At 61.9% G+C, this 115,343-nt stretch carries 87 protein-coding genes (1 of these 87 running past the window's edge); 30 read left to right on the forward strand and 57 right to left on the reverse strand.

The window, feature by feature from the left end; genetic code table 11:
• From ADJ70_RS06620 to ADJ70_RS06635, 4 genes are all read right to left on the reverse strand, one after another.
• Positions 1-1,410: the 5' portion of a hypothetical protein gene (locus ADJ70_RS06620; protein ID WP_050344448.1), read on the reverse strand. The gene continues 174 nt to the left of window position 1, outside the view; only the first 1,410 of its 1,584 coding nucleotides appear in the window; the start codon lies at positions 1,408-1,410; its stop codon lies off the left edge, out of view.
• A gap of 94 nt (positions 1,411-1,504) precedes the next feature.
• Positions 1,505-2,788, reverse strand: coding sequence for a hypothetical protein (locus ADJ70_RS06625; RefSeq protein WP_050344449.1), 1,284 nt, complete (start codon positions 2,786-2,788; stop codon positions 1,505-1,507).
• A gap of 361 nt (positions 2,789-3,149) precedes the next feature.
• Positions 3,150-3,449 (reverse strand): hypothetical protein, encoded by a 300-nt coding sequence (locus ADJ70_RS06630; protein WP_050344450.1) that lies wholly within the window; start codon positions 3,447-3,449, stop codon positions 3,150-3,152.
• 144 nt (positions 3,450-3,593) lie between these two features.
• Positions 3,594-5,360 carry a hypothetical protein gene (locus tag ADJ70_RS06635; RefSeq protein ID WP_172674455.1) on the reverse strand — a complete coding sequence of 589 codons (1,767 nt, stop codon included), beginning with the start codon at positions 5,358-5,360 and terminating at the stop codon, positions 3,594-3,596.
• A 138-nt stretch (positions 5,361-5,498) separates the two neighbouring features.
• Between ADJ70_RS06635 and ADJ70_RS06640 the strand changes: the two genes are divergently transcribed.
• The 6 genes from ADJ70_RS06640 (at position 5,499) to ADJ70_RS06665 (ending at position 15,678) form a co-directional block, all read left to right on the forward strand.
• Positions 5,499-7,217 carry a hypothetical protein gene (locus ADJ70_RS06640; protein ID WP_050344452.1) on the forward strand — a complete coding sequence of 573 codons (1,719 nt, stop codon included), beginning with the start codon at positions 5,499-5,501 and terminating at the stop codon, positions 7,215-7,217.
• Positions 7,218-7,313: 96 nt separating this feature from the next.
• A complete protein-coding gene (locus ADJ70_RS06645; RefSeq protein WP_050344453.1) occupies positions 7,314-9,032 on the forward strand; it encodes a hypothetical protein in 1,719 nt (572 codons plus the stop codon).
• 96 nt (positions 9,033-9,128) lie between these two features.
• Positions 9,129-10,826: a hypothetical protein gene (locus ADJ70_RS06650; RefSeq protein WP_050344454.1), complete on the forward strand. Its 1,698-nt coding sequence runs from the start codon at positions 9,129-9,131 to the stop codon at positions 10,824-10,826.
• Positions 10,827-10,863: 37 nt separating this feature from the next.
• Positions 10,864-12,549, forward strand: a complete 1,686-nt coding sequence (locus ADJ70_RS06655; RefSeq protein ID WP_050344455.1) for a hypothetical protein — start codon at positions 10,864-10,866, stop codon at positions 12,547-12,549.
• A gap of 87 nt (positions 12,550-12,636) precedes the next feature.
• Entirely contained in the window at positions 12,637-14,325 is a 1,689-nt protein-coding gene (locus tag ADJ70_RS06660; protein WP_050344456.1) for a hypothetical protein, read from the forward strand.
• A 45-nt stretch (positions 14,326-14,370) separates the two neighbouring features.
• Entirely contained in the window at positions 14,371-15,678 is a 1,308-nt protein-coding gene (locus tag ADJ70_RS06665; protein WP_050344457.1) for a lipopolysaccharide biosynthesis protein, read from the forward strand.
• Between the two features lie 192 nt (positions 15,679-15,870).
• Here ADJ70_RS06665 and ADJ70_RS06670 read toward each other — a convergent pair whose 3' ends face one another.
• The 13 genes from ADJ70_RS06670 to ADJ70_RS06725 all read right to left on the reverse strand — a co-directional run bounded on the left by ADJ70_RS06670 (position 15,871) and on the right by ADJ70_RS06725 (position 30,076).
• On the reverse strand, positions 15,871-16,875 hold the full coding sequence (locus ADJ70_RS06670; protein ID WP_050344458.1) for a glycosyltransferase family 2 protein: 1,005 nt from the start codon (positions 16,873-16,875) through the stop codon (positions 15,871-15,873).
• Between the two features lies 1 nt (position 16,876).
• Positions 16,877-17,800 (reverse strand): NAD(P)-dependent oxidoreductase, encoded by a 924-nt coding sequence (locus ADJ70_RS06675; protein WP_050344459.1) that lies wholly within the window; start codon positions 17,798-17,800, stop codon positions 16,877-16,879.
• A 4-nt stretch (positions 17,801-17,804) separates the two neighbouring features.
• On the reverse strand, positions 17,805-18,467 hold the full coding sequence (locus ADJ70_RS06680) for an HAD family hydrolase (protein WP_050344460.1): 663 nt from the start codon (positions 18,465-18,467) through the stop codon (positions 17,805-17,807).
• Positions 18,468-18,508: 41 nt separating this feature from the next.
• On the reverse strand, positions 18,509-19,291 hold the full coding sequence (locus ADJ70_RS06685; protein WP_083443863.1) for an aldolase/citrate lyase family protein: 783 nt from the start codon (positions 19,289-19,291) through the stop codon (positions 18,509-18,511).
• 56 nt (positions 19,292-19,347) lie between these two features.
• Positions 19,348-21,162 carry a thiamine pyrophosphate-binding protein gene (locus ADJ70_RS06690; RefSeq protein WP_050344461.1) on the reverse strand — a complete coding sequence of 605 codons (1,815 nt, stop codon included), beginning with the start codon at positions 21,160-21,162 and terminating at the stop codon, positions 19,348-19,350.
• 3 nt (positions 21,163-21,165) lie between these two features.
• The gene (gene rfbH, locus ADJ70_RS06695) at positions 21,166-22,512 is read right to left on the reverse strand and encodes a lipopolysaccharide biosynthesis protein RfbH (protein WP_050344462.1); all 1,347 of its coding nucleotides are present in this window, start codon (positions 22,510-22,512) and stop codon (positions 21,166-21,168) included.
• Positions 22,512-23,633, reverse strand: a complete 1,122-nt coding sequence (gene rfbG, locus ADJ70_RS06700) for a CDP-glucose 4,6-dehydratase (RefSeq protein ID WP_050344463.1) — start codon at positions 23,631-23,633, stop codon at positions 22,512-22,514. The genes rfbH and rfbG overlap by 1 nt, the downstream gene beginning before the upstream one ends.
• A gap of 1 nt (position 23,634) precedes the next feature.
• Positions 23,635-24,423, reverse strand: coding sequence for a glucose-1-phosphate cytidylyltransferase (gene rfbF, locus ADJ70_RS06705; RefSeq protein WP_050344464.1), 789 nt, complete (start codon positions 24,421-24,423; stop codon positions 23,635-23,637).
• Positions 24,424-24,582: 159 nt separating this feature from the next.
• The gene (locus ADJ70_RS15555) at positions 24,583-24,678 is read right to left on the reverse strand and encodes a type II toxin-antitoxin system RelE/ParE family toxin (protein ID WP_083443864.1); all 96 of its coding nucleotides are present in this window, start codon (positions 24,676-24,678) and stop codon (positions 24,583-24,585) included.
• 15 nt (positions 24,679-24,693) lie between these two features.
• On the reverse strand, positions 24,694-25,713 hold the full coding sequence (gene rfbB / locus ADJ70_RS06710; protein WP_050344465.1) for a dTDP-glucose 4,6-dehydratase: 1,020 nt from the start codon (positions 25,711-25,713) through the stop codon (positions 24,694-24,696).
• 54 nt (positions 25,714-25,767) lie between these two features.
• On the reverse strand, positions 25,768-27,219 hold the full coding sequence (locus ADJ70_RS06715; RefSeq protein WP_050344466.1) for a bifunctional dTDP-4-dehydrorhamnose 3,5-epimerase family protein/NAD(P)-dependent oxidoreductase: 1,452 nt from the start codon (positions 27,217-27,219) through the stop codon (positions 25,768-25,770).
• Positions 27,219-28,133 (reverse strand): glucose-1-phosphate thymidylyltransferase RfbA, encoded by a 915-nt coding sequence (gene rfbA, locus ADJ70_RS06720; protein ID WP_371256198.1) that lies wholly within the window; start codon positions 28,131-28,133, stop codon positions 27,219-27,221. Before rfbA (ADJ70_RS06720) ends, ADJ70_RS06715 begins: the two co-directional genes overlap by 1 nt.
• Before the next feature lie 779 nt (positions 28,134-28,912).
• Positions 28,913-30,076, reverse strand: coding sequence for an acyltransferase family protein (locus tag ADJ70_RS06725; RefSeq protein WP_050344467.1), 1,164 nt, complete (start codon positions 30,074-30,076; stop codon positions 28,913-28,915).
• Positions 30,077-30,522: 446 nt separating this feature from the next.
• Here ADJ70_RS06725 and ADJ70_RS06730 point away from each other — a divergent pair, with 446 nt between their 5' ends.
• The 11 genes from ADJ70_RS06730 (at position 30,523) to ADJ70_RS14570 (ending at position 43,981) form a co-directional block, all read left to right on the forward strand.
• On the forward strand, positions 30,523-30,852 hold the full coding sequence (locus tag ADJ70_RS06730; RefSeq protein ID WP_172674456.1) for a hypothetical protein: 330 nt from the start codon (positions 30,523-30,525) through the stop codon (positions 30,850-30,852).
• 119 nt (positions 30,853-30,971) lie between these two features.
• Positions 30,972-32,087, forward strand: coding sequence for a glycosyltransferase (locus ADJ70_RS06735; protein WP_050344469.1), 1,116 nt, complete (start codon positions 30,972-30,974; stop codon positions 32,085-32,087).
• Between the two features lie 85 nt (positions 32,088-32,172).
• The gene (locus ADJ70_RS06740; protein ID WP_172674457.1) at positions 32,173-33,204 is read left to right on the forward strand and encodes a glycosyltransferase family 2 protein; all 1,032 of its coding nucleotides are present in this window, start codon (positions 32,173-32,175) and stop codon (positions 33,202-33,204) included.
• Entirely contained in the window at positions 33,201-34,571 is a 1,371-nt protein-coding gene (locus ADJ70_RS06745) for a hypothetical protein (RefSeq protein ID WP_050344471.1), read from the forward strand. Before ADJ70_RS06740 ends, ADJ70_RS06745 begins: the two co-directional genes overlap by 4 nt.
• A 3-nt stretch (positions 34,572-34,574) precedes the next feature.
• Entirely contained in the window at positions 34,575-35,681 is a 1,107-nt protein-coding gene (locus tag ADJ70_RS06750; RefSeq protein ID WP_050344472.1) for a glycosyltransferase family 4 protein, read from the forward strand.
• Positions 35,682-35,690: 9 nt separating this feature from the next.
• Positions 35,691-36,506, forward strand: coding sequence for a phosphorylcholine transferase LicD (locus ADJ70_RS06755; protein WP_157051428.1), 816 nt, complete (start codon positions 35,691-35,693; stop codon positions 36,504-36,506).
• The gene (locus tag ADJ70_RS06760) at positions 36,499-38,076 is read left to right on the forward strand and encodes an NTP transferase domain-containing protein (RefSeq protein WP_050344474.1); all 1,578 of its coding nucleotides are present in this window, start codon (positions 36,499-36,501) and stop codon (positions 38,074-38,076) included. Before ADJ70_RS06755 ends, ADJ70_RS06760 begins: the two co-directional genes overlap by 8 nt.
• A 41-nt stretch (positions 38,077-38,117) precedes the next feature.
• Complete coding sequence (locus ADJ70_RS06765) at positions 38,118-38,807, forward strand: 2-C-methyl-D-erythritol 4-phosphate cytidylyltransferase (RefSeq protein WP_216597322.1); 690 nt, start codon at positions 38,118-38,120, stop codon at positions 38,805-38,807.
• Complete coding sequence (locus ADJ70_RS06770; protein WP_050344476.1) at positions 38,808-40,277, forward strand: lipopolysaccharide biosynthesis protein; 1,470 nt, start codon at positions 38,808-38,810, stop codon at positions 40,275-40,277.
• A 2-nt stretch (positions 40,278-40,279) separates the two neighbouring features.
• Positions 40,280-41,398, forward strand: a complete 1,119-nt coding sequence (gene wecB / locus ADJ70_RS06775) for a non-hydrolyzing UDP-N-acetylglucosamine 2-epimerase (RefSeq protein WP_216597323.1) — start codon at positions 40,280-40,282, stop codon at positions 41,396-41,398.
• Between the two features lie 2,016 nt (positions 41,399-43,414).
• Positions 43,415-43,981: a hypothetical protein gene (locus ADJ70_RS14570; RefSeq protein ID WP_157051429.1), complete on the forward strand. Its 567-nt coding sequence runs from the start codon at positions 43,415-43,417 to the stop codon at positions 43,979-43,981.
• A 426-nt stretch (positions 43,982-44,407) separates the two neighbouring features.
• Here the strand turns inward: ADJ70_RS14570 and ADJ70_RS06785 are convergent, their stop codons facing one another.
• The 5 genes from ADJ70_RS06785 to ADJ70_RS06810 form a co-directional block, all read right to left on the reverse strand.
• Positions 44,408-45,883: a bifunctional dTDP-4-dehydrorhamnose 3,5-epimerase family protein/NAD(P)-dependent oxidoreductase gene (locus tag ADJ70_RS06785; protein WP_083443868.1), complete on the reverse strand. Its 1,476-nt coding sequence runs from the start codon at positions 45,881-45,883 to the stop codon at positions 44,408-44,410.
• Between the two features lie 11 nt (positions 45,884-45,894).
• Positions 45,895-46,914, reverse strand: a complete 1,020-nt coding sequence (gene rfbB, locus ADJ70_RS06790; RefSeq protein ID WP_050344478.1) for a dTDP-glucose 4,6-dehydratase — start codon at positions 46,912-46,914, stop codon at positions 45,895-45,897.
• A 2-nt stretch (positions 46,915-46,916) separates the two neighbouring features.
• On the reverse strand, positions 46,917-47,822 hold the full coding sequence (rfbA, locus tag ADJ70_RS06795; RefSeq protein ID WP_050344479.1) for a glucose-1-phosphate thymidylyltransferase RfbA: 906 nt from the start codon (positions 47,820-47,822) through the stop codon (positions 46,917-46,919).
• A gap of 87 nt (positions 47,823-47,909) precedes the next feature.
• Positions 47,910-48,710, reverse strand: coding sequence for a sugar transferase (locus ADJ70_RS06800; RefSeq protein ID WP_216597324.1), 801 nt, complete (start codon positions 48,708-48,710; stop codon positions 47,910-47,912).
• A 1,459-nt stretch (positions 48,711-50,169) separates the two neighbouring features.
• Positions 50,170-51,093 (reverse strand): putative ABC transporter permease, encoded by a 924-nt coding sequence (locus ADJ70_RS06810; RefSeq protein ID WP_050340392.1) that lies wholly within the window; start codon positions 51,091-51,093, stop codon positions 50,170-50,172.
• A 235-nt stretch (positions 51,094-51,328) separates the two neighbouring features.
• Between ADJ70_RS06810 and ADJ70_RS06815 the strand changes: the two genes are divergently transcribed.
• The gene (locus ADJ70_RS06815; RefSeq protein ID WP_050344481.1) at positions 51,329-52,534 is read left to right on the forward strand and encodes an iron-containing alcohol dehydrogenase; all 1,206 of its coding nucleotides are present in this window, start codon (positions 51,329-51,331) and stop codon (positions 52,532-52,534) included.
• 160 nt (positions 52,535-52,694) lie between these two features.
• Here the strand turns inward: ADJ70_RS06815 and ADJ70_RS06820 are convergent, their stop codons facing one another.
• Complete coding sequence (locus ADJ70_RS06820) at positions 52,695-53,210, reverse strand: hypothetical protein (RefSeq protein ID WP_050340393.1); 516 nt, start codon at positions 53,208-53,210, stop codon at positions 52,695-52,697.
• Positions 53,211-54,513: 1,303 nt separating this feature from the next.
• Between ADJ70_RS06820 and ADJ70_RS06830 the strand changes: the two genes are divergently transcribed.
• Complete coding sequence (locus tag ADJ70_RS06830; protein ID WP_050340396.1) at positions 54,514-55,212, forward strand: putative ABC transporter permease; 699 nt, start codon at positions 54,514-54,516, stop codon at positions 55,210-55,212.
• A 316-nt stretch (positions 55,213-55,528) separates the two neighbouring features.
• Entirely contained in the window at positions 55,529-56,050 is a 522-nt protein-coding gene (locus ADJ70_RS06835) for a GNAT family N-acetyltransferase (RefSeq protein WP_216597238.1), read from the forward strand.
• Positions 56,051-56,977: 927 nt separating this feature from the next.
• Here the strand turns inward: ADJ70_RS06835 and ADJ70_RS06840 are convergent.
• The 13 genes from ADJ70_RS06840 to ADJ70_RS06900 form a co-directional block, all read right to left on the reverse strand.
• Entirely contained in the window at positions 56,978-57,838 is an 861-nt protein-coding gene (locus tag ADJ70_RS06840; RefSeq protein ID WP_050340398.1) for an aldo/keto reductase, read from the reverse strand.
• Positions 57,839-59,264: 1,426 nt separating this feature from the next.
• Positions 59,265-64,571 carry a DUF4132 domain-containing protein gene (locus tag ADJ70_RS06845; RefSeq protein ID WP_050340400.1) on the reverse strand — a complete coding sequence of 1,769 codons (5,307 nt, stop codon included), beginning with the start codon at positions 64,569-64,571 and terminating at the stop codon, positions 59,265-59,267.
• An 88-nt stretch (positions 64,572-64,659) separates the two neighbouring features.
• A complete protein-coding gene (locus ADJ70_RS14940; protein WP_050340402.1) occupies positions 64,660-65,079 on the reverse strand; it encodes a hypothetical protein in 420 nt (139 codons plus the stop codon).
• Positions 65,080-65,791: 712 nt separating this feature from the next.
• Complete coding sequence (locus tag ADJ70_RS06855; protein ID WP_050340404.1) at positions 65,792-66,409, reverse strand: superoxide dismutase; 618 nt, start codon at positions 66,407-66,409, stop codon at positions 65,792-65,794.
• A gap of 178 nt (positions 66,410-66,587) precedes the next feature.
• On the reverse strand, positions 66,588-67,415 hold the full coding sequence (locus tag ADJ70_RS06860; protein ID WP_050340405.1) for a metal ABC transporter permease: 828 nt from the start codon (positions 67,413-67,415) through the stop codon (positions 66,588-66,590).
• Positions 67,415-68,167, reverse strand: a complete 753-nt coding sequence (locus ADJ70_RS06865; RefSeq protein WP_157051431.1) for a metal ABC transporter ATP-binding protein — start codon at positions 68,165-68,167, stop codon at positions 67,415-67,417. Before ADJ70_RS06865 ends, ADJ70_RS06860 begins: the two co-directional genes overlap by 1 nt.
• Complete coding sequence (locus ADJ70_RS06870) at positions 68,167-69,159, reverse strand: metal ABC transporter substrate-binding protein (protein WP_253273128.1); 993 nt, start codon at positions 69,157-69,159, stop codon at positions 68,167-68,169. Before ADJ70_RS06870 ends, ADJ70_RS06865 begins: the two co-directional genes overlap by 1 nt.
• Before the next feature lie 889 nt (positions 69,160-70,048).
• Entirely contained in the window at positions 70,049-71,815 is a 1,767-nt protein-coding gene (locus ADJ70_RS06875; RefSeq protein WP_050340408.1) for an ABC transporter ATP-binding protein, read from the reverse strand.
• Positions 71,812-73,683 carry an ABC transporter ATP-binding protein gene (locus tag ADJ70_RS06880; protein ID WP_157051432.1) on the reverse strand — a complete coding sequence of 624 codons (1,872 nt, stop codon included), beginning with the start codon at positions 73,681-73,683 and terminating at the stop codon, positions 71,812-71,814. The genes ADJ70_RS06875 and ADJ70_RS06880 overlap by 4 nt, the downstream gene beginning before the upstream one ends.
• A 177-nt stretch (positions 73,684-73,860) precedes the next feature.
• Positions 73,861-74,910, reverse strand: coding sequence for an AraC family transcriptional regulator (locus ADJ70_RS06885; RefSeq protein WP_050340410.1), 1,050 nt, complete (start codon positions 74,908-74,910; stop codon positions 73,861-73,863).
• Between the two features lie 4 nt (positions 74,911-74,914).
• A complete protein-coding gene (locus ADJ70_RS06890) occupies positions 74,915-76,318 on the reverse strand; it encodes an ABC transporter ATP-binding protein (protein ID WP_050340411.1) in 1,404 nt (467 codons plus the stop codon).
• Entirely contained in the window at positions 76,315-77,001 is a 687-nt protein-coding gene (locus ADJ70_RS06895) for an energy-coupling factor transporter transmembrane component T (RefSeq protein ID WP_050340413.1), read from the reverse strand. Before ADJ70_RS06895 ends, ADJ70_RS06890 begins: the two co-directional genes overlap by 4 nt.
• Positions 76,998-77,630, reverse strand: a complete 633-nt coding sequence (locus ADJ70_RS06900; protein WP_050340416.1) for an MptD family putative ECF transporter S component — start codon at positions 77,628-77,630, stop codon at positions 76,998-77,000. The genes ADJ70_RS06895 and ADJ70_RS06900 overlap by 4 nt, the downstream gene beginning before the upstream one ends.
• Before the next feature lie 406 nt (positions 77,631-78,036).
• Between ADJ70_RS06900 and ADJ70_RS06905 the strand changes: the two genes are divergently transcribed.
• Complete coding sequence (locus ADJ70_RS06905) at positions 78,037-78,603, forward strand: TetR/AcrR family transcriptional regulator (RefSeq protein WP_050340420.1); 567 nt, start codon at positions 78,037-78,039, stop codon at positions 78,601-78,603.
• A gap of 145 nt (positions 78,604-78,748) precedes the next feature.
• On the opposite strand, the gene feoB is transcribed toward ADJ70_RS06905, so the two are convergent.
• From feoB to ADJ70_RS06920, 3 genes are all read right to left on the reverse strand, one after another.
• Positions 78,749-81,223 carry a ferrous iron transport protein B gene (gene feoB / locus ADJ70_RS06910; protein WP_253273129.1) on the reverse strand — a complete coding sequence of 825 codons (2,475 nt, stop codon included), beginning with the start codon at positions 81,221-81,223 and terminating at the stop codon, positions 78,749-78,751.
• A 295-nt stretch (positions 81,224-81,518) separates the two neighbouring features.
• Positions 81,519-81,902, reverse strand: coding sequence for a VOC family protein (locus ADJ70_RS06915; RefSeq protein ID WP_050340421.1), 384 nt, complete (start codon positions 81,900-81,902; stop codon positions 81,519-81,521).
• Between the two features lie 132 nt (positions 81,903-82,034).
• Positions 82,035-82,937 carry a LysR family transcriptional regulator gene (locus tag ADJ70_RS06920; RefSeq protein WP_172674458.1) on the reverse strand — a complete coding sequence of 301 codons (903 nt, stop codon included), beginning with the start codon at positions 82,935-82,937 and terminating at the stop codon, positions 82,035-82,037.
• A gap of 351 nt (positions 82,938-83,288) precedes the next feature.
• On the opposite strand from ADJ70_RS06920, the gene ADJ70_RS06925 reads away from it, so the two are divergent.
• The 4 genes from ADJ70_RS06925 (at position 83,289) to ADJ70_RS06940 (ending at position 85,829) form a co-directional block, all read left to right on the forward strand.
• Positions 83,289-84,086, forward strand: coding sequence for a 2,3-diphosphoglycerate-dependent phosphoglycerate mutase (locus tag ADJ70_RS06925; protein WP_050340425.1), 798 nt, complete (start codon positions 83,289-83,291; stop codon positions 84,084-84,086).
• A 164-nt stretch (positions 84,087-84,250) separates the two neighbouring features.
• Positions 84,251-85,063, forward strand: a complete 813-nt coding sequence (locus ADJ70_RS06930) for an ElyC/SanA/YdcF family protein (RefSeq protein ID WP_050340427.1) — start codon at positions 84,251-84,253, stop codon at positions 85,061-85,063.
• Positions 85,064-85,182: 119 nt separating this feature from the next.
• Positions 85,183-85,500, forward strand: a complete 318-nt coding sequence (locus ADJ70_RS06935) for an AbrB/MazE/SpoVT family DNA-binding domain-containing protein (RefSeq protein ID WP_050340428.1) — start codon at positions 85,183-85,185, stop codon at positions 85,498-85,500.
• Entirely contained in the window at positions 85,497-85,829 is a 333-nt protein-coding gene (locus tag ADJ70_RS06940) for a type II toxin-antitoxin system PemK/MazF family toxin (protein WP_050340430.1), read from the forward strand. The genes ADJ70_RS06935 and ADJ70_RS06940 overlap by 4 nt, the downstream gene beginning before the upstream one ends.
• Positions 85,830-85,928: 99 nt before the next feature.
• Here the strand turns inward: ADJ70_RS06940 and ADJ70_RS15080 are convergent, their stop codons facing one another.
• The 6 genes from ADJ70_RS15080 to ADJ70_RS06970 form a co-directional block, all read right to left on the reverse strand.
• A complete protein-coding gene (locus ADJ70_RS15080; RefSeq protein ID WP_216597240.1) occupies positions 85,929-86,210 on the reverse strand; it encodes a hypothetical protein in 282 nt (93 codons plus the stop codon).
• 1,028 nt (positions 86,211-87,238) lie between these two features.
• On the reverse strand, positions 87,239-88,966 hold the full coding sequence (locus ADJ70_RS06950; protein WP_050340431.1) for an ABC transporter ATP-binding protein: 1,728 nt from the start codon (positions 88,964-88,966) through the stop codon (positions 87,239-87,241).
• On the reverse strand, positions 88,956-90,785 hold the full coding sequence (locus ADJ70_RS06955; RefSeq protein ID WP_050340434.1) for an ABC transporter ATP-binding protein: 1,830 nt from the start codon (positions 90,783-90,785) through the stop codon (positions 88,956-88,958). Before ADJ70_RS06955 ends, ADJ70_RS06950 begins: the two co-directional genes overlap by 11 nt.
• Positions 90,760-92,289 carry an ABC transporter ATP-binding protein gene (locus ADJ70_RS06960; RefSeq protein WP_050340436.1) on the reverse strand — a complete coding sequence of 510 codons (1,530 nt, stop codon included), beginning with the start codon at positions 92,287-92,289 and terminating at the stop codon, positions 90,760-90,762. The genes ADJ70_RS06955 and ADJ70_RS06960 overlap by 26 nt, the downstream gene beginning before the upstream one ends.
• Positions 92,286-93,041, reverse strand: a complete 756-nt coding sequence (locus ADJ70_RS06965; RefSeq protein WP_253273130.1) for an energy-coupling factor transporter transmembrane component T — start codon at positions 93,039-93,041, stop codon at positions 92,286-92,288. Before ADJ70_RS06965 ends, ADJ70_RS06960 begins: the two co-directional genes overlap by 4 nt.
• A 67-nt stretch (positions 93,042-93,108) precedes the next feature.
• A complete protein-coding gene (locus ADJ70_RS06970) occupies positions 93,109-93,747 on the reverse strand; it encodes an MptD family putative ECF transporter S component (RefSeq protein WP_050340437.1) in 639 nt (212 codons plus the stop codon).
• Between the two features lie 145 nt (positions 93,748-93,892).
• Here ADJ70_RS06970 and ADJ70_RS06975 point away from each other — a divergent pair, with 145 nt between their 5' ends.
• From ADJ70_RS06975 to ADJ70_RS06985, 3 genes are all read left to right on the forward strand, one after another.
• On the forward strand, positions 93,893-94,852 hold the full coding sequence (locus ADJ70_RS06975; RefSeq protein ID WP_050340439.1) for a helix-turn-helix transcriptional regulator: 960 nt from the start codon (positions 93,893-93,895) through the stop codon (positions 94,850-94,852).
• 215 nt (positions 94,853-95,067) lie between these two features.
• Positions 95,068-96,180 (forward strand): hypothetical protein, encoded by a 1,113-nt coding sequence (locus ADJ70_RS06980; RefSeq protein WP_172674459.1) that lies wholly within the window; start codon positions 95,068-95,070, stop codon positions 96,178-96,180.
• A 401-nt stretch (positions 96,181-96,581) separates the two neighbouring features.
• Entirely contained in the window at positions 96,582-98,852 is a 2,271-nt protein-coding gene (locus ADJ70_RS06985) for a helix-turn-helix transcriptional regulator (protein ID WP_050340443.1), read from the forward strand.
• 3 nt (positions 98,853-98,855) lie between these two features.
• On the opposite strand, the gene ADJ70_RS06990 is transcribed toward ADJ70_RS06985, so the two are convergent.
• From ADJ70_RS06990 to ADJ70_RS07025, 8 genes are all read right to left on the reverse strand, one after another.
• Positions 98,856-99,575, reverse strand: a complete 720-nt coding sequence (locus ADJ70_RS06990; protein ID WP_050340444.1) for an ATP-binding cassette domain-containing protein — start codon at positions 99,573-99,575, stop codon at positions 98,856-98,858.
• Positions 99,569-100,720 (reverse strand): hypothetical protein, encoded by a 1,152-nt coding sequence (locus ADJ70_RS06995; protein ID WP_050340445.1) that lies wholly within the window; start codon positions 100,718-100,720, stop codon positions 99,569-99,571. The genes ADJ70_RS06990 and ADJ70_RS06995 overlap by 7 nt, the downstream gene beginning before the upstream one ends.
• Before the next feature lie 168 nt (positions 100,721-100,888).
• Entirely contained in the window at positions 100,889-101,320 is a 432-nt protein-coding gene (locus tag ADJ70_RS07000) for a zinc ribbon domain-containing protein (RefSeq protein ID WP_050340447.1), read from the reverse strand.
• Between the two features lie 101 nt (positions 101,321-101,421).
• Positions 101,422-102,864 carry a folylpolyglutamate synthase/dihydrofolate synthase family protein gene (locus tag ADJ70_RS07005; RefSeq protein WP_050340449.1) on the reverse strand — a complete coding sequence of 481 codons (1,443 nt, stop codon included), beginning with the start codon at positions 102,862-102,864 and terminating at the stop codon, positions 101,422-101,424.
• 3 nt (positions 102,865-102,867) lie between these two features.
• A complete protein-coding gene (locus ADJ70_RS07010) occupies positions 102,868-103,800 on the reverse strand; it encodes a PLP-dependent cysteine synthase family protein (protein WP_050340450.1) in 933 nt (310 codons plus the stop codon).
• A gap of 165 nt (positions 103,801-103,965) precedes the next feature.
• The gene (gene folE / locus ADJ70_RS07015) at positions 103,966-104,646 is read right to left on the reverse strand and encodes a GTP cyclohydrolase I FolE (protein ID WP_083443874.1); all 681 of its coding nucleotides are present in this window, start codon (positions 104,644-104,646) and stop codon (positions 103,966-103,968) included.
• A gap of 2 nt (positions 104,647-104,648) precedes the next feature.
• On the reverse strand, positions 104,649-105,503 hold the full coding sequence (locus ADJ70_RS07020; RefSeq protein WP_050340452.1) for a bifunctional 5,10-methylenetetrahydrofolate dehydrogenase/5,10-methenyltetrahydrofolate cyclohydrolase: 855 nt from the start codon (positions 105,501-105,503) through the stop codon (positions 104,649-104,651).
• Between the two features lie 2 nt (positions 105,504-105,505).
• Positions 105,506-106,129 (reverse strand): cyclodeaminase/cyclohydrolase family protein, encoded by a 624-nt coding sequence (locus tag ADJ70_RS07025; RefSeq protein WP_050344488.1) that lies wholly within the window; start codon positions 106,127-106,129, stop codon positions 105,506-105,508.
• A 458-nt stretch (positions 106,130-106,587) separates the two neighbouring features.
• Here ADJ70_RS07025 and ADJ70_RS07030 point away from each other — a divergent pair, with 458 nt between their 5' ends.
• The gene (locus ADJ70_RS07030) at positions 106,588-107,310 is read left to right on the forward strand and encodes an ABC transporter ATP-binding protein (RefSeq protein WP_050340454.1); all 723 of its coding nucleotides are present in this window, start codon (positions 106,588-106,590) and stop codon (positions 107,308-107,310) included.
• Positions 107,303-108,022, forward strand: a complete 720-nt coding sequence (locus tag ADJ70_RS07035) for a hypothetical protein (protein ID WP_050340456.1) — start codon at positions 107,303-107,305, stop codon at positions 108,020-108,022. The genes ADJ70_RS07030 and ADJ70_RS07035 overlap by 8 nt, the downstream gene beginning before the upstream one ends.
• Positions 108,023-108,513: 491 nt before the next feature.
• Here the strand turns inward: ADJ70_RS07035 and ADJ70_RS07040 are convergent, their stop codons facing one another.
• The 4 genes from ADJ70_RS07040 to ADJ70_RS07055 form a co-directional block, all read right to left on the reverse strand.
• Positions 108,514-109,290, reverse strand: a complete 777-nt coding sequence (locus ADJ70_RS07040; RefSeq protein WP_050340457.1) for an HAD hydrolase family protein — start codon at positions 109,288-109,290, stop codon at positions 108,514-108,516.
• 876 nt (positions 109,291-110,166) lie between these two features.
• Entirely contained in the window at positions 110,167-111,840 is a 1,674-nt protein-coding gene (locus ADJ70_RS07045; protein WP_050340459.1) for a formate--tetrahydrofolate ligase, read from the reverse strand.
• A gap of 46 nt (positions 111,841-111,886) precedes the next feature.
• Positions 111,887-112,540, reverse strand: coding sequence for a 5-formyltetrahydrofolate cyclo-ligase (locus ADJ70_RS07050; RefSeq protein WP_050340460.1), 654 nt, complete (start codon positions 112,538-112,540; stop codon positions 111,887-111,889).
• Positions 112,541-115,246, reverse strand: a complete 2,706-nt coding sequence (locus ADJ70_RS07055; RefSeq protein ID WP_050340462.1) for a valine--tRNA ligase — start codon at positions 115,244-115,246, stop codon at positions 112,541-112,543.
• Positions 115,247-115,343 lie beyond the last annotated feature (97 nt).

Here is a 115,343-nt window from a genome sequence, read left to right on the forward strand (position 1 = left end):
GACGTTCTTGTTGACTCCAATATCATTTACTTGGGAGAGATAATCATACTTTCCATTAAGCTTCTCGGACCATATTTCAAAGCGCGGATCGATGAAACAGCGGTATCCATACATAAACTCCAGATACGGACTGCTATTATAGCACAGTATGGTAGTACGTGAACGCGCCTGCGCCCACTTGTCAGCCCCTGTGTCAGCGGCAGCCTCAGCGTAGCCTGATTCGATGATACTACTGACCCGATCGAAGTCATCGTAAGCAAAGTGGCTGGTAGACTGACGCACGGCCAGTAGAGCGGATGCGCCAAAGCAAATCACGATGATCGTGGCGCAGTTCATACAGTTTTTTGCGACACCCAAGTTCAGAAGTCTCCTCGTGCTCAAGTCAACACTCCCCATGAAGACTATCACGCAGGGTAGAAGGAGACTGTAGTTTCTTTCCTGCCGCAGCGTAAGCACAATTGCACCGACAAGGAGGAGCAGCCACATTCTATTAATCTCGCGCCGACGACCCTCCTTGACACTGGAGTAGATATACAGGGTCAGAAAGACTATGAGGGAAATGCCGGCTAACCCTCCCCTATCAAAAGCCCCAGGAGCGCGCATCTCGACAATGCCCATATTCGAGATCACACCCATGCTCCTGAAGATATATAGGTGCATATCCAGACCATACGGATTAAGGAATGTAACCGCAAGCATAAGACAAAGCACGCCAAAAACAACCAGGCGCTCCTTCTTAGAAAGATCCCGTTGCAACACCATACCCAAAAATGGCACCGCAAAGGGAAGAGGCCAGAGCGCGCCATGAAGATTGATGAAGAGGACGGCCATCGGAACGTAAGCTAAGAGGACAACAGGACGTCTTTTCTCGGCAAAACGCTGCCATATCAGGGCAGAGAGCAGAATAGTGAGGATATCGAATATTCTGGGGTTCAATTTGAACACAGGTCCAACCAACACCGTGAAGGCGGCGAGTAAGTATGCTGTGTTCAGTTTGGCTGCATCCCCGAAGTCACGCCCGATACTCCTTTGTCCACCCTTGATCAGCTGCAGCGAGATCAGCAGTATGCCTACCCACAGGAGGTACATCAGGATGACGGGGCCAAGCACGCCAAACATGTCATAGACGCACCAAAGGAGATAGGCGTAGAGCCATTGCTGGGCAATGTATCTCACGCCCGTGAACATGCCGAACTGCTCCTCATGCGGAACACCATGAGCAACGATGTCTCTCCCCGTGTTGAGGAGAAACCAGGTGTCGTTATCGTACAGAATCTCACTTATAGAGATGTAAGCGATAAAGGCAACCATAGTGATGGCGAGGATAGCGACGACGAGTGGACCAACCCTTTGCACCGGAACGTCCTTAGTGTTAGCCCTTGACCGGCCAAGACTATCCATCAAGCTCATGAGGTTCCCTCTTTCCTTCCTTCCTCAAATGACGTCAGCCCTGCAGTGTCATCTCACGCATAGCAAAAGCTCTCTTACTGTAGTATTCCACGGGCTACGACGCAAGCCCCAGATCCTCATGCAGCTCCTTCTCCCTAGTAAGGAGGGATTCGGTGGGCATCTCGCTCTCGTCGTGTGTACGCCTGGCAGCAACGCGTACCGCATTCATGTGGGACTTGAACGGCGCACCAGTGGGATTTACGTGACTTTGATGCTCATCCTCTCGTACCGCCGCGACGAGTCTCCTCGATACCGCTGCGTTCAGAGCGACGACCATAGCCACCCTGTCAAGTGCCCTCCTTCTGGCAGCTGCCCGACTCGCTGCAGCGGCTGCCCGACTAGCCGCAGCGCTGTCCAGTGGTTTCTGACCACCCTTGTCAGTGGACGCAGCTGACGGCCGACGTTCGGGGCAAACCTTTGGCACACGCTGCGCTATGATGGCGGCCCTCTTTCGCATCTCGAGAGTCACTGCGGAGCCCGTAGTCCTAGTGCGGGACGACGCGAGCGCGGCCTTGCCCGCCACGGAATCGGCAGCAGGTGGAATCCGAGCGACCAGCGCGGATTGTGCAGCAGCTAGGTTGGACGCACGAGCCGCCGTCTTCGTCGCAGCCATACTAGACTCCGGCACCGTTGCCTTTGAGCCAGTTGTCACGCTCGCCGTGGTCGCATGAGCTATGGCTGAGGCTGACTGGGACTGATTGGTGACCTTCGACGCAGTATCCAAGGATGCCGGCGTTGGCTCAACCTGACCTTCACGCGTATAGGCAGCACCTTTAAACCCAACGCTTATCAGACCGGTGCCGCTGTCCTTCACCATGCCATCGGAAGCTTTGATGACGGGCAGGCCATCGATGTTATCGCCATCCAAGCGCTCAAAGAGAACCTCCCTCACGCTCCGAGGGCTTTCGACAGCCTTCGCGGCAGGCACATTGTGAGGTTCTTCGCTGGCGACGGGGGTTACAAACTCGCCCTCGATGCCAAGCGCAAGACGCTCCACCTGGTGCTGAGACGCCATTTGATCCTTAGGGGTCATCTCCATTATAAGTGCGTCAACATCAGCGACCTGTATGTCATTCCCCACCGGCATGCTATAATCAACGACAGCGGTGCGTTCTTCGGCTTGTTCCCTCGCTTGCCTCCTTCGCCTCGATATCTTGAGGAAGACGGCGATGGCGCCTGCCGCAGCTAGGACGCCAACGGCAGCGCCGATTACAAACTCATGCGGGAGGCCGAAAGATGTCGAGTTCGTTGCCGCATATGCGCAGCTGGGAACACTAACGGTACCAATCCCCATGAGCCCTGCCCATATCGCGGGATTTATCCTTTTTTCCGTAGACATACGTTCACCTCCGCCACATCTGAAGGCTTAGGACGGGACCTCCATGAGAAATCTCACGCAGTGTCAGCGAGCGCGAACGAAGCATCACATGCACGAACAACGGCTGGGTTTGTCTCATCTGCGCGTACCGTCATTAAGCATTCATCTGCCTATATCATGTGTACATACTATAACAAATGTGAGTAGTGTGGGACAACAATCTTTTCTATAGCCAAAAATCAGCAAAAAATGTGATCTGTGTAAAAACAGAAGGCAGAGGCTACGCCCACGCCGCCCCTGCCTCCCGCATGTCCCATCATACAACACAAAACCTACAAACCAACGTCTGGCATGACAGACGGCCTGACGTGATACGCGTAGGTTACTTCCCCATCAAGTTCGAGACGGCATCGTTAACGTCCTTTTCGTCGATACCTCCTGACTTCCCGCTACCGGAGGTGACCTTACCCAGCACACCCTGAAGACCTCCAAAGCTCTGCAGGAGGCCGAGGATCTGGTCTCGGCCCAGATCGAGTCCCACGTTCTCCTTCACAATTTTTGCGACGCCATCCGCCTGAGTCTCGACGTCCTCATCGACCAGCTCCCTCAGCTTAGAGCTAACCTCCGGATTGCTTGTGAACGCAGATATCATCTTTCCGATCTCGAGTCCGCCTACCCCCATGCCTTCTCCTCTTTTCCGCCCCTCACGGAGCAATCAGTGACTGAACGTAAGACCACAGGCGACATCGCGCACGTGAGCGCATAAGCAGCCTGTACCATAGTAACAGGATAGCACAACGCTCTTTGAAAGTCCCCGTCGCATGCCCTATAACTCGACGGAGAGTCGCGCAAGCCTGCGCGCGCAGCCAACACACACCCACAGCACGACAGGGATCAACTCGGCGAGTGCGATGGCCAACACGGCCCCCACGAGGGATGAGGCCGAGAGGAACGCCGCGTCACCTAGGTGCATGATGACAAGGAGAGCCTGAGGTGCGATGAGCGCAATGGCAAGGAAGGCACCTCCGATGATGTAGGATACGGCCGCTTTGACCCCCATGATCTGCTCCTCGCTTTCCCATGAGAGCCTGGGAAACCGCGCCCCCACGCCAAACGTCAGCATCCCAACGAGCGTCGCGTCAAGCAAAAAGAGAAGCACGAGGTAAAGTACTCTTGCCAGGGGCAGCCCAAGGACCGCAAGCACCACCAGCAGCACTACCAGAAGCGGCAGGGTGGCAAGGGCAAGAAGGGGAAGAAGCTTTCCGATGAGGTAGGCTGTCCAGTTCATGGGAAGCGACCTGAGGTAGGCGAAGTCTCGCCCGTCTCGGCTGACCGCCGTCATATAGGTCACGGTGGAGAAGCTCGTCGTCGCCACCAGCCCCAAGACAGCGAGGGTCGAAAAATCCAGTCCCTGGGGACCCAGGGCGAGGGCGCGCAGCAGGCCGAGGATCGTGGCGGCATCCCGCCCTTGCAGCCGTGCCGTGGCGGCCAGCACCATCATGCAGACGAAGTAAAGGGGGGCCAGCGCCTGCGTGAGAATGAACTTGTTGAAGAAATAGGCGCAGCGCACCGTCTGAAGCCAGTCACGCGCAAGGTTAGCTCCAAACTGACCTCGCTGCCTGAGGAGTCCTTTAAGGTCTGGGTTCCTCGCCCTGGCGCCCTCGCCGAGGGCTGTTCTTTTTCCCAACCCTGCCCCCATAGAACCAAGTGCCCGGACACCTGGAAGATAGAGGTGACCGGCGACATGCCAGAGCGCCATCGCCATGCCAAGCGTGAGGGCGATCATACCGACGAGCGACGCCAACGCATAGATGGGTGAACTCGAGAAGAGAGCCTCTGCCAGCAGGATAGGCGGACAGGAGACGCCCAACACCACAAGGAGCGCAGGCGCGCCCATTGCGGTGACGGTCACCTGCAACGTCATCTGTTGCAGAGAGGTAGTGCATGCGAGCTGTGGCTGCAGCCACATTCCAAAGGCAATCGTCAGCAACATTTCCATAATACCAAAGAGTTTAGTGAAGCGATCCTTGTCACGCGCGAAGCGCGACAGACGCATCAAAAGGATGACGAGCATCGTCATGAGGAACTCTGACGAGAGGGTAACGCACAGAACGGCCACTACCATGAGCGCGACGGTAAGAGGACCTGAGCCTGCGGCGATCGTCCAAGCAAGGACAAAGGAGAGCATGAGCGCGAAGTTGCCCGCAAAGCTCGGGAGGATAAACATCAACATGCGCGACCAGATGATCGCACCAGCATCTATGGGGAGCACAAGGTAGAAGTTGATATCACTCGTATAGTACAGCACGTTGGCCGCCTGATTCATGCCTGAGAAGAGACCCATCCACACCAATATTGCAGCCGTCAGCCTGAGTCCCGCAACCAGATCATGGCTCATAGTCCCCGCAACCACACCGACAAGAAACATGAACGCCACTCCGGCAATGAGGGGAAGCGTCGCGAGAACCTTACGCACAAGGCGGCCAGAGGCTGCAGAATCGTCACGTCTCGCATCCCCCCTGCTCATCGCCCAGAGAAGGAGCCTGAACGTGGCCCATTCTCTCCTACACCACGCGTACAATCCCCTGCACATGAACCCTCGACCCTCGCATAGCTACCGTCCCACGTTTGACTGAACTATGACTGATAATATATCATGGTCGCTTATGGAAGGCGTGCCATATGGCATAGGTCGAATCCAACTGGCAGAGGGATCAGAGGAGGTTCTGTGATGGAGATTCAGAAGGGCGCCGAGGCCCAGCCCTGGGAGGACCGTGGTGGGGCCGGCCCGTCGCGCTGGCTCCCGCTCGCGGCCGTCGCCCTCTGCCTCGCCGTCGCCGTGGGCTACTGCGTGGCCAAGCGGGGCTTCTTCGTGGACGAGGTCTGGTCCTACGGCTACGCCAACAGCCACTACGCCCGCGTCCTGAGCGACGTGGCCGGCGGCGACCTCGCCGGCGCGACCCTCACCCGGCGGGACCTGCTCGACTACGTCTCGGTCGGCGAGGGCGAGCGCATGGACGCGGGCTCGGTCCTCCACAACCAAGCGCCCGACCTCCACCCGCCGCTGTTCGGCCTGGCCCTGAACGCCGCCTCGTCGCTCGCGCCGGGCGCCTGGTCCAAGTGGGCCGGCCTGGGCCTGAACCTCGCCTGCCACGCCGTCGCCCTGGTCGCGCTCTGGGCGCTGCTGCGCGAGCTCGGCTGCTCGAGGGCCGCCTGCGCCTGCGGGGTGGCGCTCTGGGGCCTCAGCCGCGCGGGGCTCTCCGACGTGCTCTACATCAGGATGTACGAGATGCTCACGGCCCTCACCGTCCTGCTCGCCCTCGAGCTCGCGGCCCTGATGCGCGAGGGCGCCTCCGGCGGGGCGCGCCGCCTGCTGCCCGCCGCCGTCGGGGCCACCGTCTTCCTCGGCCTCATGACGCAGTACTACTTCGCCATATACGCCTTCCTCGCCTGCCTGGCGGCCGGGACCCACCTGCTCAGGCGCCGGCGCCTCGGCGAGGCGGGCGCCCTGGCCGCCTGCGCCCTGGCGGGCGTGGGCCTCTTTTTGCTCGCGTGGCCGGCTGCTTTCTACAACCTGCCCGCTGGAAAGAATCCCTCGATCGCAATGTCGGGCGAAGGGGCATTTTATGCCCTGCTCAACGTCCCCGCGTGGCCCGAGAGACTCTCAACGTTCGGGAGGATGATAATACAGGCTCTGCCCGCTGTAATTTTAGTGTGGCTGCTCTCGGCATGGGGAACCATACGTTCCAAGCAGGAGGTCCACGCTGGGGATAACACATTCGAGGATACCCTCCTGACGTCACATATCCGTAACATCATCCTGCCCGCTTTTCTCTACCTCCTCATTATTGCCCTCATAGCTCTTTTTGAGGAACCAAGATTTATCTATAATATTTGCCCCCTGATCTCGGCAGCCGCAGCAGTGTCCTTAGACGCATGGTTCCGTTCAATGCCTCAAGAAACGCGTAGCCGTCAGATCAAGGTCGTTATCGGAGCGCTTACCGCAGTATTGCTCATCTTCGCTATATTCTACAAGCCTGCTTACCTCGGGGAGGAAGCCTATGCGCAACAAGAGGCTGTGGTGCCCTACGCTGCCGACCCCTGCGTCTACATTGTTGGACGAGGGAAGACCACAGACAGTGCGAATCTCTCCATCACCGCAGACGTACCGCAGCTTCTAGAGTTCGAGGACGTCCACTTGGAGACAGACCCCACCTCGGCGGGCATCGCCGCCTACCTCGCGTCCAAGGGCAACCCCGACGAGATAGTGCTCTACGTCGACACAGTTACGTATCCTAACCATGTCAACTATGGAGACACCACATCGCTTGACAGCGAGGCGATATCGGACCTGGTGGCAAAACGTTTGGGATACTCACGAAAGACGCTCATAGAGCGTGTGGGTCCTGATGCGCCAGTTCTATCCGAGGCATACCTGCTCAGGCGCTAGACCGTCAACGCCGGCCATGGGGACGGGACGGCGCGCCACAGCGCCCGCCGGCCGGGCGGCGGGCACCGCGCCCACATCCGAAGGAGGGAGTTCGCTATGAGGAACACGGGGCCAGGGGGCAAGGGCACGGACGCAGGCGGCGGGGCCGGCCCGTCGCGCTGGCTCCCGCTCGCGGCCGTCGCCCTCTGCCTCGCCGTCGCCGTGGGCTACTGCGTGGCCAAGCGGGGCTTCTTCGTGGACGAGGTCTGGTCCTACGGCTACGCCAACAGCCACTACGCCCCCTTCCTGAGCGACGTGGCCGGCGGCGACCTCGCCGGCGCGACCCTCACCCGGCGGGACCTGCTCGACTACGTCTCGGTCGGCGAGGGCGAGCGCATGGACGTCGGCTCTGTCCTCCACAACCAGGAGGGGGACCTCCACCCGCCGCTGTTCGGCCTGGCCCTGAACGCCGCCTCGTCGCTCGCGCCGGGCGCCTGGTCCAAGTGGGCCGGCCTGGGCCTGAACCTCGCCTGCCACGCCGTCGCCCTGGTCGCGCTCTGGGCGCTGCTGCGCGAGCTCGGCTGCTCGAGGGCCGCCTGCGCCTGCGGGGTGGCGCTCTGGGGCCTCAGCCGCGCGGGGCTCTCCGACGTGCTCTACATCAGGATGTACGAGATGCTCACGGCCCTCACCGTCCTGCTCGCCCTCGAGCTCGCGGCCCTGATGCGCGAGGGCGCCTCCGGCGGGGCGCGCCGCCTGCTGCCCGCCGCCGTCGGGGCCACCGTCTTCCTCGGCCTCATGACGCAGTACTACTTCGCCATATACGCCTTCCTCGCCTGCCTGGCGGCCGGGACCCACCTGCTCAGGCGCCGGCGCCTCGGCGAGGCGGGCGCCCTGGCCGCCTGCGCCCTGGCGGGCGTGGGCCTCTTTTTGCTCGCGTGGCCGGCCGCCCTCGCGCACCTGGGGGCCCATAACAGCTCGTCAGGCGTATCTGGCGGGGACGCCCTGACCAGATTTGTCGATCTCGCGGCATGGCCCGAGAAGTTCTCTCAGTTCGGAGAATATATTATAAGGGATATGTCCATTGCCATAGCGTGGCTGCTCTCGGCCTGGATCGCTGTTCACCTAGGCCGACGTAAGACCCAAGTCCCCACGACTGAGCGCGATGGCACGTCGTCGATCATCGTCGCAATCCTCGTGCCTGTACCCATAGTCATCATCCTCATCATCATAATTGCTCCTTACCTCTCACCGAGGTACCTCTACAGTTCCCTCCCACTGGTCGCGGCCGGGACCGCCCTGTCGCTGGACACATGGTTTCGACAGATACCAGAAAGCCAACGACGCCGCAAAGTCATATTTGTGACCGGGACAACTATGGCAGTGCTGCTTCTCTTATGTGTCGTAATGAAACCTATGTATCTTGGTGACTATGAGTATGCGCAGCGAAAGACTGTGGCACCCTACGCCGCTGGACCCTGTGTCTATCTCATCAAGCGAGGGTACACCGATGCTGGCTTGGCGAATCTCTCCATCACTGCCGACATGTTGCAACTCATGGAGTTCGAGGACGTCCACGTGGAGACAGATCCAGCCTCGGCGGGCATCGCCGCCTACCTCGCGTCCAAGGGAGACCCCGACGAGGTGGTGCTCTACGTAGACGTGTCTGGCACCACCAGCACCCGGGCGGGCGAGGGGACCGCCAGCACCCGGGCGGGCGAGGGGACCGCGAGGGAGGTTGCGGGGAGGCTTGGCTACTCCAGGTGTACGTACGTCAAGGGCTTCTCGGGCGCCGATAACGGATACAACTCATCCGAGACCTACCTGCTCGGGCGCTAGGTCGTCAACACCGGCCATGGGGACGGGACGGCGCGCCACAGCGCCCGCCGGCCGGGCGGCGGGCACCGCGCCCACATCCGAAGGAGGGAGTTTGCTATGAGGAACATGGGGCCAGGGGGCAAGGGCACGGACGCGGGCGGCGGGGCCGGCCCGTCGCGCTGGCTCCCGCTCGCGGCCGTCGCCCTCTGCCTCGCCGTCGCCGTGAGCTACTGCGTGGCCAAGCGGGGCTACTACTTGGACGAGGTCTGGTCCTACGGCTACGCCAACAGCCACTACGCTCCTCTGCTGAGCGACGTGGCCGGCGGCGACCTCGCCGGCGCGACCCTCACCCGGCGGGACCTGCTCGACTACGTCTCGGTCGGCGAGGGCGAGCGCATGGACGCGGGCTCTGTCCTCCACAACCAGGAGGGGGACCTCCACCCGCCGCTGTTCGGCCTGGCCCTGAACGCCGCCTCGTCGCTCGCGCCGGGCGCCTGGTCCAAGTGGGCCGGCCTGGGCCTGAACCTCGCCTGCCACGCCGTCGCCCTGGTCGCGCTCTGGGCGCTGCTGCGCGAGCTCGGCTGCTCGAGGGCCGCCTGCGCCTGCGGGGTGGCGCTCTGGGGCCTCAGCCGCGCGGGGCTCTCCGACGTGCTCTACATCAGGATGTACGAGATGCTCACGGCCCTCACCGTCCTGCTCGCCCTCGAGCTCGCGGCCCTGATGCGCGAGGGCGCCTCCGGCGGGGCGCGCCGCCTGCTGCCCGCCGCCGTCGGGGCCACCGTCTTCCTCGGCCTCATGACGCAGTACTACTTCGCCATATACGCCTTCCTCGCCTGCCTGGCGGCCGGGACCCACCTGCTCAGGCGCCGGCGCCTCGGCGAGGCGGGCGCCCTGGCCGCCTGCGCCCTGGCGGGCGTGGGCCTCCTTCTGCTCGCGTGGCCGGCCGCCCTCGCGCACCTGGGGGCGGGGGGCGCCGGCGCCACGCCGGGCACGTCGGGCCAGGGGGCGCTCGCCGCCCTGCTCTACGTCCCCGCGTGGCCCTTGAGTCTTTTGTGGTACGGCCTGAACACCCTGAAGGACATGGTCGTCGCGATCCTGGCGTGGGCGCTCTCGGCGTGGGCGCGCATCCGCCTCGGGCACGGCGAGGGCGGTCGCGAGGGGGAGGCCGGGGGCGACGGCGGCGCGTCGTCGGTCGTCGTCGCGTCCATCGCGCCGGGGCTGCTCACCCTCGTCCTCGTCTCCCTAGCGGTTCCTCACCTCTCAATGAGGTACCTCTACAGCTCCTGCCCGATGGTCGCGGCCGGGGCCGCCCTGTCGCTGGACGCCTGGCTGCGCCGCCAGCCCGGGGGGCGGGGCCGCCTGGCAGCCCTCGCGGCCCTGGCGATGGTGGCGGCGCTTTTCGCCTTCGACGTCGTGATGCCACCAGTCTCCCTCGGGGAGGAGTACGCCCGACAGCGGGAGCTCATGGCACCCTACACCGCCGACCCCTGCGTCTATCTGGTGGGAAGCTCGTACCAAGAGCCTGCGGATAACAACTACTCCATCACCTCCGACGTACCGCAGCTCATGGAGTTCGAGGACGTCCACGTGGAGAAGGACCCCGCCTCTGCGGGCATCGCCGCCTACCTCGCGTCCAAGGGCAACCCCGACGAGGTGGTGCTCTACGTCGATGTATACCCGCAAAGCAGCACGCTCAACGGTGAGGAGACCGCAGCCGAAGTCGCACGATCGTTCGGCTACCACGATCGAGAGCTTATCCAAAGCTCGGAGGTGGCTGGCTACAGCTCGTCCGAGACCTATCTGCTCAGGCGCTAGGCTATTCAGCCTCATCGGAACAGAGAAAGGAAGTTTCATGGGAACGGGACGGGAGGAGCATTCGACGGGAGGACGGCAGTGTCTACCCGAGTTTGGGCGATCATGGCTCCCGCTCGCGGCCGTCGCCCTCTGCCTCGCCGTCGCCGTGGGCTACTGCGTGGCCAAGCGGGGCTTCTTCGTGGACGAGGTCTGGTCCTACGGCTACGCCAACAGCCACTACGCTCCTCTGCTGAGCGACGTGGCCGGCGGCGACCTCGCCGGCGCGACCCTCACCCGGCGGGACCTGCTCGACTACGTCTCGGTCGGCGAGGGCGAGCGCATGGACGCGGGCTCGGTCCTCCACAACCAGGAGGGGGACCTCCACCCGCCGCTGTTCGGCCTGGCCCTGAACGCCGCCTCGTCGCTCGCGCCGGGCGCCTGGTCCAAGTGGGCCGGCCTGGGCCTGAACCTCGCCTGCCACGCCGTCGCCCTGGTCGCGCTCTGGGCGCTGCTGCGCGAGCTCGGCTGCTCGAGGGCCGCCTGCGCCTGCGGGGTGGCGCTCTGGGGCCTCAGCCGCGCGGGGCTCTCCGACGTGCTCTACATCAGGATGTACGAGATGCTCACGGCCCTCACCGTCCTGCTCGCCCTCGAGCTCGCGGCCCTGATGCGCGAGGGCGCCTCCGGCGGGGCGCGCCGCCTGCTGCCCGCCGCCGTCGGGGCCACCGTCTTCCTCGGCCTCATGACGCAGTACTACTTCGCCATATACGCCTTCCTCGCCTGCCTGGCGGCCGGGACCCACCTGCTCAGGCGCCGGCGCCTCGGCGAGGCGGGCGCCCTGGCCGCCTGCGCCCTGGCGGGCGTGGGCCTCCTTCTGCTCGCGTGGCCGGCCGCCCTCGCGCACCTGGGGGCGGGGGGCGCCGGCGCCACGCCGGGCACGTCGGGCCAGGGGGCGCTCGCCGCCCTGCTCTACGTCCCCGCGTGGCCCTTGAGTCTTTTGTGGTACGGCCTGAACGCCCTGAAGGACATGGTCGTCGCGATCCTGGCGTGGGCGCTCTCGGCGTGGGCGCGCATCCGCCTCGGGCACGGCGAGGGCGGTCGCGAGGGGGAGGCCGGGGGCGCGTCGTCGGTCGTCGTCGCGTCCGTCGCGCCGGGGCTGCTCACCCTCGTCCTCGTCTCCCTAGCGGTTCCTCACCTCTCAATGAGGTACCTCTACAGCTCCTGCCCGATGGTCGCGGCCGGGGCCGCCCTGTCGCTGGACGCCTGGCTGCGCCGCCAGCCCGGGGGGCGGGGCCGCCTGGCAGCCCTCGCGGCCCTGGCGATGGTGGCGGCGCTTTTCGCCTTCGACGTCGCGATGCCACCAGTCTCCCTCGGGGAGGAGTACGCCCGACAGCGGGAGCTCATGGCACCCTACACCGCCGACCCCTGCGTCTATGTACTGGGCCGCGAGTCGAGCGACGCTGGTTCCATCGTTGCCGACATGTTGCAGCTCATGGAGTTCGAGGACGTCCACGTGGAGACAGACCCCGCCTCGGCGGGCATCGCCTCCTACCTCGCGTCCAAGGGCAACCCCGACGAGGTGGCGCTCTACGTAGACGTGTCTGGCACCACCAGCACCCGGGCGGGCGAGGGGACCGCGAGGGAGGTTGCGGGGAGGCTTGGCTACTCCAGGTGTACGTACGTCAAGGGCTACATGGGCGCCGGCGACGGGTACAACTTGTCCGAGACCTACCTGCTCGAACGCTAGGTCGCTAGAACGTAACAGCTGGGCTGGCCCTGCCGGAAGGATAGGTGTTTGACCCGTCGAGCGCGACGGGCGTGGAAGGGAGACATCATGGAAGAGAACCGAACGAAGAGCCCGATGCAGGACGGCGGGGCCGGCCCGTCGCGCTGGCTCCCGCTCGCGGCCGTCGCCCTCTGCCTCGCCGTCGCCGTGGGCTACTGCGTGGCCAAGCGGGGCTTCTTCGTGGACGAGGTCTGGTCCTACGGCTACGCCAACAGCCACTACGCCCCCTTCCTGAGCGACGTGGCCGGCGGCGACCTCGCCGGCGCGACCCTCACCCGGCGGGACCTGCTCGACTACGTCTCGGTCGGCGAGGGCGAGCGCATGGACGTCGGCTCTGTCCTCCACAACCAGGAGGGGGACCTCCACCCGCCGCTGTTCGGCCTGGCCCTGAACGCCGCCTCGTCGCTCGCGCCGGGCGCCTGGTCCAAGTGGGCCGGCCTGGGCCTGAACCTCGCCTGCCACGCCGTCGCCCTGGTCGCGCTCTGGGCGCTGCTGCGCGAGCTCGGCTGCTCGAGGGCCGCCTGCGCCTGCGGGGTGGCGCTCTGGGGCCTCAGCCGCGCGGGGCTCTCCGACGTGCTCTACATCAGGATGTACGAGATGCTCACGGCCCTCACCGTCCTGCTCGCCCTCGAGCTCGCGGCCCTGATGCGCGAGGGCGCCTCCGGCGGGGCGCGCCGCCTGCTGCCCGCCGCCGTCGGGGCCACCGTCTTCCTCGGCCTCATGACGCAGTACTACTTCGCCATATACGCCTTCCTCGCCTGCCTGGCGGCCGGGACCCACCTGCTCAGGCGCCGGCGCCTCGGCGAGGCGGGCGCCCTGGCCGCCTGCGCCCTGGCGGGCGTGGGCCTCCTTCTGCTCGCGTGGCCGGCCGCCCTCGCGCACCTGGGGGCGGGGGGCGCCGGCGCCACGCCGGGCACGTCGGGCCAGGGGGCGCTCGCCGCCCTGCTCTACGTCCCCGCGTGGCCACAGAGTCTCCTACAGTCTGGCCGATACGCCCTGAAGGACATGGTCGTCGCGATCCTGGCGTGGGCGCTCTCGGCGTGGGCGCGCATCCGCCTCGGGCACGGCGAGGGCGGTCGCGAGGGGGAGGCCGGGGGCGCGTCGTCGGTCGTCGTCGCGTCCGTCGCGCCGGGGCTGCTCACCCTCGTCCTCGTCTCCCTGGTGGCTCCTTTTCTCTCGGCGAGGTACCTCTACAGCTCCTGCCCGATGGTCGCGGCCGGGGCCGCCCTGTCGCTGGACGCCTGGCTGCGCCGCCAGCCCGGGGGGCGGGGCCGCCTGGCAGCCCTCGCGGCCCTGGCGATGGTGGCGGCGCTTTTCGCCTTCGACGTCGCGATGCCGCCGGCCTACCTCGGGGAGGAGGACGCCCGACAGCGGGAGCTCATCGCACCCTACGCCGCCGACCCCTGCGTCTACCTGGTTAATCGAGGAGATGAAGGGGTTGGTTGGGCGAATCTCTCCATCACCGCAGACGTACCGCAGCTCCTGGAGTTCGAGGACGTCCACGTGGAGAAGGACCCCGCCTCTGCGGGCATCGCCGCCTACCTCGCGTCCAAGGGCACCCCCGACGAGGTGGTGCTCTACGTTGACATGTATAACGCTCCTAGCAACCGGACGGGTGAGGAAAACGCAAGAGAGGTTGCGGGGAAGCTTGGCTACTCCAGGTGTACGTACGTCAAGGGCTACATGGGCGCCAACGAGGGCTATATCTCGTCCGAGACCTACCTGCTCGAGCGCTAGGCCTCTCTGATGTCAATGACGAAAACTACCAGATGAGAGGTTTCGGTGAGGTTCGACAAACCCATACAAGAGGGCGTCATGAGGTCCGCCTACCTCTGGAACACCGTGAGTGGCCTGCTCATGGCGTTCCAGAGCGTCATCGTGGTCATCGTGATAAGCCATGTCTGCGACGCGACGGCAGCGGGCGTCTTCACGCTGGCCTATGCGCACGCCAACCTCTTCCTCACCATAGGGAAGTGGGGGGAGCGGGCATACCAGGCCTCAGACACTACGGGAGAGTACTCCTTCGCGGAGTATGGCGTCTCACGCATCGCGACGAGCCTCCTCATGCTCGCCTTAGGCGCAGCGCTGCTCGCCCTCAACGCCGCGAGCGTCGGCTACTCGCCCGACAAGACGGCAGTTATCTTCCTCATGCTGCTGTTCAAGCTCGTAGACTGCGTCGAGGACGTGTACCACGGGGAGTATCAGCGCGAGGGCAGGCTCGATGTGGCAGGCAAGGTCCTGACGGCGCGCCTTCTGACCACGGTCGCCCTCTATGTCGCGGCCATTATCATCCTGCGTGACCAGCTCCCTGCCCTAGCCTTAGCCACGGCCTACACGACCCTCTTCGCCGTCTGCGAGTGCATCTGGGCACGGCTCCGCCACAAGCTGCCCCAGCCAGGACAGGGGTTCTTGCCTGGAAAGGTGGGCAGGCTGCTCCTCGCCTGCTTCGCGCTCGCGCTCGTCACCTCCCTCCAGTATTACCTCACCAACGCCCCCAAGTATGCGATCGACGCGAGGCTGGATGACCTGCATCAGGCCTATTATGGCTACCTCGCCATGCCGACCTTCGTCGTGAGCATGCTGTCGAGCTTCATATACAACCCCAACCTCACTCCCCTCGGCCTGAGCTGGGCACGACATGACGTGAGGGCCTTCAGCTCCACCATCAGGCGCATCATCGCCTTGATCGTCGCCATCACGATAGCCTGCGACGTCGCGGCCGCCATCCTCGGCATTCCCATCCTGAGCGCGCTCTATGCCGCCGACCTCTCGCCTTATGTGGTCGAGCTCGTCGTGCTAGTGACAGGTGGGGGCTTTCTTGCCGTCGCGATGCTCCTCACCTCCGTCATGGCGATCATGCGAAGGCAGAACAGCCTGATCGTGGGCAACGTCATCGCCGCCGCGCTCGCTGCGCTGCTCTGCCCCGTCGCGACGGAGCTCTTTGGCATCACGGGTGCCGCATGGTCCTACCTCGCCACAATGGTTTTGCTCGTAATCTCGTTTCTTGTGCCCTATTCGCACGAGCTCTCACGTGCCCGTGAGAGTAGTGCTGAGGAAAGCCAGCTACCAAAGCCGCTGGCAAGGGACTGAGGGTGGGCTAACTTTGCTTCCTCCCTTTCTGGTCTGAGCTCCGTTTGACCACGAGCAGGTAACACCCTGCATCACCACATGACACGGCCACGTTAACCACTGCCCTGCCGAAGCTCGCGCCAAGGATACCCGACTAAAACAGGCACTCGTGACCCGGTGCCGAGAGACGAAGCAGGACCTCACCAAAACGGGCTACTCGCGCGGCCCCTCACCCTTCCTTGGCCTGTCAGCTGGCCAGTTGAGGCGTTCCTCCTCGACGACGAGCGGCCGCTTCATGGTACGCGAGTTGATCGTGAGGACATACTCCCCCAGAAGTCCTATGAAGAAGGTCTGCGTAGACCCGATCAAAAGGACCAAGATGACCAGAGGTGCCATACCCGCCGCATACTGGTTCCAGTTCAAGAGCTTCAAGACAAGAAATACCACCGCAAGCAGGAGGGTAATGGCCGAGACGACAAAGCCGCCTATCGTCGCCAGCCTTAGGGGCACCTTGGTATAGCTCGTGAAGGAGAGCATAGCGGCATCATAGAGGGTCGTGAAGCTGTTGTGCGTCTTGCCGGCTCGCCTGCCTGCCTGGCGATACGGTATGTCCTTGCGGTTGGCAGGACCAAGCTCCGCGACAATGCCACGAAGGAAGGGTTGGGGATCGTCGAGGTCCTTGAGGACTTGTATGAAGCGTTGGTCATAGAGTCCCGTCCCAGTGAAGTGCTCGATCTGACTCACGTCGCTCATCTTGCGGATAAGCTTGTAGTAGCAGGTCCTGAGCAGGCGTAGCACCCTACCCTCATCTGAGTTCGTCTTGATGGCAGAGACGACCGTATGCCCCTCCTCCCAAGCGTGAACGAACTTGGGGATGAGGTCGACAGGATCCTGGAAATCGCAGCAGATGGTGATGACCGCATCGCCGTCCGCCTGACACATGCCATAGAACGGGGAGTTGAACTGCCCAAAGTTGCGAGAGTTGAGGATCACGCGGGTGCGCTCGTCCTGGGCACACAGAAGGCGCAGCTTATCACGGGTGCCATCCGTGGAGCAGTTGTCGATGAAGATGATGTCATAGTCGTAGCCGGGCAGCGCCTTCGCGAACTGCTCTGTGATCGCGTCATGCATGGGTATGACATTATCGGCCTCGTTGTAGCAAGGTACCACCACCGAGATCTTCCTAGCTTCCCCACCCTGATCCGCCTCGTCAACCATCCTACCCCCTGCACCACTTGATGGTCCGGTCAATCCCCTCATCAAACGATACGGTCGGGCTGAAGCCGGTGTCTTCCGTAAGAGACCGTATATCCGCTCTCAGATGCATGACCTGCTTGTCGTAGTATGGGATCGCGCCCAGCTTAGGAACGGCCCCGGTGGCGCAAGCATCGCATATCTGCCAGATGAGATCAGCCAAGGGCCTGCATGTGCCACTCCCCACTGGGTAGACATAACCAGATCTACCACCATGTGCCATGGCCAACAGTGCTCTACCGCAGTCATCAGCATAGAGATAGTCCCAAAGCTGCTCCCCCTTCGTGCAAGGTGGGTCGACACCTCGCAGGGCATCTCTGATCACATTCATGACCATGGTGTGGGGGGCATCCCCCGGACCATACACGCTCAGAATGCGAGACCACACATGGTCCATACCAACGCGCTCGCACACAAGCCTCGTCATTTGACATGAGGCTTGCTTGGCTATGCCATATCCCGTCTCGGGCACCCCGACCATGTTTACGGTGATGTCTCCATCAACGCGACCACACTCCGCCTGAGACCCAGCTCCGACAAAGACACGACATCCAAGGCGACTTGCGAGCTGGGCGGCCGCCACGGCATAGCCAATGTTTGCGGTCTGGAGCTGTGCGTCATCACGAACTGGACCCGCCGACCCTGCCCATGCAATATGGAAGAAGGCGTCACAGGGTTCGATCTGAGAGGTATCAAGTTGGGCAAGGGAGCTCAACTCGCACTCAAGCTGGGACACCCCCTCATTATCAGGGAGGTTTCCCATGCGCCTGGAGTGAGGTCGAACGGCGGCGATGACCTCCATCCCCTCTTCCAAGCATGCACGCACAACAGACGAGCCGACCATGCTGGTCGCACCCGTGACGAACGCGCGCCTGATATCGCGACTCATACGATCATCTCCCACATGCAGCAATTAGCTCGTCAGTGTCCATAACGACGCGCTCGATCCTAGGGTCACGGTAAAGCTCATCGGTCCCCTGACCCCAAGCGACCACAACGCAGCCTACCCCCGCGTTGCTGGCCGTATCTACATCGATGCGAGTGTCACCGACGTACAGCGTCTCGGCGGGAGTCACCTTGGCCTTAGTCATGAGCCATCGTGCGCCCTCGGGATCGGGCTTGGCGCTTTTGATCCCAACGTTGCCATAGCCGGAAACTAAAAGAGGCAGGCCCCTGAAGAACCTATCCATCAGCCTGACAAGGTTATCATGGGGCTTGTTGCTGTTCACCGCAATTTGCATGCCGCTGTCGAGCAGCTGTCGCAGGGCCTTGCTAACTCCTGGATAAGGACGGGTCCTTGACTTGGGAGAAGACGCATATGTCTTCCGATAGGCCTGCGAGACCGCCGTGACAGCGGCGTCTTCTCTTGCGACGTCCGGAGGAAGGATGCCCCTGACGATCTCCTCAAGGGGCTTTCCCAGCTGCGCAGACACGCCCTCGAGCGTGCTCGAGGGGTAACCTGCGGCCACCAACGCCTGATTGAAGCACTCAGCCACGTCCTCGACGGTATCTACCAGCGTCCCATCGGCATCAAATATGACAAGGCGTCTACTCACCAGAAGCCTCCCAGGAACCGCGCGGATCTTCTTTGCCCCGCCTACGCCTCGGCCCTCTCGATCCGCTCACGCATCATCTTAAGACGCGAGCGGTCCTCGTTCGCCATCGAGTCATAGTAGGTGCACTTGTTCTCAAGGTAAAGCGTCTCGAACCTCATGGCAGAAAGGATGCCGCCTTTGAGGATCCTCTCGTCGTCAGTCACCTCAAAGTGCACCTTACGCGTCTCAAAGCGATCTGCATAAGGGGCCATGGCCTTAATGAAGGGGATGGCGTCAAACGAGATACCGCCACCAAAGGCAACCTTCAACCCGGCACCGCGTGACTGCTTGGCGAGGTCGATGCAGCTCTCGAGCATGAAGTCATTGTTGATATCCGCACGCGTGAGGCCGCAGGATGCGGAGAAGTCTACGCGCCCGATGCCGACCATGTCTAAGAAGCCCTGCCCTTCGGCAAGAATGTCGGAATAATTTTTCTTGCAGGTTTTGGTTTCCGCATTGATCACCCAGTTAATGCCACCCATCGCGTCTCCGTAGACCTTTCGAGCAGCACCTTTGAACTTAGAGAGCGCAAAGGGGGTCTCGATCATCGGCGCCATGATGCCACTCGCACCAAGGAGCTTGCATTGATCCAGGTCGCGCACTGCCTCGCAACCTCCGATCTTGATGGTTAGGGGCATATTGACCGTATTCAGGACCTCAGTGAGCATGATCATCTCGTCCGTCCTTGAACCCTCGGCCTCAAACTCAGCCTTCACGGCAACGCAACCATACTCCTCCTTGAGGGACTTGAGGATATCGACCATCTTCCTACCAACCTGATTCATGAACCTGCTCCTTTCGTGTTATGATGCATTCTCTCGTATCATGGATAGCGCGATGCCTAGCCCCCGAACCTGTTCTGGGCCATCTCCTCCCTACTCAAAAATGGACTCATGTCCTCTAGGGATGGCGAGATGATGGTGCCATCGTCGAGCCTCCTCGACGAGAGCTTAGGTTCGAAGTTCTGCTCGTGACCAACAACCGCCTCGCAGACAACTGGTCCATCGGTGGCAAGGAGGGCATCTATGGCAACCGTAAGACCGTCAGTACTGTCGATGCGAACGAACGGGAGATCGAATGCTGCCGCCACCCTGCCCCAGTTGGGGCTTCCTACGCCGCTGTCCTTATCCACACCACAGAAGTTCGCGTTGAACGTATTGGTCTGCGTTTGGCGGATGGAGTGGTACCCGTCGTTGTTGAGAATGACGACCTTCACGTTAAGCCCGTTGTAGGAGATCGTCTCCAACTCCTGCAGGTTCATCATGATGGATCCGTCACCCTCGATGCACAAGACGCTGCCTCCTCCCCTCGCCACCGCAGCTCCCACGGCCGCAGGCAGGCCATAGCCCATCGAGGCGACGCCAGAGTTAGTAAAGAGGCGCTGTCCTTGCTTGATCCGCATCGTCTGGAACGAACAGACACAGGCCGCGCCATTGCTCGTAACCGTGACTTGGTCAGCGGGCAAGCGCCGTGACAGCACATCGAGGAAGTAATAGGGGTTTACTGGCGTGCGCCTCTCCTTGTAGGCGGGGAGGTCTGCCGGATAGCGACGATTCAGGTTCTGGCAAAACTCATGCCAGCTCTGGTGCTCGGACCTGTCAAAGCATTCCGGATGGCGATTTGCCACGCCCAAGAAGTCCCTAATATCAGCGTGGATCGGCAGATCGATGCTCAGGGTTGGCTTTGCAAGCTCCGCCTCGTCGATGTCGACGGCAACCAGGTAGGCCCCCCTCGCGAAGTTCTCCCAGTTATAGCTCACCTGCCGCACGTTCATGCGACACGCAAGGGATATGACAAGATCGGCATTCTGAATCACGAAGTTCCCCCCACGCGTCCCCACCGTGCCGGGACGTCCCGCGTAGAGCTCATCATCGTCAGCCATGAGGTCGTGCGCGTTCCACGCAGTGCAGACGGGGATCTGCAGCTTCGCTATGAAGGATCGGAACTCATCGTAGGCATGGGCAGTCCGGATGCCACCACCGGCAAGGATGACCGGTGCCTTGGCGGCATGGACCCTGGCAAACAGGTCGGAGACGATTGCGGCAGAGACGGGCTCAGGATACTCCCGTGCCGGAAGGCTACCGATACCCTCCCGAGAGGCATCGAAGTGCACGAGGTCACCGGGGTCGATCTCTGCGGCCTGTACGTTAAGAGGGACGTCCACCCAACAGGGGCCCGGGCGCCCGTGCGTCGCGGCGTAGAGGGCCTTCTCGAGGTGGTAGGAGACCCTGAGGGGATCGGTGACCATCACGGCATACTTGGTCATGTCCCTCACCGTGTCGACGATATGCCACTCCTGGTCCCCAAGCTGTCGAAGCCCAAGCTCGGGGCAGGACGCGACTGTCGTCGTGAACTTCACCTGACCCGAGATCACGAGCATGGGGATGGAGTCGAGCCACCCTCCGAGCACGCCGGTGATCGCGTTGGTGCCACCAGGACCCGTGGTGACGCAGACTGCCGCGATACGCCCCGTCAGTCGGGCGTAGCTCTCGGCTGCCATGGCACAGGCCTGCTCATGGTGGTTGTAGGTCACATGCAGGCCTCCGTGGTGACCAAAGGCATCGTTGAGGTGCATGGCACCGCCACCGACCACCGAGAACAGGTCCGTGATGCCATAGCCCACGATAAACTGCGCCATGTAGTCCGCTACGCGCATGGCTCAGGCCCCCCTCACGGCGCCTGCGATGGCCGTGGCCATGTAGTCGAGCTTCTCGTCGGTCATGCCCGGGTAGACGCCCACCCAGAAGGTGTCGCGCATGATGCGATCGGTGACGTCGAGGTCCCCCACCACGCGGTAGGCGTCGCTGCCACGGATGCTATCAAAGCAGGGGTGACGGACGATGTTGCCCGCGAAGAGCATCCTCGTCTGCACGCCGGCCGCCTCGACGGCGGGCACGACCCTCTTGCGCTCCGTCCCCTCACGACAGGTCATGAGGAAACCAAACCAGCTCGGCTCCGAGTGCAAGGCGGGTTCGGGAAGGATGAGCCTGTCAGAGACGGGCTCAAGCGCCTCTCGCAGATACGCCCAGTTGTGCCTGCGCCTCTCCACGAAGGAGGGAAACTTCTCGAGCTGGGCGCAGCCGACGGCCGCCTGCAGGTCCGTCGCCTTGAGGTTGTAGCCAAAGTGCGAGTAGACGTACTTGTGGTCATAGCCCTTGGGAAGCTCACCGTGCTGCCCGTCAAAACGGTGTCCGCAGAGGTTGTCCTGGCCCGAGGCACAGCGGCAGTCGCGACCCCAGTCGCGTATGGAACGCATGATAATGTTGAGCTTGGGGTCGTCGGTATAGGTGGCCCCACCCTCCCCCATCGTCATGTGGTGCGGGGGGTAGAAGGACGAGGTGCCGATGTCGCCGATGGTCCCCGTAAGACGGGGCGTGCCGTCAATCGTGTAGCGCGAGCCGAGGGCGTCGCAGTTGTCCTCGACGAGCCAGAGCCCGTGCTCGTCGCAGAAGGCCTTGACGGCGGCAAGATCGAAGGGATTGCCCAAGGTGTGCGCCATCATGACGGCCTTGGTCCTGCCGGGGTTGAGGGCAGCCTCAAGACGCGTGACGTCTACGTTGTACTGGGGAACGGTGACATCAATGAAGACCGGCACGGCACCAAACTGGATGATGGGCGTGATGGTGGTGGGAAAGCCTGCGGCGACGGTGATGACCTCGTCGCCACGACGGATGGCCCGCTCGCCGAGCTCGGGTGCCGTCAGGGTCGCGAACGCGAGGAGGTTCGCAGAGGACCCCGAGTTGACCACGCTGGCGAAGCGCACGCCAAGGTAGCGCGCGAAGGCACGCTCGAACTTGGCGGTCCACGGTCCTGCCGTGAGCCAGAAGTCGAGAGACGCGTCAACGAGGTTGACCATCTCACTGTGATCGTAGACGCGCGACGCGTAGCTGATCCGGTCCCCCGGAACGAAGGGCTTGCCCTGGTTGTGGTAGCTGTCACAGTACTCGCTCACGAGGGAGAGGATCTCCTCCCTCGCCTCTGCCTCGCTCTTGCCCTCAAACGCCACTATATCAGCTCCTCTAGGTAGTCATCGATCTGCTTGTCCATGGCATCAGACGCGGCGGCGGTACCCCCGACGACCCAGGCGCGGGACCATTCGACCGTTCTCCTCAGCGCCTCACGCACGTCCCAGACGGGCTGCCAGCCAAGCTTGTCCTTTGCCTTCGAGTTGTCGAGCCTCAGGAGGCCCGCCTCGTGGGGCCCGTCCACGCGACGCGCCTCGAAGGAGAAGCCATCGCCCCACGCGTCGGCGAACATCCCCACGATCTGGCCCGTCGTCACGCAGTCGGCGTCATCTGGGCCGACGTTGTACCACCCCGCGAGGCTCGTATCCTCATCCTGCCTCATGACGAGGGTCAGGTACAGCAGCAGGGGCTCGAGGACGTGCTGGTAGGGCCGCACCGAGCTGGGGTTGCGTATAGTCATGACAGTGCCCGACCGGGCGGCACGCACGCAATCGGGAACGATCCGGTTGTCTGCGAAGTCACCGCCGCCGATGACGTTGCCCGCCCGGGCCGTCGAGATGGCGCAGCGGCCAGCTGCGGCTCCGAGGGCGCCTGGGGCGAAGAAGCTTCTCGCGTAGGAGTGCGTCACGAGCTCCGAGCAGCTCTTGGAGTTGGAGTACGGGTCAAAGCCGTCGAGCTTGTCATCCTCCCTGTAGCCGTAGCCCGGACGCTCGAGGTTCTCGTACACCTTGTCTGTGGTCACGTTGAGGAAGGTCCTGACGCTCTCGCACGAGCGCACGCACTCGAGCACGTTGACCGTCCCCATGACGTTGGTCTCATAGGTGTGGCGGGGCCTCTGGTAGGAGTCGATGACCAAGGGCTGGGCAGCGAGGTGAAGCACGGCGTGAGGACAGGTGCGCTCGAAGCAGCGCCTGAGGGCGTCGAGGTCCCTCACGTCCGCCACCGTCTGGTCCATCTGGTTGCCCAGGCCTACCAAGTCAAACAGACTCGGGTTCGTGGGAGGTTCAAGCGCATAGCCCGACACCTTGGCACCCAGGTGCAGCAGGGTGCGACAGAGCCAAGAACCCTTGAAGCCGGTCGAGCCGGTGACGAGCACGCCTCTTCCCCCGAAGAAGGAGGACAGCCGATCGCGCAGACCCGTGCCAACGAGCTTAGGCGGCATGTCACCACACCTTCCAGGGGGCGTTCCCCGCATTCCAGAGCGATATCAGCTGCTGCATGTCACGCTGGGTGTCCATGCAGCTCCAGAAGCCGTCGTAGCGATATGCCGAGAGCTTGCCGGATCGTGCCAACGCCTCGAGGGTCACGCCAGAGAAGTCGTCCCCGTCCGGGTCCTCCCGCTGGTTGATGACATCGAACACCCTCGGCTCACAGACCATGAAGCCGCCGTTGATGTACGCGTCGTCGCTGTCGCTCTTCTCGCGGAAGTCCCCCACGCAGCCCCCGTCATCGATGTCGAGCACGCCGAAGCGTTGGGAGGCCTTGACGGCGGTGAGCGTGACGATAGCACCCGATGCCCTGTGGAAGGCGAGGATGTCGTTGGGGTCGACGTCAGAGACGCCGTCGCCGTACGTGAGCATGAACGGCTCATCGTCAACATAGGGCCGTATGCGATTGATCCGGCCCGCCGTCATGGTAGCGTAACCGGTGTCGGCGACGGTGACACGCCAAGGCTCCACCGAGGTGTTGTGGACCACCATGTCGCGCTGACCGTTGGTGAAGTCAAAGGTCACGTCGCTTCGGTGCAGGAAGTAGTCCTCGAAGTACTCCTTGATCACGTCCTGCCTGTACCCCGCGCAGATCACGAAGTCGTTGAAGCCGAAGTGGGAGTAGCCCTTCATGATGTGCCACAGGATGGGGTACCTACCGATTTCGATCATGGGCTTGGGGCGCAGGTGACTCTCCTCGCTGATGCGCGAGCCGAAGCCCCCCGCCAGAATAACGACCTTCATATCATCCAATCTTCCACCTGTGCTGTCAGAAGCATAGCTGTATGTACCCGCCCACACGAGAGCATAAACAAAACTGAACATTTACTCCATGTGGAGAGTATAGTGAGCGGACCGAACGGTACCATATACCCACCCGGATACAGCAAAACGGCACCGCCGTTAGTTTTCGTAGATATCGCACCGATGGCCGATTTCGAGGACGAGCACCACGAACTCTTCATCGCGAATCTCACAAAGGGCGCGGTAGTCACCCACGCGATAGCGCCACTCTCACTTACCCTGCCTTCCGTACCTCGCCTCGGTAGCCGCCTTCATCGGACGCCACCACCACTCGTTATCGCGATACCAGGTGATGGTCCGATCAATCCCCTCGGAGAAGCTCGTGTGGATGGGCTTCCATCCAAGCTCCTCGCGAAGTTTGGATGGATCGATGGCGTAGCGGCGGTCATGGCCCGGGCGGTCGCGCACCCAATCGAACGCGTCTAGGGGACGACCCATGCGCTCAAGGATAGTCTGAAGCACGTCAAGGTTACTCCTCTCGCCATCCGCTCCGATGAGGTAGGTCTCCCCCTGGCGCCCTCGCGTGAGGATGTCCCATACGGCACGGGAGTGATCCTCGGTGTGGATCCAATCACGCACATTCCTGCCATCTCCGTAGAGCTTGGGGCGCACACCACAGATGATGTTGGTGACCTGACGTGGTATGAACTTCTCTACATGCTGATAGGGGCCATAGTTGTTCGAGCAGTTCGATATCGTCGCGCAAATGCCGTAGGTACGTACCCAGGCACGCACGAGCAGGTCGGAGGACGCCTTGGTAGAGCTATAGGGACTCGAGGGGCGATAGGGGTCCTCGGGTCGGAAGCGGCGAGGCTCATCAAGGGCAAGGTCACCATACACCTCGTCGGTAGAGACATGGTGGTAGCGCAATCCATGTCTGCGCACAACCTCGAGTAGGCGAAAGGTACCTTCGACGTTAGTCCGAATGAATGGATCGGGGTCCACGATGGAGTTGTCGTTGTGGCTCTCGGCGGCAAAGTGGACGATGGCATCGTGCCCGGGGACGATACGCTCGAGCAGCTCGACGTCACAGACATCACCCACCACGAGCCTTACCCTGCCCTCTGGAAGACCAGCGAGGCTCTCGGGGCTTCCTGCGTAGGTGAGCTTGTCGAGCACTGTCAAGCACACGCCGGGATGACTCTCGACGACATGGCGGACGAAGTTGCTGCCTATGAAGCCACAGCCGCCCGTGACAATGATGTTCGCCGGATCAAACGCACAGGACATGGTAAACCACCTATCCCTCCTCCTCGCACTCCGCTCGCATGGATCACGTAGACTCTATCGGGGCAGTCGTGCGACGTATTCCTTGAGCTCGTCCTCCCAGTCACGTGGAATAAACCCGACTGATCTCACCTTACCAAGGGAGAGGGTGCTGTGTCGCGGCCTCAAGGCGATGGGACCCTCGGAGCTCCCATAGTACTCCGCCGTCGATACGGGGATGACGGCAGGACTGTTAGCGTTTCTCAACTCAAATACCTCAGAGGCTATCTCATACCAACTCTTGGTGTGACCGGAGCCGGTCAGGTCGTAGGTGCCGTAGGGAGCATGCTCCCGCAGCAGGTGGAAGATCCCTTCAGCCATCTGGTCGGTAAAGGTCAGCCTCCCGTTCTGGTCGTCAACCACCGTCACGTGATCCAGCTCGTCACCGACATCGGCCACACAATCAGACAAGGCCGCCATACTCCTGACAAAGTTCCTGCCGTCACCGATCACCCAGCTCGAGCGTACGATGTAGTGGCTCGGACAGCCCGCCACGGCCAGATCACCCGCAGCTTTCGCCTGCCCGTACACGGAGAGAGGCGAGAGGGGCTCTAGCTCGTCGTGAGATGCGCGCACACCATCAAAGACGTAGTCAGAGCTGATGTGTACAAGCGTGATACCGTACTCCGCACATGCCCGTGCCAGAAGGGCAGGGCCGACAGCGTTTGCCTTCCAGCAACTGATGCGACCCTCTGTCGTCTCCGCCCTGTCGACGGCGGTATAGGCACCGCAGTTGATCACGGTACCGTAAAGATCCCAGTCGATGCCGTCATAGGCAGCTGGGTCAGAGAAGTCGAAGCCGTCGATGTCGTGGTAGTCAAACGTCGGCCCGAGGTCACGAGCGTCGGCAAACGCCCTGATCGCACGGCCGAGTTGGCCGTCACAGCCGGTCACAAGCGTCCTTTTGGGTGCCATAGGAACCACGTCAGCGAGCGGGGGGTGGTGACTGTCCGCCTCCGATATCTCGCACCCCTTGAGCGGAATGGGCCAGTCGATGGCAAGCGCCGCGTCAAAGAGGCTCACGAAGGTGTAGGTCTTCTTAAGTTCGGCGGACCAATGCGCATCGACCATATACGTATAGCTCGTTGCGTCCTCGAGCGCCTGGAAGGCGTTCCCGACCCCGCGCGGAACGAAGACCGCGCGTGCCGGATCCAACGTGGCAGTGAAGACCCGACCGAATGTGGAGCTTCCCTGCCTCAGGTCGACCCAGGCACCAAAGACCGATCCAGTGGCAACGGAAACAAGCTTGTTCCATGGCTCGGCATGGATGCCGCGCGTCACACCACGCCTAGCGTTGAACGATATGTTGTTCTGAACCCAGCGCAGGTCAGGCAGGCCAAGGGAGACCATCTTATCACGTTGCCAGTTCTCCTTGAACCATCCTCGACCATCACAGTGCACAGTGAGCCTAAGCAACTTGAGTCCGGCAATGCCCGTCTTCTCAACGGCAAGCTTGCTCCCGAAGTCCATCACCCCTCCTTTGAATAGTGACTGTCTGGCGCGATCTTTCCCTCAGCCACGATCCTGAGGTGATGACCATAGTTGCTCTTGCCGTAGCGCTCCGCACACTCAAGCAACCGACCGCGACCGATCCAGCCGTTCTCGTAGGCTATTTCCTCCGGCACCGAGACGGGTAGATCCTGAGCAGTCTCGACCATGCGCACGAACTGCGACGCCTCAAAGAGTGACTCCATCGTTCCCGTGTCAAGCCAGGCATAGCCGCGCCCGAGCGTCACCACATCGAGGGAGCCATCATCCAAATACATGCGGTTGAGGTCTGTAATCTCGTACTCACCGCGTACGGAGGGCCTAACCTTAGCCGCAAACTCCGTCACACGGGAATCATAGAAGTAGAGCCCCGTAACCGCATAGCTGCTCTTGGGATGTTCTGGCTTCTCTTCGATGGAGACCACGTTGTAGTCACTGTCGAACTCAACGACTCCAAAACGCTCGGGGTCATCGACGCGATAACCGAAGACCGTGGAGCGACCAGACTCAGCCGAGACGACGGCCCGCCTGAGGTGACTGGACAGCCCGTTGCCATAGAAGACGTTATCACCCAGTACGAGGGCACAGGCCTCCCCCGCCACGAAACCCGCCCCGATCACGAACGCCTGTGCGAGACCCTTTGGCTCGGGTTGAACGGCATACGACAGCGAGACGCCAAAGTCAGAGCCATCGCCCAAAAGACGTTCGAAATTGGGCAGGTCCTGCGGCGTCGAGATGATGAGGATATCTTGGATACCAGCAAGCATGAGGGTGGAGAGTGGATAGTAGACCATCGGCTTGTCGTAGACGGGCAAGAGCTGCTTGGACGTAACGGTAGTGAGAGGATACAGACGTGTGTGAGAATGATGCCTTTCATGATACTTTCCTTCGTACACCGCCTTGCCCACCAGATATGCAGCATAGACCACCCAAGATCCCCACCGTATTAAGTAAGATGCAAAAACACAAGTCTCTGTTAGACACAGCTTCCCTCATCATTAGGTATGCGCTGGGGCGGAAATGGGGAACCTCGCCTCGAGCGGCACACCTAGGGTATCAAACTGCCTCCTGACTGACCCCTCGCGGTCGCGGCATCCCCACCTCCCGGCCCGGAGGGCGTCGAGCAGCGCCTCGTCGACGGTACGGCCGGGGAGCCACCCCCCGACCCGACCAGGTCGGCGAGCTCCCTGCGCACGAGCGACGCGACGAGGCACACAAAGGCAAGACCCTGCGCGCGGCAGTAGTCGCGCTGGCAGAGGCCCAGAGACCCATGCCGCCCTCGCACGCGCCGTGGGACGGCTGCGGGAAGTCGGCCGCCCGCTCGGCCATCTCGCCGTAGTCGCTTCCCCCGGACGTGCAGCCCCCGGCCCGCTGTCCCCAGGCGCCGGCGCGCATATCGTCGCGGCTCACGGGTGGCTGTCGATTCCAAAGCACGCACGATGGATGTCCATGGGGACCCCAACCCAGAAATAAGTTCGGCCCCTCAGTTCGGGTCATATCGTCTAGTCAGGCACATGAACGCCATCACCCTCGCCGTCCATGCGAACCCGCCTTCCATTCCAGCGGGCATGAAAAGCCCGCGACCTGAACCATCACGTTCAGGCTACGGGCATGTCATAAGCTCAGTATGAGATTCAAAATGGATCGGCTAGCCTTTGAGAGGTGACATCCGCCATCACCTCAACCCGCACAGCCACCCCACGGCGTACCTGCCGACCTTGCGCACCATCCGCTCGGCAGGTATCTCCATACGCGCGGCCACTTTGCCCAGCGTCCGCGTGTAGGCGAACGCGCAGGCAAGTGCTACAGCGAAGAGCGCCAACGAGAACGTCACGATCCAGATGACCAGCGCCCCATAGCCTAGGGTGTCGTGGACCCAAAGCCAGATCGAGGGCCTTGCGTAGGTTCTTACGATCAGATTCTCATGAATTAGATAGACGAAGAGCATGGGCGCGGCCACCCTGCTCACCCTCACACTCACGAAAAAGTGGGTCCGCACTAGATTGAAGAGGCCGAAGGCAGATAGGAAGAGGAGCGGGTCGCCGTCTTTATCGAAGTGGAACATCTTGTTGGCGAGCGCGCCGATGTGGAGTCCCGCCACCTCAAGCAGAGCTACCAAGACGAGGGTTCCCAGTGTACCCACGAGACACGCCGTGCAAGCGGCCCGTTTGTTTTCCATGGTTTCGGGCAGGTAGAAACGTGCGTAGCCTACGATCACGTACTCGGTAATCATCACGATGAGCTCAGATGTAAAGAAGTGTCCGCCATGGGCTACGGGAAACAGCATATAGAGGCAGAAGAGACCGATGGCGAGGGCGGCGTGGCCACGTTTTCCCAAGCGCTCAAAGATCCAGTTGAGGGCGGGATGGATCATATAGAGCAGGAGATAGCTGGTGATGAACCAGTTGTTGGCGAAGGTCGTCGGCAGGAGACACTTGACGATGTTCTTAATACCGGGGCGCACGCCGACGAGCAACGCCACCACCAAGATGACGACGGAGATAAGGAAGACATCCAGGACCATCTTGACGATCTTGTTCAAGCTTACCTTGTCACTCTTGCAGAGGAACCAGGCCGAGCAGATGACGAAGACCGCGTTACCCCAGGCGCCGAGGGTGCGCAGGCAGACAAGAAGCCACATCGTGGGGTCGGCAGATGCGGTCTTGAAGTCCACGCAGTAGGAGAGCGTGTCTATCGTGTTGAGAGCAGCACCTCCCCCGCTTATCTCCGGCAACTGCAGCGATTGTGTCACATGTGAGAACACGATCGCAATCATGGCCACGATCTTGAGCGCCTCTATGGCGGAGTTCCGTTCCCGCTTCTGTAATGCCTTGGCCACGCCTTCTCCTCGTCTATCAGTCTTCCAACAATCGAGAAGATCATACTCTACAAAGACCGTCCTACGTCTGTTGCCGAGCATTCATAGCCATGTCATCATTGATGTGGGTTACGAGATGCATTAAACCTGACTTCCCAGCACTTCCTTAGCCCACTGGCGCAAACCCGAATCGTCGCCTGCCCCGAGAGCCTGTGCCCGGCTGCGGAGACCCTCAGGCCGTCGCTTGCGTGCGGCGGTTGCGTCCGGTGTCATGCGGAATGAGGCTCTCACCTATCCCATGGGGCGGGAACGTGTATCAGCCGCAGCGTCGCGGACGGTAACGAGTACGCGACAGTCGTCAGGTCCGTGAGGTGAGGGAAGGGACCAAAGTCACGCAGGAGGACCGCGCATACCTGGGGCGGATCGTGGACAGGGCGCGCGGAGTGTATCGCAGCCGGGAGTGGGGGATGTTCTCCTACGACCTGGTGACGGGCGAGTTCGGACCTGCGCAGGAGGGCGTCGGAGGGCCGAGGAGGCGCAACGCCCGTGCCGCGCGTCCGAGGCTCGCCGTATCGTTCGGCGACGCGTTCCTGCTGAACTCCCTCCTGCGCCCGGATAGGCTGATGGCCTACGCCGACGAGTGCGGTCACGCCAAGCCCGACATGGTGCGGGTACCGCTGGCGTGTGTTCTGTCAAGTTTTGGCCCTTTGGTAGTTCTTGTGGCCGATAGTCGCCCACACGAACTACCAATGGGCCTAAAATACACTTGTTTTGAGCGAATCAAAACGTACGTATAGTACGTATAGTTTCTAATAATTCCCGCGTATAGCGGGTGGGGGTGCTTCTGTTGGTAAACGTACAGTTCAAATGGCCCATGCTCAATCTCTGCTCTGCCCTTTCAACGGTGATGTAGCCCATGTCGGAGAGTGTATCTGGCAATCCCATCCGGGTATGCCAGTTTGTGGGCAACATGGTCGGCGGGGGCGTCGAGGCGGTTGTCATGACACTCTATAGGCACATCGACCGCTCGTGTATGCAGTTTGACTTTGTGGTCACGGATGCCTCCTCGGTCGTGCCTAGGGATGAGGTGGAGTCCCTAGGCGGGAGCGTCTACACGGTTCCCACCTACACGCGCCTCCCCGATTTCAAGCGGACTTCCTACGAGCTCTTCCGTGCCCATCCCGAGTGGCGAATCGTCCACGCGCATATGAACTCTCTTTCCGTCTTCCCCTTGCATCAGGCGGAGCGTGCCGGTGTGCCCGTGCGCATCGCGCACTCGCACTCAGCAAGCGGACGTGGTGAATTCTTGCGCAACACCGCCAAGAACATCCTGCGCACGCAAGCCAACCGCTACCCGACCTTGCGTATGGCATGCACCGAGCACGCAGGTCGCTGGCTCTTCGGCAAGGCCCCCTTCGAGGTGCTGCCTAACCCCATCGACTTCTCACGCTTCACCTTCAACTCCAGAGCCCGCGAAGAGATGAGGGCTGCCTGGAGCGTGCCGGAAAACGCACTCGTGATCGGTCACGTGGGCCGATGGTCACCCCCCAAAAACCAAATCTTTCTTCTGCGCGTCCTTAAGGAGTTGCTCGAGGCCGGCACCGACGCCTGGCTCGCGCTCGTAGGAGACGGCCCCGACAGGCCCGCCATCGAGGCCGGGTGTCTCGGCGTGGACGGCCGCGTCGTGGCGCCGGGCTACATGGACGCCGCTAGGGCCTACTCGGCCTTCGACATATTCTGCTTCCCCAGCCGCTACGAGGGGCTGGGAATGGCCCCCATGGAGGCGCAGGCCGCCGGGCTGCCTTGCGTGGTGTCCGACGCAGTTCCGACGGAGGTCGACCTCACCGCACATGTCCGCTTCCTACCTCTGGGCGACGCCCAAGCATGGGCCGACGCCGTGATGGACATGGCGGAGAGGGTGGCCGATAGGCGAGTCGACCTCGCGGCCAAGCCGTTCCGCAAGCACGGCGCGGATGAGATAGCTGCGCGTCTTTGCAAGCGATACCTCCAGCTCGACGAGGGGGTTGCATGATGAGCGCTTACAGGATTCGCTTCCTGCACATGAGACTCGATGATCGCAGGTACGATATTACTGCGTCCTTATGGGGGGTGTAAGCGTGGAAAATGAACCGCTTGTGTCAGCAATTATCCCTTTTTACAACCTAGAGGATTGTGTAAGTTACTGTCTTTCCTCGGTGGTCAACCAGACATACCAAAAGCTCGAAATCATCTGCATAGACGATGGTTCCAAGGATTCAACCAAAGCAGCTATTCATGAATTTACAACAAAGGATAAGCGTATACGGCTTATCAGACAGAACAACTCAGGGCAAGCCTCAGCGCGCAACCATGGATTGAATGTGGCTACGGGAGAATACGTCGCTTTCATCGATGGTGATGATTATGTAGCTCCTCAATACATACAACGTTTAGTCGAGGGCGTTTCGGCACATGAGAACTGTATGGCCATCACAGGATTCGTTGACGTAAGCATTCAAAGTCCCAATGAGACGATTGTACCAAATAAAATAGAGCAGAAAACGGTATGGAGAACAGCCACTATCGACGATCTGTTGTACAGAGACTTGGTTTCTTGCTGCTGGGGGCGTATGGCGCCAGTCTCGTTATTTCGAGCTCACCCATTGGGGCAACGTTTTTACGAAGATGTTGCCATAGGAGCCGAATACATTTCTTCTGCCAAGACGTTACTGTATCTGGATGAACCTCTTTATTATCACGTCAGAAGAAAGGGCTCTACGGTCAACGCAAAAGCTGTTCCAATTCAACAGATCAGAGATTATATGAGCGCTCTGGCCAAGCAGAGCTACGAATTGCAACTCATTGGGGCGTCATGGGATGCTATTGCATTTATGCGAGCACTTCATTTAACGAGGATTTTCCGGATTGCACTTCGTTCCGATAAATCTGATAAGTTTGTGTCAGAGACGAAGAAAGCATGTCTGGATGAAATAAAAAGGAATCTAGCTACGATTCTTCGCGACAACCATATATCTAAAGCAAACAAGACCCGCTTCGTTGTCATCACCCATGCACCCGGGATGTACGAGTGCATCTTCAACAAATTTGTACAAATACGTCAAAAACATATTACTCATTCTTTGCAAGATGAATCTAGGACGGCCGAATGAGATACATCTTCTATTGGCTCATGATCGTACTGCCTATTTGGCAGGACAGCCCTTTAAAGAGTTCGCTTGGATCTTATGGATACTCGTTTGTACCCCTGCTATCTTTAGTCGCATGTGTCCCTTTTCTCCTTTTGACGATGCATAAGAGGCTGGTGAGGCGAGGGACTTTTACTGACGTTTGGTGGAGGCTCCTTTTTTACCTCATTGCCATAAACATCATCGCCGACCTTGTATGGGTCCTGACGGGTAACTCCACGGTACTTAAGGGTGAGGATATTATGTCCAAGTCTTTGAGAGGACTGCTCACGGCGCTATCAATAGGTTCATATCTGATGATTGTCTCATATCTTGCAAAGGGATATGACGAGGAGCGAGTTACCAGGCCGTTCTTTCATGCGTTCGTGATCTTGACCGTCATCGCAATCGTTGAGTACATTCAACTGCCCAATGCCCTACCATGGGCCCATTACTCGGGCATCTTCCCCTATAACAGGCCGAGACTCCTCACGACCGAGGCCTCCTGGACCACACCTCTCATCATTGTCTACGGCGGCGTGGCGCTACATTATTGCTTTAAAGTGAAGAATTGGCAGGCCCCAGGCTTTGCGGTTATCGCGGCCATAACGTTTATGATTGCAACGACCGTGGCAAAGTCGCTGCTTGTGATGGTGATCGTGGCGGTCGTAGTTGCATTGTGCGTGCTCATACGGCATGATGCGAGGTGGACTTTGCTTATCGTTCCTATTGTCTTAGTTGTTGCAGGCGTGCCGGGAATCTTCGATAAGATGACTGAACTTTTCCAGTCTGATATCAGTCAGTACACTTCAACAGCTACGCGTACGCTCTCAAACGCTGTAGCCTTTCTGTATTCGCTGATCTACCCCTTCGGCACCGGAAACGCGCTCTACCTGCAGCTCTTTCCGGATATGTTGGAGCGCTTCCAAGGGTTCTTCGGCAACATGGGTATCTCGCTCAACATGTCAGAGATCAACACCTACATCTATTCGAATAGCGACTTCGGCATGAGCGCGAAGTCCGCCGTCCTGCAGTACGGAATGTACTGGGGCATTTTCGAGACGTTCCTCCTGCTTAGGGCGTTGTGGCGCTCTGGTCGTGTGCTCAGAAAAGACCTGCGGAGCTCGAGGACCCTTTATATCGCCTATATCCTCGCGGTCATCAGCATCACACTCTTCGCGACGTTCGACAGTCAATACGAGTTCTTCGCTCTTATGGGGCTTCTTGACTATTACCGCGTCACCGCAAAGGAAGCAGTGTTGTCGCCATCTGCTGCGGTGCGATCGCGCCACAGTCTGCTCTTCAGGCGCCCAATCCGCTTGCGGCCGCAATTTCCAAGTTACGAAAGGTGATCAATGAGCAAGATCTTCATACTCTATAGCCGTTTTTATTGTTTCAAAGAGAGACGCTACGAGATAGGCGGCATCGAGACCTACATTCGCAACCTGTGTGATGTGTTCAACTCCGTTGATATAGAACCACACGTGGTCTTTGCAAGCGACCAGGCAATCGACACGACAATCGAAGGCGTTGCTCTCCATTCCATCAAGGGTGGGATGAACACTCCGACGAAAGTTCTCGTTCAGAAGGCGCTCGAGCATGGGGATTCCAAGGCAGACATTTTCATCTTTGGAACCTCTTCTCTCATTCGTGAGCACCCCTTCAAGCGCTCTATCGCCATTCAACACGGCATCTACTGGGACACCACCGATTACAAGGGTCGTGAGCTCACCGGCACGAAGGCGCTGCTAGCTCGTGTCGCGCAGGGCAAGCGGCAGCTGGGGTTCCACTCCCTCGTCTCCCGCATGGTGTGCGTGGACCTAAACTACGTCAACTGGATGCGAGCGCTTAGCGTGGCCAATCGGCTGCCCTACACCTATATCCCCAACTTCGTGGATACCTCGACCCCGGTGCCAGAGCGCCCGCACGACGGGAGGGTCCGCGTTGTGTTCGCGCGGCGCTTCGAGCCTATACGGGGCTGCGGCCTGCTCATGGACGTGATGCCGCGTGTGCTGGCCGAGCATCCTGAAGTCGAACTGGCCGTGGCGGGCGAGGGCTCCATGGAGGCCGGGCTGCACGAGCGCTTCGATGACAACCCACGCGTCACCTTTACCCGCTACGACGCAGATGAGAGCGTGGCCTTCCATGGCCACTTCGACATCGCGCTCGTGCCCTCGGTGGCCTCCGAGGGCACGTCGCTCTCCCTCTTGGAGGCGATGGCGGCGGGATGCGCGGTGGTGGCCACGGACGTGGGCGGCATGTCGAACATCGTCCTTTCCGGCCACAACGGCCTGCTGGTGCGCCCGGAGGCGGGCGACCTGTACCGGGCCGTGGTCGCACTCATGAGAGACGCCGCGCTGAGAGAGCGCCTCACGCGCAACGCGCGACAGACGGCGGAGGACTCGTTTTCGAGGGATCGCTGGGCTAGGAGCTGGGCCAACGTCCTCGGCGAGCTTGCGTAGGTGGTGAAAATGAGACCTGTCAAGGATAGGGAGATCAAGCAGATAGCTTTCGAGACCCTAAAGCACATAAAGGAACTCTGTGATGCCGAGGACATTCGTTACTTCCTGGGCTACGGGACCGCACTCGGGGCGGTTCGCCACAAGGGGTTTATCCCTTGGGACGACGACGTGGACGTGTACATGCTGCGCACCGACTTCGAACGCTACGTAGCGGCGGACAAGAGGACTGGCGGCAGATATCGCCTCGTCTGCACCGAGAACGAGGCCAGGTACACGTTGCCGTTGCCCAAGGTCGTGGATACGCAGACCGTACTGCACCAGACGGACCAGGTTGAGGCTTTCGACCTAGGCGTCTACGTGGACGTGTTCGTGCTCGACGCCGTGCCTGCAAATGACAGTGAGAGAATAGCTCTTTACCATAGACTAGACAGAATCCAGCGCGAATGGGAGGCGGCTCAGTATGCTCCGACAACCTCCACACATCCCGTTAAGAGAATGGGGAAGTGGTTTCTGAACGCCCTAGGACCACGGCGCTTCTCCGTGCGGATAGACAAGGTCGCCAAAGCCGTCGACTCGAATGGCGAAACGGGTTACGTTAGTCCCTCGACCTACTGCGTCTACGGGAGAGAGAGGGAGACCTACCCGCTGGAATGGTTCGGCGGTAACCGCACGCAGGAATTCTGCAGGATGGAGTTCACCGTGCCAGATCGCGTTGAGGACTACCTCACTAGGCTCTACGATGACTACATGCAGCTGCCGCCCATCGAACAGCGCAAGTCACACCATTGCTTCGAGGCTTTCTGGAAAGAAAATGCCCATGAGTAGCGTGAAGATGGCCGTCATCCTCGCCGCCGGCAAGTCCTCCAAGTTCTTCCCGCCGCTCTACGACAAGCCCAAGGGTCTCTTCGAGTACCAAGGCGAGGTACTGATCGAGCGGCAGATCCGGCAGTTGCACGAGGCCGGGATCGGGGACGTCACAGTCGTAATCGGCTACGAGAAGGAGCGGTTCTTCTACTTGGCTGAAAAGATGGGCGTGAACCTTGTTGTGAGTCCGAACTGGGCCGACGAGGGCAGTCTGGCCAGCATGGCCCTCGTACGGGACAGGTTGGGAGGCTCCTTCGCCTGCTACGCCGACCAGTGGTACGAGAGGAACCCGTTCCTGGGCTTCAAGCCGAGAGGCCGGTCTGTTCGCATGGCGCAAGAGCAGACCGACGCCACCCGCGAGTTTGTGGTGGACGAGGCTGCCGACGGCAGGCTCTCCGGCATGCGCACGGGCGCGGGGTCGGGCCTTTGCATGGTAGGGGCGGTCTACCTGACTCCAGAGTTCGCGGACAGGCTTATGCTCCTCTGGGACAAGGAGCGCAGCTGGCTTGGCACCCGGGGCATGTTTTGGGAGCAGTTCTGGGGCAGGCATGCCGACGAGCTCCCGCTCTACGCTTGGCCCGCGCCCGAGGGCTACAGGGAGTTCGACTCGCTCGGCGACTTCGGGGTCGACGGGGTGCTCCAGAATATGGACCAGGGGGCCGTGAGCAACATCTGCCGCCTGCTGGGGTGCAAGCCATCCGACATCCGCGATGTGGAGCCCATCAGCGCCGGTCTCACGAACGTGTCCTTCACCTTCGTGGTCGCGAGCGAGAGGTACGTCTACCGCCATCCGGGCGCAAGCTCGTCGGCCCTGGTGGACCGCGCGGCGGAGGTCGTGGCGCAGGGCGTGGCCAAGGACCTGGGTATCGACTACAGCGTAATAGACATTTCCGAGGAGGGTTGGAAGCTGTCCTGCTTCGTGCCTTCTGAGAGGAAGTTCGACTACAACAGGCCTGATGACCTGGCAGCGGGAGTGGCGCAGATACGGACGCTGCATAGGAGCGGAGTGACCTGCGCCCACCGCATGGACATGCTCGCCGAGGGCGAGCGTCTACAGGGCCTGGCATCGGCCTCCAAAGGAGACATCAGGGTCGAGCAGGCGGGCATCCATGAGAAAGTTACCCGCGTCTGGCACCACGTGGAGCTGGACGGCTGGCCCAAGGTGCTCTGCCACAACGACACCTACGCCGTAAATTGGATTGTGGGGCCAGAAGGGCCCTGCCTCATCGACTGGGAGTACGCAGGGATGAACGACCCCATGGCCGACCTCGCCACCATGCCAGTGAGGGACGGCCTTACTCGCGAGAAGTACGACGAGATCACCTCGCTCTACTTCGGGGGCAACGTCAGCTTCGAGCGGAGGCGGCACGCCTATGGGGTGGCAGTCCTCTCAAGCTGGTACTGGCTCTCTTGGGCGCTCTTCAAGGACACGCTCGGGGAGGACGGCTACTTCATGCTCAACGCCTGGCGGGCGCTCAGCCTCTACACGGACCTGGCGCTTTCGATGTACGAGAGCGGCGACCAACGATGAGGAATGTCGCAATTATCCTCGCCGGTGGACGGGGCACCCGCATGGGAGCTGACGTGCCCAAGCAGTTCGTGCGCGTGCTGGGACGGCCCGTGCTCTCCTACACCATCGAGCGCTTCCAGAGGCACCCCGAGGTGGACATCATCGAGGTCGTCTGTCGCGACGGGTGGAAGGACGAGATCGACGACATCTGCCTCAAGGGCGACTTTTCCAAGGTGCGTTGGGTCGCACCCGGAGGGACCACCTTCCAGGAGTCCGTGATGAATGGGCTGGACTACTTGGACGGCAGGATTTCAGATGACGACCAGGCGCTCATCCACTACGGGGTCTCACCCTTCGTCTCCGACGAAGTTATCTCGGACGCGATACGGGTCTGCAAGCTGCACGGCAACGCGAGCCCGGCACACAGCCAGGTCTACCTGGCCGCCACAAAGGGCGATGGCGAGTCCACCACGGAGTTCCTCGACCGCGACCAGATCATGGTCTTCAACTCCCCGCAAGCGCTTCGCTACGGCTACGCCAAGTGGGTCTACGCCGAGGGCAAGAGGCGCGGCCTCATCGAGAAAGTGGAACCGCACACGACAAGTCTCATGCTCGCCTTGGGCGAGCGAGTGTGGTTCTCAAAGGGCTTAACTTCAAACATCAAGATCACCACGCCCGAGGATCTGCGTATGTTCGAGGGCTGGGTGCTCTACGAGCGAGTGCACGCAGTCGGAAAGGGCGGCGATTCGTAGATGGCTGAGATCTCCAAGCATACGGTCGTCACGTCACTCGTGTGGAAGTTCCTCGAGCGCGGCAGCGCCCAGCTCGTCTCGTTCGTGGTCTCGTTGGTCCTAGCGCGCCTGCTGGGCCCCACCGACTACGGCATCGTCTCGCTCGTGCTCGTTTTCACAGCCATCGCCCTGGTGTTCGTGCAGGGCGGCTTCAACACGGCACTCATCCAGAAGGACGGGGCCACGGACCTAGACTACTCCAGCGTGCTCGTATTCTCGCTGGGGATGGCGCTCGCCATCTACCTGGTATTGTTCCTGGCAGCTCCCGCTGTGGCCGATTTCTACGGCAACCCCGACGTCTGCCAGATCCTGCGCGTGATGGCGTTGGTGCTGTTGCCCGGTGCGTACAATTCGGTACAGGTGGCTTACGCCGAGAAGACCTTCCAGTTCTGCAAACTCTTCGTGGCAAACCTCGCCATAGCTGTGTGTACGGGCACGGCGGGCATAGTGCTGGCCTTCGCGGGGGCGGGCGTGTGGGCGCTCGTAGCCCAACAGCTGGGCAACCAGCTCTTCGTCTGTATGATGCTCATCTTCACACTGCGCTGGCGGCCCCACCTCGACTTCTCGGCGGCCTCCATACGCGAGCTCTTCGGCTTTGGGGCCAACGTGCTCGCCGGCGACCTGCTCGTGCAGATCTTCCTTAACCTGCGCAACCTCATCGTGGGGCGCGTTTTCGACACGGCCACGCTCGGCCTCTTCAACCGCGGGCATCAGTTCCCGGCGGCGGCCATGCAGGCCGTGACCGGCAGCATACAGGAGGTTATGCTCCCCACCTTCTCCGGTGTGCAGAACGACCCGAGGCGCGTCCTGTCCATAGTACGCAGGTCGGTGCAGGCGAGCTGTTTCGCCATCTTTCCACTCATGTTCGGCCTTACCGCCTGTGCTGCACCCCTAGTATCCCTCCTGCTGGGCGAGACATGGGCGGGCTGCGTGCCCTACCTGCAGGTATTCGCGATCTCCTATTGCTTCCAGCCAATCCAGATTATCTGCGCCCAGGCCATGAGAGGTCTCGGCGACAGCGGAACCACGCTTAAGCTGGAGGTCGTGCGCAAGTCAACCGAGCTGGGACTCATGTTCGGCAGTATCACTCTGGGGCCCGTCGCCCTGGCGGCGAGCTCAGTGGCAGCCGGCACTGTCTCCTGCGCGATGGCCCTGGTGCCCAATGTGCGGGTGCTGGGCTACAGGCTGCGCGACCAGCTGGCCGACCTGGCCCGGCCGCTTCTGGGCTCGATCGTGATTGTGGCCTGCGTACAGGCGGTAGGCCTGCTGTCGCTTCCCAGCACGGTGGCGCTGGCTCTGCAGGTCATTACGGGCATGACCTCCTACGCGGTCCTCATGGCCGCTTTGCACGACGACACAATGACGACTCTGGTCTCCGGGTTGCGGAGGTTCCGCGCCTGCAGACGGGGGCGCACCCAGGAAGGAGAGTGACCATGGGCAGACGGAAAGTGATGCTCATCTTCGGGACCCGTCCCGAGGCGATAAAGATGTGCCCGCTCGTGAACATATTGAAGGGTAGAACCGAGGACTTCGACGTAGTGGTAACTGTGACGGGTCAGCACCGCGAGATGCTCCAGCAGGTACTCGACGTTTTTGGCGTGGTTCCGGATCACGACCTGAAAGTGATGAGGACGGACCAAACGCTCTTCGACGTGACTAGCGACGTGCTCACGCGTCTGAAGCCGATACTGGAGGAGAGGCCCAGCGCCGTACTCGTACACGGGGACACCACGACCTCTTTCGCAGCGGCGCTGGCTTGCTTCTACCTGCAGATCTCCGTCGGGCACGTGGAGGCGGGCTTGCGCACCCACGACATCAACTCACCTTGGCCCGAGGAGTTCAACCGCCAGGCCGTTGACATCATCACCCATTGGTACTTCGCGCCTACGGAGATCTCGAGGCAGAACCTGCTCGACGAGGGCAAGCCGGCGGGCAGGATTTGGGTCACCGGCAACACGGGCGTCGACGCACTGAGGACTACGGTGCGGGAGAGCTACAGCAATCCCGAGCTGGAGTGGGCTAAGGGCTCCCGCCTCATCCTTATCACGGCCCACCGCAGGGAGAACCTGGGAGAACCCATGCACCGCATGTTCCGGGCCATACGCCGGGTGATGGAGGAGCATCCCGATATCAAGGCCATCTGCCCCATTCACATGAACCCGAAGGCGCGCGCGGCGGCGCATGCAGAGCTCGACGGCTTTGACCGGCTTCGCATCATCGAGCCCCTGGATGTGCTCGACTTCCACAACTTCATGGCCCACTCCTACCTGGTCCTCACGGACTCGGGCGGCATCCAGGAGGAAGCACCCAGCCTGGGCAAGCCGGTCCTTGTCATGCGTGACGCTACCGAACGTCCCGAGGGCGTGGCGGCCGGGACCTTGAAGCTCGTGGGCACCGACGAAGACGTGATCTACCGGGAGTTCAGCCGACTGCTTTCCGACCCGGATGCGTACGCGGAAATGTCCCATGCGTCCAACCCCTACGGCGACGGGCACGCTTCCGAGCGGATTGCGGACGTACTGGCGGAAATTTCCGACTCGACACGCGAGTAAGTCACTCATGAGTGCCAAAACTGAAATGCGGCAACAGAAACCCGAGATTCGCCCGGCCGCAAGCGCTTAGGTAACGAGGGCCTCAAGCTCGTGACGTTACGAGTCGAGTCCCTCGAACTGGAGGAGATCGAGAGGGTGTCCGAATCTGATTAAATGCTCCCCAATGTGCTTCATAACCGCAGGGTATCGGTACTTCCCCCGCCTCCCGGACGCCCCCGGGTCGGGTGGGGCGGGGGCTGCGGGCGGAAGACCTCCCCGTGCAGCTGGTCGCGGCGGTAGTACCCCAGGCAGCAGTCGGCGACCAGGGCCGTGGTGGCGTCGCGCCCGCGATGCGAGTACCTCCAGGAGAGCTCGTCCGCGTAAGGACCGCGGCCCCGCCGTCGACAGGCCGCAGGACGTCCGGTGGCCTAGGACTCGAGGTTCGAGATCACGTGGCGCGAGGTGTGGAGGCTCGCGTCGCGCCCGTCCGCGTCGAACTTGCGCCGCAGCGGGCCCCGCAGTCCGGGACGACCCCGGGGGAGCGGCGCCCGCGCCTGCCCGAGGTGTGCCCGGCCGCCGCGAGCATCGGCCGCGGGCCCGTGGACCGCGTCTCCTCGTCCTGTCGCGCGCGGCGATGAGGAAGTCGTCCGCCTCGACCCCGCCCGACAGCACGTCGGAGGCACCCCGGCCTCGCCATGGCGCCGCGCAGGCGCCCCGGCACGAGGGTCGCCGTGCTCTCCGAGACCCCTACCTGGGCGGCGAGCCCCAATGTCATTAACTTAAGCTGGTGGCATTCACATCGGCAGGACGCCTGGGGCCAAGGGCCGGGACAGGCTCCCGACCCTTTCTCGCATGCCTCGGTGTAGTTGACATGAACTATGGGTTTTTCCTGTTGAATGGCTTCTTATGTAGTGAGAACAATTGAGTCCTATGGGACAATACGTAAGGAGGACGTGGTGGGAACTTGTTCGTGAGGGCGCGGCGGAGGAGGTCCGCCGACGGCACCGAGTCGCCCCGGTCGCCGGGAGCGCGGGGGCTGGCGGCAGGGTCGCGCGGCGGACTGTGCCGGACGTCGGGCGCGTCACGTCCGACCAGGCGCCTTGGCCCGAGGCGGGCGAGGAGGCCGAGGCTGGCCTGGGACCGGCGGGGGGGGTGTCGCACGTGGGCGTGGCGGAACGCATGGGACGCGACCTCGAGTCTGTCCGCAGCGACGCGCTCCCCGCCACCCGCGGGACCCGCCCGCCGGACCTCGCCCGCAGGCGCAAGATGCCGCACGACCTGCTGGTGGAGAGCGTCGTGGCCCGCAAGGGCAGGACGCCCCCGCCGGGAGTCCGCGACCTCGCCAGGGAGGCGCTCATGGCGGGGCCGACAGGCGTGCCCGGATACCTCAAGGCAAGGAAGAGGCTCAGGCCCGAGGCCCTGCTCGGGCTCGCCCGCCACCATGCGGCCGGCGTCTACGCCGACGGGGACTGGCGCACCCACGGGGGCATGCTCCTCGTCGCGACCTGCGGCCCGGCGTCCGACGTGCCCACCAACGCCGAGACGATCGCGCGCCGGGACGGCCCGTCGGGCCACGGCCGCGACCGGGCGACGATGGGCCCGTCCGGGGCGTCCGGCGTGGTAAACCGCCAGATGCCCGGCCTTGCCGTGCGCCGGGGCGGCCTCGACGGGCGCGCCGAGGCGCCCGGCCATGCCGGGGCGGTGGCCGACGCGGTGGGCGGGCTGCCTCTCGCGCTCGTGACGGGCGGGGGCCACCCGCCTCTCCCCCTGATGGCCGCCCTCTCCGACATGGGCGTCCCCCACGCGGCGCGCCGCCGGCGAAGCTCCACGGGCGCGGGGTCCGGGGCCTGCGAGGCGGCGGGTGGCGACCCTCGGCCGGGCCCCGGGCCAGCCAGCCCCGGGCCGCGGTCCGCCGGGAGGTCCGACCGGGACGCCCGGGGGCGCCTGGTGGGCCACGCGCCGCTGCGGGTGCGCCGCGCGCCGGCCGGCGCGGGGGGCGAGGCCCCGGAGAGGCCGGCGGCCGCCATCGGGGGCGACGTGCCGGCGACCAACGGGCCCGCCGAGGCCTGCCACATGAGGTGGGGCGCCGGGACGTGCCTCCGGTTCACGAGGGACCGCCCGCAGACGGGGAGCCTCGCGGGCACCGGGCCCAGGCTCACAGGGCAGGACGCCTGCGCCGCCGCCTACCTCGCCAACGTCGCGTCCGGCCTGGCCAACGAGGCCGAGAGGGAGGCCCCTGGCGACATCGCCGCGCGTGGGCACGGGCACCGGACGGTTGCGAGCCGCACGGTCGCCATCGGCGTGCCGAGGGACGAGCCCGCCGGGGCCGTGCTCGCCGGGGACGCGGCCGTGCGAGAGGCGATGATGTCAGACATAGTCGCCGAGCTGGGGCGATGCCTCGTGCCAGTCCGACCCGCCCGCGCCTGTGACCGCGACGGGCTCGGAGGCAAACGCGCAAACCGCCACGGCGACACCCACAAGAGAGCGTTCTGGCGACCGCAAGTCCTAGGCAAGCGACCGCAAGTCGCACGACACGTTCTGCGAGCGAAAGCCGCACAGACAGTCATGTCTGGGCGACCCACCTCAGGCGCCCTGCCGATGTGAATGCCACCAGCTTAAGTTAATGACATTGGGCGGTCCCGGGGGCGGACACGCCCCCCTCGACCTCGCCAGCAGCCACATGGCACGGGACCGGCGGCGCAGGCGCGCCTCGGGGTGCCGCGTGGCCGTCCCGGCCGCCGCCGAGAGGTGGCGGGGGCACCTCTTGCGCCGCCAGGTGCGGTTGCGCCCGGCGACGGGCTAGCACGTCGCGCACCCGCACCTCTCGCACTCCCATCCCTCCGGCCACCTGACCCCCGTCAGACGCCTCTCGCGGCCCCATCGCCCGGGTACCTAGCCGGCAGGGCGCGGGGGCTGCCCATCCTGCCCATCTCCCCCCGGCCTGCCTGCGCCTCGTGCTGCCCATCGTGCCCCCCTGCCTCGATCACTCTTTCTCGGCACCATGGCACGACATGGCAGAAGATGCGTCACTTACTCCGTGTCTCCCTCACTGCGAAGTACGTCGACATACTCAGCGAGTTCAACCTCCCAGTCAGACATATCGAAACCAGTAGCGCTAAGCTTGTGGAGATCGAGCGCAGAGTGCTTGGGGCGAGGGGCAGTGGGTCCTTTAGAGTTCGCATAGTAGTCGTCCGTAGCCACAGGCACAACCTTATTACCATTGCCGTTGACGAGGTCGAATATGGTGCGAGCTACATACGCCCACGACCTCACCGCGCCAGAGCCCGTGCAATCGTAGGTACCGTACGAAGCCTTTGAGTCCAGCAGGTGGAAGATGGCTCGCGCAAGGTCCTTGGTAAAGCTAAGCCGCCCGAGCTGATCGTCCACGACCGTAACGCGGTCTAGTGCATCATTGGGATCGACCACGCGGTTCGAGAGACCGACCATCGTCTTCACGAAGTTGTGACCGTCACCCACGACCCAGCTCGTACGCAAGATATAGTGGCGGGGGCACCCCATCACGGCAAGGTCACCAGCTACCTTTGACTGTCCGTAGACAGAAAGCGGAGAGAATGATTCACTCTCGTCGTGCGTAGCATGGGTGCCGTCGAAGACGTAGTCGCTGGAGATGTGCACGAGCGTGATGCCGTGCTCGGCACAGGTACGGGCGAGCAGCGCCGGGCCCGTCGCGTTCGCCTTCCAGGCCTCCACACGCCCCTCCGGTGTCTCCGCCTTGTCAACCGCCGTGTACGCCCCGCAGTTGATCACCGTCTCGTACAGGTCCCAGTCATACTTTGTGTACTCTGCGGGATCGCTCACATCAAATACGTCGCAGTCAGTCCAGTCGAAGGCAAGTCCGGTGCCGCGATCCCCCACGAGGGCCCGTACGGCGCGGCCCAGCTGGCCATTGCAGCCGGTGACCAAGGTGCGCTTGGGCGCCATGGGGACGGCGTCTTTGAGATACGGGTGACTCTTGTCAGTCACAGATAGCATGGCCCGGTTGAGCGGTATTGGCCAATCGATGTTCAGCGCCGGATCGGCAAGGTTCACGAAGGTGTACGTCTTCTTGAGCTCAGCCGACCAGTGTGCATCCACGAGGTAGGTGTACACGGTGCCATCTTCGAGTGCCTGGAAGGCGTTGCCAACGCCTCTGGGGACATAGACTGCCCGATCGGGTCCCAGCTCACAATGGAAGGACCTACCATAGGTCCCGCTTCCCTGCCTGAGGTCCACCCAGGCCCCGAAGATCTTACCAGCACCGACGCTGACGAACTTGTTCCATGGTTCCGCGTGAATGCCGCGCGTAACGCCCCGCTCAGCGTTAAAGGAGATATTGTTCTGGACAACCTGAAAGTCAGGAATACCCAGTGCAACCATCTTGGCACGCTGCCAGTTCTCCTTGAACCAGCCGCGACTATCGCCGTGAACGGAGAGGTCCACCACCTTGAGGCCGGCGATGCCAGTCTCCTCTACCTTGAGCTGCTTCTCAAATTCGATGTCAGACATGATGAAAACTCCTACTGCCCCTGAGCTGCATACTTCCTTTCGGTGGTCTCCTTGGCAGGACGCCACCAGCTCTCGTGGTCGCGATACCACTCGATGGTCTGGTCGAGACCCTCTCCGAAGTCCGCATGAATGGGTCTCCAACCGAGTTCGTCCTCGAGCTTGGCGGAATCGATCGAGTAGCGACGGTCATGGCCGGGACGATCGCGCACCCAGTCAAAGGCGTCCTCGGGCTGACCCATGGCGGAGAGAATGGAACGGAGCACGTCGATATTCGAGCGCTCGCCGTTGGCGCCGATGAGGTAGGTCTCCCCGATACGCCCCTTCGCGAGAATGTCCCACACTGCGCGGGAGTGATCCTCGGTGTGGATCCAATCACGCACATTCTTTCCCGTACCGTAAAGCTTTGGGCGGATACCACAGAGGACGTTCGTTATCTGGCGGGGGATGAACTTCTCCACGTGCTGGTAAGGCCCGTAGTTGTTCGAGCAGTTGGAGATGGTGGCACGAATACCGTAGGTACGGTGCCATGCACGCACAAGCAGGTCAGAGCTCGCCTTGGTGGAGCTGTACGGACTCGAGGGCTTGTATGGGTCATCAGGTTCAAAGCGCCTGGGTTCGTCGAGATCCAAATCCCCATAGACCTCATCCGTGCTCACGTGGTGGTAGCGGATGTCATACCTCCCCGCTACGTGCAGTAGCCGGTACGTGCCCACGACGTTTGTCCGTACGAACGGCTCGGGGTCGAAGATGGAGTTATCGTTGTGAGACTCGGCCGCATAGTGCACGATGGCATCGTGTCCAGGGACAATGCGGTCGAGAAGATCAGCATCGCAGATGTCACCCACCACGAGTTCGACCTGCGACTCAGGGAGACCAGCAATATTCTTTGGGTTACCCGCGTACGTAAGCTTGTCAAGCACGGTCACGTGACATTCCGGATGGTTCGCTACCATCCAGCGCACGAAGTTGCTGCCTATGAAGCCACAGCCGCCCGTGACAATGATGTTCTTGGGTTCGAAGCTTTCGGACATGGCTACTCCTCCCCAAAGTGGCGGTCAGGGGCAATACCTCCCTCAGCGACGGTTCGCAGATGTTGCCCATAGACTGACTTCCCATACTTGGTGGCAGCCTCTAGCAGGACGTCCTTAGAAATCCATCCGTTCTCGAAGGCGATCTCCTCGGGAACCGAAACCGGAAGATCTTGTGCCTCCTCCACAGTACGCACGAACTGCCCCGCCTCGAAGAGGCTCTCCATGGTACCAGTATCAAGCCATGCGTAGCCGCGGCCGAGGGTCACGACATCAAGCGTCCCGTCCTCAAGGTACATTCGGTTGAGGTCCGTGATCTCATACTCACCGCGGGCAGAGGGGCATACGTGCTCCGCATACTCAGTCACGCGCTCATCATAGAAGTACAGGCCCGTCACCGCATAGTTGCTCTTTGGGTGTGCGGGCTTCTCCTCGATGGAGACCACATTGTAGTGCTTATCAAACTCCACCACGCCAAAGCGCTCGGGATCGTCAACTCGGTAGCCAAACACAGTCGAGCGTGCCTTGGCGGCATTTTCCACTGCCCTGCGCAGGTGTCGGCTGAGTCCATTGCCATAGAAGATATTGTCACCGAGCACGAGCGCGCAGGCACCACCCGCAACGAAGTCCTTCCCATAGTGGAAGGCCCTTGCAAGTCCGTCAGACTCTGGTTGAACCACGTACTGCAAAGAGATGCCAAATTGGCTTCCGTCACCCAGCAGACGCTCAAAGTTAGGTGTGTCCTGCGGAGTCGAAATAATGAGGATGTCGCGTATGCCCGCCAACATTAGTGTGCTCAGGGGGTAGTACACCATGGGCTTATCATACACAGGCAAGAGCTGTTTGCTTGTCACGGACGTCAACGGGTAGAGGCGTGTGCCGCTTCCTCCCGCGAGGATGATTCCCCTCATTGTTCACCACTCCAATCTGAGGAGGCACCCTCATCGGCAAATACGGGAGGAAAACTCAGTGATAGAGGCATGTTGCGCCATACTCCGCTAACTTCCCTGGGCTGCCAGCACCACGCCAATCGTCTGGATGATCAGTTTTAGATCCGTCCACAGTGAGCACTGCTTCACGTAGAGCAGATCGAGGCTCACCCAGTCGTCGAACGAGATGTAGTCCCTGTTACGCCTTGTCTGCCAGTAGCAGGTGATACCACCCTTGACTAACAGGCGCTGTTGGTGACGCTCAGTGTAGCGGGCAACCTCCGAGGGCAGCGCTGGGCGAGGACCCACCACTGATATGTCACCCACAAGAACGTTGAAGAACTGGGGGAGCTCGTCGATCGAAGTTTTGCGAATGAACCTACCCACTCTCGTTATACGTGGATCATCCTTGATCTTGAATACGGGGCCGTCCTTTTCGTTGAGCTTCCGGAGCTCCGGGAGTCTCTTCTCCGCATTTTGGTACATGGAGCGGAACTTCCAGATATAGAAGCGCCTGCCGCCCTTTGTCACACGTTTCTGCCTGAAGAGGGCAGGGCCCGGTGAGTCGAGCTTGATCGCGAGGGCAACCAGCAACATGGGTCCAGAGAGTAGAACCAGCACGAGGGCGGAAAAGGTAATGTCGAATAGGCGCTTGAAGAAGCGATATGCATATCGCTGGTCAAGTCGTTTTGCGGCAGCATACACATCAGCATCCGGAAGCATTGGCGCTTTCGCAGCAAACAAATCCAACGAGTCGTGCTCTCTCCGCTTCCCACCCTGCACCAGATTCAAAAACGACCTGCCAGGCAACAGCGCGGTATGGTTGCCGCATCCCCCTTGGACACCTGTCTTCATCAGATCCTCAGCCACCACCCCCGCCGCCATACTTATCTACCAAGCCTTTCCTGTCTTTGTCCGACAGCATGCGATGTGCCACGAGAAAATGATTCTTCAGCAGATACATATAGAATGCGTAGCTGTCTTGCTACATTTGCAGATTCATACAAACCTACACTGATTATTAGTGTTGATATTCCTGCACCGTAACCCACCAGAACCACCGCCTCAGAGAAGTCTACGATTCAACTCTTATACAAACCGAAGCTTACTACTATACTAGCATATGATTAGCTTTAGTAAATCTGAACTAGTACTATACGGATATATTCTGTAGAAGCTAATACATCCGTTATTACAAGGTTGTCGCATCCTGGGATTGCATCACTGATATTTCTATACCATAGTCCACCAAAAACCACCACCTCACAAGAGACCTACGACACCTGTGGCATCACTATAGAGTACTCTATGATTGTCAACTGTCAGCGATGGATGGTATTTTACTTACTTGTCTTTTGTCGCACCGTTCGCGCACCCGATGACAGATGATGAGCCGATTTATTGCCATCAAGACGCCTAGAAAGAACCTCCCTCACACTGCGCGATGACGTTCTGGCAGCGCCGGCAGATAGTGCTTCATAGCTCTTGGGGCTCTCGATATCGCTCTCTATGCCAAGAGCGATGCGCCCCACCTGTCGCAGAGAGGCGGCCTGGTCCTCCAAGGCCATCCTCGGTCCTAACGCATTAACGCCGACTATCCGTAGACTATCCTCCGTCGTCGCCTCGAGACTCTTTCCCGCCCGTTCTCTTCGCCTAGCTACGCTCTTATATGTGACAAAGACACCGACCGCAATCAAGAAGCCAACAGCGAAACCCGCCATGAAGACGGATACGGGGTTGAAAGGTGTCGAGGACGTCGTATCTGCATATGCGCATGTCGGAACGTTCGCGACACCAATCTCCACAAGTCCAACCAATATCGCAGGGCTGACTCTTTTCTTTGCAGGCATATACACACCTCCAACAACCTTTATACCCACTATTGTATGTTCAGATATTCACAATATAACTGATGCTAAATTTAGTACCAATATATCGGTGCTTTCTCCATAAATATGAATCTCTTGGCATGATTGCTGCTGAGGGGGCGCGGAACAAACCAGGCCGACGGATAAGTTAGGCCTCACGCCGTCGAACTCCCTCGCGCTGTTGGTGATCGTTCTGTCGCTCTCGAACCCATCGAGGTTGCGAGGTAGGGTTCCTTGACCAGCAGGGCTCTGTCGCCTTTGGGACTAGATCAGCGCATCGCCCCCAGCGAACGCGTACACACCCGCCAAGAGCACGGTCTTGTAGCCATCAACGTCGACGCAAGCGTCAGACCCAGGCCACGCGCGGCCTGCCCTCACGAACGAGCCTTGATCGCTCTACGGACCCTCTATGAGGGCATATCGCAGGCTGGAAAGAACTGCACAGGCGTACGAGAAGGGACTCACTCACCAACAATCATGTTCTGGAAGCGATTGCTCATGAACTCGTTCGAGAAGCGCTCGTCCACCCACAGCTCGAAGTCGTTTCGAGGCGGGATGCCTGCGTCGCGAGCCGCCCTGCGCGTGAAGCACGCAAGTGTCATGAAGATGTCGAGGGCAAGGTAGGCGGCAAGGAACAGCACGAACACGACCTGGCGTCGCGTCGTCGGCTCACCAATGACGCTCAGCAGCCACGGTGTGATGAGGTTTGCCCACACCAGGCCAAGGACGCCCCAGAAGAAGAGGAACGGCACGGCAACCCACTTGGTGATGGCGCCCGGGACGTTCGTGTAGTCCCACGACACGGCACCCATGAAGGTCTCCATGCCCCAGCCGGTGACCTGCTCCAAAAGACCACCCACAACCATCGCGACTAGGAAGACCTGCCACCACGCGGCCTCCCTCTTGCGCATGCGCAGGCAGATGAGGGTGAGAAGCACCGCACCAACGCCGTAAAGCGGGGAAAACGGTCCCCAGACCAAGCCGTAGCGACCCTCGGTGAGCCCCTCGGTGACGAACATCCAGACCTGCTCGAGGATGAGTCCCGCCACCGAGCCTACCAGAAAGAGGATGACCACCTGGTACCAACCCACCCTCATGTGGTCAGCCCGATCGTTGCGGACGAGTCGCTCGGCCTCGGCAATGGATCGGAGCTGGGTTATGGTGAGCCTGGTCGGCTTGCCCATCTCCTTCCGGTAGCCCTTGAGGCGGTAGTAGAAGTCGAGCTGGGCCGCAGCCTTACGCACATCGTCGGGAAGCTCTCGGTTCTCTGCAGCACGCTGTATGGGCTTGCCCCGCCCGAGCCATGCCATGAAGCCCTTTACCAGCATAACGACAAGCCTGATGATGCCGATGAGCACAAAGAGACTTACCAGTGACCAGAACATGTCCCTCCCACCGTATTGACGCAAGCCCACACATCGACACGTCTTTCTCTACCCCGACAATCATACGCCTCGCGCATGGCAGAGATGGCAGACAACTGGGAGATGCAAGGCAAGCCATCCCCACCTCATGGCACTCCCACGCACCGAACAAGACGCATGGCAAGGACGGAGTCCGAAGCTCAAGGCGACGTACAATGATCCCATACGGACAGACGCCATCGTCGAAGGGAAGGCCATGAACGACTTCATCTTTCAATCCCCCACGCGCATCGTGTTCGGCAGGGGTTACGTGGACAAGACAGGAGCCGAGGTTGCAGCATTGGGGGCCAGAAACGTGCTTCTCGTCTACGGCGGAGGCTCCGTCAAGCGCACGGGCGTGCTCGATCGTGCTGAGAGATCACTTAGCACGGAAGGTGTCGACTACACAGAACTTGGCGGAGTGAGGCCCAACCCCGAAGTTAGACTCGTACGTGAGGGCATCGACCTCGCCCGCAAGAAAAACGTTGACCTGATCCTCGCCGTAGGAGGTGGGTCGGTCATCGACTGCGCGAAGGCGATCGCGTTTGGCGTGCCCTACGATGGGGACGTGTGGGAGCTCTTCGAGAGAAGGACTCCCATCAAGGCGAGTCTACCCATCGCCACCACGCTCACCATCCCAGCGGCAGGCTCAGAGGCATCGGGCTCCTGCGTCATCAGCAACGACAAGCTGCGACTCAAGAGGGGCGTGAGCGGAGACGTCCTTCGCCCGAGCGTCGCCATCATGGACCCCGAGCTCACCTTCACGCTGCCCCAGTACCAGACCGCCGCAGGCGTGACGGACATGATCTGCCACATCTGCGAGCGCTACTTCAGCGGTATCGGCGCGGTGCCCGTAGCTGACAACATAGCCTGCGGGCTCATCAGGGCGATCATGGAGGCAGCCAGGCAGGTGGCAAAAAAGCCTGATGACTACGACGCGCGGGCAACGCTCATGTGGGCAGGCACGCTCGCCCACAACGATCTCTGCGGCTGCGGTAGAAGCACCGCAGCCGAGCGGCGCGCAGGCGGCTGGGAGAGCCATGCCCTCGAGCACGAGATCTCCGCGCACCACAGCGAGGTCACGCACGGCGCGGGACTTGCCGTGATCCTCCCGGCGTGGATGCGCTACGTATGGCCGGCACACCCTGAGCGCTTCCTCTCGTTTGCGAAAGACGTCTTTGGACTGATGCCGAAAGACGACACGCATGATGCGGACGTTGAGACCATCACGCGCTCCATCGACGAGCTGCAGCAACTCTTCGTGAGTCTCGGCATGCCCAAGACGCTTGGTGACCTTGGGCTTATGCCCGACGACATCGAGGCGTGGATGGGGACGCTGCACCAGAACAGAGGGGAGGTCTTCGGTGAGTTCAAGCCGCTCACCCTCAATGATGCGCGAGCGATCTACCAGTCATCGTTCTAGCGCCTCACAGGCAGCGGGCGTGAGACGACCCGCTGCCTCCCACGGCAGCTTGGCGCAGGAAACAACATCCCCGTAGGTTGTGCTAGGCGCGCGGGAAAGCCCGCTGACGACCTTGCTCTCAAAGGCGTCTGTCATCCCGTCGGTTTCAGGCATCGCCTCGCTACGCCACGCTCGGAAAGGGAATCTCCCCATAGCGCTGCACGCCCCAGCGCCCATAGATGACCTCGTCTGCCCACCACCTTCCCTCGGGTAGCCACATACCATCCTGCACGTAATCCAGATAGGTGCCCCATGCGACACACGCGCGCTGCGCCGTGCCTGGGTCCTCGTCCCACGCCGCATCCACCCGATCCTCATCAAGGGGCTCGAAGTAATCGTAGTAGTTGTCCTTCTCGAGGCCCTGGACGGCATCGAGGAAGCTCCACCTCCCGCAACACTGCTGGTAAGGATGACGATCGCCTCCGACGATCACATATAGCCTGCCCTGGGGGACGCGTTCGCAGTCCTCGATCGGCGTTGGGGTTCCCCAGGGGTCTCCCAACTCGAGGTCGCGTATGGACCTCTCCGTCGCATAGTAGCCAAACCACAGCCTATCCCGACGCGCGATCAGCGCCTTGCGAATCCCCGCAGCCTCCGCCAGACACGACGCCTCGACCATACTCTCCTGATATCCCATGACAGCCCCCATCTCTTGGCACTCCACCGTCTGGGGCCAAAGCCCGCAACAAGACAAGAGCCACCTCAATCCAACGTGACCCTCACACCATCTACCGGGCTTTACCAACAGACGCCAACCTCAAACGCGAACGCTCGCCGTGCTGGGCAAGCCAGTGAGGGCTGGTGCACCCTCCCGCCATCACGTACCATTGGGGGCCTCCGCAATAGCTCTTGCTTGCCTGCGCATGCACCCATCATAGCACAGTATTAAGTACAGATGTTCGACAATTTCTAACCTTTGATGTTTTTGCGAGCACCCATGCGAGGCCATAGCTCACGCGTGGCACGAGGTGATACGCCGACGAGTTCGCCCGAATCTTCTCGCGATACAGCATAGCCTGCGTCTCGCTCTTTGACCTCGGTGAGGTGCGGCTCTCTCAACGGCACATCGGACCGAACGATGTACTCATTATCATATCGCTTTCAGGCGAGTCCCCTGACGCCTCGTCAATAGCATGGTGGCACACAACCTCACGACCGCGCTCGATCGCCTTCTCTCTGCCTAACGTACTGTCGTCTATGCCGACGACAGGTCTGTGGCGAGCGTGGCGAGTGAGACCAAGCGCATCTTCATGCCCCTCTTGGAACTCATACAGGTCTACAGCGCCCAAGATTGCCAGACGCTCTGCATGAGCAAGCAGAAAGGCAGCGTCCTCATCATCTCAGGTGCAAGGCACTCTCGGGAAACAGTGGCGCTCATTCATATCCTCCAGTTGTATAAGACGTTCACACTCTGCATCACGAGCGAGCATGGCAGCGAATGCGCGCTTGCCGCAGACGACACCCTTTACGTGGGAACCACAAGAGCTGACGTGCCTCCCGACGTGACGGAAAGACGCATTCTGCGCGACTGTTCGCATGCAAAGTGCGTCTTTCGGTGGGCAACGTGATGGAAAGGCGCAGTCTGCGGCCACCAGACCACCCAGACTGCGCTTTTCCATGAGGGGCTGTCGGGCCCAGAATGCGCTTTTTCGTGAGGCGACGCCACGTTTGCCCAGGTAAGGAAAAGCGCATTCTACGGAAAAGCGCACTCTGTGCAGACGCCCTCACGAAAAAGCGCACTCTGACCCATCACCCTCACGGAAAAGCGCACTTTGCCCACCAATGTACGACCCAAACTGCACCTTTTGGTGAGTCAGCGAACGCGGAGTCATCTCGACCTACCAAAGGGCGCCCACTGACGGCAGAGCACCGGTCCTTGGCATGCCCGGCGTAGTATGGGACAATGCCACTATGGCAAGCCACGGAGGGACGATGCCACGATGACTGAGCACGAACCCGGCGTCAGGCCAAATGATTCTTACGTCAGAGACGGAGACGCCGCGAGAAAGACCACAGATCGCACTGCCCAAGGCGGCGGGAAGGTTCACGCCGCACGCAATGTCGGACGGACGAAGCAGTCCCGCGACGAGTCTATGCGCGAGCGCCTTGCCCTTGCCGCTGCGGCATTTGTCGTCGGAGGAGTCGTCGGCTGGCTCTATGAGGTAGGCATCGGCGTACTCGAGCGAGGTTTCTTCGACTGGGAGCACGGTGGGCTCGGTATTCCGTTCCTACAGATCTACGGCATCGGTAGCGCACTCGTCATGCTGCTGCTCGGTCGCGCCGACTCCCCCGTGCGTGCGCATCCACCGCTCTGCTTCGCAGCCATATGCCTGCTCACGGCAACGCTTGAGTATGCCAGCGGTGCGGCCATGCTCTACGGCCTGGGCGTGCAGACCTGGGACTATCGCGTACCGGGCTGGGACTTCATGTGCACGCCTGACGGCCTCTTGTCCCTGCGCGGCATCCTCTCGTTTGGCGTGCTCGGGATCGTTCTTGTCTACCCCATCAAGTCGCTGGCGCGCAAGCTACGCGCGCGAATGCCAAGGACCTTCGACACCACCGTATGGTCACTCACGGCGTTCATCATGGCAGTGGCTGTCGTCACCTACGCCGTCAGCGGCACCGGTGCCCTCAAGTAGCATCCCCAGCAGGTGGCCTCGCCACTGATGCCACCGCAACGGCCCACGACAACACCTTCCCTGAAAAGCAGGCTATTTACCTGTAGCGCTCAGACGTTAGGCCGGCATGCCCGTCTGAACTTCGAGCGAAGATAGGTCCGTGGGGTCGATGCCAAGCCTCCCCTCGGTCACCGCACGCCCGCATAGCTCCCGTCCTCGGCAAGTCGCTGTGAGTCTCGAGGGGCTGCCTCGCTGTGAGAGCTGAGCGATTATAGCTCGGCGATAACAATGCAATGCTCCGCACCGTATTGATGTCATAACTCTCTTTAGTGGCATTATGATAAGGAAGATTACCTTTGACTCAAACAGCAAGGACATCTCTCAAGATTTGCAGGGATTGAATATGCACATCGGATTTAAAAAAGGGATAAATAGAGGCAATGCCTTACTTTTATGCAAGTGGTCAAATGAACAAGGAAAAGAATTCCAAGAACAATGGATGGGTTCTAAGATTTCTTACCCGTTGAGCTATAGCAAGATAATAGAATTGGAGAATATATTCTCAATACTCAATAAGGAAGAATTTATCGGAATAATACAAGAAATACGAATTGATCAAAATAATATACATATAGGTAGATTCGTAATAGATCCTACAAAGACAGGATTGGGCATTGGGACAGAGGCACTGAGAGGGTTTATAGATCTCATTTTTCAGGATGAGAGTATCAAGAGTATTTCTCTAACAGTTTTTGATTCCAATCAAAAAGCAAAGAAAATTTATGAGAAACTTGGGTTTAGAGTTGACGAGATAATCGAGACCCCAAAGCTGAAGTATATCATGAGAAAGCACAGATAAAGGCCTGTGGTGGGGATCTTGGACTAAGACTCGCCTGATTGTAGAGCCCACTGCAGGGAAAGAGACGTGGTCAAAACATTGGCACATCCGTTCCGGCATCGACCAGGCGGACACCTCGCTCACGACCGAACTCAACCTCGCCTTGGCACTTAAGGCCAACTCTCACGTCAAATAGCAGCTTCGAGAGTCCGTGTGGGAGGGCAGTTGCGTCACCGCCCTGGCGGCGTGGGCCTCAGGTCCGAGCGCCCTGGCGTCACGGGGGCCATGGGGTCGTTGATGTCGTGGGACCCGTAGCCCCGCCCGGTCGCGCGAGCGGCCGTGGGTACGCAGGAGTGTACACAGATTGACGAAAATGGCCCCTCGGAGCCGTTTTGGGCCATTCGTGTACACTGTTGCGACGTGAGTTGCGTCGGGTGGCACGAGCGCCCCAACCGCCATGGCGTGCCGGCAGCACCCCTCGGTGGCCCGCCTCTCCCCTGGCCGGGAAAACAGGCTCTGCGCGAGTGGCGCCGCCGCCAGGTTGGCGTTTTCACTGGGGTGTCAACCCACGCAAACCCCCGAAGAGCCGTCAAATATGTCGATTTCGCGACCGTCTGGGGCCAAGGTCACACCATAGCCGAGCGCACGGGCTCTGGCACGGCCAACTTCATCGAATGGGTGAGGGGATGCTGCGCGTAGCGTCCAGAATCCATGACCCAGCTCTTTCAAGATAGTGCCCCGCAGATTGTGGGGCACTAAGAACTGAGTCTCAACTGGGCAAACGTCGCCACGATAGTGCCCCGCAGCGTGCGGGGCACTATGCGTCGGATCACCTGCGATGCCAGCTGGCAAGGAGCCGACCGTCCGAGCTGTCCGGACCACCTGAGTGCGAGGACGACGCCCTATGCCTCGCACCACATGAGAGCGATGCTCCCACAGGGCGTCTCCTTAAAAGTCGACTTCGTCAGGGCTGCTACCCGAGCCTCCCATAAAGGGCAGCGCATCGATTGCGTCCATGTCTTGGGCGGTGATCTTAAAGCCAAAGACGTCCGCGTTCTCGCGGATGCGCTGCTCATGGATGGACTTCGGCAGGGGGAGCACGTCGTGTTGCAACGCCCAGCGCACGCACAGCTGGGCGGTCGAGACGCCATAGCGCTCGGCAATCTGGACCATGCGCCCGTCCGTCAGCAACTTGCCCCGTCCTAGCGGACTCCACCCTTCAACCTGCACGCCATTGTGCTGGCAATACGACACGATGTCTGTCTGCATGAAACCGGGATGAAACTCAAGCTGGTCAACCATTGGAGCAACGTCAGCGGTCATCAGCGGCTCAAGATGATGCCTCAGGAAGTTCGAGACCCCGATTGACCTGACTCGACCCTCATGGTAGAGCTTCTCGAAGGCGCGCCATGTGTCACGGTTGATCGCCTGCCAGTCATCGAACTGGTGAGCAGCAGCTGGCCAGTGGATGAGGTAAAGGTCGAGATAGTCAAGGCCGAGGTCAGCAAGGGTCTTCTCAAAGGCATCCAAGGTCCTGTCGTAGCCGCGCTCCGTGTTCCAGAGCTTGCTTGTGACGAAGAGCTCTTCTCGCGAGATGCCTGCCTCCCTGATCCCGAGGGCCACCCCCTTGCCCACCGAGCGCTCGTTGCCATAGATAGCCGCGCCATCGATGTGGCGATAGCCCATCTTGATGGCACAGCTCACGGCCTCAACCGCCTCCTCGCCACTCGCCGTCTGCCACGTGCCGAGTCCGATGCAGGGGATGCCCCTACCGTTGGAAAGGACAAACGTATCTGCCAGTCGGTTCATCTCTACCTCCGATGTTCGAGCTCCCATCTTCCCGAGAAGAGTATAGCCTGCCCCGTTGGTACATGCGAACGTGGTCGCAAGGCCCCCACTGTCCGATTTGCCTGCCGTTTGATCCTAACGATCTATAGAGGCGTGGGCATGACCCAGCTCGCAAGATAGACACGCTGATGATAGCAAGGTGACCAAGAACGCTCGGGGCCGAGTGGCAGTGCAACTCACACTGCCACTCGACGGTGAACGTACCACGCGTCGCGTTCAGGGCCGAGTGGCAGTGCGATCGGTACGCTCGGGGCCGAGTGGCAGTGAAGGGATGGGGTCTGGGTACGCCCGGGGCCGAGTGGCAGTGCGGCCGGGACTGCCAAACGGGCGTGAGCGTACCAAATCGGTACGATCGATGCCGAGTGGCAGTGAAGGGATGGGGTCTGGGTACGCCCGGGGCCGAGTGGCAGTGCGGCCGGGACTGCCAAACGGGCGTGAGCGTACCAAATCGGTACGATCGATGCCGAGTGGCAGTGAAGGGATGGGGTCTGGGTACGCTCGGGGCCGAGTGGCAGTGCGATGTTCACTGCCACTCGATGGCGAACGTACCACGCCTCACGTTCAGGGCCGAGTGGCAGCGCAATCGGTACGCTCGGGGCCGAGTGGCAGTGAAGGGATGGGGTCTGGGCACGCCCGGGGCCGAGTGGCAGTGCGGCCGGGACTGCCAAACGGGCGTGAGCGTACCAAATCGGTACGATCGATGCCGAGTGGCAGTGAAGGGATGGGGTCTGGGTACGCTCGGGGCCGAGTGGCAGTGTGATGTTCACTGCCAGTCGATGGCGAACGTACCACGCGTCGCGTTCGGGGCCGAGTGGCAGCGCAATCGGTACGCTCGGGGCCGAGTGGCAGTGAAGGGATGGGGTCTGGGTACGCTCGGGGCCGAGTGGCAGTGCGGCCGGGACTGCCAAACGGGCGTGAGCGTACCAAATCGGTACGCTCGGGGCCGAGTGGCAGTGAAGGGATGGGGTCTGGGTACGCTCGGGGCCGAGTGGCAGTGCGATGTTCACTGCCACTCGATGGCGAACGTACCACGCCTCACGTTCGGGGCCGAGTGGCAGTGCGGTCGGTACGATCGATGCAGAGTGGCAGTGCAATTGGTACGCTCGGGGCCGAGCGGCAGTGCGGCTCACACTGCCACTCGATGGTGAACGTACCACACCTCACGTTCAAGGCCGAGTGGCAGTGCGATCGGTACGATCGGGGCCGAGTGGCAGTGCAACTCACACTGCCGCTCGACGGTGAACGTACTACGCATCACGTTCAAGGCCGAGTGGCAGTGCGGTCGGTACGATCGATGCCGAGTGGCAGTGCGGACTCGCAGGTCCAGCCGTTCAAGCACCCGAGAAACCGCTCCAGCCCTTGGGATCTCGACATCGTCACTCCCCAGTCACTCCGTGATCTGCCTCAGGATCTCTGGGTCCTTGATCTTCTGGTCACGAGCGAGCAGCAGGACCTTCGAGAGAACCTCGGCGGTCTTGGGATCCTCATCCGCAAAGGGCAAGAACAGGCGACCGCGCGTCTGGGAGTGTACGGGAAGCATGCAGATCATGCCCGTACCCATCTTGTGCACCACGCCCGATCCCAGGTGGATTGAGTAGTTGCCCAGGGTACCGTGGACCTTCGCATGCGAGCCGTCCACGTCCACGTTCCTCACCTTCAAAAGATCGAGCAGCTGCCCGAGAATCGCACGGCGCATCTCGATCGTCGAGGAGCTGGTCTCGGGGTCGACGGCGCCCGCGTGGGCGACACTCACCACCAAATCAACATCACGCATCGTCTCGGAGAACACGATGGGAGCGATCTCCTCGAGCGGCACGGCCTTCCATGTGCCGCGCCCGAAGAAGTTGACCTCCTCGATCACAGGTGGCTCGATGTCAGCGGGAGAGAACCAGTCGGCGTAGGACACCATGCATGCCACGAGGTTTTGGTCGTACCAGACCTTCTGCAGGCCCGTCTCGTAGTCAACGGTCCACCCGCGCGACTTGAGCAGGGTGGCGGCCTTCTGCGGCTGGATCTGGTTGCCAGCGTAGCGCCGCGAGATGGTGCGCTCCTGTCGCTCGTCGGCAGTGAGAAGATAGAGCTCACGAAATACCTGCTTGAACGGCTGCACCACCGTGCGCTCGAAGACCTCGCCCATGAGGCGGTACCAGACGCCCTGCTGCTTGAGGTCAAAGGGATGGGCAATGCGCAGGACACCGGCGTCCAGATCCCCGAAGTCCCGTGCCCAGACACTGTACGTGCCGTCGGTAAGCACGAGCCTCTCCATCATGGCTCCAATAACGGGATTCGCAAGGATGCCAGGAAGCTCATCGGCAGTGAAGCCGCTCTGCTCGACCATCGCTCTCTCCAGGATGGCACGGCCGCGCTTCTGCTGGGCACGCAGATCCTTCACCTGACTCTTAAGACCCACGACATAGGGATCCCTGGCAATGGCCCTGGGCACGCTTCTCAGGAGGCGCTTGCCCTTGCGCACCGCCAGTGAGGCACACCCCATATCATCGAACGCGATCCAGACCTCATAGTCTTTCACGACATGGGGCTCGAAGCTCTCGCGCATACACTCGATCTGGGTGCCTTCCATGCGCCAGACGAGGCGATCGACGTCCGAGAACCCAGCACAGCGCGCCAGATTGGCAAGGGCAGCTTCGACCGCGCGCTTCTCGCTGCTTTTGCGCATCGCCCCGAACCGCACGCTTCCCGCCTCGAAGTGACGGATGAACTGGTAGCGATGGAGCGTCTCCTGCGGGGTGCCCTCGTACGGGATGAGTGGATAGCTGCGCAGCTTGTCCTGGTTGCGCTTCTGCTCGATTTCCTCCTCCAGCGCCTTTTCGTCGACCCTTCCCAGTGCCGCATCGACGAACAGCCGCGAGCGTCGATGGAGGCTATTGCCAATCGAGAGGTACTTGGCCGCACGATAGAGCACCTTGAAGCGCGCATCTCCCAGACGCTGGTGCACGTCCAAAAACCACTCGCGGTCGAACTGGCCGTCATTGAACTGCTGGGGCAAGATGGACGAGTAGCGCGCGACCTCGGTCTCCTTTGCGGCCGAGAAGTCCTCGCTGACATGCGCATGAAAGAACCAGATGCCCGATTTCAGGGCGTCCCAGCCGCTGACCTGCTCCGCGAGCCCGGCCCACTGGGGCGCGAGCATCGTCGCCTGCACGAGGCGCTCATCGCTGATGCCGGCGGATCTCAGCAGCACAGAGAGGCTCGTTGCCGTATCCTCTGGAGCAGGCTGACAGGCCTCGAGCAGGTCGATAAGCATGTCTCGCTTCGAGCAACTGCAGTCTCGGGTAAGCGTGTCGTTGCCCAGCGCCTTGAGCAGATTGCAGAAATGACGTGCCCCGTCATGCTGTACCCGCACGATACGGAAGGCCAACTTCGAGACGGGCGTTTCCAGCTCCCCGCGCCGCTCCTCAACGTCGACGATACGCGATATGGCGCGATCGCACAGGTCCTGGGCGAAGGGATAGCGCTCTACCATGTGTGCCCGCTCACGACGGGCCTGACTGGTCCTCGGGGCCACATGCTTCCATGCAACAGCGGGAGCAGTGAAGACAAAGCGATAGAAGGCACCCTCGCCGATCATCGACTGCCCCAGGGCACGCGCATAGTCCTCAAGGTCAAGGCCAAGCTCGATGTCACATGCGCTCCCGTTTGCCCTCTCCACGCAATACTCCAGCTCGAACCAGCGTCTATACTGCTCATCTGTGAACTCCAGCCGACGTATGACCATACGCCAGAACCGCAGCCATCGCGCGTTGATGGGATAGAAGTCCGAGCTGCCATAGTCGTAGCACGACATCTGAGAGACCCGTCGCAGACAGTTCTCGAAGGCGCAGCGACCATACATGCGCAGGAAGCTTCGGTACAGGCGCAGGGCCTCCCCCACGAGCTCGTCCTGGTCAACCTCGAAGAGCGAGAGCCACAGGACCTGCTCGGCCTGAAGTGCGCGGCCTTTTCCCAACTGATCGACCTCCCACGGCCAGATCGTCTTGTCGTACGTCTCCCTCAGCGAGAGCATCCGCCCAACGAACTGATAGCGCGTGCTGGGAGGCTCATCGCGATCCAGCGTGGCACTCACGACGCGCAGTGCCTGCGCCGCACCCGTGGTGACAGGAGCGATTGCCTCCCTGAACTCGTCGGCAAAGGGCAGCATGCCAAGGCGTGCATCCTTATCCGCCGCACATCGTGCCTTGCAGCCCACGGGCAGGGAAACGTAGTTGCCAGTCGAGCCAAGTAGCTGCGTCTCGCGTGCGCCGTTCCAGCCCTCGACCTCGTACTCATAGTCCTCGTGTCGCTCGATGACGCCCGCGATACGCAAAAGCGCGTCGGCCGCACCCTCATAGTCAGCGTAGTCCTTGAGCCTGGGTGGTGTGAGCAAGTGGGTGCCGTCTTGGGTGACGAGCTCTCGCGCTGCGCCGACCGGGCCCTTTGCCTTTGGTTCTCCATCAGCAACTGAGTCCCCGTCGCCGAACAGCGCCCTGAGCGCACAAGAGAGGAAGCCACCACGCCGAGCGGGATCGTGGGCATCAAGGCCTTGGGCACCGGGGTCTGGAGCACCGACATCCTGGACACCAGAGGGCACCACAGCCTGCCGCTCACCTGCATACGCCTTCTCTGAGCCACCCTGGAAAAGGGGTGCGGCCTCGAACAGGTCCACGTAGCGTTCCTCGAAGGGCAGAGCCTCTTCGGGGTCGTACAGGCCATAGCCGTTCTCGGGCGTGTATGCCTCGGTCTCGGACTCTCCGAGGCCAAGGCCATCGAGCAGGACCCTCGTCTGGGCGGGAACGTCGCGGGAGGAAAGCTCGCCGAGCGCGAGGGACAGGGCCTCATCGTCTGCAAACGCGGCGGCATCCGCCGAAACATCCCTCTCCTTGCGCGCCCGCAGCACGAGCTCGATGCCAGCCTGGTTCTGATAGGCGTTGTTGGCCTGCAGCAGCCGCACCGTCACACCCTTAAGCTTATCCCACGACTGCGCAGTGAGGATACCCATGACGCCCTCACGCAGCGATGAGCTCTTCGAGGAGAGTACATTGCCGAGGGCGTCCAAGTCCCGCTCGCCAACCCTCATCCGCGACAGCCGGTCAACAGCCAGCTGGCGCGTGGCGACGGTACGGTCGCCCAGCAGGTCGAGCAGCAGCTGATGGTCGGCAGGAACGGTGTCGGGCGAGAGGAAGGTGTAGACCAAGATCCACCTGAGGTCCACGTTCATCAGGTCAATCATGCCGTAAAGCTCCTGTACGAGCGCGGGGTTCAGATCGTAGAGAGCTACGCTCATCATGCACTTGATGACCCTGTCCACAGAGAGAGTGATGGTAATCTCGGCGTAAGGGCTGTCGGAAAACGTGCGCTTCTTGCGGCCGACCTCTTGGGCGATGCCCTTGAGTTGAAAGAACAGCCGCGCACGCTCGGCGGCATCACTTGGGAGCGCCTCGTCAGGACAGGGGCGCAGGGGCTCAATATGCGCGTCCACGCTTCTGTAGCGGCCACGCAGGGCCTGGTCCAGGACCGCGAGGTTGCTTATGACCCATGCGAGGGTCTCGGGATCGCGCTCGTCCAGATGGCGCATCGCGAGGGACATCCGATACGCGTCGTCCGTTATGTTGCGTATGAAGTACCAGCCCAGGACGCGCCTCACATGCACAGGGTCAGTGACAAGACGCTCTAGCTGGGGCGTGACCAGCGCCAGGTCATCAACGCCTAAGGCCCACAGCCCCAGGTGCACCTCGATGATGTTGTCGCTCTCAAGCAGCTGCAGGCAGTATGCCTTGTCGTCGAGGGCACGCAACGCCAGCCCTGCGAAGCGCGCAAGCCGTCTTCCTTTCATCGCGGGCAGGGGCAGCCCGCACCAGGTACCAAATGCGCGCAGGGCGGCGCTGAAGCGGAACAGGTCCCTCTCGACGCAATGCGACAGGATGCGCTCCAACGTGCGCCTCGTCCCGCAATCCGCTTGCTCCAGGATGGCCTGACGCACGCCCTCCTGCTCTTGCGCCGCGTCAAGCAGTCTGAGCAGGTCGCCCACCAGTTCCTCGTTGCCGCTGCGGACGATGCCCCGCACCAGGTGATGGTCGAGCGCACTGGCCGCGTTGTCGCCATAGATCGCGTCCTTGAGGTAGGCAATCACGTCCGCGTCACCGTTGCGAATGGCGATGGCAATAAGAAACTCGAAGTGCGTGAATATGTCGGAGTAGTCCCTGTATAGCAGCTCGGCCACAGGACGTTCGCAACAGATCGCCCCCACATTGTCCGCAAGAATGAACATGGCGCTGTACGCATACAGCGCAAAGTCCCGTGCGTGGCAACTGCGCCTCAGCCAGCCGAAGCCAAAGGCGCCTTCCGCGACAAGGTCGAGAATCTGGCGCAAGAACATGCAGACCTCAGGCCCTACCACCTCGCCAAACACCCACGCGACGGCGGGCGTCCAGAAGTCGTCCACAGTGTGCACCTCGCACACAGGCCTGCCCAAGGCCTCCTCAAACGCCATGAGAAACTCGTCACGCGCATCATGAACGCCGTCAGGCACCCATAGCCCAGCCAGCGATTCCGGGATCGTGGCAAGACGTCGGTCGCCCAAGACGACAGCTGCGATCGCAGACGCAAGCCCGATCCTTCCGCGAGCAAGTGCGTGCAGGCGCTCGACCTCCTCTGCTGGAATCTCTATCTTTGGGCGACTCGGGCGGCTTCGTGCCATCGTCTTCTCCTCACAGCCATGGTGTGTACGACGCATTCGGAGTGTACGTGCAGGGCGTGCGCCGCAGGGTACGGTGCCTTCGCAGCTCTCACCACATGCTACCAGCCAGGAAGGTGAGACGAATGAAGGTGTACGTGACCCCGTCTTGGGCGGGGACGGACTCATCGAGGCTGGTGAGCTCATCGTCACCTGCGACCACACGGATGATGCCGTCCTCGAAGCACTGCAAGGCGTTTTTCTCGGCCTTGATGCGGTCCGCCTTCGCCTGCGCATGGATGCGCCCAAAGCCCACCTTGCCCACCTCGGCCATACGATCGATCTCGTCCTGACTCAGAAGCGCCTTGAGCATCTCACCGGGCTCACGCCGGTTGTACGCGCTAAGCTCCACGTCCACCAGCGCGATGATGAGGTCACGAAGCGTGCGCACGTCATGGGGAAGCTCGTAGGACTTCGGCTCGAGAAAACCGCGCTCGCGCCTGAGCGACTTGACATTCGCAAAGATCTGCATCAGACGACCCCCATCGTGTCCCGCTCCCTGTCAAAAAGGACACTCTCACCTTCTCGCGGTCCACAGCAAAGCGGACGGCATCCCAAAGCTGTGGAGCCATCTGCCACTCATCAATTAGTCGGGGCTTATCGCCAATGAGAAGCTCCGAGGGCTTTGAGTCAGCCATGGCAAGGAGCGCAGGGCTCTTATCAGGATCTTGAAGGTATATCTGACTCCTCGTGTGATGAATTCCGGTCTCCGTCTTGCCGCACCACTTGGGCCCCTTGATATGAACCGCACCTGAGCTGCGCAGCGCGTCATCGAGTCGCGTGTCTGCCACTCTTGGCAGATATCCATCCGATTCACAAATGCCAAACGTCATTTCCGTCGCACCTCAATCAAGGGGTGATAGCTAGCCTTTTGATTTGATTCTACCAGTTAGACCATAGGAGCTTTATGGGTTGGACCGTTTTCACTTTATGGGTTGGACCGTTTTCGCTTTATGGGTTGGACCGTTCCCGCTTTATGGGTTGGACCGTTCCCGCTTTATGGGTTGGACCGTTTCCGCTCACTCCGCACCTCGTTCAAGGGTTGAGCCGTCCCCTTCCGGCCGCACACATAATCCGGCCGCGCACAGAAAAGTCCCGCGCGCCTTCAACACGACGCGCGGGACCCATCTGACACATAGCTTGGTGCAGGATTGGGGACACACGCTGCCCCACCACCGAAGAACCTAGCCGGCGACCTTAGCGTACCTCTCGGCAACGGCATTCCAGTCGAGCACCTCGAAGAATGCGTCCACGTAGTCGGCGCGCAGGTTCTTGTACTTCAGGTAGTAGGCATGCTCCCACACATCTATACCGAGGATAGGCACCGACTCGCTTCCCTCGCTGAGGGGGTTATCCTGGTTGGGGCTGGAGGAGACGCTCAGGGAACCATCCTTGCCGGAGTTGAGCCATGCCCACCCGGAGCCAAAGCGGCCAAGCGCCGCCTTCTTCAGCTGATCCTTCAGGGAGTCCACGTCACCGAAGCCCCTCTCGATGGCCGCCTTCAGCACACCTTCCGGCGCAGGGGCTGGGTTTGGCGACATGATGGAGAAGTAGAGGTTATGATTGTAGAATCCGCCACCGTTGTTGCGGATGACCTGGCGAAGGGCTTCGTCCTGTATCGTCCCCAACGAAGCGAGCAGGGCCTCGATAGGTGTGTCAAGGACGCCCGCCTTCTCTGCGGCCTCGTTCAGAACCTTGGTGTATGCCGCATGGTGCTTGGAATAGTGCGTCTCCATCGTCAGCGCGTCGATATGCGGCTCCAGTGCGTCAAAGGAATAGGGCAACTCTATCTGCTTGTACATGATGTGGCTCCTCTGCTACTAGGAATGACTTGCAATAAGTCTACCCACATCTAGGATTCCATTCCCCAGAAACTACGATATGCCAATACGTTCTCGCGCAACGGGGAGGCGCCCCGTAAGGAGGCGCCTCTATAGGTGGCGCGCTGGCCCGAGGGCGGCGAGATGTGACGTCGAGACCTCACCCCCTCCGGAGCGCCCCGTGGGGGCCGAAGACGTATGCGAGCGCGAACTCGATCCCGAGCGCGACGCCGATCATCCCTCCCGATGACGCATTTAACACGTAGCTCAGCCAGACCCCCACCAAGACCGCCACCGCCGCCACCAATGGGGAAAGCCACAGCATCCTCCAAATGCTGTCAGAGAGCATGCGGGCCGTCGCGCCAGGCGTGACGAGCATGGCAACCGATAGGATGATGCCCACCGCCTGCAGCGACACCACGACGGTCACCGCAAGCGCAACGAGCAGGATCGTCGAGAGCGTCTGGGGAGCGAGTCCTATCGCCTGCGCATGGGTCGAGTCGAAGGCGAGCAGGGCAAGGTCGCGCCTCCGGACGAGGACGACCGCAAGGACCAAGGCACCCAGGACGATCACCTGCCACATGTCATCCACCGTGACGCCCAAGAGGTTGCCAAACAGGATGTGGGAGAGGTTCACCTGGCTCGGAACCTTGGAGATGAGCACGGTGCCCAAGGAGAACAGGGTCGTGAACACGATGCCCATGGAGGTGTCGGAGCGTATGATGCGATTTTTCCTCACCGCGCCAATGAGGACGACGGCCAGAAGTGCCGACACGAGCGCACCGACAACGTAGGGAAGTCCCAGCAGGTACGAGATAACGACCCCCGGGAGCACCGCGTGCGAGATGGCATCGCCCATGAGCGACCAGCCCATGTGGATCACGTAGCAGCTGATGACGCCACAGACCAAGGCCGTAGCCAAGCCCGTAATCAGGGCACGCTGCATGAAGGCGTGGGAGAGGAGGTCGAAGAGCCCCACCGTCGACATCAGGCCACCATCCCCTGAGCCGTGTGCGCGTCCACGCTGAAGGCCCGCGCGACGTGGTCGGCCCTCAGAACCTCATCGGCCGGTCCCTGGCAGACGACCGTACGGTCGATCAGGACCGCCTGGTCGAACGCCGTAGCAGCCATTCTCAGGTCATGGACGGCAACCAGCACGGTGGTGCCCTCACGGGCAAGCTCCTCCAACAGCGTCATCAGGGTCGCTTCGGAGCGCTTGTCGACGCCCGCGAAGGGCTCGTCCAAAAGCATGAAGCGTGCACCCTGCGCGATTCCCCGTGCGACGAACATGCGTTTCGACTGTCCGCCAGAGAGCTCGGAGACCTGCCTGTGGCGGAGGTCGGAAAGTCCCACGCGCTCGAGCGCGGAGGAGACGGCACGACAATCCTCGCCACATGGGTGCCTCATGATGCCCATGTGACCATAACGTCCCATCATGATAACGTCCTCGACACTCAGCGGAAAGGTGTCATCGATGCTGTCTCGCTGCGAGACGTAACCCACCATATTGTGCCGGAGGGCCTCTCGCACCCCCAATCCGTCATAGGAGATGGTCCCGGACTGGGGGCGGATCAAACCCACGAGCGCCTTGAAGAGGGTGGACTTTCCCGCGCCGTTAGCTCCCACCAGAGCGCTCAGGCTGCCCGGAGAAAGTGACAGGCTCGCATCCTTAAGCGCGCATGAGGCCGCGTGGGGGTATCGCACACTAAGCTTCTTGACTTGGATTCCCGAGGCACCCATCATGATCGCCCCTTCGACAGGCCCTCGACGATGACGCGCGCGTCATGCCTCAGGAGCTCGAGGTAACTGGGGACGGGGCCGTCAGCATCCGAGAGCGAGTCAACATAGAGCATGTGGTCGGCGTCGGTTGAGAGATTCGTCCCCGTCGCCTCGGCCACTTGCTGCATCGCCTTGGGGTTCACCGTCGACTCGCAGAACACGGTGGGGACCCCGGCAGAGCGAACCTTCTCGATGACGCTCGCCACCTGCTGGGGTGTGCCCTCGTTCTCGGCGTTCACCGGCCAGAGGTAGACCTCGTTGAGCTTTGCGTCACGGCATAGGTACGAGAACGCCCCCTCGCAGGTCACCAGCGTGCGACTACCCTCGGGGAGCTTCGAGAGACCCTCCTCGAGCTCGTCGGCAACCTTCTGGATACGGGCCTTGTAGGCCTCTCCGTTGCTTTTGTACTCGTCAGCGTGGTCAGGGTCGAGCTCGCTGAAGGCCTTCACGATATTGTCGACGTAGATCTGCCCGTTCTTGGGCGACATCCAGGCATGAGGGTTGGCGTTGCCCTGGTACTCTCCCTCGGCTATCTCCATCGGCTCCACGCCCTTCGAGAGCTCGACGCGCTTGGCGTGGGAGTCGGCGATGAAGCGCTCGAACCAGCGCTCGAGACCGAGGCCGTTGTCAAGCACCAAATCAGCCCCCTCCGCCCGGGTGATGTCATCCGGAGTCGGCTCGTAGTCGTGTATCTCGGCACCGGGCTTGGTAATGGATTGCACGTCTAGGTGGTCACCCGCAACCTGTTGGGCCATGTCCTGGATCACCGTGAAGGTGGTCAGGACAACGGGCTTCTTCTTCCCCGCATTCTGGGTGGACGGCGCCCCGCCTTGCGAGCATCCCGTCAGCATGCCATAGGCCACGAGGATACCCGCGAGGATGAGGAGGGTGGGTGCAACGAGAAGTCGCAGCCCACGCCTGGAGGAGGCCTCTCGTCCCATAAGTCCGACCATGTGTGTTCCTACCTTTCCAATCGTCTTCGAGTAAGAGTTATCTAACTAACCTCTCGTACATCATACATGAATCAGTAAGCCATAGCAAACTATTTTGGAGATATATCACTCACTCAGCTAGAACCAGACACGAGAAGCCCATCAAAAGGGCGCGGGGCAACGTAGCCTAGCCAAGCATGGGGCATATAAAGTCGCAGGAAAATACCGCCATGACCTATCGAGCATGGCTTCTCCTGCCGAATAATTCGTGAGAAAGATATGCTCTTCGGGGGTTCGTGTGGGTTGACGCCTTGGCGAAGATGCCAACCTGGCAGCGGCGCCACTCGCTCAGAGCCTGTCTTCCCGACCAAGCGAGGGGGGCCAGCGAGGGGGCGCCGCCGGCACGCCATGGCGGTTGAGGCGCTCGTGCCACCTGACGCAGCTCGCGTCGCGATTCGTATCGCGACGCGCGTCGCAACAGTGTACACAAATGCCCCAAAACGGCTCCGAGGGGCCATTTTAGCCAATTTGTGTACACTCCTGCATCCCCACGGTTGTCCACAACAGCGCAACAGCCCAATAGTGTACACAAATGCCCCAATCCGGCGCGGAGAGGCCCGATCCTCCCATTTGTGTACACTATTGTGATCCCAAGGCCACTCACAACCCAAGCCCACGGCGCAACAGTGTACACAAATGCCCCAAAACGGCGTCGAGAGTCCATTTTAGCCAATTTGTGTACACTCCTGCGTCGTCGCCCTGGCGGTGATGCCCACGCCGCCCTAGCGGTAACGCAACCACCCACCCACACGAACTCACGAAGCTTCAAAAGATATAAGTTGAAGCTAACAACTACGGCACGAAGAGCCTGCACCTGGTGCGCCTCGAGCAAGGTCGTAGCGCCCTGACGTCAGCTGCCGATGCGCCAGCCCTCCGCCTCGGCGCGCACCCGAACGAAGTCGCGGTATATGCCCGCCTCGGAGACGAGCTGCCCGTGCGTACCTCGCTGCGTAATGCGCCCCTTGTCGAGCACAAGAATCTGGTCGGCGTGCTCGATGGTTGCCAGGCGGTGCGCGATGACTATCACGGTCTTGCCGCGCATAAGCTCGCTCAGGGCCTGCTGGACGAGCCGCTCGTTCTCGGGATCGATCGATGCAGTCGCCTCGTCGAGAACCACGATGGGCGCATCCTTGAGAAGCGCCCGGGCGATGGAGATGCGCTGGCGCTCGCCACCCGAAAGACTCCTGCCAGCCGCGCCCACCCTGGTGTCATACCCTTCTGGCAGAGCACAGATAAACTCGTGGCACCGGGCGCGGCGCGCAGCCTCAACCACCATGTCGCGCGTGGCCCCGGGTACCCCGAAGGCGATGTTGGCCTCGATCGTGTCATCGAAGAGGTAGACATCCTGGAACACCATCGAGAAGTTCCTGAGCAAGCTGTCACAGCCAAACTCCCGCACGTCATGTCCGCCCACACGCACCGCTCCGGAGCCCACGTCATAGAAGCGAGCCATCAGGCTCGCCATCGTGGTCTTGCCCGAGCCGGAGGGACCCACAATAGCGCAGGTCGTGCCCTCAGGAATCGCAAGGCTCACGTCACGGAGCACCTCTTGCCCCTCGCCTGCGCCACGCGGGTACGAGAAGGACACGTGGTCAAACTCAATGTCATGGCGCTCAAGCGTCACCTCGTAGCCACTCTCGTCGATAAGCTCAGCATCCAGCACGGCGTCTATGCGGTCAAGCGCGTCATCGATATCGGCGAGCATGTGCGCCGCGTCCACCAAGCGCAAGATGGGGCCAAAGATGGTGGTCGAGAGGAGCGCGATGGCCATGAACTCCCAGGTCGCCATCTGCCCAGCAAGGAGGGCCGCGCCTGCGGCGACAAGAAGGGCGGCCGAGGCCACGCCCAAGACGATCCTGTGAATGGTAGCCGGGGGCGTGAAGGCATGCTCTATGGCAACGCGGGCATCCCAAAGACTTGCCACGGCATTCCTGAAAGGAGCGAGCGTCTCCGCGCTCGTACCGTACGACTTGGCCGTACCGAGTCCGGCATAGAGCTCGACGACTGCGCCCGAGAGGCGTTCGGTCGCCGTGCGCGCGGATGGCGTGAGCCGCCTTGCTGCACGGTTGATGGCCTTGAGGGTGAGCGACACCAGCGCCACGGCCGCGCAGGAGATGACGGCAGCCACAGGGCAGGTCGCACACAGCCACAGGGTCACGACGAGCGCTGACGCGTAGCCACCGAGCGCGGCGTCCGCCTGGCGCACCGCCTCGAGCTCAATCATGTTAAGGTTGGTGGTCACGGCAGACAGGATGTTACCCGTCCCCACAAGCTGGAAGTAGCCAAGCGGCACGCGCTTGAGGACGTCGCCAACCGCGAGTCGCGTCTGTGCCGCCCGCTCGTAGCCGATGCTCTCCTGTACAGTGTCTTTCAGGAATTTGAGCACCGCACGCACGACGACGCACGCCGCAATGACAGCAAGAGAACGCCATGCCAGCCCATTGTCTATCTGCACCTGTCCGCGTGCGACACTCACGAGCTGCCCAAGCACGTGCGCCGCAACGAAGACGGGGACGGCCGTCGCCACGGCAATGACGATCTCGAGCAGAAAGCCCACCCAGAAACGTCTTCTGAGGCGTCCCACCCAGGTCATGACCCGCCTATACACGCCGATCATCGAGCGCCACCCCCTAAGTCCTCAGACGTGACAGGAGCGTGCGAGCCCGCCGCCCAGCCAGCCGCCCCTACGTGGGCCATCCACATGTCTGCATAGAGCTGACAGCCCTTCAGCAAAGACTCGTGCGTGCCCCTCGCGACGATTCTCCCTTTGTCCATGACGCAGATGGTGTCGGCCGCAGTAATGGTCGAGAGACGGTGAGCGATGACGATGAGTGTCTTCTTGCGAGCAAGACGGGCGACCGAGCGCTGGATGTGCGCCTCGTTCTCGGGGTCGGCAAATGCAGTTGCCTCGTCGAGGATGATGATGGGTGCATCCTTGAGTATCGCCCGCGCGATGCAGATACGCTGTCGCTCGCCGCCCGAGAGCGCCCGACCCGCCTCCCCAGCCGGCGTGTCCCAGCCACGCGGAAGACGGGACACGAACTCCTCGCAGCTTGCCGCCTCTGCCGCCACCCTCAGCTCATCCTCGCTCGCATCCGGCTTGCCCATCCGGAGGTTGTCGAGAAGCGTGCCGTCGAGCAGGTAGTCATCCTGCGAGACGTAGCTCACCAAGCACGAGAGCTGGTTGAGTGGCATGGCGCGCACGTCGACGCCACCGATGGACACCGATCCCGCGCAGACATCCCAATGACGCACGATGAGCCGGGCGATAGTCGACTTACCCGAACCAGACGGTCCCACCAGCGCCGTGAAGCTGCCCTCAGGTAACCTGAGCGACAGGTCATGCAGTACCTCGGTCTGTCCGTCATAGGAGAAGCTTAGCTTGTCCAGGCGCACGTCGTACCCACACACGTCCGCAAGGGTTGCAGGCTGGTCGAGCGTGGGAAGGCTTAGGAACTCTTGGGCATCGGCAATGGAGTAGGCGATAAGGTTCATCTCGTTGAGGCTCGCGCCCATATAGACGGCAGGGGTGACGATCGCGAGGGCGAGCATGCACGCCAGGCCAAACTCACCCGCCGTAAGGAAGCCACCGCTAAAGAGGGTAACGCCTGCGGGCACCACGCCAAGCAGCGTGGTGGGTAGCACTGACATCGAGAGTGCCAGAGCCGGACGCGCCGTCCGCATCCACCTGAGCGTATAGTCGAGGAAGTCCGTCACCGCGTTCGCAAACCTTTGGTAGGAGCTCGTAGTCTGATTGAAGGCCTTCACGACACGAATGCCCTCTATGTACTCGACTACGACGGAGTTCACCTGATCCTGCCTGGACAGGTAGCCACCATACATCCTGTAGTAGTCTCGTGACCCGACGCCGAGGATGGCAAGCCCTATGGGCAGCGTGGCAAGGCAGGACAGCGCAAGGCGCCAGTCGATGGCCACGAGCCATGCTGCGATGGATACAGCCAGCAGCAGGTTGGCGGAAAGCTCGGGAATCATGTGGGCAAGTGGCAGCTCTATCTGCTCGATGCGGTCGGCCACCACGTTCTTGAGATGACCGACGGACCTTGCCCGCGCCGTCCCGAGCGAGGCGTCCATGAGCCGCCCCGCGATGCCCAGGCGCAACTCGGCAAGGATGGAGTAGGCGCAGATGTGCGAGTTGATGGTGGCAATCGCGAAGAACAGGTGCTTGACGACATGCGCGAGGGCGGCAACCGCAACCCATGCGAGGACCAAAGACCAGGGGACGTCCCGGTCTGCGGGAGATGTGGCCACCATGTCGATGATACGGTATGTCGCATAGTAGGGAACGAGGCCCGCGAACACACTGGCAATGGAGAGCAGTCCCGCGAGCACCATGCGCCCCCGACAATGCGACGTGTAGCCGAGTAAGGTCTTGAGCCAGCCTTTTGTGTCCTTGTGCAGGTGTCGCTCTGTGCCCCGAGCGACCGAGCCCCTTTGCGCTCGTGCCTCCTTGCCCCCATCCGCCATGGTCTCACCCCGTCGTCTTTTGTCTCCCTGCATGGCCTGTGATCTCGCAGGCCTGGCGCTGACTATAGCGCCATGGCCTGCCTCACCTGCCCCGCTTGGACGGAGAATGGGCTGATCGGACGGAAGACCTTTGCAGGATGAGAGACCATAGTCGGATGGGGGGCTGGTCTTGCGCCCTTATGGCGTGCGTCTCACCCCATCCGCTTCCTCATGCGCCAGACGTCGGTACGCTGAGGGTGTCACCCCCATGAGCGCCTTGAACGCTGCGGTGAACTTTGACGGGCTTCCGTAGCCGACCGTTGCGGCGATGTCGGACACAGGCAGATCTCCCTGACGCAGCATCTCGGATGCCCGCTCCATTCGGTACGTCCGCAGATAGGTATAGGGAGGCATGCCGTAGACGCCCTTGAAGCAGCTCTTGAGGGCTGTGGGGGAAAGTCCCACCAGCCTGGCCAGCTCCCCCACCCCATAGGTCTTGGTAAGGTCAGCCACCATGAGGGCGCAGGCCCGCTTGACCCCCTCGACCTGCGCACGCTGGAAGTACTCAAACTGTTGCCCTTGATCGTCCCCATCCACGCGGTCGAGCAAAAGCAGCAGGTCGAGCATCTTGACCTTGGCAAAGACGCGAAGGCTCTCTTGGCCGACCGTGTAGAGCTCGGAGAAGACGTGCTCTGCGGCACTACAGTCGTGCAGCACAAAGGGCAGGCCGGCATGACAGAACTTCTTGCGAAGCGCCCGCACGCTCACGGGAAAACCGTCCAGCATACGCCGGATGGGCCCCTCGCAGACGTCTATGTCGAAGTCAACGGTAACACCACTGTAGTGCTCGGTCGGAAACACGTAGGTACCGGCATGCCCCACGAAGTCACTGATTCTCAAGTCACCGCGGGCGGTGTAGGAGTAGGTCCCGCCTGGCAGAGCCTGCTCGATGCGACCAGCACGGCAGTGGTTCACGCTGATGTGGTTGCCGTCAAAGGCAAAGCCTGTGAAGCACTGCGCCATGTTGAACTCGTTGAACGAGAGATAGACGCCAGGCATCACTGTGACGAATCGTATGGTGCCCCTCCCCGTCTCGTTGAGGATGCGTATCAGGTAGACATCACCCTCGACGGACAGCTCAAAGCTCGTGTCCCGACTCCCCGCAGAGCTGACGCCCCTGCGAGCGACAGCCGGGACGCCCGAGTGATACAGGCTTTTGAGCTCGCTCAGAAGCGCACTCTCATCCATGCCATCACCCCCGCCCCGACAGGCGATACACGTGGTCGCAGCAGCGTGCGATAAGCTCCGTGTCATGCGTTGCCACCATGACGCAGGCTCCTGTATTTGCCAAACCCCGCAGCAGCCTTCCGACCTCTATCATATGCCTGTAGTCGAGTCCGCTGGTTGGCTCGTCGAAGAGGGCGACCGGGCGAGCGGAGAGCAGAGTGGCCGCCATGGCCAAGCGCTGCCTCTGACCGCCAGACAGCGACATGGGATGGCAGTCGGCCACGTCGGCAAGGTCAAGCGAGCCAAGCACGTCATCGATCCTCGTGGGGTCATCACACGAGAGCTCGCAGTCGCCTCGCACACTGTCACCCAAGAGCTGGTGGTTCACGTCCTGCATGACCATGGAGCACATCCTTTGCCGAGTCCCTCCCGAACAGCTGCGACCATCGAGAAGGATACCACCCCTCACCCTGCGCTCGAGCCCCGCCACCGCGCGAAGCAGCGTGGTCTTTCCGGAGCCATTCGCCCCCACGAGGCCCACGACCTCGCCACGAGCCACGTCCAGGCTAAGATGCGAGAAGACCTCCCGCTTGGCTCGCAGCACAGAGAGACCGCGCAGCGATAGGCCGTGCGTGGAGGGAGGCGAGGTAGCGGGAGGGGCAAAGGTCAGCTCAGGTGATGGCAGCATCCTGGGGTTACTCACACGTAAGCCCAGCTCGGCCCTCTCATCGTCGGAAAGTCCCATCAACTCGCCTGGAGACATCGTTCTGACGATGCGACCGTCCCTCAAGAGAATGGCGCGATCTATCAGGTCACCAAGATAGGCAAGGCGATGCTCGGCGATGATCACCGTCTTACCTCGCGCAAGCACGTTGGCCATCTGGGCATGCAGCGTCTCGATGGAGACGACGTCCAGGTTGGCGGTAGGCTCGTCGAGAACGTACACGTCAGGGTCTGCCACGGCAACCGAAGCAAACGCGAGCGCCTGTCGCTCTCCGCCGCTCATTCGCGCCACGTCTCTGCCCAAGAGACGCTCGATGCCCATGCCGCTCACGACCTCGGCGACCCGCCGCTCTATGAGTCCGACGTCTGCGCCGGCGCACTCAAGCCCAAAGGCAAGCTCGTCGTCCGAGGTCTGGTAATAGAACTGGGACCTGGGGTTCTGGAAGACCGAACCCACCCTGTCCGCAAGCTCGTACATCTCGCAGGAGCCGGGCCTGAGCCCACAGACCTCGACCTCACCCGAGAGCTCTATGCCCATCTCGAACGAGGGAATGAGCCCGTTGACGCACCTGGTGAGCGTGGTCTTACCCGAGCCCGAGGGCCCACAGAGGAGCACGCACTCCCCTCTCTTAACTTCGAGGTTGATGGGGCCAAAGAGCAGCCGTCCACACGCTCGACAAGAGACGCCCCGAAGCCATACGCTCATGTGTAAGCACCCCCACAGGTGAGGGCACAGGCCACGACCGCAAGGGTCAGCACGACCCAGTCAAGAGCGCCCATGCGCAGCCGCTCCGTGTCAGGGCGACGAGCCGGGTTCTCGATCCCGCGACACACCGCCGCACGCGACAGCTCGTCGGCCGTGTTCGTCGCAGACATCATAAGCAAGACAACGAGGGCCTCGACGCGCTCCGAGAGGGATATGTCGCGAAGACGCAACGCGTCACGTATGTGGCCCACCTCCTCTGCGAGCGTCGGAAAGTAGCGCAGCGCCGTCGCAAGGGGAACCAGCACCGTCTCGCTCACACGAAGATGCCTGAGCGCCGCCGTGATGCGATGCGCCGAGTTGTCGGCCGCAAGCAGCGAACTTACCATGAGCACCCCAAAGACGCGACGCACAAGCGTGAGGATGTAGGTAAGTGAGGACAGAAATGCCACCGCGCCTGCGGCAAAGGCATGGTCGAGCACCCACGCGAGCAGGGCGAAGGCAACGACGAAGCTCACTGCCATCCTCCCATACCCACAGAGTAGTTGCAGAAAGGCCAGTGCCAGCACGAAACCAACCTCAAGCCAGAGGGGCTTGCCGACGAACGAGACGAGCGTTAGCGCCAGGAGCAGGCCCATGTTCGTGCGCGGGTCGAGCCTGAAGGAACCCAGCCACACACCTGTCATCCCTCGGCGAGTCCCGCCCTGACAAAATGCCTCTTGAACAGCCGATGGGTAACGAAGGAACCTATAGTCGCGCCCACGAGGGTGAACATGGCGCAGAGAACGAGGAAAGAGGGGTCGGCAACCTGCTCACATGTTCGCACATAGTCATCGGGCATGCCCTGGGTCAAGATCTGCGCCATGAAGGAGTCATGGTAAAGCCAGATGGTGGGCAGAGGCGAGATCATCCACCCAAACGAGAAGAACGCGAAAGCGACCGCGTTTCCCCTGTAGCTGGCATAGCCGGTGAGCCAGCGCACGAACTCCGAGAGGGCCGAGCTGCCAACAACCAGGACGAGCGCAAGCACGAGGTTGCCCGTAGAGGCGCTCAGCAAGGCGAGGAGCACCCCCATGATGAGAACGGCGAGGGGCTTTCGCACACGAGTGCACAGAAGCATGAACGGCACGCTACCCACGATGGCGGCAAGTCCGGGAAACAGCACCCAAACCAGCGGGTGAATGCCCGACATGACCATAGGTACCATCGAGACGGCAACGTAGAGGGCGAAGAATATGCCGATGGTGATGAGGTCTCGTCCTCTGAGGCGACGAACCCCCCACAGCGAGGTGGAACCAGCTGCTGCTTCTCGCATTTCACACCTTTCGCTCGCATACCCACATGGTCTACCCGAGCCGTGTTAGATAATACTTACTCCATTATGATAGGATTTGCGGAGAGCTGCGCTAGCCCGATCGGGGCAAAAGTGTACCGATCGGCTCGCGAGGTAGCGCTGTTACTTTTCACAGTTAGGCCAGTGATGTCCTTTCAGACTGTCGCGCCGGACCCGTCTGCGGCCCTGTCGAAGCTGGCGGACAACTCGACCACGCCGCTCGGTGACGTCGGGCGGCACGTGCACGCCAGGTGGCACTCCCATGAGAAGCGATGTGGCGTTTGACAGGGACCTGCGTACCCACCCGTTTGCCCTTGACAGATTCTGAGGGCCGGTCTATGGTGCGAGCGAACATATTGTGCTGTTCATTCATCAGGAGCTGAGGACAGTGGAAGACAAGAAAGGCACCCTGAGGGAGGCCGCCCGACGCGTGTTCTCCGAAAGGGGATATAAGGCGACGAGCATAGCGGCCATCGCCAAGGAGGCACAGGTCGCCGTAGGAAGCTTCTATAACTATTACCGATCGAAGGAGGAGGCCTTCATCGACGTCCACGACGAGGAGAACGACCGCATCCGAAGGCAGATGATGGACGAGATCGACTGGACGGCCGAGCCGGTAAGGGTTGCTGGCCAGCTGTTCGACTGCTCCTTGAGGCTCGTCGCAAGCAACAAAATCCTGTCGGAGTGGGACAACCCGGCCATCGCGAGCGCGCTGCACGCACACTACTGGTCCGACGCCAAGAGGGAGAGCTACCCCTTCCACCAGTTCCTTACGCGGACGTTCTCCCAGAGGATGACCGAGGCGGGTTTTGACGAGGAGAGGATACGTCAGGTCCAACAGGTCTACGAGCTCATCTATTTCATGGACACGCACATCACCAGCCAGGACTTCCCAGGCTTCGAACAGGCGATCAGAACCCTGGTGACCTACTTCGTCAAGGGCCTCTTCACGTAGGTGCAGGCAAGCGCCGCCAGGTGAGCGTGAACGCGCAGGCTCGCACGTCCACCGCCTGGCAGTGACGATATCACACCGCCAGGCGGCCCCAAGCGTGTCGGACGCTCCCTCGCGAGTGAGGGGGATTGCGTGCGTCGAGGCTCGCCTATCCCAAGCCCAGGACAACCCCGCACAGATGCACCACGAAGGTCACCACCCACGCGAGGGCACACTGGTAGAAGGCGACCCAGACGGCCCACTTCCCTCCCATCTCGCGGCGCACGGCATCGATGGCGGCGATGCAGGGGGTGTAGAGCAGCACGAACACCATGAGGCAGACGGCCGAGAGCGGGGAGAGCGCCTGGACGAGGCCGTCCACGCCCCCAAAGAGCACCGAGAGCGTCGAGACTATCGTCTCCTTGGCGATGAAACCCGTGAAGAGCATGGAGGCGATGCGCCAATCCCCCAGTCCCAGGGGCGCGAAAAGGGGCGCGGCCCACCCCGCCGCCTGAGCGAGCATGGACTGGCTCGTATCCTCGACCATGGTGAACCTAAGGTCGAACGACTGCAGGAACCACGTGACGATCGTGGCAGCGAAGATCACCGTGAACGAGCGCTTCACGAAATCGCGGGACTTGTCCCACACCAGCATCAGCACGCTGCGGATGCTTGGCATGCGGTAGGTGGGTAGCTCCATCATGAAGGGTACCGCCTCGCCACGAAACGCCGCCCGCCTCGACACGATGGCGGTCAGGATGCCCATCACGATACCAAAGAGGTAGATCGCGACCACTATCCACCCCGCATGCCCCGGAAAGAAGGCTGCGGCAATGAACGAGTAGGTGGCAAGCTTAGGCGAGCAGCCCATGAAGGGCGTGAGCATGACCGTGAGCTTTCGGTCGCGCTCCGAGGGCAGGGTTCGCGTCGCCATGACGGCAGGAACCGTGCAGCCCATGGCGACGAGCATGGGCACGATCGTACGACCGGAAAGGCCGATCTGCCGCAGCAGCCTGTCCGAGACGAACGCGATGCGAGCCATGTAACCCGTGTCCTCAAGGAGGGACAGGAAGAAGAAGAGCGTCACGATGATGGGCAGAAAGAGGAGGACCGCGCCGACCCCGCCGAAGATGCCGTCGATCACGAGCGAGTGGATGGCAGCGCTGACGCCTGCGGACTCCATCGCAGGGCCCACCATGTCGGACAGCCCGTCTATCCCCTGCTGCATCAGGTCTTGCAGGAAGGGACCGATGACGTTGAAGGTGAGCACGAACACCGCCGACATGATGGCGACGAAGGCGGGTATGGCCGTCCACTTGCTGGTAAGCAGCTTGTCTACGCGCTCGCTTCGCAGCTGCTCTTTGCTCTCGTGGGGCCTCACCACGCAGGCAGACACGACCCTCTCGACAAACGAGAAGCGCATGTCGGCGATGGCGGCAGAGCGATCGAGGCCCCGCTCCTCCTCCATCTGCGCCACGATCTGCTCCATGGTCTCTTCCTCGCGCGTGGTAAGGTCGAGCGCGGAGATCACGTCATGGTCCCCCTCCACCACCTTGGTGGCCGCAAAGTGCAAGGGGATCCGCGCCCGCTGGGCATGATCGGATATGAGCTGTGCTATGGCCTTCAGGCAGCGCTGTACCGGGCCAGGCTCAGTCCCATCGTCGAAGAACTCCTGCACTCCCGAGAACTCCTGATAGCGTGCCACATGCACGGCATGGTCAACGAGCTCGTCCACGCCCTCGTCGTGGATGGCGGATATGGGGACCACAGGGATGCCCAGCATGGACTCCATGAGGTTGGTACGCACGTAGCCGCCGTTGCCCTGCATCTCGTCCATCATGTTGAGGGCAAGCACCATGGGGATGCCCAGCTCCAAGAGCTGCGTCGTAAGGTAGAGGTTGCGGTCGATGTTGGTGGCATCCACGATGTCTATGATGCCGCAGGGCCTCTCGTCGAGGATGAAGCGACGGCTCACGACCTCCTCCGGGCTGTACGGTGACATGGAATAGATTCCGGGGAGATCCGTGACGTTCGTGTCGGGATGCCCCCTGATGGATCCATCCTTGCGGTCGACCGTAACGCCCGGAAAGTTACCCACATGCTGGTTCGACCCCGTAAGCTGGTTGAAGAGGGTGGTCTTGCCGCAGTTCTGGTTACCGGCGAGTGCAAAGGTAAGGGTCGTCCCCTCCGGGATCGCCGGCTCGCTCGCATGGCCGGCGCGCACGTGGCGTATGCCGCCCTCGCCTATGCCCGGGTGGGTCACGGGGTGCGAGGGAGGTGAAGTCGTATGCGATCCTGTGGCGCTGAGGTCGGCGGATGTATCCTTCCGGATGGAGACCTCCTCAGCATCTGCCACGCGCAGCGTGAGAGAGTAGCCCCTGACGCTGAACTGCAAAGGGTCGCCCATGGGGGCCGGCTTGACAAAGGTCATCCTCACCCCTGGAATGACGCCCATGTCAAGCAGGTGTTGGCGAAGCGCACCCTCACCTCCCACCGCCGTCACCGTCGCCGTCTCGCCAGGGGCAAGCCCCGTCAGCGCCATCGGGACGCGAGCCTGCGTTCGCCCACCCCTTGCACGGGTGTCGTCCTCCACGCAAGCCGCCCTTCTCTTCCCTTCTGTACGCTCGTCCGACAACGTCCTCATGGCTATCGCCCTCTCCCTATCCCCACACGACGCCGACCCTCTCCCAAATCGGACACACCTCTACAATAACGCTATCTTAATTGTAAATTGAGAGAAACTTCTTGCACTAGTGCCAAAGGCTTGGCGCGAGAGGGTCGTGCATCGACTGATGCCGTCAATGCTGCGCAGGCGGTGGGTCTCACGTTCGATGCGCCCATCAGCGCGGACCGCAAGACGACAGAAGAGAACGAGTGGATCTGCCACGACGTCACAGCCACCCGAACGACGTAGGACGTACGTGGCAAGGTTTCAACACCTACACCGTGATCTCGATGTTGATGGCCTCCCAGCCCAGAAGCGAGGTCTCGTAGTAGCCGTCGCCGGTCACGCGCGGACCAGAGAGGATCTTGTAGCCGTCGGCGCGCAGGCGCTCGGTGAGCTCGTCCACGGCAGCCTCGCTGCCCACCGCGAAGGCCATGTGCGTGTAGCCGTAGCACATGGTGGTGCTAGGTTGCTCCTTGAGGCCTGGCCGTGTCATGATCTCGAAGCGCGGACCCTCGTCGAGCTTGAGGAAGTTGGAGCGCAGGCCGGTCTTGGGATTGTGGTAGGTCTCGTCTACCTGGGCGCCAAAGTACTCTTTGAAGAACTTGGCGGCTCCGTCGAGGTCGCGGACGTGGATGGCGAGGTGGTCGATACGCATGGAAAGATCCCTTCTCCTTGAGATCGCGCTCGTGGCGACACGCACGGTCATTGAGGCGATTAAAGCGCATGCGCAGCACACGAGCAATTCCGATGCGGTATCCCATCCATAGGCAAAGCCGATGATTCTGCGCTACGCCTCCCCCAGTTCCTCCGAAAAGGTCCGACGCAGCGTCTCGGCAAACTCCTCGGCGTAGTAGCCACCGCGTTCGGCAAGCCATGCGGCAATGAGCGGACGATGCAGCTGCGTGCCGTCGGGTCCCACGAGCGCCACCTTGGTGAGGCCCGGGCGAAAGGTCTCGTGCCCGGGCACATGGTCGCACTGCTCGTAGCCTTGGTTACCCACGATGAGCAGTACCGACTCGTCGCGCGAACCCACGTACACGAAGTCGTCCGGATATCCCAGCATCTCGCGAAAGTAGCCTCGCTCGACGTCGCGGTGCGTCTCCGACGAGGTGATGATGAGTGGCTTACCCCGCAGGTCGGCGACCGTGACGCCGTCTCTGCGCGCAAGGGGGTCGCGCGTGGAAAGCTCGATCCAGCTGGGCAGCTCCGCGACGAGTGCCGTGGCAAAGCGCTCGGGCAAACGCTCGCGTTGCTCGTAGATGGCGAGGTCAATCTCCCCCGCAGCAAGGCGCTCGGTCAGCTCGAGGTGGTCACCGCCAACGATGACGAGCGAGACCTCAGGGTAGAGCTCTGCGAATCGCCCGGTTGCCTCGACAATCTCGTGGCGCACACCACCCACAAAGCCGATGCGCAGCGTGAGCTCGGCATCGCTGCCAAGGCGCGAGGTCTCCCGTACGAGCTGGTCGACCTCCGCCAACAGTGCCCGTGCGCGTCGCACCAGGTACTCCCCCGCTACGGTTGGCACCACCGTACGACCCCGCCGCTCGAACAGCGCCACGCCAAGCTCGCGCTCGAGCGCCAAGATGGCCTGCGACACAGAAGACTGCGCAATGTGGCAGGCGTCGGCCGCCTTGGTGAAGCCGCCCTCGTCGTGAACGGCGATGGCATATCTGAGCTGGCCGAGCTGCATGGGCATTCCCCCTGACGATGGTGTCTCCACAGTATAGAGCCTGGCGCCAGCGTGCCGCAACATGTGCCTGGCACACCTGGGTCCGTCAGGAGGAGTCTGGGGACGAAGCGCCCTCACCTGATACAAGGCGAGAAGCGATTTGTGGGTTTGCCTGCGATTTTGCCGTGAGGTAGGATATACGGCCTTTCTCACATTCAAGATAGCCCTCACGTCCACCGTCTTATCGATGCCCGGAAGCTGGCAAGAGGCTATGATGATGGCAGGCGGACGGGTCTTGGGCAGCTCCCAAAGTGGCGGCGGGGCGACAGGGCCGTCCATGCGTCTGCAGGGGCCAAGACCGGGGAGGATGGCATGAGAAGCGCGACGCTGGTGGTCATGAGGCACGGTGAGTCCACATGGACGGACAAGACGCAGAATCGCTTTGCCGGGTGGGTGGACGTCCCGCTCACCGAGCGTGGGCGCGATCAGGCCAGACACGCCGGCAAACTCATGAGCGACGCAAACATCAAGCCCGATGCGGCGTTCACTTCGCTTTTGCGCCGCTCGATAGAGACCTGCGACATCGTGCTCGACGCGGTTGACCGGCTCTGGGTTCCCGTGATGCGAAGCTGGCGGCTGAACGAGCGCCACTACGGCTCATTCCAGGGACAGACGCGTCCCGCCATGCGTAAGCGCTACGGCGATGAGCTGTTTGCGACCTACCGACGCAGCTACGACGTGCGTCCGCCCGAGATCTCCGAGAACTCTCCTTGGTGGCAGGGCAACGACGCGCGCTACGGCATCGTAGCCCGCGACGGCCTCGACGAGCTCGACCCCTCCACGATCCGCAGCGAGTGCCTGAAAGACGTGGTCGTGCGACTCGAGCCGTTCTGGCAGTCCTTCGTCACCCCCTGCCTCTCGCTCGGCGAGACGGTCGCCATCGTCACGCACGGCTCGGTGGTGCGCTCCCTCATCAAGGTCATCGAGGGCCTCTCCGACGAGGAGATCCGCACCGTCAACGTGCCCACGGGGGTTCCGCGCGTCTACAAGTTCGAATGTGACGCGTTTGGCGGCCTGCGTGTTCTGGGAGCTGGCCGCTACCTTGACCTTGAGGCCGCAGAGGCGGGCATCGCCGAGACGAGCGCGCTCGGTGAGGCTACACTCGGCTAGCGTCCCACAAGTTGTCTGGTGAGGCGCTCTGCCGACCGGCCGCAGAGCCCCCTGTCCCGTCAGACGAGTGCGTCGGGCACGTACCCCGCAGGTTTTGGGGCACCGAGGCCTAACATGCCGGGGCACCACCTGCCCATTGCCCGAAAACGACCTTGGAGGCTCGGATGGAAGAGAGGAGCTGCGAACAGCTTGAGAAGGTTGCGGCAGATGCGAACACGCTGGCCGCCTTCTTGGGACCCCGTGACGTCTTGACCCTCACGCAGGAGGCGATGCTCGCGCACCTGGGACAGCGCCAGGCCGACGTGATGGCGCTCTTTGGCGGCTCGATACTGGCGGGAGGCGATGTCTTGGCTGCGGCCATGCGTGCGAGGGCTGCAGGGACCTATGTGATCGTCGGTGGTGCGGGTCACACGACGGAGGCCCTCCGCAAGCGCGTGCGCACCCTCTGCCCGGACCTGTCGATCGCAGCTGGCGCCACAGAGGCCGAGATCTTCGAGGCCTACCTCGTCTCACGCCATGGGCTTTTGGCCAACTTCTTGGAGAGACGCTCCACGAACTGCGGCAACAACATCACGTACCTGCGTGACCTCCTCAAGGAGAGGGGCGTGCGTTGTAAGAGCCTCATCCTCGTGCAGGACGCGACCATGCAGCGACGCATGTCTGCGGGTCTCAAGAGGGAGATGCCGAACGTCACGCCCATCAACTTCGCCTCCTACCGCGTGCGGATGGTCGCCAAGGACGGCGAGCTCTGCTACGACCGGGAGCCGCTGGGGATGTGGGACCCACGGCGCTACCTGTCGCTGCTCATGGGAGAGATCCCCCGCCTCACCGATGACGAGGGCGGCTACGGCCCTAAAGGCACGGGCTTTCTCGCCCATGTCGACATACCAGACAAGGTGAGCGCCGCATGGAAGAGGCTCTGCAGGTCACACCCACAGCTGGTGCGCGCGGCCGACCCGAAGTTCGCCCGGCCGTGATGTCGCCCGCGCTCGGAAGAGTCTCTTCGTGAGTGCCTGTGACAGCAGCCGATAGGTTGAGATCCCGGTCCTCTCTGATAAGATATCTATAGAGATATCTTATCTTGACAGGAGGGACTATGCCTGCAGACGTGAGAAAAGAGCACAGTCACTCAGTACGTACGAGCCTTAAGGAGTGGGGGACATCGCGTGCCGTACGTATTCCCAAGCCCATCTGCGAGCAGGCGGGCATATCCGCTGGAAGCGAGCTTACGATGCAGAGCGGGCAAGATGATCGCGGGGCCTTCATCATGCTTCGCCCCGTCTCGCGAGACGCCCATAGGGCGGTTGATGTGCCGTACATCTCGATGGATGAAGTATTCGCTGGTCACAAGGAAAGTTACGTCCCTTGCGAGGCAGACTGGGGGCATGATGTCGGGGCCGAGGTAGTCGAGTGAGCTTTCTCGAGCAGGGGGACATCATAGAGATCGACTTTAACCCGTCTGTCGGCCATGAGCCCGCAAAGAGGCGCCCCGCCATCGTCATCACTGGATATGGCTTCAATTCACGCTCGTCGCTTGTCGGGGTCGCTCCCGTTCAGACAACGGATTCCAACTACCCCATGCATGTGCCAGTCGATGGGGATAACCTTCACGGCTTTGCCTGCGTTGAGATGGCCCGTAGCATCGATGTCGAGCAGAGGGGCTACAGGCTTGTGGGACAGCTCGACGACAAGGCGCTCGGGCGCATCATGTCGCTCGTGCGCAGCATGTACTCGCTGCGGTGACGGGTGAAGTCTGTGGCACAGCGCATGGCGTGGTGGCGCTCATGGCGTGGCAGTGTGACACTGGAGCCGATAAGGCGCCCGCCGCGTCAGCCCGGCCCCTCACTTCGCCTGGTGCAACCTCAGGTTTCCCTCATAGCCCAAACGCCCGTCCAAGCCAAAAATGGCAAACACCCTATCCTTGTCTTCCTTGTTGCGGGGGTTGTTCAGGCCACCCTTGTCAGCGTCAGGGTAAAACGGCGCATTTGACCCCTCCCGCACGCATCTCTCGAGATTCTGCAAGTCCAAGGTAAAGCTGTTATCTTCCCTGCGGTAATCCCTGTGATACCAGCCCTCGTCCTCGTGCATCTTGTATTCGGACAGCGTGAGCTCCCGATAGATCAAGCCGTACTGCAGATACGCGAAGTCCGGATCGGTAGCGTCTAGTTTTCTGCCGTTTTGACATCCAGCTCGCTCTCACGGGGTAATAAAAAGGCCCTTCCCCGGAATCCGAGGTCGAGATCTCCTTTCTGATGGTGTCTCCTTCGAAGTAGTACAGGGTTCCCTTGATATCCACCACGTCCCAATGCGCCTCAAGGGGATTCAGCCCCACGTACCTCCGTTGTGCATTGGTTAGCATAAGACGCTCGCCCATAGGCCATCTTCTCCTTCTGACTTCAGCCTGGGCCTGCCCCGAGGGCCTGTACCCAGCTGCGGAGGGCCATGGGCCGCCGCCCGCGCGCAGCGGCCCCACGGAGGGGCGTATCCTAGCCCGACGCCTCACGAAAAGGCGCAGTCTGCGGCTACCACGTCACGCAGAATGTGCTTTTCCGTTACATTGCCGCCCGGGAGGCGTGGGGCACGACCCCCCGCCAGCCTGCGGGGCACTATGGAAAGTGGCCCAACTGGGCAAATGCGTCCGGGCAACCCCCCGCCAGGCTGCGGGGGGGTTCCGCCAGGGTCCGCAAGCCTCGGCCTGGGGCCTGATTGCACGGAAAGGCGCAGTCTGCGGCTACCACGTCGCGCAGAATGCGCTTTTCCGTCACGTCGCCGCCCGGGAGGCGTGGGGCACGACCCCCCGCCAGCCTGCGGGGCACTATGAAAAGTGGCCCAACTGGGCAAATGCGCTCGGGCAACCCCCCGCCAGGCTGCGGGGGGGGGGTTCCGCCAGGGCCCGCAGGCCTCGGCCTGGCCCGACGCCTCACGGAAAGGCGCAGTCTGGGCAGAGGGCCTCGCTGATGGCGCGCCCTGGGCCAAGCCGAGACACCATCAGGCTGCCAGTTGTGGGCTACGGAGGTGCCGGGAACTCAGGGTAAGGAGAAACCCCCTTGGTGTCGAGCACGTTCCTGAGCTTGGAGACCGACAGGAGGCGTGCGGTGGGACCGTTCCTGTCGCGGCCGACCATCGGAGAGAGGCCACCATCCGCAAGCTGCTCAGCGCCCCTTTCGCCCTGACGCGGCCCACATGCGGGCATACTTGCCCCCAAGCGCCACCAGCTCGTCGTGCGTACCCTGCTCGCTGACCCGTCCACCCCCTATGACGGCGATCATGTCGGCGGTGCAGATGCAGGGCAGCGTGTGGGCCACCATCACCACCGTCTTTCGCCGAAAGAGCAAGTTGGAGATGGCCTCCCTCACGGCCAGCTCGTTATCGATGTCCAAGTTCGACGTGGCCTCGTCGAGGAGCACGATAGGGGCGTCCTTCAGGATGGCGCGGGCGATGGACAGTCGCTGTCGCTCGCCACCAGAAAGCTTCCCTCCTCGCTCGCCGATTCGTGTGTCATAGCCCTGCGGAAGGGCGCTCACGAAGCCATCGGCGTTGGCGAGCCGACACGCCTCACGTACCTCCTCGTCACTCGCGGCGGGACGCGCATAGCGCACATTGTCCATCACCGAGTCATCGAAGAGAAACACATCCTGGTCCACGAGGGCAACGTTGCGCAGGACGCTCTCGGGCGCGAAGGCGCCCACGTCCACACCCCCGAAGCTCACGGTGCCGTCCTTTGGCCGGTACAGCTGCGCGATGAGGCCCAGCGCCGTCGACTTCCCGCAGCCCGAGTCACCCACGAGGGCACACAGCCGCCCCTCTGGAATGACCAGGTCGAAACCCTTGAGCACGGCCGGTCCGTCACCATAGGAGAACTCCACGTGAGCGAGCTCGATTCCCGCATCGCACATCGGCACGTCCTCGAAGCTGCCCGCCTCCTGGGGCTCGGCGAGCACATCGGAGATGTTTCTCTTGGCGATCTCGAGGTTGCGGTATGCGGTCAGGTGAATGAACAGAGCACCCGCGAGCTTGAGCGTGAGCAGGGGTAGCATGGAGAGGAGCAAGAACGACTCCGTGGGAAGGGAGCCCGTCGTCCACGCGCAGTAGCACAGCCACACGAGCAGGGGCTGGGAGAGGCCCACAAGGATGGAAAGCCCCGCCCCCACGGGGATGATGACCTTCTCGTACACGTAGCTCACGTGCGAGAACTCGCGCATGCTCTCGACGATGGCCTCGTTGTGCACCCCCGCAACCCCGTAGGCGCGCAGGGTCTGCATGCCGTCGACATGCTCCATGATGGCGCTGGAATTGCTTGCGCGCACCTCGTCCTTACGAGGACCAAAGACCCTGACCTGCCGCCACGAGAGTGCGACGGCGGGCGCCAGCAGCAGGAAGGACGCCAGCACGACGATACCGGCAGGAACGTAGAGCCAGAGCGTGAACGCGCCGAGCACAACGGCCAGGGCCGCAGACTTGACAATCTCGCCCGTCCGGTGCGTAAGGATCTGCTCGTAGTCGTTCACGTTGACCGTGAGCGCTTGCAGGTACTCGCCGCTCGTGCGCTCATTGAAGCGGGACAGCGGGATGCGCTTGATGGTGTCTCCCATTGTCACTCGTAGGTCATGGCTGACGCGCGCGCCTCCCACCTGTCCGCGCACGTACCCGAAGCGATAGATCACAAGGCGTGCGGCGAACACAGCGACGAGTGCCGCACTTATGTGCAGAAGGGGCGCAAGCTCGAACGCCCCTGAGAAGAGCTGGTGCATCACGAGCCAGATGAGCATGAAGTTTGACCCGCCGAGCAGACCCTCTGCGACCGTACAGGCACATGAGAGATAGAAGTCACGGTTCTTGGCAAACGGGCTGCGCGCCATATCGTTGGTCCTATCGGGCATGGGAGACCCCCTCCTTCCCCTCGCCGGCGCAGGCGCCACAGACGTCCGCACCGACGCGGTAGCTCATGGAGCGCGAGCGCGTCCAGGCGGCCCAAGCGCCACGATAGTAGCGACTTTTCTCAAGCACCTCATCGTGCGTTCCCACGCAGCTGACACGTCCGTCCCCCATCACGGCAACGGCATCGCAGGAGGGCACCACATCGAGCCGGTGCGCGACGACAAGTACCGTCTTGCCCTCGCAGAGACTGTCCATGGCAGCATCGATGAGCTCCTGGTTCTCGGGGTCGGCGGAGCTCGTCGCCTCATCGAGGATGAGAATGGGAGCGTCTTTCAAGATGGCACGGGCAATGGCGATGCGTTGTCGCTCACCCCCGGAGAGCCGGCCGCCCAGCGTGCCGATCACGGTGTCATAGCCTTGCGGAAGCGCCATGATGAAGCTGTCTGCCTGAGCACGGCGCGCGGCGCTGCGCACCTCCTCGAGCGTGGCGTCAGAGCCCATGCGAATGTTCTCGAGGATAGTCCCGCTCGTGAGGAAGGTCTTCTGGAACACCACCGACACGTGAGACAGGAGGTCGTCATAGTCGATCTCTCGCACGTCGATGCCGCCGATGGAGACGCTGCCCGCAGTCACGTCGTAGAAGCGCCCCACCAGCTGGATGAGGGTCGACTTGCCCGAGCCGGACGGTCCCACGATGGCGAGATGCTCGCCTGCCGAGACATCGAGCGAGACGCCGTGCAGCACCTCGGGCGCATCCCTCTCCCCATAACTGAAGGACACGTCGTCAAGACGGATGGAGACGTCGTCGGGAAACGGCGCGCCCGCGCCGAACACGGGCAGCTCCAGAAGCTCCTCGATGCGCCCGGCGCTCGTGGTAGCCTGCGAGAGCTTGTTCGAGAAGTCCTGTAGGAGCCTGATCTCGGTGAGGTAGAGCGAGCCGACGAAGGCGAACAGGAGGTAGGTCGAGGCGTCGACGAGGCCACTCTCTAACATGAGCGCGCCCATCGGTACCATGATGATCAGGCCGGCCTCTATGATGACGACATAGGCGGCAAAGCCCGGTCCCGTCCTGCGCGAGATCTCGCACCAGATCTCGTGCTCCTTATCCACTGCGGCGCGAAAGCGCCTGAACGAGCGCGAGCCCAGGTCGAGCGCCTTGACGGTGCGCATACCGCTCACGTACTCCACCATGACGGAGTTCATGTCCTCGAGCGACTCCATGGCCCGGCCCATGATCGAGCCCATGATCTTGAAGAGCGAGGCGAGCACCGCGAGGGCGGCGGCAACGGGGACGAGCGTGGCCAAGGCCAGCGCGACATTCGCGGTAAGGAGGAAGATGAGCGTCGCGACGGGTCCCGAAGCGTACATGAACGCCTCGGGCAGGTTGTGCGCAAGCAAAAGCTCGAGGTTCTCCACATCATCGGAGAGCACCGTCTTGATCCTTCCCGTGCTGCGCTCGTCCATCTCGCCGAGCGGGGCCCTCGAGAGGCGCTCGAGGATGAGGCAGCGCACGTCGAAGAGCGCCCCGTAGGCGCCCTTGTGCGAGAGCGTGCCCGCAAGGCCAAATAGGATGAATCGCAGCACGACACCCACCACGAGCATGCCCACGTCGCCAGCTATCAGCTCGGCCGTGCAGGTCTTCAGGTAGACGGCACGCATGACGTCGAACACGGCGAGGTAGGGCACGGCGACCATGAGTCCCGACAGCGTGGCGCACGCGACCGAGGCGACCAGGTACTTCCTATGCTGCCCCGCCCACTTGAACACGAGGGCGATGGGGTTTGCGTCCCTCTTCTCATGCGTGTCCTTGTTCTCTTCCATAAGACCCTCCTTGGCGGGGCGCAGGCACGTCCATCATTTCTTTCATGAGATCAAATTGCTTGGAAACCGTGATCTGGGCGCACACCCTTCCACCCTTCACGTACAGCGCTCGCTCGCATGCGCGTGCGACGAGCTCCAGGTCGTGCGTGACGACCAGAATCGCGCAACCCTGGTCAGCGAGTCGCCCGAGCAGACGGGCGATGCGCTGCATCCCGTCGAGGTCAAGGCCGCTCGTCGGCTCGTCGAACACGAGCACCCGCTTGTCGGCGGCAACGCACGCCGCCACGGAAAGCCGCTGCTTCTGGCCCCCTGACAGGGTGGCCGGATGACGTCCGTCCAGCCCCTCGAGCGCAAGGCTTCTCAGGATGCGGTCGACGTCCACCCCTGCAGCCTCGCGCCGCGACAGGCCAAACGTCACCTCATCGCGCACGCTCTCGGCGAACAGCTGGTAGTTGACATCCTGGAACACCATCGCCGAGGCCCGCAGGCGTCTCTTGCGCGAGGAGGGAGTGCCGCCGAGCAGAACGGGTCCCTGCACCCGGCGCACGAACCCGCACAGGGCCCGGCAGAGCGTGGTCTTGCCCGCGCCGTTGCGGCCGACGAGGGCTGTGACCTCGCCTGTGTGCAGTTCCATCGTGACTTTGCTCAGAACGGGATCCCCACCATAGGAGACCGAGAGGTCCCGCGCTGCGAGCAGCACGTCCCCTCTGCCGACGGGGTTCGCGCTCGCAGGGGCTGTCGTGGGAGCCACCTCGTCCAGGCTGCGCGAGCGCAGGCCCATGTGCTCAAGCTCAGAGACGTCGAGCGCGAGAAACTCGGCCGCCTCCATGGTACGAGACACGCGACCCTCCTTGAGGTACACATACCTGTCGGCGATACCGGTGAGCCAAGAGAGCCGATGCTCAGCCACAAGGATCGCGCACCCCTTGGCCTTGGCATGCCTGACGAAGCTCGCCATGTCCGCGATGGAGGGGAGGTCGAGGTTGCTCGTCGGCTCGTCCAGAAGCAGGATCGAGGGGTGCATGGCCCAGATGCTCGCACAGGCCACCTTCTGACGCTCGCCACCCGAGAGCCGAAAGATGTCGCGACCTGCAAGCGCCGTCAGACCAAGCTCCTCGAAGGTCTCGCCCACGCGAGAGCGGATGTCTTGCTCCTCCCATCCGGCACTCTCCAGCGCGAAGGCCACCTCGCCGGTGGTGTCCACGTTGAAGAACTGGGTGCGCGGGTTCTGGAAGAGCGAGCCCACCCTCTGGGCGATCTCCCAACTGGCAAGGTCGTCCACGTCCCTGCCATCGAGTGATACGCGGCCGTCCTTGTCTCCGGGAAAGAAGCGGGGCGCAAGCCCATTGGCCAAGCGCAGAAGGGTCGATTTTCCACACCCCGAGCGTCCGCAGAGCACGACCAGCTCGCCGGGGGCCACAGACAGCGACGCGTCCCTGACCACGGGTTTGCCAAGCGCGCCCGCCGAGCGGTACGAGAAGGAGACGTGCTCGAAGCCGATCACGCGAGCACCTTCAGGACCAGTGTCCCGACCATAGCGACGAGAAAGACCGAGAGCACGACGTAGTCCGCGACACCCATGGAGATGTGCAGATAGCAGGTCCGCTGCACGGGATTCTCGATGCCGCGCGCCACGGCCGCCATGGCAAGCTCGTCGGAGGCGCGGCTCGCGCTCATGAGCAGGGGTGCGTAGATGCAGTCAATGGTGCGCATGGGGGCCCTCATGAACCCGAGGGGACTCGGTGAGACACCACGCATGCGCATGGCATCCCTGATGTAACCCCAGTCCTCGCGCACCGCAGGCAGGTAGCGCAGGGCTACGGCCACGGGAATCGCCACCGTACGGGGCGCACCGACCTTTGCGAGCACGCTCATGAGCTCGTTCACGTGGGTGGTCGCCACCGTGGCGTAAGCCATGAGGCTGCAGGCGAACACCTTGCGCACGAGCAAGGCAAACGAGAAGAGCATGGTCCGCAGGGCCACGTCCTTCAGCTGTGGGACGAACTGCACGGCCGCAAGCGTCATCGCATACAAGAGGAGCATGGCGACAGAGGCCCTCCACCTGCCCAACAGTACCCCAAAGACAGCTGCAAGGACCATAAGCACGGCCTCGCAGGTCACGCTCGGGGCAAGCGCCACCGCTGCGGCCATGACCAACATCGCGATGAGCTTGGTGCGCGGGTCAAGGCGCAGGCCCCGCCCGGAGTCCTGTGATTCGCTCGTGAGTGCGGGCACAGGGTTCTCCCTCCCAGGCACAGGGCCTCCCTTGACAGACGGGGCGAACACCCCCCGCTTCGTTTGCATGCGCGGACTCGTTCCCACCCTAAGCCGTCACGCCGGCCTTTTCGAACTGCCTGCGCAGCAGTCGCAGGCCCAAAAGGCCGCTCGCGACGGCGCACGCCACGGCAGCGAGGATCATCGCGGGCAGCATCCAGTCGGTGGCCGCAGACCTCATGGTGTCCATGTAGACAGTCAGTGTCTTTACACTCTCTGGATCTGTGGCCCTACCCACCAGGTACGACCCATAGGCCTCCGGGTCGAGCCAGAGCATGAGGTAGGAGCCCATGGGCGAGAGCGAGTACACGACGAATGCCAAGAGGTTGAGGGCCTTACTCCTGAAACGACCGATGCCGGCGACGACGTCCGCCACGATACCGAGAAGGACACAGGCGACCGCCCAGCCCCAGTACATGCCGGTCACGAACAGGATGAGCCCCTCGACGACGCCGAGGACGACCAGCGGTCCATGCTTGGGGACCTTGGCAATAAGCAGCAGGTAGACAGGACCCGTGAGCAGGGCGACCGCAGCCGGCATCCAGAACGTGAGCAGTGGGTTGGGCGCGAACGGCATACCGCCCACCATCATGAACACCAGGTAGAGGGCCGTGAATATGCCGGTTGTGACAAGGTCCCTGGCGGTGAGGCCCCTTTCGGGCGTCCCCGCGTCTCTCGTCTGTGTCATCTCCGTCCTTTCATGCTATGTAAACCTCTGCTATCTTTATCCCATGAGTATAGGGAGGGATGGGGGCAACCTGACCTTACCTGGCGATGTCTGTCGAATCGTCTCCCACTAACGTCTCATCGTCATACGATGGAAGGACAAGGCTATGAAGGACGCATTCCAAGGACCGGCCCTCAGGAGCTCGGGCTTCGCACGAGCCCCCTCCCCGGAGGGCTTTGGCCCGCTCTGGCGCTCCTATCGGTCCGAGGGTGAGCCGTGCAGGGGATGGTTCCACTTTCTCTCACCCGAAGAGGCCTTGTGGAGCATCAGCATTCACGACTTCGTAATGGACGGCGACTACGTGATGGACTCGAGGCTACCTGACTACCTGACCGTCACCTGGTTCAAGTCCATAGCGGGCGAGGAATTCAGCCCCTATCGCAAGCTGAGGCCCAACAGCATCTGGGGACGGAGCATCGGCGGCAGTCCATGGCGGGGCGTGGCCCATGGCAACATGCCCGTCCAGAGCGTGTCAATCGAGGTGTCGCCCGCATTCTCGGCAAGATTCTTGGAGCAGGAGTACGAGGGCAAGTTTCGCAACGTGGAGCAGGCCTTCGCCTCGCTGGGACGCGATGACGAATTCCCTCAGATGAAGGCCTTGCTCAGTCGGCTCTGGCCCCAAAGGGGCGACGAGGGGCGCAGCCAGCTGTACTACGAGGGTAAGGTCCTCGAGGCGATGGGGCTCATCGTAGAGCGATCGAGGAGGGAGGAGACCGAGGAGGCGGGATCGATGAGTTCCGCCGACCGAGAGCGCATACACGACGTCATATGTTACATTGACGACCACTGTTCAGCCACGCTGCGCACCGCCGATCTGGCCGCCATAGCCTGCATGAGCCCCACCAAGTTCAAGGCGGCCTTCAAGAGGGCAAACGGCAAGACAGTCACCCAATACGTGCAGGGACGGCGCATGAGCCAGGCAGAGCTGCTGCTCCGCCAACCAGACCTCACCATCGAGCAGGTCGGCCGCGCGGTGGGGTACAACTGCGCGAGCCGCTTTTCGGCGCTGTTCAGGCGCGAGGTAGGCATGCTGCCGAGCGAGTACAGAAAGACGCTTGGTCACTGACGGGCGCGGGAGTCCCCAAGGGCCACCAAGGGCCGTCGGCGCCCCAAGTCGCCTCCATCACCGAGCACTTTTCCAAGATCTTCGCTTACCCTTATGGCCCGGAGCTGCGCAAACGAGGCCATTCTGCAAGTTACGCGCATGCTGACCGCACGCGTGCCACAAGCTGGAATCGAGAACTTCTGCCTGCGTACCCCAACATGCGCTACGGTCTTGCCATGAGACTCTTTCTGGGACATATGACCGCCTTGAGGGCATGGCGCCGGATTCGCCAGGGGAAGCTCCCCTGGCCCCGAGTCGTGACGTGCCAGACCTGCGCCCACTCGCTCGGCAATGCCGGTGACCTGCATGCCCTCGTTCCAGATGACAAGCAGGCAAGTCGCCGGGAGGGCGCGGGCGGGCATCGGGAGGGCGCGGGCGGGCATCGGGAGGGCGCGGTCGGGCATCGGTCCGTCTCCCGAGAGGAGACCATTCCCCTCCTTCTGCGTACGTGTTCCACCCATCCCCTGACAGGCACCGGCAAGCTTGACCTACTCGTTCCCGATCGCTCGCAACGACACAGGCTCAAGGGCATACGCCACCACCTGCTGACAGGCACTCTCCCTCCAGGGTCATTCATGATGGTATCGGATGGGGTCTACCTCCCATCAACAGAACTCCTGTTTCTGCTTCTCGCCGGCGACCTTACCCAGTGGGAGCTCATCGCTGTCGGCCACGAGCTATGCGGCAACTATTGCATCGATGCAACACACGAGAACGGCTTTGTGCCATTTCTTGAGCCAGTGAGCTCAACGGGCTCCATCAAGGAGTACCTTGGGAAGGTCAAGGGACGACGATACGTGCGAAGGGCCTGCGAGGCAATCCGCCATGTCAGGGATGGCAGCCTCTCCCCGCGCGAGACGGACCTCGCCACGGCGCTCGCGCTTCCCGCAACGCAGGGCGGCTACTGGATGGGAGACTTCGCGCTCAACGCGCCGCTGACATTTCTGGGCGAAGACTCCCGCATTGTGGGCAGTGGCTTACGCTACCCTGACCTGCTGTTCAGTGCCAGGCCGGTCATCTGCGAATACGACAGCCGCCTGCACCACGGGGAACGCTCGAGTTCGGATCGGGACAAGGACCGCGCCGATGGCCTGAGGGCAGCGGGCTACTCCGTCGTGACCTTCTCCTCGCTACACTTCAGACGCAGAGGGGACTTCCTGCGCGCAATGCGGAGGGTCGCGCGCTACATGGGCGCCGACATCATGGGGGCAGAGAACGACCCAGGTGTCGCTCGCGCGCGGCTGTCCCTCTTCGAATGGATGCGACGTCCCTGCCACCAACCGCTCTGAGGGATGGGGCACGCGTCGGCAGGAATCGGCCCGGGGCGCGGCGCGCGGGGTCGGGGCGCGGCGCGCGGGGCTTCGCCAGGCGTAGATGGCGCGATGTGAGTGATTCACTCACATCATCATCGCGATGTGAGTGATTTTTCGACCCCAAAATGGTGTTACCTTAGGAGAACAAATTACATATGCCCAGCTCAGAGACTTACTGAATAGAATCTCGATGTGAGTGATTCACTCACTTCAGGAACATGATGTGAGTGAATCACTCACATCGTGTTGGAGCAGACAGGACGGTGGGGGCAGAGGGGCGTTGGAGCAGGCGGGACGGCGGGGCCCAGACGGACGGGGTGCTCGGTACCCTATAATGGAGCGTCGACGCTACCAGCTCAGAGGAGATTCAGAGACAGATGGCAAGGTCGGGTAACGACACGGACGGAACAAAGACCGATATGGCCCCCCAAACTTCAGGACCTGGGCACAGGGGTCCCGTCCCCACCTTCCTCCTGATCCTTGTGGGCTACCTCTACCTGTGCTGCCTGCTGGGAGTCTGGACGTCGATGAGCGGGCTTACGGGACTTGCGCTGGGGCTGCTTGCCGAGACGGTCGGCCTGTCCTGGCAGGGGCGCAGCCTCAGAAAGACCACCTTCCGTCGCATGGAGGTATCCGGCCTCCTCCTGCTGCTCCTCTGTACCGCCAAGCCGCTCTCGCCCTGGCCCGCCGTATCGTACCTGATCCCCACCTTAGAGTTTCTGTCAGGACTTCTCGTGGGACTGGGGACCGCCTCACAGGCCCACCGCAGCGGGCCAGAGCGGACACTCCATGCCGGGAGGGCTATCTCACTCGCGCTTGCCAACCTCTCGATGCCCCTGATGGTCATCCTTGGCCTGCGGCTGCTGGGCAAGACCATCCCCCTCACACCCCTGGACGCGGGCACCGCAGATGCGATCGGTTCGACGCTGGCGCTTTGCGGAGTAGGGCTATCGGCCGCGTCCGCCCTGATGCGGCTGTCGAGTCCGCGCCGCTCTCCCCTCTCGTATGCCTACTCGCTGCTGCTGCTCGGTCCGGGCCTCTGCTCCCTACTCCAGTCCTGGCTGCCTGTAAGCGGACCTCTGCTTGGCTGGTCGTGCCTTCTGTGGGCGGGCGCCCCCGTGCTCCTCTCGTCCCTTATGGTACAAAGGGAGAGGGCCGGCTGGGACGAGGCCCTGCTGTCGATCGCGGCCGCCTGTGGAACCTGTGCGTTCCTCCTCTGGCAGCAGGGCTTCTATGGGAGCGGTAGCGTCATCTATCCTCTGGACGAGAAGCAGCCCCTGCTTGTCCCCACAGCCCTCGTCTTGGCCATCGTCTCCTGCGTGTCCTTGGTGCGACTTGGCAGGGCAAGCGCAACGGAAGGTGGCGCCGCCGAACGGGTTAGCACGCAGGCCTGCCCCAAGCAAGACCTTCAGACCATGGCACATGAGCTTGGGCTCTCCTCGCGCGAGGGCGACGTGCTCACAGGCATCGTCGCGGGCGAGACGGTCAGGGAGACCAGCTCGCGCCTGGGACTTTCCATGGGAACGGTGAGCACATATCGCTCGCGTATATGCAAGAAGGCGGGGGTAAAGGGCACACCCGCCCTGCTCGCCCTGATTGCGCGCAGGCAGAGCGAGCAGGGCAAAGAGGCCCGTCTTGAGAGACGGCCGACCCGCAGGGGATCGGGGTCTTTGGGCGATGTCAGGCAGGCGCTCGCGATCGTCGCGCTCAGCTTCTCCGCCCTTCCGCTCGGCTTTGTCGCCTGGTACCCCAGCTCTATCGAACACGAGAAGCCGATCATCACCATCGGCCTACTGGTAGGGATACTTGTCGGCGAGGCATATGGGGCCCGCCGCCGTCCTGCCCAGGGCCAGCCGGACGGCGGGAGCAAGAGATATGCCGGTGCCCTCCCGTGGCTCATGCTCACGCTTCAGTGGCTGCTCGTCCTGCTCGTTGAGTCCAAGACGCGCGCGCTCAGCAACTGGGGGTGGCTGACATGCTTTGCCTGCGGTCTTGCCGGCGCGCTCGCAGCCGCCCCCGACATCCCCGCCGACGCCGACCCCTCACAGCGACGGCTGCCCCTCCCGTCGGGGATGCTTGCTCTGGCCCTGGCGGGGTTTCTGGCTGGCATCGCATCCTCATGGTTCTGCATCATGGACACCCGCAGCCCCATCCTTGCCCTCGGACCAGTCGTCTGCTCCCTTCCCCTGCTAGCGACACTCCTCTGGAGGGAGCAGAAAGGAACTGCCAACCTTACGTTGGGCGTAGCGGCCCCGTTTTTTGTCGGCGTCTTTTGCGGGACGGGACCGTTGGACGGCCTGCTGCCTGTCGCCCAAAGCGCCGTGACCTACGCCCTGCTGTTTGTGGCAGCCTCTGCGCTCGCAACGGTCGCAGTGACGTTGACCCTAAGGGACTTTAGGGCAATGGCACGTCTGCGAGAGGTCGAGTGTGCCCAGCCTGCAGAAGCCTGGCTGCGTGGGCACGGACTGTCCGAGGCGGAGTGCGCCGTTGCCCTCCGCCTCGGACAGGGGCTGAACGTATCGGCGATAGCTGACGAGCTCTGCCTGGCCCGCAGCACGGTGGCGACGCACCGGCAGAAGACGTACGGAAAGCTCGACGTCCATTCTCAGCGCGAGCTCATCGCCCTCCTCACCTCGAGGAGGGGGTAGCACTCAGCTATGCCTTCCCCTTGTACAACCGATAGCGTCATCACCTCCCCCGTAGCATTCCTCGAATAGCCTCTCGTAGTCGACCGAGCCTCTGACGACGATTGGCACCGTGCCGCGAAAGACCACGACCGAGTCACAGAACTCCTCGAGCTTGCTCACTATGTGCGACGAGATGATGACTCCCGTTCCCTCCTTAGCCATCCTCGCCACGACCAGGGAGGCCCTCTGCGCCTTGATCGGGTCGAGTGCGTTCATCGGCTCGTCGAGCAGCGTGTAGCGCGCCCCTGCCATGCGAGCTATGGCGAGGGTCACCTGCTGGCGCATGCCTTGGGAGAGCCTGCGCACCGGCACGTCGAGAAAGGGCGTGACCATGAGCTCCTCGGCCACCTCGGCCACCTCGCGCGGGGAGGCCCAGAGCCTTCGAGTCGCCTTAAGGTGAAAGCGAGCGCTCATCCCAGGGTCGAGCAGCGAGTCGTCCCCCGGAGCGTACAGGACCAGGCGGGAGTACTCTGCCTCGTCGAGGGGCTCGACACCGTCGGCAGAGCGCGAACCCAAGATGAGAGCACGATCGTCTCCCGCCATGGTCCTCATGAGCGTGGTCTTGCCCCGACCGTTCGGGGCAATGAGGCCCCAGACGGCCCCGCTTGGCAAGGAGAGCTCGACGTCCGTAAGCAGCACGCTGTCCCTGCGATACCCGATGGAGCCACCTTTAAGGCTCAGCATGACACCTGCCCCCTTCCTTGCAGGATAGCACCCCTCGCCATACGGCGCAGCCCGCAGGATCCGACCCCCACGACGAGCGCGAGGGCCGCGCAGCCAACAAGCACGCCGACCCCACCAGCGAGGCTGAGCTGCACCCCGGGTGTGAGGTCAACAAAAAAACCGCCCACGTACCCCGTCGTCGGTGATGGGAAGAGGTACGTGGTGGGTAGCATGCCAAGCACGGACGCATGCACAGACGCGCTCAGGAAGTAGCTGTCCGAGAGCGGCACGGCGCAAAGAACAAGCGCCACGGCAGGGCCGGCCGCCAAGCGACCCGTCAGTTCGCTGATGACCGTGGACAACAGGATGAGAAACCAGTTGGAAAGCAGTATGAGCGTAACGCAGCCCAAACCTGAGCGTAGGGCCGTGGAGACGCTCACCTTTCCGCCCCGGATGAGGACAACGGGGTAGGATGGGTCACCCATACCGTTTCGCACCATCACGGGCGCGAGCACGAGCGCCCAGGCGACGACAAGGACGACGAGGGTCAAAAGTAGCCCCACCGCGCACAGTGACAGCAATCTGCGCGCACGCGAACGAGTCCGGGCGTCCATGAGGCGCCCCCTTCGCGCTGAGCGCTGCAGCGCGTATGCGATGGCAACGGCGGGAAGCAGCCACAGGATGCCTGGCGTCGATGCGAGCGCAAAGGAGAGAAACTCCGTCGCCGGCATCTGGGTCGAATCGCTGATCTCACGGGGCTCGACGAGCTTTGACATGCCCTCGAAGTACGCGAGATCAGCCTCAAGGAGCAGCCGATCGGCAGACAGGTAACCTGCGTTTGCATCCTCCATCTGAATGAGCTGAGAGCGGTACATATGCACCCAGAAGTCGTGCCGTGATGTAGCGCCGCGTGCCAGCCTCATCTCAGAGAGCTCATCGCGCGCGAGGTCCTGCAAACGCTGCGGAGCAGAGGCGTAGGCCCCACTCGCCTCGTTCTCCTCGGCGAGCGTGAGGCTTGACGCAAGGTTCTGGCGAACCATCTCGTCTCCCCACACGAGGGTGGGGATGAGCGCCGGCGCTCCCATCGTCGCGACAAGAATCGCGACGATCACATAGACGATTGGACTTCTGAGAACACAACGCCAGAGCAAACCCGCATACCCCATGACACACCAGCCTCCTTCTCGCTCGCTTCGCCTTCTTGGGACGAAATCTATGCGAGAAGGGCCGTCATGTCATGTCATAAATCGAAGTATTCCTGCCCAAACCGATGCAATCGCCACCAAGGCGCCATCGGCTGGGGCGCAAGGAGCGCCGGGCGCGTCCCTGCCGGGCTACTGGATACGGGTACGGCAGTAGGGACAGACCTTCCAGTCTGCATTCAGCGGCCTGTGGCAGGTGGGGCAGACGTTTCGCACCTGCGTGTTGCAGATGGGGCACACGACGAAGTCGCGATCGATGGGTGCACCGCACTTGGGGCAGATACCGTAGTGTGAGAGCTGGTGCTCACGCAACGCGATATCAAGGTCCTGTTCCTCGCGATCGACCAGGTAGGAGCTGGGCCGCAGGATCACGTATGCCAAGAGGCCTACCACGGGGATCACGGAGATCAGCGCCCATAGCCACCAAGGCTCGGCACCACGGCGCTGGGCGTCGCGGATCACATAGACGATGGCCAAGACATAAAGCATCACGACGCAGGCTACCAAGAGGTAGAGGACCATGCGCACCTCGGGGGTGATGAGCTGATCAAGGAGGTCTGACATGAAGCGTGGGCTCCTTCGCGATAGGGGCAGGGCTGTGTGAACTCTGTCATCCGGTTGTCTGCTGCTGGCCTACTGGCACCGCTCTGGCAATTCTAGCAAAACTACGCAAGGAGTGCAGCAAGCGCACCAGCAAGCGTGATAGACCCACAACCTACGAGAGGCCCCGCGCTCATGGCGGCAAGTGCGGCAGCGACGCTCCCGTAGCTTCCTGTGACTTTTGCCCCTGCCGCCAAGAAGCGTCGGACAAGCTCGTCGGCACCCAGGGAGCGCGACGAGGACGTCTGCGTGCAGACGACGGCAGGAAATGCACGAGCGAGGCGCGACACGATGCCTCCCACGTCCTTGTCGGCAAGGACGGCACAGAGCAGGGGTGGGCGCGTGGCTGGATCGGGGGCAATGTCCTGCAGGGCAGCGAGAAAGGCATCCACAGACTGCGGGTTGTGACAGGCGTCAACGAGCACGGGAGGGTTAGGGCGAAGCAGGGAGAAACGCCCCGGTGTCGGGCATTGCCTGACGGATTTAAGAAGCCGGTCCCCGTCAAGCTCGCCGTCCAGGAAGACCTCCGTGAGCGTGACGGCGCAGGCGATGTTGGCCGCCTGGTAGCTTGGCTTGAGGGCGGTGAGGCCCGTGTAGGCCCTGCGCGGCGTCCTGACCGTCAGCTCAAGGGGGGCACCGAGGCACCTGGGCCTGTTGGTGATACGGTAGCTCGCCTGCAAGAGGCTCACGTGCCTGCGCGGGACGCCCGCGTGCATCTCGCCAGCCGCATCCTCAAGGCGCTCCGGGCGAAGGAGGACAGGGGTGACGTCCTGAGAGCGGCACCGGTCCAAGAACACGTCCTCCACGCTGTCGGGCGTCGCCGTGCCCACACCGAGCACGCAGCTTTGCCCGCACCTGATGATGGCTGCCTTCTCGCCGGCGATAGCCTCGAGCGTATCACCGAGGATGCGCGTATGGTCGAGCCCCACGCCCGTGACGGCCACCGCCTCTATCGACTTCACGGCGCTCGTCGCATCCCAGCGGCCCCCCATGCCGCACTCGAGCACAGCAACATCCACGTCCGCCTGTGCGAAGGCCACGCAGGCGGCTACGGTGAGTATGTCGAACTGCGTCACGTCATAGGGTCGCTCCCCTGACGCGCGACGTCGTATGTTCACGCGACGGCCTGCCTCGGCGGCGGCCGCGACGCCGCGAGCGAAGGTGCTCTCGCTCACGGGAACACCGTCCACCTCCATACGCTCGGTAAGGCTCACGAGCTCAGGCGAGGTGTAGAGCGCAACGCGAAGACCCTGTCCGCGAAGGATCGCCGCCGCGTAGCGCGAAGTGGACGTCTTGCCGTTAGTGCCGGCTATCTGCAGGCTGCGAAAGCTCAGGTCAGGATCGCCCAGCTCAGCGAGCATATCGACGACCGTCTCGAGCATGGGCTGGATGCCAAATTTGCACGCCGCGCGCAGCGTCTGGAGCGCCTCCGTGTAGCTGAGGTCCAAGACCTCGAAGGGAACCTGGTACCCTTCGGCCCTGACTCCCCTCCTCTGCCCTCGCGCCATACGCTACCCCTCGCAGAAGAGCTGGGTGGATATATAGCGCTCCGCAGTGTCTGGCAGGACCGTGACCACCGTCTTGCCCTTTCCGAGCTGCTCGGCCATGCGAAGCGCCGCCACCACGTTGGTACCCGAGGTGATGCCGCACATGAGGCCCTCCTCGCGTGCGAGGCTTCGCGCCATGCCCATGGCAGCGGAGTCGCTGACCGTGACCACGTCATCGAAGATGTCGCGATCGAGGATGGCGGGAATGATGCCATCGCCAATACCCATCTGGAGGTGCGTCCCCACCTTGCCGCCAGAAAGGACGGGCGCCTGGTCGGGTTCCACCGCCCAGATGAGGGTCTGGGGGTTAGCTTCGCGCAGCGCCCTGCCCACACCACTTATGGTGCCACCCGTGCCGACGCCCGAGCAAAACCCGTCTATGGGGCTGTCGGCGTCTGCGAGTATCTCGGCGCCCGTGCCCTCGTACTGGGCCACGACGTTGGCGGGATTCTCGAACTGCTGGGGCACGTAGACGTTCTCGTCCTCGGCAGCCATCCGCTGGGCACGGGCGATGCATGCCTGGATGCAGGCACCGATGTCGCCGTCGTCGTGCTCGGTGAGCACGAGCGCCCCGTACTGGCTCACAAGACGGCGCCGCTCGATGGAGACCGAGTCCGGCATGATGATTCGGGCGCTATAGCCGAGCACCGCCGCCACAAGGGCCAGGCCGATCCCCTGGTTGCCGCTCGTGGGCTCGACGATGATGCTGCCCTTATGGAGCCTGCCTTGCCTTTCCGCCTCGCGGACCATACGCAGGGCGGTACGAGTCTTGATGGAGCCTCCCACGTTCATGGCCTCGTACTTTACGAGCACGCGCGCCATGCCGGGGCGAACCACCCTGTTGAGGCGCACGAGTGGCGTATGTCCCACGGCCTCAAGTATGCTCTTGTATACCATCACCCCTCCATCCGACGGCGTATCATCGCCCCTCCATCCGACGGCCACCCTTCTGCCCGTTGAGTATAGGCCCTTACGCCGGGTATGGGGCCCAGGAGCCGAGACACACCGTCATCCGTACCCTGAGAGGCTACACCCGACTCGACGTTACGACCTGCCCCTGGCCTAGCCGCCCCGCACGGACGTGGGAAGCCCAAGCAGGCGCAGGGCCTCCGAGCGCGTCTTGGGGTCGTTTCGAAACGCGCCGCGCACGGCGGAGGTCACCGTCTGCGCGCCAGAGCTCTTGACGCCCCGGATGCTCATGCAGGTATGCTCGGCCTCGAGCACCACGAGCACGCCAAGGGGATCGAGCTCGCGACACAGGGCATCGGCCACCTGCGCCGTGAGGCGCTCCTGGAGCTGGGGCCTACGGGCATAGCCGCTCACGCAGCGAGCTATCTTCGAGAGGCCGCAGAGGCGACCGTCGCGCGGGATGTAACATACGTGGGCATGACCCACGAAGGGCAAGAGGTGGTGCTCGCAGGTGGAGACAAAGGGGATGTCCCTGACGATGACCATGTCCTCGTTGCCCGGCTCGTGAAACTGCCTGCGCAGGTGGCTGCCCGGGTCCTCGCGCATACCCCCGAAGATCTCCTCGCAGGCGCGGGCCACCCTGCTCGGCGTATCTCTAAGGCCCTCTCGGTCGGGGTCCTCGCCGATACCGATGAGGAGCTCACGGATGGCCGCCTCTATGCGAGGGCCATCGACGCCTCCATCCCCATGGGAGCAGGGACCAGGCGCGCCGTCGATCGGGGTGTGGGCAACGATGCCCTTGTGCAGGCGCTCGCGCACGCTTCCGTCTTCCATGGCTATGAGATTAACCCTTCCGCCGCCTCGATGACGTGCTTGGCGAGAATCGCCGTCGTCACGGCCCCGACGCCGCCCGGTACGGGCGTGATAGCCGCGACCTTAGGCTCGACGGCGTCGAAGTCCACGTCGCCCACGAGCGTGCCGGCCTCCTCATCCCAGTTGGTCCCGACGTCCACGATGACCTGCCCGGCATGTACCGCAGCTGCCCCCACAACCTTGGCATGCCCTGCCGCCACGACGACGACGTCCGCATCACGACAGGCTACGGCGAGCTCCCTCGTGTGCGTATGGCATAAGGTGGGCGTGGCGTCTGCCGCCAGAAGCAGCATCGACACAGGCTTGCCTATCACGAGCGAGCGCCCGACGACCGTCACCTTGGCGCCAGCAAGCTCCACGCCATAATAGTCGAGAAGCTTCATGACGGCCTCGGCCGTGCAGGGCGAGAACCCCACCTGCCTGTTCGCGAACATGCCGTAGAGCGAGCCTGCGGTGACGCCGTCGACGTCCTTTGCGACGTCGAGTGCCGCGCAGGCGGCCATTTCGTCGAGCGTCCTAGGCAGCGGACGCAGTATCAGGCAACCATGGATGCCCGCATCCTCGTTGACGCGATCGATCGCGTCCGTGAGCTCGGCCTGCGAGCAATCGGCAGGCAGGGCTATGCCTTTGGTGGCGATGCCGACGGCATCCATGCGCCTGCGCGCCGCACGCTCGTAGGAAAGGTCGGAAGCCCCCTCGCCCACACGCACGACGGCGAGCGTCGCTACGACGCCCCTGTCCCTGAGTGCCTCGACACGGGGTTTGAGGCTCAAGGTGAGCGCCTGGGCGACAGGTGCACCCCGAAGCAACCTCGCCATAACTACCCTTCCTCCCTGATACGGCCCATGACCTTGGCGGCGAGCGCCTCGGCACGCGGGCACCACGTACCGAGCATCTCGTCACAGCGAGCCTCAACGGCCTCCGCGTACGCGCGGTCCTTGAGGGACCGGGTGTTCACGAAAACGTTGAGGCTCGCCGCCTCGAGGGCGGCGCGGCTCAGGAGAGCGCCTGCGCCCACGTCCGAGATGAGCAGCCCCGATCCCTTCTCCTCCAGCTCCTCGAGAAGCGCGATGGCACGGCAGACCTGCTCCATTGTCTTGAGAGGCGCGTCGCAGGCAGCTTTGGCCGCAGCCTCAAGGGCCTCGTCGCGAGAGGGATCGCCCTTAGGGATGCCATAGGCATGCGCGAGCGGCGCAAAGGCCGCCGCGTCCTCATCCACCAGGGAAACGAGGCGCGCACGGAGGTCCGCAGCCTGTGTAAGGATGCGTCTGAGGTCGTCCTCGTAGGCGGCGTAACGCCGCTTCCCAAGCGTGAAGTTTGCGACCATGGATCCAAGCGCAACGCCGAGCGCGCCCGCGTACGCCGCAGCCCCACCGCCGCCCGGTACCGGCTCCTTGGCGGCAAGCGCATCTGCGAACCCTTTGAGGTCCCTGTCTACGAGCATGGCAGACACCACCCCTCCCTCACATCGAGCTGACAGCCCTACCCGCGACCACACGACGGATGGAACCCAACACTCACCATGAAAGCACATTCGCTGCCACCGTCGGGAGTCAAGGACGATTTCGAACCTTTTCTCTCGATGAAAGGACATGGTGGCACACGACTAGGACGAGATCAAGCCTCGGCTCTCCCTATGTGTTTCTCGGAAAGGTGGACCTCAGACACGAGGCTCCGTCTCCCCTCTACCGCTCCCCTCTCCGTGATGTCGGTTCATCTCACCCTCGAAAGGAGACGAGCGAGCATTTGCATGCATTGCGAGAATCGTTTCACAGGCACCGATTGTGCGCTGACAGAACAGCTCTTAGAAACGGAACCTAAATTCTCTACAATGATTTGTGCTTACAATTCACCCTCTGGGATCTGGGGTTGTGAATGTCAGCGTGATGGGGGAGGCAAAAATTGAAACAGATCGTGTGCGTAAACCATGTCACAAAGACATATGGTACAAAACGTGCCCTGAATGACATCACGTTCTCCATCGACGAAGGTGACGTACTCGCATACCTTGGCCCGAACGGCTCTGGGAAAACAACGACCCTAAGGAGCATCCTTGGACTGATAGAGATCCAAGCTGGCAATATCCAGATCCTCGGCTCTGACACACAGAGGCAGTACACTGCCTTGTACGGGACTGTAGCATCGCTTTTCGATGAGAATGGCCTCTATGAGAGGCTGACAGCTCGGGAGAATCTCTCCTTCTTTCTTGATACCTTTCAGCGGAAAGAGGAATTGAGTTCCGCACTCCACTTGATGGAAGAACTTGATATGGGAGACGAGATCGATCGTAGGGTCTCCACATACTCAAAGGGCATGAAGAGGAAGTTGGCTCTCGTCCGCAGCCTGTCCTTGCATCCCAAGCTGCTGCTCATGGATGAGCCGTTTGATGGAATTGACATCGAGAACAGGGCAAAGACCATTCGGGTGATACATGCGTGTCGGGAGAAGTACGGGATGACCATGATGCTCACATCCCACGTCATGGCGGACATAGAGGACTTGGCCTCAAGGATCATTATCATCAAAAAGGGCAGGCTTCTGGTCGATGAGCCACTGGACAGGTTCGGCTTGCGCGAGGGGAAAGACATGGCATGCAGATATCTAAGGGTGGTTGAAGATGAGTAGGAATTGGTCGGCTGTATTCAAGGCCTTCCTCAAGAAGGAGCTTCTAGAAACGCTCAGGTCGATGAAAACGGTCATGATAATGTCCATTGCAATGACCAATCTTCTGCAATACATGACGATGGAGGAGGTGATGAAATTACATCTCGACCCTGACACCACGGCTGTGCAGCTTGGAAGCATCTCTATGTACATGTCGGTAATCTTGATTCTCTTTGTCGGGCACACGTTGGTCAACAGATATATCTACGATGAGAGAAAGTGCAAGGCGATACATGTCGTGCTAGCTTCCGGAGCAGATCAAACAGCTATCTGGCTTGCTAAGATGGCAGCTGCTGTCTTGGTCAGTACTGTCCTGCTACTACTGACGGTAGGTCTAAATGCGGGATTCGTGAGTGTGTATTATCATCTAAGCATACGGTACACAGCCCTGTCGGCTGCGCTGACGTTTGTAACGATGCCCATGCTCTGCTTTGGCTTACTGTCCCTGATATCGGTCGCATACTGGTATTTTAAGAATATGGATGTATTCGGAATACTATTTCCAATCCTTGCTTACATGGGGATCTGGAACCTCTCCGTGCAATTGGCTGGAAGCTTGATTCCGGGCTACCTGGTAGTTGTTTCGCTTGCGATCGGCGTGGGCCTTTTCGCTGTCTCTTTCTTCCTTGTCTCGAGGATCAAGAAGGAGCGGATTGTATCGCTTGGGGTATGAGCTTGAGATTCGTTGCACTGAATCATTCGGTTGAAATCGAGTATGACAGCAATGTGTGAAAGGCTTCGGGTAACTTTCAGAGAAGTGTGGTGACGTTCTGGACGCTGAGAAGAATGAGGGCGAGGCCGCTCCTCAGTTTAGTGTGTTCGGGCACCCGGCCTAGGGTGCTCATTGCAGTCCCATTTGATCGATTTCGGTTACCGTTACATCGTCGCATACGGCCTCACTCGACGCGCCCCTCGAGAAGGGCGCGAGATGCGGACAGCGGGTCTGCGGGGTTTGGTCGTGCCACTCGGTGGTGCCGAGTGCGCGATGGGCGTGCCATTCGGTGGCGTCGGGTGGCACGCCATTTCCTAACAACTGCGTGTATGCCGACTTCCGTACCACTCGGTGGCGCCGAGTGCGCGATGGACGTACCATTCGCCGTCACCGAATGGCACAAGCATATCGGCAGGTAGCACGCGCATGTAGCGTCCTCTAACGGCCCGATCCTATCGTGCGGCAAGGTCAGAGAGAGCCTGGGCGACGGAGGGAACCACGACGTCCGCCTCGTCCTGTACTTGCTTGGGAGCGAAATCAAGAGCATAGGCGACATCCGCCTCACGCAAAAGCGGCAGGTCATTGAAGCTGTCGCCAATGCCTCCAATGGCCCCCACACCAAAGTGGCGACGCACGCAACGCACGCCCTGACCCTTCGAGCAGCCCACCGGCACCACGTCCACACTCCTCACGTTTAGGAAAGCACTCACAACATCTCCGTACTCCTCCTCGATGGAAGCGGCGCACTGCGCGGCACACCCGGCATCCTCGAAGCCGAAAGAGATGGAGTGCACGTCCTCGGACAGCTCATCTAGGCTCGCAATCGGAGTGACCATCGGGTCATTCGACTCACCGAGGAAGAAGAAGCCCCTCCCTTGCAGGTATGCGAGGACTCCCGGCGTCACGTACCTGCCCACGAGTCCCTGGCACAGATCGCGAGCCAGCACATGCGACTCAATAGCCATGCCCTTCCCATCAACGACGAGAGCGCCGCTGACCGTGATGCAGAAGTCGAGGCCAAAGGCGCCGCCAATAACCTCCGTCACACCCGCCAGCGCACGTCCCGTACAGATGCCAAAAAGGCCACCGCCGTCGCGAAACGCCCTGATCGCCTCGACGTCCTGAGAAATGAGGCGCCCGGTGCCCAGAAGACCCGTCTTGAACCACCCATCGAAGAGGAGCGTCCCGTCGAAGTCCGAGGCAAACGCCTTCGTCGCATGTACCACCATTCGTCATTCTCCCTCAGCCACGTCTCTCTTGTGAGACTCCAGCATACGGCAACGGCAGACGTTCAAACACTCCAAACCGAAATGTGCGGGCCCTGGCGCAACCCCCCCGCAGCCTGGCGGGCGGTTGCTCGAACGCATTTGCCCAGTTGAGCCATTTTTCATAGTGCCCCGCAGCCTGGCGGGCGGTTGCGCCCCACGCCTCCCGGGCGTCGCCTCACGGAAAAGCGCATTCTGGGCGATCTGGGGACCGCAGAGTGCGCCTTTCCGTGAGGGATCGGGGCCAGAGCGCGCCTTTCCGTGAGGAACCGGGGCCAGAGTGCGCCTTTCCGTGAGGAACCGGGGCCAGAGTGCGCTTTTCCGTAGAATGCGCTTTTCCTTACCTGGGCAAACGTGGCGTCACCTCACGGAAAAGCGCATTCTGGATCGTCACCCTCACGGAAAAGCGCACTCTGGGCCCGGCAGCCACGCATACTGCATCTTTCCGTGAAGTCAAACTCCAAACCGATCTTTGCGGGCCCTGGCGCAACCCCCCCCGCAGCCTGGCGGGCGGTTGCTCGAACACATTTGCCCAGTTGAGCCATTTTTCATAGTACCCCGCAGCCTGGCGGGCGGTTACTCCCCACGCCTCCCGGGCGGCGACGTGACGGAAAAGCGCAGTCTGTGCGATCTGGGGACCGCAGAGTGCGCCTTTCCGTGAGGGATCGGGGCCAGAGTGCGCCTTTTCGTAGAGTGCGCTTTTCCTTACCTGGGCAAACGTGGCGTCGCCTCACGGAAAAGCGCATTCTGGATCGTCACCCTCACGGAAAGGCGCATTCTGGGCGAGGAGGACGTGCGCGCTCACGCGCAATACGACAGCGCCGACCTTAGGACCGGACTTCAAAACAGGCCGATGACACTCCCGTCTGCCGCAACATCCATCCCCTCTGCTGCCGGAATCTTAGGAAGGCCGGGCATGGTCATAACGTCACCGGTCAAGGCCACGATGAAGCCCGCACCAGCCGAGACCCTAAGCCCACGCACCGTGATGCGAAAGCCCTTGGGAGCACCGAGCTTGGTCTGGTCATCCGAGAATGAGTACGGAGTCTTGGCGACGCAGACGGGAAGGCCCCCGAAGCCCTGCTCCTCGAGCTGTCGCAGCTGCCTTGCGGCCGCTGGCGTCAGGTCGATGCCGTCGGCACGGTAGACCTTGGTCGCCACAGCGTCGAGCTTGCCCTCGATGCCCTCGTCGAGCTCGTAGGGATGGTGCAACTCCGAAGGTTCCTCGCAAAGACGCACGACCTCGCGGGCCAAGGTCTCCCCACCCTCTCCGCCCTTGGCCCAGCCCTCAAAGAGGACTGCACTCACGCCCAGTCTGCGACAGCTCTCGGTCACAAGGTCAAGCTCAGATCTGGTGTCTGTGGGAAAGGCATTGACGGCAACGACGCAGGGAAGGCCAAAGACGTCGCGGATGTTGGAGAGGTGCCTGAGCAGGTTGGGCACACCCCTCTCAAGAGCCTCGAGATCCTCCCGGCCAAGCTCGGCCCTCGCGACGCCCCCGTTGTACTTGAGAGCGCGCACCGTCGCCACGATCACGACCACCGAGGGGGCAAGGTCCGCTGCACGGCACGCGATGTCCAAGAACTTCTCGGCACCAAGGTCGGCACCAAAGCCAGCCTCGGTCACGGCAAAGTCGGCAACCCTCATGGCCGTCGTCGTCGCGATCAGCGAGTTGCAGCCGTGGGCGATGTTAGCGAAGGGTCCGCCATGCACGAGGACGGGATTGTGCTCGAGCGTCTGGACGAGGTTGGGCTTGAGGGCGTCTTTGAGAAGGACGGCCATCGCACCATCGGCCCCGATGTCATGGGCAGTGACGGGCTCGCCGTCGTAGCTGTAGGCGATGACCATGCGACCGAGGCGGGCCTTGAGGTCCGTAAGGTCGGCGGCCAAGCAGAGGACGGCCATGACCTCCGAGGCGGCGGTGATGTCGAAGCCGTCCTGTCGGGGCACGCCGTCCGCGATACCGCCCAGCCCATCGACGACGTTCCTGAGCTGGCGGTCACACACGTCCATGCACCGCCTCCAGACGATGCGGCGAGGGTCGACGCCGAGGGCGTTACCCTGCTTGACGTGGTTGTCGAGCAGGGCGGCACAGAGGTTGTTGGCGGCAGCGATGGCGTGGAGGTCACCCGTGAAGTGCAGGTTGATGTCCTCCATGGGGACAAGTTGGGCATGTCCCCCGCCCGTCGCCCCGCCCTTGACGCCGAAGACGGGACCAAGAGACGGCTCACGTAGGGCCAGCATGGTCTTGCGCCCAAGGCGGTTCATGGCGTCTGCGAGACCTATGGAGGTCGTGGTCTTGCCCTCACCGGCAGGTGTAGGATTGATGGCAGTGACGAGGATGAGCCTGGCCTTGAAAGACAGGTCCCTCAGAGCTCGGACGTCGAGCTTGGCCTTATGGCTTCCGTAAGGCTCGAGCCACGCCGGATCGAGGCCGACCCTCTCGGCCACCTTGGCGATGGGAAACATATGGGCCTCCCGGGCGATCTCGATGTCTGACATGTTGTCTCCCATCTGCGGAACTCCCCTTCCCACTGATGACAGCTGCCACCTTGGCCCATCAACCACTCACCACGACGTCCACAGGCCGGTCGAAGACACCGACGGCCCCCAGGTCACATAGGCTCTTGACTCGCTGCGCCGCACGACATAGCCCTATCGAGACGCCGGTAAAGTCCGCGAGGAAACGATCGTAGAAGCCGGCACCATAACCCAAGCGATAGCCCTCGTCGTCGATGCTCAGGGCGGGCACCAGGGCAACGGGTACCGCAGCCTGGCGCCAATCGACCTCCACGGCCGTCACCGGGTCGGGCTCCTCGACGCCAAAGCGGTTCCTCACCAGACCGTCGAGACGATCCACGCGAAACCAGCGCAGGTCGCACGTGTGAGGTACGCAGTATGGGAGGGCGACCACCTTTTTTCTCACCCAAGCATCACGGATGATCTCGCGAGTCTCCACCTCGTCTCTCATCGAGAGATAGGAGAGGACGACATCAGCCGCACGATACGCCGAGAGGCCCAAGACCCCCCTCGCTATCGCGGCGTCGGCAGCGACGCGCCCGGCGTCCGGAAGGGACGCCCTCAGCGCCCTCATGCGCTTTCTCAGCGCCGACTTTGCCTGCGGGACGTCTATGGTCGCACCCCTCGCTCGACCAAACTGTGACTCCTCTGGACTCCCTCGTCGCACACCACGACGCACAAGTGACTCGGCCACTTACGCCAGATCCGCGATCTGCGCCCTGAGCCGCTCGACGGTCTGCTCCAACTCCGCCTGCTGGCTTCGCTTCCTCTCGATGATCGCAGGCGCCGCCTTGGCGACAAAGCCTGCGTTGCCAAGCGTCTTAGTCACACCGGCAAGCTCCCCCTCGGCCTTTGCGAGCCCCTTTCTGAGCTGCGCCACCTCGGCCGCAAGGTCCACAAGGCCACCCACGACCACGAAGACCTCAAGGCCCCCGTCTACGACCGATACGGCACCCTCGGGCTTTTGCTGTCCCACGCTCGCCATAAGCGCACCCACGCGACCGACCCCGCAGATGAAGTCGTGCTGTGCCTCGAGGACGGCACAGTCCTCGACAGAGGCACGCACAGCCACGTCCAGCTCTTCCTTGGGAGAGAGGCGGTACCGCGCACGCGTGGAGCGTACGACGGACACCAGGCTCTTGGCCAGCTCAAAGTCATGCTCGGCCACATCATTCACAAACGTCTTAAAGTCGGCGGACTCGGGCCAGGCCGCAAGCATGAGGAAGCGGGCATCCCCCTCGCCGTCGGCAGCGGCACGACCCAAACCTGATGCCGGAAGCGCATCCCAGACCTTCTCGGTCACGAAGGGCATCACGGGATGCAGCAGGCGCAGGGAGACGTCGAGCACGAAGACCAGGTTGCGCTGGACCTGCAGGCGCTCGGCTCCCCCACCGTCCAGAAGGCGTCCCTTACAGAGCTCTATATACCAGTCACAGACCTCGTTCCAGAAGAAGGACTGGATGTTCCGGGCGTAGTCACCAAAGCCATAGGCCTCAAGCGCCTCGGTGGACTCGCGCACGATGCGCGCCAGGCGCGAGAGCATCCAGGCGTCCTCGGGCGTCTCGGCTTTGGGAGCACCCGGCACGTACCCGTCGAGGTTCATCCGGACGAATCGACTCGCGTTCCAGACCTTGGTCACGAAGCCCTTGGCCTGCTCGGTGCGGGGGCTGTCAATAAGCGCATGGGTCTTCTTGTCTATGTTGGCATCGAACCTCACGTCCTGGTTGGTGGTGATGAGCGTGAGCAGGTTGTAGCGCATGGCGTCTGCGCCATACCTCTCCATGAGGTCCATGGGATCCACGCCGTTGCCCTTGGACTTACTCATGCGGCTGCCGTCCTTGGCGAGGATCGTGGCATAGATGTACACGTCATGGAACGGCACCTCCCCCGTAAAGTAGAGCGAGCTCATCACCATGCGAGCCACCCAGAGCGCAATGATGTCGCGAGCGGTCACAAGGACCTTCGTGGGATGGTGGCCGCACATCTGCTCGGGGTGATCGGGCCAGCCCTGCGTAGCGAAGGTCCAGAGCTGCGAGCTGAACCAGGTGTCGAGCACGTCCTCGTCCTGCCGCACGTGATGCCCACCACAGTTGGGACAGACGTCAATATCCTCCATAAGGGCGTCCTGCCAGCCGCAGTCCTCGCAGTAAAACACCGGGATGCGGTGACCCCACCAGAGCTGCCGCGAGATACACCAGTCCTTGAGGCCATCCATCCAAGTGAGGTAGGTGTCCGTCCAACGTGCGGGATGAAACGTGACCTCACCGTTGCGCACGACCTCGGTCGCGCGTTCCTTGAGCCTGTCCACCGCCACAAACCACTGCTCCGAGAGCCAAGGCTCGAGCGCCGTGTCGCAGCGGTAACAGTGCATGACGGAGTGATCGAGTTCCTCGACCCTCTCGAGGAGGCCGTGCTCCTCGAACCAGGCGACGACAGCCTCGCGGCACTCGTCACGGCTCATGCCGGAGAACTCGCCGTAGCCGTCCACGACGTGAGCGCTTTCGTCAAAGATATTGATCTGGGGTAGGTCGTGGGCCTGGCCCATCGCGTAGTCGTTGGGGTCGTGCGCAGGCGTCACCTTCACGAAGCCGGTGCCAAAGCCGGCGTCCACATGCCAGTCGGAGAAGATGGGAATCTCGCGGTCGACGATGGGCAACATCACAGTCTTGCCGACGAAGGTCTGCTTGTCGGGATCGGACGGCGAGACAGCAATGCCCGTGTCGCCGAGCATGGTCTCGGGACGCGTCGTCGCCACGGTCACATGGTCGATGCCGTCCTGTGGCTCCACGAGCGGGTAGCGCAAATACCAGAGGTGACCCTTCTCGCCCCTATACTCGGCCTCATCGTCACTGATGGCCGTCTTGCAGCTCGGACACCAGTTCACGATGCGCTTGCCGCGGTAGATGAGCCCGTCATGATACCAGTCCACAAAGACCTTGCGTACGGCCTTGGCGTACTCGGGACTCATCGTGAACTTCTCGTCTTCGAAGTCGATGGAGCAACCCATGCGCTTGATCTGGCTCACGATGGTGCCGCCGTACTCGCGACGCCAGTCCCAGCAGGCCTCAAGGAACCTCTCGCGGCCAATCTGAAGGCGAGAGACGCCCTCCTCCTTGAGCCGCTTATCCACCTTGGTCTGGGTGGCGATGCCGGCGTGGTCCGTGCCGAGGATCCAGCGGGTAGAACGGCCGCGCATGCGATTGTATCGGATGAAGCTGTCCTGGATGGAGTCGTCCAGCGCATGGCCCATGTGGAGGATGCCGGTGACGTTGGGGGGCGGGATCACGACGGTGCAGTCACCGACGCCCTTGGAGCGCCGATAGCAGCCCGCACTCATCCATGCCTCGATGAGCTCTGGCTCGGTTGCCTGCGGGTCATAGGTCTTTGGCATCTCTTCCATGGCGCTTCGCTTTCTTCTGAGTCCTGTGGGCACGTGTTGGCACTCGTGTCTTGAGCGCGCGCGGCCAACAGAACAGCCTGCTGAAAACCCGCAGCGA

It is taken from the genome of Olsenella sp. oral taxon 807, from assembly GCF_001189515.2.
Classification (GTDB): domain Bacteria; phylum Actinomycetota; class Coriobacteriia; order Coriobacteriales; family Atopobiaceae; genus Olsenella_F.

Excerpts from the sequence above, each read along its gene's own strand:
- ADJ70_RS06645 (WP_050344453.1), top strand. The coding sequence starts at position 7,314 with ATGAGGAACACGGGGCCAGGGGGCAAGGGCACGGACGCAGGCGGCGGG.
- ADJ70_RS06630 (WP_050344450.1), bottom strand. The coding sequence starts at position 3,449 with ATGGGGGTAGGCGGACTCGAGATCGGAAAGATGATATCTGCGTTCACA.
- ADJ70_RS06950 (WP_050340431.1), bottom strand. The coding sequence starts at position 88,966 with ATGCCCGATAGGACCAACGATATGGCGCGCAGCCCGTTTGCCAAGAAC.
- ADJ70_RS06865 (WP_157051431.1), bottom strand. The coding sequence starts at position 68,167 with ATGGGTGCCTCGGGAATCCAAGTCAAGAAGCTTAGTGTGCGATACCCC.
- ADJ70_RS06860 (WP_050340405.1), bottom strand. The coding sequence starts at position 67,415 with ATGTCGACGGTGGGGCTCTTCGACCTCCTCTCCCACGCCTTCATGCAG.
- ADJ70_RS06930 (WP_050340427.1), top strand. The coding sequence starts at position 84,251 with ATGGAAGAGAGGAGCTGCGAACAGCTTGAGAAGGTTGCGGCAGATGCG.
- ADJ70_RS06835 (WP_216597238.1), top strand. The coding sequence starts at position 55,529 with ATGATAAGGAAGATTACCTTTGACTCAAACAGCAAGGACATCTCTCAA.
- rfbG (WP_050344463.1), bottom strand. The coding sequence starts at position 23,633 with ATGCCGCCTAAGCTCGTTGGCACGGGTCTGCGCGATCGGCTGTCCTCC.
- ADJ70_RS06845 (WP_050340400.1), bottom strand. The coding sequence starts at position 64,571 with ATGGCACGAAGCCGCCCGAGTCGCCCAAAGATAGAGATTCCAGCAGAG.
- ADJ70_RS07025 (WP_050344488.1), bottom strand. The coding sequence starts at position 106,129 with ATGCTCGTAGACAGGGACCTCAAAGGGTTCGCAGATGCGCTTGCCGCC.
- ADJ70_RS06735 (WP_050344469.1), top strand. The coding sequence starts at position 30,972 with ATGTCGGAGAGTGTATCTGGCAATCCCATCCGGGTATGCCAGTTTGTG.
- ADJ70_RS06920 (WP_172674458.1), bottom strand. The coding sequence starts at position 82,937 with ATGCAGCTCGGCCAGCTCAGATATGCCATCGCCGTTCACGACGAGGGC.
- ADJ70_RS06690 (WP_050344461.1), bottom strand. The coding sequence starts at position 21,162 with ATGCGCGTAGCGGACTACATGGCGCAGTTTATCGTGGGCTATGGCATC.
- ADJ70_RS06640 (WP_050344452.1), top strand. The coding sequence starts at position 5,499 with ATGGAGATTCAGAAGGGCGCCGAGGCCCAGCCCTGGGAGGACCGTGGT.
- ADJ70_RS06985 (WP_050340443.1), top strand. The coding sequence starts at position 96,582 with ATGGCAAGGTCGGGTAACGACACGGACGGAACAAAGACCGATATGGCC.
- ADJ70_RS06650 (WP_050344454.1), top strand. The coding sequence starts at position 9,129 with ATGAGGAACATGGGGCCAGGGGGCAAGGGCACGGACGCGGGCGGCGGG.
- ADJ70_RS07035 (WP_050340456.1), top strand. The coding sequence starts at position 107,303 with ATGAGTAGGAATTGGTCGGCTGTATTCAAGGCCTTCCTCAAGAAGGAG.
- ADJ70_RS06625 (WP_050344449.1), bottom strand. The coding sequence starts at position 2,788 with ATGTCTACGGAAAAAAGGATAAATCCCGCGATATGGGCAGGGCTCATG.
- ADJ70_RS06870 (WP_253273128.1), bottom strand. The coding sequence starts at position 69,159 with ATGGTCGGACTTATGGGACGAGAGGCCTCCTCCAGGCGTGGGCTGCGA.
- ADJ70_RS07055 (WP_050340462.1), bottom strand. The coding sequence starts at position 115,246 with ATGGAAGAGATGCCAAAGACCTATGACCCGCAGGCAACCGAGCCAGAG.
- ADJ70_RS06830 (WP_050340396.1), top strand. The coding sequence starts at position 54,514 with ATGACTGAGCACGAACCCGGCGTCAGGCCAAATGATTCTTACGTCAGA.
- ADJ70_RS06995 (WP_050340445.1), bottom strand. The coding sequence starts at position 100,720 with ATGGGGTATGCGGGTTTGCTCTGGCGTTGTGTTCTCAGAAGTCCAATC.
- feoB (WP_253273129.1), bottom strand. The coding sequence starts at position 81,223 with ATGAGGACGTTGTCGGACGAGCGTACAGAAGGGAAGAGAAGGGCGGCT.
- ADJ70_RS06880 (WP_157051432.1), bottom strand. The coding sequence starts at position 73,683 with ATGGCGGATGGGGGCAAGGAGGCACGAGCGCAAAGGGGCTCGGTCGCT.
- ADJ70_RS06925 (WP_050340425.1), top strand. The coding sequence starts at position 83,289 with ATGAGAAGCGCGACGCTGGTGGTCATGAGGCACGGTGAGTCCACATGG.
- ADJ70_RS06815 (WP_050344481.1), top strand. The coding sequence starts at position 51,329 with ATGAACGACTTCATCTTTCAATCCCCCACGCGCATCGTGTTCGGCAGG.
- ADJ70_RS06890 (WP_050340411.1), bottom strand. The coding sequence starts at position 76,318 with ATGAGCGTATGGCTTCGGGGCGTCTCTTGTCGAGCGTGTGGACGGCTG.
- ADJ70_RS06820 (WP_050340393.1), bottom strand. The coding sequence starts at position 53,210 with ATGGGATATCAGGAGAGTATGGTCGAGGCGTCGTGTCTGGCGGAGGCT.
- ADJ70_RS06755 (WP_157051428.1), top strand. The coding sequence starts at position 35,691 with ATGAGACCTGTCAAGGATAGGGAGATCAAGCAGATAGCTTTCGAGACC.
- wecB (WP_216597323.1), top strand. The coding sequence starts at position 40,280 with ATGGGCAGACGGAAAGTGATGCTCATCTTCGGGACCCGTCCCGAGGCG.
- ADJ70_RS07045 (WP_050340459.1), bottom strand. The coding sequence starts at position 111,840 with ATGGGAGACAACATGTCAGACATCGAGATCGCCCGGGAGGCCCATATG.
- ADJ70_RS06935 (WP_050340428.1), top strand. The coding sequence starts at position 85,183 with ATGCCTGCAGACGTGAGAAAAGAGCACAGTCACTCAGTACGTACGAGC.
- ADJ70_RS06675 (WP_050344459.1), bottom strand. The coding sequence starts at position 17,800 with ATGAGTCGCGATATCAGGCGCGCGTTCGTCACGGGTGCGACCAGCATG.
- ADJ70_RS06840 (WP_050340398.1), bottom strand. The coding sequence starts at position 57,838 with ATGAACCGACTGGCAGATACGTTTGTCCTTTCCAACGGTAGGGGCATC.
- ADJ70_RS06975 (WP_050340439.1), top strand. The coding sequence starts at position 93,893 with ATGAAGGACGCATTCCAAGGACCGGCCCTCAGGAGCTCGGGCTTCGCA.
- ADJ70_RS06955 (WP_050340434.1), bottom strand. The coding sequence starts at position 90,785 with ATGGAAGAGAACAAGGACACGCATGAGAAGAGGGACGCAAACCCCATC.
- ADJ70_RS06770 (WP_050344476.1), top strand. The coding sequence starts at position 38,808 with ATGGCTGAGATCTCCAAGCATACGGTCGTCACGTCACTCGTGTGGAAG.
- ADJ70_RS06915 (WP_050340421.1), bottom strand. The coding sequence starts at position 81,902 with ATGCGTATCGACCACCTCGCCATCCACGTCCGCGACCTCGACGGAGCC.
- rfbA (WP_050344479.1), bottom strand. The coding sequence starts at position 47,822 with ATGAGGGGAATCATCCTCGCGGGAGGAAGCGGCACACGCCTCTACCCG.
- ADJ70_RS07005 (WP_050340449.1), bottom strand. The coding sequence starts at position 102,864 with ATGGCGCGAGGGCAGAGGAGGGGAGTCAGGGCCGAAGGGTACCAGGTT.
- ADJ70_RS06885 (WP_050340410.1), bottom strand. The coding sequence starts at position 74,910 with ATGGATGAGAGTGCGCTTCTGAGCGAGCTCAAAAGCCTGTATCACTCG.
- ADJ70_RS06670 (WP_050344458.1), bottom strand. The coding sequence starts at position 16,875 with ATGGTTGACGAGGCGGATCAGGGTGGGGAAGCTAGGAAGATCTCGGTG.
- rfbB (WP_050344465.1), bottom strand. The coding sequence starts at position 25,713 with ATGTCCTGTGCGTTTGATCCGGCGAACATCATTGTCACGGGCGGCTGT.
- ADJ70_RS06660 (WP_050344456.1), top strand. The coding sequence starts at position 12,637 with ATGGAAGAGAACCGAACGAAGAGCCCGATGCAGGACGGCGGGGCCGGC.
- ADJ70_RS06875 (WP_050340408.1), bottom strand. The coding sequence starts at position 71,815 with ATGATCGGCGTGTATAGGCGGGTCATGACCTGGGTGGGACGCCTCAGA.
- ADJ70_RS06760 (WP_050344474.1), top strand. The coding sequence starts at position 36,499 with ATGAGTAGCGTGAAGATGGCCGTCATCCTCGCCGCCGGCAAGTCCTCC.
- ADJ70_RS06655 (WP_050344455.1), top strand. The coding sequence starts at position 10,864 with ATGGGAACGGGACGGGAGGAGCATTCGACGGGAGGACGGCAGTGTCTA.
- ADJ70_RS06990 (WP_050340444.1), bottom strand. The coding sequence starts at position 99,575 with ATGCTGAGCCTTAAAGGTGGCTCCATCGGGTATCGCAGGGACAGCGTG.
- ADJ70_RS14940 (WP_050340402.1), bottom strand. The coding sequence starts at position 65,079 with ATGCAGATCTTTGCGAATGTCAAGTCGCTCAGGCGCGAGCGCGGTTTT.
- ADJ70_RS06980 (WP_172674459.1), top strand. The coding sequence starts at position 95,068 with ATGAGACTCTTTCTGGGACATATGACCGCCTTGAGGGCATGGCGCCGG.
- ADJ70_RS06900 (WP_050340416.1), bottom strand. The coding sequence starts at position 77,630 with ATGCGAGAAGCAGCAGCTGGTTCCACCTCGCTGTGGGGGGTTCGTCGC.
- ADJ70_RS06895 (WP_050340413.1), bottom strand. The coding sequence starts at position 77,001 with ATGACAGGTGTGTGGCTGGGTTCCTTCAGGCTCGACCCGCGCACGAAC.
- ADJ70_RS06970 (WP_050340437.1), bottom strand. The coding sequence starts at position 93,747 with ATGACACAGACGAGAGACGCGGGGACGCCCGAAAGGGGCCTCACCGCC.
- ADJ70_RS06730 (WP_172674456.1), top strand. The coding sequence starts at position 30,523 with ATGTTCTCCTACGACCTGGTGACGGGCGAGTTCGGACCTGCGCAGGAG.
- ADJ70_RS06635 (WP_172674455.1), bottom strand. The coding sequence starts at position 5,360 with ATGTGCAGGGGATTGTACGCGTGGTGTAGGAGAGAATGGGCCACGTTC.
- ADJ70_RS06765 (WP_216597322.1), top strand. The coding sequence starts at position 38,118 with ATGGGAGCTGACGTGCCCAAGCAGTTCGTGCGCGTGCTGGGACGGCCC.
- ADJ70_RS07000 (WP_050340447.1), bottom strand. The coding sequence starts at position 101,320 with ATGTCAGACCTCCTTGATCAGCTCATCACCCCCGAGGTGCGCATGGTC.
- ADJ70_RS06685 (WP_083443863.1), bottom strand. The coding sequence starts at position 19,291 with ATGAATCAGGTTGGTAGGAAGATGGTCGATATCCTCAAGTCCCTCAAG.
- ADJ70_RS06750 (WP_050344472.1), top strand. The coding sequence starts at position 34,575 with ATGAGCAAGATCTTCATACTCTATAGCCGTTTTTATTGTTTCAAAGAG.
- ADJ70_RS06715 (WP_050344466.1), bottom strand. The coding sequence starts at position 27,219 with ATGGACTTCGGGAGCAAGCTTGCCGTTGAGAAGACGGGCATTGCCGGA.
- rfbB (WP_050344478.1), bottom strand. The coding sequence starts at position 46,914 with ATGTCCGAAAGCTTCGAACCCAAGAACATCATTGTCACGGGCGGCTGT.
- ADJ70_RS07020 (WP_050340452.1), bottom strand. The coding sequence starts at position 105,503 with ATGGCGAGGTTGCTTCGGGGTGCACCTGTCGCCCAGGCGCTCACCTTG.
- ADJ70_RS07040 (WP_050340457.1), bottom strand. The coding sequence starts at position 109,290 with ATGGTGGTACATGCGACGAAGGCGTTTGCCTCGGACTTCGACGGGACG.
- ADJ70_RS06855 (WP_050340404.1), bottom strand. The coding sequence starts at position 66,409 with ATGTACAAGCAGATAGAGTTGCCCTATTCCTTTGACGCACTGGAGCCG.
- ADJ70_RS06810 (WP_050340392.1), bottom strand. The coding sequence starts at position 51,093 with ATGTTCTGGTCACTGGTAAGTCTCTTTGTGCTCATCGGCATCATCAGG.
- ADJ70_RS06745 (WP_050344471.1), top strand. The coding sequence starts at position 33,201 with ATGAGATACATCTTCTATTGGCTCATGATCGTACTGCCTATTTGGCAG.
- folE (WP_083443874.1), bottom strand. The coding sequence starts at position 104,646 with ATGGAAGACGGAAGCGTGCGCGAGCGCCTGCACAAGGGCATCGTTGCC.
- ADJ70_RS06785 (WP_083443868.1), bottom strand. The coding sequence starts at position 45,883 with ATGTCTGACATCGAATTTGAGAAGCAGCTCAAGGTAGAGGAGACTGGC.
- ADJ70_RS07010 (WP_050340450.1), bottom strand. The coding sequence starts at position 103,800 with ATGGTATACAAGAGCATACTTGAGGCCGTGGGACATACGCCACTCGTG.
- rfbF (WP_050344464.1), bottom strand. The coding sequence starts at position 24,423 with ATGAAGGTCGTTATTCTGGCGGGGGGCTTCGGCTCGCGCATCAGCGAG.